Source organism: Streptomyces sp. NPDC001889, assembly GCF_053594535.1.
Window position 1 is genome coordinate 1 of record NZ_JBSFER010000006.1, and the last position, 115,343, is coordinate 115,343.

Below are 115,343 nucleotides of genomic sequence, written 5' to 3' on the forward strand. Positions count from 1 at the left end.
TCCGGGTCGAGTGGCACATACGCGCCACCCGCCTTCCACACCGCCAGCAGCGCCACCACCATCTCCACCCCACGCGGCAGGCACAGACCCACCACGCACTCCCGGCCCACGCCCAGGTCTCTCAGATGGCGGGCCAGCCGGTTCGCACGGGCCTCCAGCTCCCCGTACGACAGCACCTCCGGCCCACACCGCACCGCGGCGACACCCGGCGCGGCCTCGACCCTCGCGGCGAACAGCTCCAGGAACGTGCCCGGATGCGGGGTGGCGGAGAGAGGTGAGCGGCGAGAATCAGGCATTCCAACGGTCCCCACTGACTCGACGGTGGTTTTCTCTCGGTGGTGCGGGCGCTGGGCCGGCCGCTGCGGCCGTGGTCAGCCGCCGCGGCCGGGGGTCAGCCGTGGCCCGGTGGCGGGCCGCCGGGTATCGGGCCGGGGCCGGGGCCGGGCATGAAGCCAGGGCCGGGGCCGCCCGGGAAGAATCCGGGTCCCGGCATACCCGGGTAGGGGCCCTGTCCGGGTGGGCCTCCCGGGAAGGATCCGTGCGGACCCACCGGCTCGGGGACGCGCTGCGGCTGCTGCCCGTTGCCGTGGGCGCCGGCGCTGCCCTGGCCCGCGAACTGGGTGCGGTACAACTCCGCGTACAGACCGTCCTGTTCCAGGAGTTCCTCATGGGTGCCGCGTTCCTGGACCCGGCCCTTGTCGATGACGAGGATCTGATCGGCTTCCCGGATCGTGGAGAGACGGTGGGCGATGACCAGGGAGGTACGGCCGGCCAGCGCGGTCTTGAGGGCGCGCTGGAGTGCCGCCTCGGACTCCGAGTCGAGGTGGGCGGTCGCCTCGTCGAGCACGACGATCGGCGGGGCCTTCAGCAGCAGCCGCGCCATCGCGATGCGCTGCTTCTCACCGCCCGAGAGCCGGTATCCCCGGTCCCCTACGACGGTGTCGAGTCCGTCGGGAAGGCTCTCGATGAGCTGCCAGATCTGCGCGGCCCGGCAGGCGTCGGCGAGCTGTTCCTCGGTGGCGCCGGGGCGGGCGTAGAGCAGATTGCCGCGGATGGTGGTGTGGAAGAGGTGTGCGTCCTGGGTGACCATGCCGATGGAGGTGCGCAGCGATTCGAGCGTGAGGTCGCGCACGTCGTGGCCGCCGATACGGACGGAGCCCTCCACCGCGTCGTAGAGGCGCGGCACCAGTTGGGTGATGGTGGTCTTTCCCGCGCCCGATGGGCCGACGAGGGCGGTGAGCTTCCCGGCGGGGGCGGTGAAGCCGAGATCGCGGAGGGTCCACTCGGTGCCGGTGCGCTCCTGCATGGGCAGGGCGATGTTCTCCAGGGACGCGAGGGAGACATCGGCGGCCTTCGGATAGCGGAAGGAGACGCCGTCGAACTCGATGGCGGGGGCGGTTCCCCCGGCGGTGCCGATGGCGGGCAGGGGGACGGCTCCGGGCTTCTCGGCGATGAGCGGCTTGAGGTCGAGCACCTCGAAGAGCCGGTCGAAGCTGACGAGCGCGGACAGGACGTCGGCCTGTGCGCTGGAGAGCTGGTTCACCGGGGTGAGCAGCCGGGTCATCAGGGTGGCCAGGGCGACGAGGGTGCCGATCTGGAAGGCGTCACGGATGACGAGCGCGCCGCCCAGGCCGTACACGGTGGCGAGGGCCAGAGAGCCGAGGAGAAGCATGGAGATGGGGAGCATCTTCATGTAGACCGCGGTCTGGACGCCGAGGTCGCGGCCCCGGGCGGCGAGCCCGGCGAAGAGTCCGGTCTCGTGGTCGGGGCGGCCGTAGAGCTTCGCCAGGAGTGCGCCGGTGACATTGAAGCGCTCGTTCATGAGGGAGCCGATTTCGGCGTTGACTCCCATGTGCCGGCGCATGACGTGCTGGAGCCGGCGGCCGACGACGCGGCCGGGGAGGACGAAGAGCGGCAGGAGCACCAGGGAGACGAGGGTGACGGTCCAGGAGAGGTAGAACATGGTGATCAGCACGAAGAGCACGGTCAGTCCGGCGGAGACGACGGTGGAGAGCAGGGCGGTGATCGCCTGCTGGGCGCCGATGACGTCGTTGTTGAGCCGGCTGACCAGGGCGCCGGTCTGGGCCCGGGTGAAGAAGGCCAGGGGCTGTCGCTGGACGTGGTCGAAGACCTTGGTGCGGAGGTCGTAGATGAGTCCTTCACCGACGCGTCCCGAGAGCCATGCCTCGGCGAATCCGACGAATGAGTGTGCGAGTGCGAGGCCGGCGACGGCGACGGCGACTCCCACGACGACTTCGGTATTGCGCACGGCGATACCGTTGTCAATGAGGTACTTGAACAGTACAGGGGTCGCGACCGTGATTGCCGCGTTGAGTGCGGCGAGGGTCAGGAGAATGGCGATGCTGAGCCGGTAGGGCCTGGCGTAGGGCAGAATTCGCTTTGTTGTGCCGGGCGTGACCTGACGTTTGGACATGGGTCCGTCCGGCCCGGGGCCGCCCATCATCGGCCCCGGGCCGCCGATTAGTGCCACTGCTGCCTCCTCTGCTGTGTCGTCGATGTGGGGAGGTCTGGGCTAGCCGGCCGCGCGGGCCCTGTCCATCTCGTCGATGAGGCTCTTGGGCCGCATGTCGGTCCAGGTCTCGTTGATGTACTCCAGGCACGCCTTGCGGGTGTCCTCGCCGAACGTGACCTTCCACCCGGCGGGAACGTCCGCGAACGCGGGCCAGAGCGAGTGCTGGTTTTCCTCGTTCACCAGGACGAGGAAGGTGCCGTTTTCGTCGTCGAACGGGTTGGCCATAACCACTCCCATCAATTGCCTTTGGTTGATCGGGCTTCACGTTAGCGGGGTGGATGTGGACGGGCAATGGTGGTCATCTTTGGCACTGTCCAACCATGAATTTCTGACACTTGGACAGCGGTTGACAGATTTCTTTTCCGGATTTCCGGGAATGGTCGGAGAGCAGCGGGGGAAGTGGTGTCCGGCGGTACGGCGGGTGTCCTCCCGACGAAACCCTGCGGAAACCGGGGGTGGTTGATCCTTGCTGTACTTGTCAAGGTGTTCGTGTCCGGGGTGTGGCGTTGCGGAGGGGGATCAGGTGCGGGTGCTCGTGGTCGAGGACGACGAGGAGATGGCCCAGACGGTCGCGGTGGGTCTGCGCCGGGCGCAGATGACCGTGGATGTGACGTTCGACGGCGAGGAGGGGCTGGAGCACGCGCTGTTCACGGACTACGACGTGATCGTGCTCGACCGGGATCTGCCGGGCATGCACGGCGATGAGGTGTGCGCGGAGCTGATCGCCTCCGGGTGCCGGAGCAGGGTGCTGATGCTGACGGCCGCGGCGACGGCGGAGGATCTGGTCGACGGGCTGAGTCTGGGAGCCGATGACTATCTGGCGAAGCCGTTCGACTTCCCGGTGCTGATCGCGCGGATCGGGGCACTGGCGCGCCGGGCGCATCCGCTGGTGCCTCCGGTGATCCGGCACGGCGACCTCGTGGTGGACACGGCACGGCGCACCGCGAGCCGGGCCAGCCGGCCGCTGGATCTGGCGCCCAAGGAGTTCGGGGTGCTGGAGCTGCTGCTGGCGTCCAAGGGGCGGGCCGTGTCGGCGGAGGAGCTGCTGGAGCGGGTGTGGGACGAGGCCGCCGATCCGTTCACCAGCGCGGTCAAGATCACCATCAGCCGGCTGCGGGCCAAGCTGGGCGATCCTCCGGTGATCGAGACCGTGGCCAAGCGCGGCTACCGGATCTGAGGGCGGCGATGTCTGTGATGTCCCGGCTCTCCGGCCCCGTGCTGCGCTCGGGGCGCCCCCGGCGCAGTGTCCGGCTGAGACTGACGCTGCTGTACGGCGGGTTGTTCGCGGCCTCCGGGGCGGCGCTCCAGACGATCATGATCTTTCTCGTCAACCGCCGGGTGCAGGACACCTGGAAGGATCTGCGGGAGCGGAGCGACGGGAAGCAGCGGGAGCTGCCCGAGCCCCCGGTGTCGCTGCCCACGCCGTCGCGGCTGCCCGAACCGCCCGGTCAGGGGTCGTCGGCGACGATCCCGGTGGACGGCAAGGACACCCTGATGGACGCCCTGCTGACGCAGGGCGCCATCGCGCTCTCCATCATGCTCGTGGTCTCGATCGCGCTGGGCTGGATCGTGGCGGGCCGGATACTGCGCCCGCTGCGCACGATCACGGCGGCGGCGCAGGAGATCTCGGCGACGAGCCTGCACCAGCGGCTGGCGCTCGACGGTCCGGGCGATGAGCTGAAAGAGCTGGGCGACACCTTCGACAGTCTGCTGAGCCGTCTGGAGACCTCGTTCGAGGCGCACCGGCGGTTTGTGTCGAACGCCTCGCACGAGCTGCGTACGCCGCTGGCGCGGCAGCGGGCTCTGGGTCAGGTCGCGCTGGCCGATCCGGACGCGACGGTCGACTCGCTGCGGGCGGCGCACGAACGGATTCTGGTGACGGGCGCGCAGCAGGAGCGGCTCATCGAGGCGCTGCTGACGCTGGCGCGGAGCCAGGGCGGGATCGATGTGCGCGAGCCGTTCGATCTGGCGCGGCTGACGCAGGAGGTCGTCGACTCGCGGGAGTCCGACGCGGAGTCGCGCACGGTGGTGTTCCTGCCGTCGATCGGCGCGGCGACGGCGGCCGGTCACCGGAATCTGACGGAGCGCCTGGTGACGAATCTCGTCGACAACGCGCTGCGGCACAACATCCGCGGTGGCCGGGTGGATGTGACGACGGCGACGGTCGACGGGCGCGCGACGCTGATGGTGACGAACACGGGTCCGGTGGTGCCGCCGGATGAGATCGGCCGGCTGTTCCAGCCGTTCCAGCGGCTGGACGCGACGCGGGTGGCGCGTACCGAGGGACTGGGGCTGGGGCTGTCGATCGTGCAGGCCATCGCGCAGGCGCATGACGCGACGGTGACCGCGCGGGCGCGGCCGGAGGGAGGTATGACGATCACGGTGTCGTTCCCGGCCTCGGGTGACCGGCCGGTTCCCTCCCGGCCCGCGCCGGAGCGGGTCAGCGGGCGAAGAAGTCGGTGATGGCGGAGTTCACGGCGGTGGGCTTCTCCAGATAGCCGTAGTGGCCGGCGCCGGGGATCTCGGTGTAGCGGGCGCCGGGGATGCTGTCGGCGACCTCGCGGGAGAGATGGGGCCGTACGACGAGGTCGTCGGCGAAGGCGATGACGAGACAGGGGCGGTTGATGCGGCGGTAGACGGCGAGCCGGTCGGGGATGACGTCCAGGCCGAGCTGGCCGCGGGCGGTTGAGATGTCGACGGGGGACATTTCGAGGACGGTCAGCCAGTCCTGGAGCAGCTCCTTGTCGTTGAGGGTGGCCGGGGAGAGGTTCTGGAGGGCCTGGATGTAGGCGGCGTACCGGGGTGGGATCTTGACGCCGCTGTCGGCGAGTTCGATGTCGCCCGCGGACATGGCGGCGAGCAGGGTGTCGGTGCGTCCGCTGCTGGCGATCAGGACGGCCTGGCGGACCAGTTCGGGCCTGGAGACCAGGAGTTCCTGGACGAGGATTCCGCCCATGGAGGTGCCGACGAGACGGCAGGGGCCTTCGCCCATGTGCTCGATGAGAGCGGCGAGGTCGGCGACCATGTCGGCGAGGGTGAAGCCCTGGGGGCACACATCGGTCGGCGGGATGCCGCGGTTGTCGACGGTGATGACCCGGTAGCCGGCGCGGCGCAGGGCGGGCACCTGGTGGGTGCGCCAGACGCGGCCGGGGGCGCCGGTCCCGGTGACCATGATGACGGGCTCCCCGGAGCCGTAGGTGTCGTAGCTGAGGTTGATCCCGTTGATGCGAGCGACCGGCATCGGTGTGTTTCCCTTCACGTTTCGTCCAACCGTCCGGTCCCGTCACTTGGACACCGGAGGGCCGGGCCCGTCGCCCGGTGGGGCGGCGGGCCCGGAGGTTCGGGTGGTGCGGGCGGTGCGGGTCAGCGGCCGGACCAGTGCGGTTCGCGCTTCTCGGCGAACGCCCGGACTCCTTCGACCGCGTCCCCGCTCTCCCGGCGGCGCTCCTCCCATGCGTACCGGGTGGTGAAGGCCTGTTCCAGGGGGAGGTCCACGGAGGTGAGGACGGCCTCCTTGATGGCGCGGACCGACAGGGGGGCGCTGCGGACGAGATCGTCGGTCCAGCCGTCGACACAGTCGTCGAGCCGGCCGGCGGGGACGACCTCGTTGAGCAGCCCGTGGCGCAGGGCGGTGGCGGCGTCGAGCCGGCGGCCGGTGAGGAGGTAGCCCATGGCGGCCTTCAGCGGGAGCTGCCGGGCGAGCCGGAAGGCTCCTCCGGCGCCCGGGACCAGTCCGAGCCGGGCCTCGGGCAGCGCGAAGACGGCCTGGTCGGACGCGATGATCAGATCGCAGGCCAGGGCGAGTTCGAAGCCGCCGCCCAGCGCGTATCCGTGGACGCGCGCGACGACCGGTTTGGAGAGCGTGAACCGGTCGGTGAGGCGGGGCCAGCCGGGCTGTCCCCGGCTGCCGAAGGTGGTGAGGGGGGCGCCCCGGGCGTCGAGCCGGGCCCGTTCCTTGAGGTCCTGGCCGACAGAGAAAGCGCGGTCGCCGGCTCCGGTGAGGACCACGGCCCTGATGTCGTCGTCCGCTTCGACGTCGTCCCAGATCGCGGCGAGTTCCTCGTGGGTGCGCAGATCCATCGCGTTGAGGACGTGCGGGCGGTCGATGGTGACGCGGGCGATGTGGTTCTTCTTCTCGTAGCGCACGCGGGCGCGCTGGTCGGGGTCCCGGGCGGTCGGGTGGCCGGGGTCGCGGGTGCGGCGGCCGGGCCGGCCGGACGGCTCAGGCCGGGCGGATCGCTCGGGCCGGTCGGATCGCTCGGGTCGGTCGGGCCGGTCGGGCCGGTCGGGCCGGTCGGATCGCTCAGGTTGGTCGGGTCGGTCGGTCATGGTGCCGGGGCTCCGAAGTCTCCGGCCTTGTGGATCACGTCCTCGCCGTAGATCCGCAGGGCCTGCTGGAGGGCGAACTCGGCCATGTAGGCGCGGAAGGCGCCGGGGGGCTCGTCGGCGAGGTTGAGCATGCGCCGGTTGGCGATGACCGCCTCGCCGCGCAGCCGGGTGAGGGCGCGCTCGACCGCGCCGTCCATGTCCTGGGGTTCGGCGACCTCGTCCACCAGGAGACGGGCGTCGGGTTCGCTCGCCCGAATCCTGCGGCCCTGGAGGATGATCTGCCGGGCCACCCGGGGGCCGGTGAACCGGCTGAGGCGGAAGTTCGCCACCCCCGGGACGATGCCCTCCTTCGCGGCGGGCAGGCTGAGGTAGGCGTCCGCGGCGGCCAGGACATGGTCGAAGGCGAGCAGCAGCTGGGTGCCGCCGCCGATGGCGAAGCCGTCGACGGCGGCGATCCACGGTTTCTCGGTGTACGGGGTGTGCCAGCCGCCGGGGCCGTCGGTGCGGATGCCCCGGATGAGTTTGTGGATGTAGCCGAGTTCCCGGCGGAGCAGGAAGTCCACCAGGGAGATATCGCCCGAGCTGAGGTTCTTGAGGTTGATCCCCGCGCTGAAGACCCGCCTCCCCCGGTAGCGGGGGTGGCTCATCTCGCCGCCGCGCAGCAGTCCGACACTGACGGCCGGGTCGAGGAGCGCGAGGTCGACGGCGGTCTCCATGTCGTCGACCTGCTGGTTGTCCTCGGCGTTGAGGCAGTCGTGGCGGCACATGGTGAGCCGGGCGACACCGTCGCGCCGTTCGAGGTGCACGGCCTCCATCCGCAGCGTTCCGGTACGGATGAACTCCGGCAGCAGCTCCAGGGCCCGGGGCGTGGGCCGGAGCATCGACTCCAGCAGATGCGGGCCCGCGGTGGCGGACCCGAGCACGGCGCGGAGGAAGATGCCCTGGTCGATCTCGTGGCCTTCCTTGTCCGCCTGGGTCCTGCTCCGTTCGTCCGCGAGCAGCTCGGCCGAGGGAACGAGCCCGGGGAAGGCGACGGCGGCCGCGGCGACGAGTTCGGCGAGCCGCAGGGCCACCGTGCGGCCCTCGGTGAGCCGGTCGTACACGGCGTCGACCTGGGTGTCGAGAAACCGGGCGCGCAGGGCGCGGGCGGCGTCCTTGGCGGCGGTGGCGCGGGCGCGCTGCTCGGGAGAGCGCCTCCCCGGGCGGGGGAGCGCGGCCACCACCTCGTCGGCGTGGCTCACCGCCTCCGCGAGGCCGGCCCGGAGCGCGGTCGCGGTGGTGCGCTCGGGCAGGGTCGCCGTCATGGGGCCTCCCCCACGGGGACCCGGCGCAGTGCGCGGTCGCACGCCGCGAGGTGGGGGCCGATGGCGTCCTCGAAGCTGGTGGTGGTGGCGTCGAAGAGGAGCTGGCGCCGGATGGCCAGTTCCTTGCCGGAGCGTCCGGCGAGCCGCCGCACGGTGGCGGCGAGGGCGCCCTCCGGATCGTCGGTGAGTTCGTCGACGAGTCCCAGGGCCGCCGCGTCGGCGGCGGTGAGGGGCACCCCGAGGACCACCGCGCGGCGGACCCGGGCGGCACCGGCCTGCTGGACGAGCCGGTAGGAGGCCATCCCCGGCCAGGTCGCCCCGGCGTCGCCGGAGACGAGAAGCCGGGCGCCGGGGGTCGCGATACGGACATCGGTGGCGAGGAGCGCGTCGAGCGCGGTGCCGCCGCAGTCGCCGCGGACGACGGCGATGGTGGGCGCGGGCAGCCGTTCCAGCCGGCGCACGGTGCGCTCCCACTTGGTGACCAGGGCGACGTTCAGCCCGGTGGTCCAGCCCTCGGTGGGGGCGCCCTCGACATGCAGGGTGACGGCCTCGGTTCCGGGGTGGTCCTCGGTCTGGTCGCAGAGCGCCGCGAGGGCCTTGACGGACCCGGCCGACAGTGGCGCGGTGCCGTCGATCTTCAGTATGGGCATATTCCCTGTCACTTCCCCGGTGTTCACCATCGGACCAGCGCCGTTTCGATCGTGGAGCCCGGTCCCATGGTCATGAGGACACCGTGGTCGCCGGGTGCGGTGACGTGCTCGTCGAGCAGCCTTTCGTAGGAGAAGAGGAAGGAGCCGCTGGAGACATTGCCGTAGTCGCGCAGGACGCCGACGGTGTGCCGGAGGTCGTGGCGGGTCAGTCCGAGGTTGACGATGACGGCGTCGATGACCTTCTTGCCGCCGGAGTGGACCAGCCAGTGCCGGATGTCGCTGCGGCGCAGACCCGTCCCTTCGAGGAGCCGGTCCACGGTCAGCTCGGCGTGCGCGCCCACCACATAGGGGATCTGCGGGTCGAGGAAGAAGCTGAACCGGCCCTGGTCCCGGTCCCAGTCGTAGCGCATCGCGTCGGCGGCCTCGGGGATGATGCAGCTCGCGAATTTGAGGACGCTGGGCCCCTCCGGGGTGCCGGGGACGGTGCCGTCGGCGCCCGCGACGAGGGCGACGGCCCCGGAGCCGTCGCCGAAGAGGCTGTTGACGACGGCGGTGCGCATGGTGGAGTCCATGGCGTACGCGGCGGAGCAGGCCTCCGAGCAGAGCACGACGGCCAGCTCCCCCGGGTGCGCCGCGGCCCAGCCGGAGACGACCCCCAGGGCGTTGAGTCCGGCGTTGCAGCCCATGCCGACGATGTCGGAGCGGCTGCAGTGCCGGTCGATGCCGAGTTCCCGGATCAGCAGGGCGCTGAGACCGGGGGTGAGGAAGCCGGTGGAGGTCACACAGCACAGATGGCGCAGATCGGAGAGGTCGGCGCCGGCTCGCTTGAGGCAGTTGCGGAGCGCCTCGGCGCCCATCTCGATGGCGAGGGCCTTGTGCTTGTCGAGGAGGTCGCCCTGCGGTTCGGAGAGGCGGGTTCCGTCCTCGGCCTCGGGAGGCAGGGTGAGATGGCGCCGTTCGATGGCGCTGTTGAGGAAGACCCCGCGGATCTTGGGGTCGGTGATGCCGAAGGTGTCGAGGACTTCGCGCTGGGTGAAGGAGGTGGGCGTGGCGGATGTGCCCACCCCCACGATTCTGGGCGCGAGGGGCATGTACGGCCCGCGGGTCGTGGCCGGAGCGGTCACGGGTGCGGTCAGGTCCTGGTCGGCGTCCGATATCACCGGACGGTCGATGCTGATGGTCAACGGAAAGTCCACCCCCACATGCGCGGCTTGCTGCGCGGTCGCTGTGTGCTGCGAATGGTGCTGGTCACTCTCTTCGCCCTTCTCGTGCGAAGGTGCTGGATCGGACGGACGGGACGGCTACGGCCGGGCCGCCGCACCGGGGGTGCCGGCGCTCCGGTCCTCGATGAAGCGGGCGAGCCGTGCGGTGCCCTCGGTGATCTGGGCATCGGTCAGATAGCTGGTGGACAGGCGCAGCGTGTGATCGCCACCGCCCTGTGGATAGAAGTACGACATCGGTGTCCAGATCACGCCGAACTCCTGTGCCGACCGGGTCAGTGCCTCGTTGTCGGCGCGGAACGGCACCTGGACGGTGAGGAAGAACCCTCCGGTGGGTTCGTTCCAGCGCACTCCCAGGGCCTCCCGGCGCTCGGCGGGGAGGTGGTGGTCCAGGCTGCGCAGGGTCGTCCGCAGGGCCTTGCCGTAGTAGTCGGCGGCCTCGGCGTTCCGCTCGGAGATCCGTCCCCGGGCGGCGAGCAGCGCTCCGGCGACGGCGGCCTGGCTCAGGGACGAGGTGTTCACCGTGACCATGCTCTTGATCTTTGCGAGTTCCGCGGCGAGGAGTCCGGTGCGGCCGGTGTCGTCCACGACCCGCTGATCGGCGACGACGAAGCCGACGCGGGCGCCGGGGAAGATGGTCTTGGAGAACGAGCCGAGGTGGACGACCCTGCGGGCGTGGTCGAGGGATTTCAGGGACGGCAGCCGGGGCCCGGGGCTCACCATCCGGTAGGGGCTGTCCTCCACGATGAGAAAGTCGTGGCGGGCCGCCAGGTCGAGCAGCTCGGCACGGGTCCGGGCGTCCATGGTCGTACCGGACGGGTTGGAGTGGTCGGGTACGACGTACAGGGCGCGGGGGCGCCGGCCGCGGGCCCGCTCGGCCAGGATCGCCGCTTCGAGGTCGGCGCAGTGGAGTCCGCTGTCGCGTTCGTCGACGGCGCTCAGCCCGATGTCGAGGAGACGGGCCGCCCCGGTGATCCCCACGTAGCAGGGACTGGAGACGAGCAGGACGTCGTCGGGGCCGGTGATCAGCGCCCGGAGCACCAGCAGCATGGCCTCCTGGGCTCCGACGGTGACGACGATCGACTCGGCGGGGATGTCGATGTTCTCGTCGTCGCGGAGCGAGTCGGCGATGATCTCGCGGATCTGGCCGGCGGTGGGGCCGTACTGGTACATGGCCGTGCGGATCGCCTGGGGCGAGTCGCCCTGCCGGGCGAGGTGGTCGAGGTAGGTGCGGACGTGGGTGATGATCTCCTCGGTGTCGAAGAACCCGTCGTAGGGGCGTCCCGGGGCGAAGGAGATGGCGTCGGGGTAGCGGTGGGTGACCTCGTTGAGGAAGTTCATGGTGTCGAGGACCGGGTCCGAGACACTGGTGTGCAGATCGCTCCGGCGCAGATCCCCTTCGGGCGCCCGCTCGGCGGTGCCGTCCGCCGCGCCCGTGGGTGCCGGGGCGGTGGTACGGAGCAGCTCGGGGCCGGCGTCGGCGGCCGACCCGGTCCCGGTGAGGGCGAGCGCGGCCCGCAGTTCGCTCACGAGTTCCTCCAGGACCTCGGTGACGCCTTCACGGGCGGCGACGAGCAGTCCGTCCAGGACGGGCCGGTCCAGCAGGACCGCGTCGGCGCCGTGGGCGAGGGATACGAGAATGTCGGCGCCGCGGCGGATTCCGCCCCGGAGCAGTACGGGGCAGCGTCCGGCGACGGACGCCGCGATGCCGGGGAGCGCGCCGAGGTCGTCGGCGACGATGCCGTCGGCGCCCTCGGCGAGGGCGCGGACGGCGTCCATCGGGGTGCGCACTCCGGCGACGAACAGCGGCAGCGCGGAGATGGAGCGCAGCCGGCCCACGCCGGCCCAGTCGACGGTGTCGTCGAGAAGGGCGCGCGGGTCGGCGAAGGGGCCGTAACCGCCGAGGTCGGCGAGCGGGCCGCCGCCGCGGAAGTGGCGGATGGGGATGTCCTCGGCGAGGTTCACGGGGACGGCGCCGGGCGCGAGCCGGACATGGCGCTGGGGGCCGACGGCGAGGACGACGGCCTCGAAGCCGGCGTCGGCGGCGCGTGAGACCAGCCAGCGGGCGGTGCCCCGGTCCCGGAAGAGATGGGTCCGCAGCCAGAGCGGGCCCTCGGCGGCCGAGGCGAGTTCCGCGAAGGTGCGTCCCGTGAACGCGCTGACGACGACGGGGAGCCCGGCGGCGCCGGAGGCTCGGACCACGGCGAGTTCGCCCTCGGGGCGGACGAGTCCGGCGAGGGAGCCCACGAGGAGGGGGGCGGGCCAGGTGTGGCCGAGGATCTTGGCGGCGGTCCCGGGCGGGCCGGGGAGATCGCCGTCGCCCGGGCGGAGCGCCGTCCGGTCGAGGATTCTCCGATTGCCCGCCCACAGGCGCTCTTCCGTTGCCAGGAATTCTGCCGGGACGGAGTCCAGTCCTTCGCGCGCCAGGCGCGCATAGTCTTCGAGACCGCGTCCGGCCATGGATTTTCCCCCAGGCAATCAACGAATTGCGGCGAATGGATTCCAGGCCGCCAGGATCACATGGGGCTTACGGCTCCGCCAACGCGTCCAACCGACGGGAGTGGTCACTTGGACAGACGCGTTGATGTCGTGCCGTGGACGTGTTTCCCTTTTTATCCTCCATTCGGGAAGCAGGGGAGGTCGGTGAAGGCGAGAAGTTCCGCCGGGAGACCGGAACGGCTCCTGACCTTTAACTTGCGGTAAATCTTGGTGAGATGCTGCTCGACGGTGCTGACCGTAATGAAGAGCTGGACGGCGATCTCACGATTGGTGCACCCGGCGACGGCGAGCGCCCCGACCCGGCGTTCGGCGTCGGTGAGTTCCGCGAGCGCCGGGGGCACGGTGCTCTCGTCGTGGACGCTGTGCCCTGCGGTGGGCGCGCCGGAGGGGATCAGGGGGACGGTGCCGTTCTCGTGAGCCGGGTCCCGGGGGGTGTCGAGGTCGCGGCGGCCCGGGGCGGGGACCTTTCCGGCGAGGGTGCCGTTGAGCCGGCCGCGGTGGGCGCCCGGCCGTTCGGGGGCGGTCGCGGCGGCCATGTCGTCCTGCGCGCGCCGGAGTTCGAACTGGTCGCCGCAGTCGGCGAGAATCCGGATGGCCTCCTTGAGCAGGGACTGACGGTCGGGTGCGGCGCTGATCGCGGCCAGGCGCCGCAGGGCCACGCCCCGGTCGCGGGTGCGCCCGTCGCCGAGGAGGGTGAGCTGTTCCTCCAGCAGGGTGCGTGCCTGGCCTGCCTGCCGCATGGCGACGAGTGCCGCGACGGCGTCCTTGCGCCAGTCGGCGAGGTCGGGTGAGTCCGCGCCCCACTGCCGCATCAGATCCCCGCAGGACTGGAAGTTGGTGAGCGCGGTGTGCGGGCGGCCCATGGCGAGGTGGTAGCGGCCGAGTGCCTGGAGATAGGGCAGGGCGAAGGGGGTGTCGAACATGATGGGCGGGACGGCGGTGTTCAGATAGGGCATGACGGCGTCGAAGTCGCCCTGCTCGGTGGCGGCGCGGACGGCGAGTGCCAGCGGCAGCCCGACGGCGACGCCCCAGGCCGCCGCGGAGACCAGTTCCAGCGCGGTACGGGCGGACTCGCCGGCCGTGACGGTGTCCCCGGCGCGCAGGGCCGCCGCCGATCGTATGGTCTCGAACACGGCGCGCCGCATGGGGACCCGGCGAATCCACGGTTCGTGGAGCAGCCGTTCGGCCCACTGGACCGCCTCGTCGGGCCGGTGGGTCTGGATCAGGAAGAGCAGCGCGAACAGGGCGGGGGTGAGCGGGCTGTCGGCGTCGGTGCTGTGCAGGACGTGGTCGGCTCCCTGGAACTCCTCGCCGTCGCCGATCAGGGTCGCCGACACATTGAGGAGGGTGAGGAAGGAGACCGGGCGGGAAGCCGCGGAGAGGGGCTGGGCGAAGGGGCTGCCGGTCTCGGCCTTGGCCGCGGTGGCGTCCTCGGAGAGGCCGGGGTAGATGAAGGAGAGCCAGAGCCGGCCGACCTTGACATCCACGGGCGCGGCGGCCCACGGCGGGCTCACGGGTGCTCCGCCCGCCGCGCTCTCGACGATCCGCAGCAGCGCCTCGGCCTGGGCGAAGTCGCCGCGCCACATCAGGTGTTTGACGGGGACCATGGCATCGTCGCCGGTCAGGGCGCCGGAGCTGACGAGGTGGCTCAGGTGGGGCAGATAGCGGCCGGCCTTGACGGGGTCGCTGAGCCACTGGGCGTCGGCGAGGGCGGCGGCGATATGGGCCTCCTGGGCGGCGTCCTCGCAGATGCCGGACGCGTGGCGGAGGCAGTCTATGGCCTTGCCGATGTCGCCGAGGTGGATGGCCTCGCGGGCGGCCTCGCGGAGGATGCCGACGCGCCACGACGCCCGGGCGGAGTCGTGGGTGGCCATGAGCTGTTCGGCGACGGCCCGGGCGGGGGCGCCGCTCGCGTGGAGTATTTCCGCGGCCCGTCCGTGCATGGTGAGAAGGCTGTTCGGGAGGATGCCGTCGAGAACCGCCTGCCGGGCCCGTTCGTGGCGGAAGCGGAGGTTCGCGAGGAGGCCGGCGGCGTTCAGGTCGGCGAGGCAGCGGCGTACGGAGGTGGCGTCGACACCGAGGAAGTCGCCGATGAGCGGGGGCGAGGCGGAGTCGCCGAGGACGGCCAGGGCGCGGGCGGTGGCGAGCATCGAGGGTTCGCAGCGGTGCAGGCAGCGCAGGAAGGCGTGGCGGAAGGACTCCCCCGGCTGGGGGCCGGCCGGGTCCGGTGCGCCGTCGGCCGCGGGCCGGGCCTCGGTCAGGTGGTCCTCCGTCAGGTGGTCCTCGATGAGCCGGTCCTCGACGAGGGCGTTCAGCAGCAGGGGGTTGCCTCCGCTGATGTCGGCCCAGGCCTGGGCGGAGGCCGGGGACGGGACGGCGCCCAGGCTCCGGGTGAGGGTCTCGGCGGTGCCGCCCAGGGTCAGGGGCGCCAGTCTGACGCGGTGGCAGTAGGGCAGGTGGAGTGTCTCGGCGTGCAGGGTCGCCAGTTCCCGTTCGTGGCAGGAGCTCTCGTTGAGCACGATGAGAACGGCGGAGGAATCGATACGCCGGATGAGATAGCGCAGACACTGGAGGGAGGGTTCGTCGGCGAAGTGCACATCGTCGATGCCGAGGACGAGCGGTCCCCGCTCGGCGAGTTCGGAGATGGTCCTGCTGATGCGCTGAAGGAGGCCGAGCGGGATTCTCGGGGCTCTGGGGTGGTCGCCGGCCGACAGGGTGACATCGACTTCCTCGGCGGCGAGCGGGTCGGCGGCCATTCCGGCGGCGCGTATCGCGTTCATCAACTGGTCGACGAGGCCGAACAGATGGTGACGTTCGCTGGTGGCGGCCGTTACCGAGAGGAACAGGCCCCCTTTCTCCCGTACCAGCCCGGCGAACGTCTGGAGCAGTGCGGTCTTTCCGCAGCCGACGGGCCCGTTGGTGAAGACGACCGCGCCCTTGCCCCGGGCGCACCCCGCGTACAACCGGCCGAGCAGTCGCAGTTCCTCGTCTCTTTCACTGAACTTCACGGATCCCCCCGTACGTTCTGTGTGCTCTGTCCAGCTTTGTATGGCTTGGCTGCGCATGTTTGCCACGTGACCCATCCATCGCGCGATTCCCTGGGAATCACGCCTCTGACCTGCGGTGCTTTACGTTGCGGGGGAGGCAGGGCGGGGGGTCACCCGAACAGAAACACACCTCAAAACAGCATACTGAGCCGAACCGGCCGACGTGGGTCCTTTTGAGCCACTCGTTGCGAAACGCATGGATGATTTTGGGACATCGCGCGAATTCCTTGCGGGTGAGATTAGGCGAAATGCGGCAGCGCGGGAATAGAGATTCAGCCAGTCCTGGACTCAGGTCCGGACAGTCGGTCGTATCATCCCTTTTTCGTACTGGTCGGTATACGCGGCATCCACCCCCCGCGCGTTCCAGCCCTCGGCCACGAGATGGGCGACCAGCCGGTCCAGGACATGGGGCGCCACGGGGAAGCGCACGGTGAGTCCGCTCCCCCCGGCGTCCTCGACGGTCGCCCCCTCGGCGTCGGCGCCCGCGCCGCCGGCGGCGGCCAGCAGCCGGGGCAGCTCCCCGGGACGGTCCGTCACGGCCACCAGGACGCGCGCGCCGCCCTGCGGGGTTCCGCCGCGCCCGCCCCGGATCTCGGTGAGTCCCGAGAGCCCCCGGTCGAGCAGATCCACCAGGGCCCGTCTGCCGTGGGCCCGCGCTCCGCCGTCGCCCCCGGTGAGCCCGTCCAGCGCCGTGACCAGGCGGGAGAGATCCTCGTGCAGCTCCCGCACCACCCCCGCGACGGCCGCCGCGTTGGACTGGAGGATGTCGCCCCACAGCCCCGGGTCCCCGGCCGCGATCCGGGTCACGTCCCGCAGCCCCTGGCCCGCGAACCGGGTCGCCCCGGCCGGGCCCCCGGACAGCCGCGCCGCCATCAGACTCGCGACCAGATGGGGAACGTGCGAGGTCAGAGCCACGGCCTCATCATGGGACGCGCTCTGGGTGACCACCGGGACCGCCCCGCAGAGCACCGCCAGCTCCCGCGCCCGGCGCAGCGCCGTGTCCGAGGTCAGCGGGGACGGGGTGAGCGCCCACGGCCGGCCCTCGAAGAGATCCGCCCGGGCGGCCAGCGGTCCGGACCGCTCCCGCCCGGCCAGCGGATGCCCGCCGACATAGGACGCCGGATCGGGTGCCAGACGCAGCGCGACCCGCTCGGGCAGGGACTTCACACTCGCCACATCCGTGTAGCAGTGGGCCAGTCCGCGCGTCTGCTGCTCGGCGAGCACGGCGCCCACCGTGCTGGGCGGAACGGCGAGCACCGCCAGATCCACCGGCACCGCGGGCGGGCGGGTCCGCCCGGCGCCCAGAGCCGCCGCCGTCCGGGCGGCCACCGGGTCCCGGTCGGAGAGGAAAACGGTCACACCGCGGCGGCGCGCCGCGAGAGCGACGGATGTACCGATCAAACCCGTACCGATGACGGCAATGGCGCGGATCACCAGACTCACCCCGATCAAAAACATCGCCCATTAAGGAAGCTCAACGGAGGAAATTTATCCGCCCGGCCCCGTGCGTCCATCCGGCTGTCCAACAGTGCGGACAATCGGGAACTGTCCATTGGCCAGACGCGAGACCCGGGCTCTACAGTTCCAGAAACTCGGTTCTTTCCCGGTTGGGGGCACACATGAGTGATTCATCAAAAGCCACCGATCCGCTCGGAGATCTCTCGATCGACTACGTCGAGATATATGTCGAACAGCTGGAGGACGCGGCATTCGAATGGGTCGACCGCTATGCCTTCACGGTGGTCGGCACCGCGGGCTCGGCCGAGCACCGGAGCATCGCCCTGCGGCACGGGCAGATCACCCTGGTGCTCACCCAGGCCACGTCCGACCAGCACCCGGCGTCGGCCTATGTCGCCGCCCACGGCGACGGGGTCGCGGACATCGCGCTGCGGACCACCGATGTGGAGGCGGCGTTCGCCGCCGCGGTCGCGGGCGGCGCCCGGGTCAGCCGGCGGCCCACCCGGCACGCCGGTGACGGCCCCCGGGTGACGGCGGCCCTGGAGGGCTTCGGCGATGTCGTCCACACCCTGGTGCAGCGGGAGGCCGGCGAGAAGCAGGGGCTGCCCGCCGGATTCGTCCCGGCGCTGCGGGCGGAGGGCCACCGCGCGGACGATGTCGGCCTGATCGACCTCGACCATGTCGCCGTCTGTCTGAACGTCGGCGATCTCGACGCCACCGTCGTGTACTACCGCGAGGCCCTGGGCTTTCTGCACATCTTCGAGGAGCACATCGTCGTCGGCAGACAGGCGATGGAGTCCAAGGTGGTCCAGAGCCCCTCCGGGAGCGTGACCCTGACGCTGATCCAGCCGGACCCGACGGCGGACCCGGGCCAGATCGACGAGTTCCTCAAGGGCCACCAGGGCTCCGGCGTCCAGCATCTGGCCTTCTCCTCACCGGACGCGGTGCGCTCGGTGCGCGCCCTGGGGAGGCGCGGCGTCGGCTTCCTCACCACCCCCTCCGCCTACTACGACCTGCTCGGCGAGCGCATCGCCCTGGGCGAGCGGCTGGCGGATCTGCGGGCGACGAACGTGCTCGCGGACGAGGACCACGGCGGGCTGCTGTTCCAGATCTTCACCGCGTCGACCCACCCCCGGCACACCCTGTTCTTCGAGGTCATCGAGCGGCAGGGCGCGGAGACCTTCGGCAGCTCCAACATCAAGGCGCTGTACGAGGCAGTGGAGCTGGAGAGGACGGGGCAGCGTGGGCTCCGGCACTGACGCAGCCCCCGGCCCGGCGGCCTCCTCCGCCGGGCCGGGCACGGAGCTGTGTCTGGGCGACTTCGAGCGCACCGCGGCAGCCGCCCTGCCCGCTGACATCTGGGACTTCATCGCCGGCGGCAGCGGTACGGAGACCACCCTCGACGCCAACCGGGCCGCGCTGGACCGGGTCCTGGTGACCCCCCGCGTGCTGCGGGACGTCTCCCGTGTCTCCACCGAGGCCCGGCTGCTCGGCCGGCCGGCGGCGCTGCCGCTGGCCGTCGCCCCGGTGGCGTACCAGCGGCTGGCGCATCCGGAGGGCGAACTCGCCACCGCGCGGGCCGCGAAGACGGCGGGGGTGCCGTTCACCGCGAGCACGCTGAGCAGTGTCGCGATCGAGGAGATCACCGAGGTCGGCGGCACGGTCTGGTTCCAGCTCTACTGGCTGCGGGACACGGCCGCGACCCTGAACCTGGTCCGCCGGGCGGAGGACGCCGGGGTCTCGGCGATCGTGCTCACCGTCGACGTGCCGTGGCTGGGCCGGCGGCTGCGGGACGTGCGCAGCCGTTTCGCGCTCCCCGGCCATGTGCGGGCGGCCAATGTCGAGGCGGGGACCGCCGCCCATGAGCGTCCGGCGGACGCCTCCGCCGTGGCCGTCCACACCGGCCGGATGTTCTCCCCGGCGCTGAACTGGTCCTCGGTCGCGGCGCTGCGGGAGCGTACCGCTCTGCCACTGGTCCTCAAGGGAGTGCTGGCGCCCCAGGACGCGCTGCGCGCCGCCGAGTCGGGCGTGGACGCGGTCGTGGTCTCCAACCACGGCGGGCGCCAGCTCGACGGAGCGGTCCCCAGCATCGACGCCCTCCCGGACGTGGTCCGCGCGGTCGGCGGCGGGTGCGAGGTGCTCTTCGACAGCGGGGTCCGCAGCGGGACCGACATCCTCCGGGCTCTGGCGCTCGGCGCCGGCGGCGTCCTCGTCGGCCGTCCGCTGCTGTGGGGGCTGGCCACGGCCGGGGAGGCGGGGGCCGCGCGGGTGCTGGAGCTGCTCGCCGGTGAACTCCGTGACGCGCTCGGCCTCTCGGGCTGCGACGGGGTCGCGGCGGCGGCCCGGCTCCGCACGGTCCGGGGCCCCGGCGCCCGGGAGCCGTTTCCGGGCGGCTGAGGGCCCGTACGGCGAAAGGTCCGCACGGCGAAGGGTCCGTCCGCTGCCCGGGGGCAGTGGACGGACCCTTCGTGCGAGTGGGGGGTGTCAGGGCCGTCCCACGAGGTGTCCAACCGTTCGTTTTCCACGCTCGGACACCCAGGACAACGGCTCAGCCAATCTGTGCGACATCGTCCTTGATCCGTACGGCGACCTCCGACCAGAGGTCGGCGAACTGCCGGGCGAGATCGGCGACGATGTCACTGCAGTGCGGTGGGACATTGTTGATGATCGCGTCCCACTCCTCCTTGCGCAGGGCGTGCAGGGCCAGCAGCCGCAGCAGATTCCGCCCCGTCTCGGTGAACCGGAGCGCCGGGTCCGCCTTGAGCCGTCCGACGAGCACGGCACGGTCGGGGACGGCGTCCGCGCGGGGCCGGATGGTGCGCTGGGGCCCGGCGGGGGCCGTCAGCTCCCCGCGCCTGCGCAGGGAGTCGTCCACGGCGACCTCCTCGTCCGCCGCCTTCACCACGGTGGCTGTGCGCCGCCGGCGCTGGTGGGGCACCAGTTCGTCGCCGTTGCGCAGACGGTTGCGGACATCGCGCGCGGTCTCGGGCGAGATGCCCGCGGCCCTGGCGACCTGACGCAGCGACAGGCCGGGGTTGGCGGCCAGCAGCTCACCGGCGAGCATCCGGCCCGCGCTCCCGTCGAGCGGGCGGACCCTGCCGTCCTGGCCGATGCGGCGCGCCTCGGGCTCCAGCCGGAGCGCGGTGCGCTTGCGGATGTCGCCCACGGTGCCCGGGGAGATCCCGGTGACCGAGGCCACCCTCCGGTCGGACCACTGCGGGTGGGACGCGATGATGCGTTCGGCGGCGGACTTGCGGTCGGCCAGGGCCAGTGGCAGCCCATGGGTGACATTCAGCCGAACCGCGAGGACGAAGGCCTCCGCCTCGTCGCCGTCGAAGAAGCGGACCGCTATCGTGTGCGCGCCCCGCAGCCTGGCGGCCTTCAGCCGGTGAAATCCGTCGATGACCTTCATGGTCGCGCGGTGCACCACAATGGGAGGCAGCGGGGACTGGGTTGCCGCCAGAAGGTGAACATGCTCGGGATTCTCGCCGGAGAGCCGGGGCGAGCCGGCCGAGTTCAGGAAATCCAGTTCGATTTCCACTACGGGCTGCTGATCAACGTTCATTTCCTTGGTCGCCATCCCACCACCTCAAGAACTCATGGGAAGGTGGGCGGAGACCATGCGACCAGAGCCTGTCCCCGCGTCTTTGCGGCTGCCCCCGTCACATCTGTGGAACTGTGGATCGAATAACAGAAACCAGCTCATTGCCAATTCCCTCGAACCCCCCTGGACGTTTTCGAGCAGAACATCCGTTCGGTTGACCGGACTTCCGCCAGATGAGAAAGAAATTAACATTCGTCCTTTGAGGGTTGTAACCCCTGCTTAAGTCCCATCTGTCGACCCTTATCACCCCCTAACCCCTAGGGGGGTGTCCCCATCGAACCCATGGGACACTCCCCGCACCAGCGGCACCACACGCGGCGCCGAAACCGGGCCTCAGCCCGCCCCGGCCCCCACGCGCGCGGTGGGCACGGATGTTCGTACGGGCATGGTGAGGGTGCGCCCCATGAGCGGCGACAGGATGCTCACGGCGTCGGCGACCTCCCGGAGATCGGAGGCGACGAGCGCCTGGTCGCCGTCGCAGCGGGCGGACTTCGGCTCGGGGTGGACATCGATGATGACCCCGTCCGCGCCTGCCGCGATCGCCGCCCGGGTCAGCGGGAGGACCAGATCCCGGCGTCCGCCCGAGTGCGAGGGGTCCACGATCACCGGCAGGTGCGACAGCCGCTGCACCACGGGTACGGCACTGATGTCGAGAGTGTTGCGCGTCGACGTCTCGAACGTCCGGATACCGCGCTCGCAGAGCACGATGTCGAGGTTTCCGCGCTGTGCGATGTACTCGGCCGCGCTCAGCCACTCCTCTATCGTGGCGCTGAAACCCCTTTTGAGCAGCACCGGCCTGCCCGCCCGGCCGACGGCCTGGAGCAGGGCGAAGTTCTGCATGTTCCGTGCGCCGACCTGGAGCATGTCGGCGTAGGAGGCGACCATGTCGACACTGCCGGGGTCGATGACCTCGGTGACGACCGGCAGCCCGGTCTCCTCCCGCACCTCGGCGAGAATCCGCAGCCCCTTCTCGCCGAGCCCCTGGTACGAGTACGGGGAGGTGCGCGGCTTGAACGCCCCGCCCCGGAGCATCGAGGCCCCGGCCCGCTTCGCCATCAGCACCGCTTCGAGGGTCTGCTCGTACGTCTCGACCGCGCAGGGCCCGGCGATCACGCTCAGGGTGTCCGGCCCGATGGGCACACCGCCCACCCGGATCACCGAACGGGCCGGGTGGTGCTCCCGGCTCACCAGCTTGTACGGGACGGAGACCCGCATCACCTGGAGCACTCCGCTCCGGCTGCCGAGGTTCAGCGCCTCGAAGTCGTCGACATCCCCCACCAGGCCGACGATCGTCCGTGACACGCCCCGGCTCACGAACGCGTCGCCGCCGGCCGCCCTGACGAGCTGTACGACCGTGTCTATTTCCTCCTGAGTGGCCTCCGGAACCATCACCACAACCATGATTTCTCCTCACCGTGGACGCTTGCGTCGGGAAGCAGATTTCCGCCGTCGGCGGCAGTCGGCGAAGGGGAGCGATCCGATATTCCTCCGGCACCCGGTCGCTTTCCTCATCCTAGGAGCGCCGGGGCACCGGAGTCGAACAGGGAGAAACGCCGCCGGATTATGTCCGGACGACTCCGGGGAATGGCGGGACAGCCGGCCCGGGCTGTTTCGCACGGGTTGCCGGCGGGAGGTGTTCCGGGCGTGGGCCGGGGGATTCCGACGGCCGGGGAGTGGACGCGGACGGCGGTGGCGGGTGCCGCCGCGGCGGCGGTCCGGGATCACGATCCGCCGTCCGACCCCGCTCCTGGCGTCAGCGAGGGGCGTGTGCGGGGCACTGACCTGCTCCAGCCATGCTTCGACGCCGGTGAGGACGCGGGCGGAGGGCCGATTCCGGTTCGGCCGACCGGGTGGGGACGGTCGGCCGGGCGGGCGAGGCGGGCCGCGCAGAGGGGTGGCGGGGCCCGGCGGGGGTGGTGCAGTGGGGCAGCGCCCGTGCTCCGGCAGGGGCAGGGGCGGGACCCGGGTCCGGGCCCGCCGGCACAGGACCGGAGGTCTCGATGGAACCCTTGATCGCGCTCATCGTCGGGTTTCTGGCGGCTCGGCTCGCCGGGCTCGTGGGGGTGGAGGCGCTGGACGCATGGCAGCCCGCGCTGCGGGTGGGGGTCGCGCTGATGTTCCTGTTCACCGGGTTCTCGCACTTCCACCCCAAACTGCGGCCCGATATCGTCGCCATGGTGCCGCCCGCACTTCCCCGCCCGGAACTGCTGGTGACTCTCACTGGTGCGCTGGAGATCGCGGGGGCGGTGGGGCTGCTGATCCCGGTGACGGCGGGGTGGGCGGCCTGGGGGCTCATTCTGCTCATGATCGCCATGTATCCGGCCAATGTCTCGGCCGCTCGGCGGAGGGTGGCTCAGGGTGATCCGTTGGGGCCGCGCACGGCGGTGCAGATCGCGCTGATCGCGGCCGCGGGGCTCACCCTCGTCTGATCCGAACTCCCCGCGCGGACCCGGCCCGCCCGGCACCCCCGGCCCGTCTGGGGCCCCTCCCAGAGGCAGCTCTGGGGGGATTGAGGACGGCCCCCGCGCCACAGGACCCCGCACAGTGCGGGCCCGGGTCGGGGGCCAGCCCCCGAACCCCCGCTCCTCAATCGCCGGAGGGGCTGGTTCTTGTGCCTCGGCTCTCCGGAGGGGCTGGGTTTCGTGCCTCAGCTCGCCGGAGGGGCTGGAGGATGGCGCGGCTCAGCTCGCCGGAGGGGGGCTGAAGGATTTCGTGCCTCAGCTCGCCGGAGGGGCTGAAGGATGGCGCGGCTCAACGAGCGTGCGCCCCGGCTCTCCCGGGAGGCCGGGCATGTCAGCCCGTCCGGCGATGGAGGACAGACCCCGCACCACAAGCGCCCGCACCGCCGTCCGGCGCCGAGGGCGCCCTGAGCCAAGCCCCCGGGCGCCGCGGGCGGCCGGGAGTGGAGGGTGCCCTCTTGTTACCCCGGAGGGGCTGACCCACCATGGCGAGCAGCTTGACCCGTTCATGGCAAAAGATCACCGAACCACGCATGTGTCCGCACTCCCCCGGCGGGCCCCGCCCGCCACCCGCGCAAGAGGAGAACACGTGGCACGACGGACCGGACCGACCACCCGTATCAGACCCCTGCGCACCGTCTGCGCGGCCCTGACCGCGCTCTTACTCGTCCCGCTCGGAGGCACCACCGCACTCGCCGCCCCCGCCCCCGAACCGGCCGACCGGCCCACCGCCGCCGCCGCCGCCGAGAAGAAGATCGAACCCGAGCTGAGAGCCGAACTCAGCGACGGCAAAGCCACCTTCTGGGTCTATCTGGACAGCTCCGCGGACCTCTCCCCCGCCCTCAGGGCCACCACCAAGGCCGCCAAGGGCAAGGCCGTCCACCAGGCCCAGCGCGACCACGCCCGGCGCACCCAGGCCGATCTGCTCAAGGCCCTGGAGAGCGCGCGGGCCGACTTCACCTCGTACTGGATCGTCAACGCGGTCCGCGTCGTGGGCAGCGCGAAGCTCGCCGACAGCATCGCCCAGCGCCCCGAGGTCGCGCGGATCGACGCCGAGGACACCCTCTCCCTCCCCAAGCCCGCCCGGGGCGACCGGGAGCCGGCCGTCAACGCGGTGGAGTGGAACATCGACCGCGTCAAGGCACCCCAGGTCTGGGACCAGCTGGGTGTGCGGGGTGAGGGTGTCGTCGTGGCCAACATCGACAGCGGGGTGGACTACCAGCACCCCGCCATCGACGGCCAGTACCGGGGCCGCGCCGCCGACGGCAGCTACAGCCACGGCTACAACTGGTTCGACCCCGCCGGCATCTGCCCCACCGCCGCCCCCTGCGACAACAACGACCACGGCACCCACACCATGGGCACCATGGTCGGCGACGACGGAGCGGACAACAGGATCGGCGTGGCCCCGGCCGCGACCTGGGTCGCGGCGAAGGGCTGTGAGTCCAGCTCCTGCTCGCAGACCTCGCTGATCGCCTCCGGCCAGTGGGTGGTCGCCCCCACCGACGCCAACGGCGCCAACCCGCGCCCGGACCTCGCCCCCGACATCGTCAACAACTCCTGGGGCAGCTCGGCGCACAACCCCTGGTACAAGGCGATCGTCAACTCCTGGCGCGCCGCCGGGATCTTCCCCGCGTTCTCCAACGGCAACAACGGGCCGAGCTGTGCCTCCAGCGGCTCACCCGGCGACTATGTCGCCTCCTACAGCTCCGGCGCCTTCGACATCAACAACGCCATCGCCAGCTTCTCCTCGCGCGGCGCCGGTGACGAGGGCGGTATCAAGCCCAATGTCGCCTCCCCCGGTGTCAATGTGCGCTCCTCCGTCCGCAACAGCGGGTACGGGTCCTTCTCCGGCACCTCGATGGCCTCCCCGCACACCGCCGCCACCGCCGCGCTGATCTGGTCCGCCGCCCCCGCGCTCCGGGGCGACGTGGCCCAGACCGAGGCACTGCTCGACCAGACCGCCGTGGATGTGGACAGCACCGGCTGCGGTGGGACCGCGGCCGACAACAACGTCTTCGGCGAGGGCAGGCTCGACACCCTGGCCGCCGTCCAGGCCGCCCCGCGCGGTCCCGTCGGCGCGCTCGCGGGCACCGTCACCGCCGAGGGCACCCCGGTCGCCGGGGCCCAGGTCACGGCCGAGGGACCGATCACCCGTACCGCCGTCACCGGCTCCGACGGCGGCTACCGCTTCTCCGCCCTGTCCACCGGCGACTACTCCCTCGCCGTCACCAAGTTCGGGTACGGCAGGGGCACGGCGGGCGCCACAGTCGCCGAGGGTGCCACCGCCACCCGGGACATCACCCTGACGCAGGTCCCGTCGGCCAAGGTCACCGGCACGGTGAGCGCGGCGTCCGGACCGGCGTCCGGAGCGTCCGTGAGCGTCACCGGGACCCCGGTCACGGCGACGGCGGACGCGGAGGGCCGGTTCGAGGTGACCCTCCCGCACGGCGAGTACGAGATCCGCGCCACCCACACCTCCCGCTGTGTCACCGCGGGTTCCACCCGGGTCACCGTCGCCGCCGACACCACGGCCGCGGTGAACCTTCCGGAGCGTACCGACACCTTCGGCTACGCCTGCGCGGCGGGCAGCCGGGGCTACACCCCCGGCGACCGGAAGCTCGCCCTGACCGGTGACGACACCAACGAGCGGGTGGAACTGCCGTTCGCCGTGCCGCTGTACGGCCGGAGCTATACCGCGGCCCATGTCACCACCAACGGCGTGGTGAGCTTCGGCGGCCCGCAGGGCGGCGACTCCAACGGCCAGATCCCCAGCACGGCCACGCCGAACGCGGCCCTCTACCCCTTCTGGGACGATCTGATCCTCACCGGGGAGGGCTCGGGAGTCTTCACCTCGGTCGTGGGCACCGCCCCGCACCGGTCGTACGTCGTGGAGTGGCGGAACATCGCCCACTGGTCCGCGCAGACGGACAAGTTCACCTTCGCCGCGCTCATCGGTGAGGACGGCCGGGTCTCCTACCACTACAAGGGGACCACGGGCAGCGGCCTCAAGGGCGGCTCCAGCGCCACCATCGGGGTGGAGAACGCCACCGGGACCGACGCCTTCCTCTACTCGTACAACACCGCGGTGCTCGGCGACGGCCTGTCGGTCTCCTTCCGCACCACCAGGAGTGGTGTGGTGCGCGGGCAGGTGCTGGACGCCAACGACGGCAAGGGGGTCGTGGGCGCGACCGTCACCGTGGGCTCGGGCGCCTCGGCGGCGACCGCGACCAGCGGCGCCGGCGGCGACTACGCCGTGCAGGTCCCCTCGGGCGACCACCCCGTGACCCTGACCGCCCCCGCCTACCGGACGGACGAGGGCACCATCACGGTGGCGGCCGACAGCGTCGCCACGCTCACCCGGTCGCTGAGAACCGGCAGGGTCGCCGCGGACCGGACGGCGCTGGACGTCGTCGCCCCGCAGGACCAGCGGCGCACCCGTACCGTCGAACTCTCCAACACGGGCGCGGACACGCCCTGGACCGCCGGCGAGGACGCCTCCTGGCTGACCGTGGCCCCGGCGGGCGGCGAGCTGGCGACCGGGCGGAAGCAGCCGCTGACACTCTCTGTGGACACGGCCGGGCTCGCCCCGGGCACTGTCCTCACCGCGGAGGTGCGGATCGAGTCCCGGAGCGGACGCGCGCCGGTGCTGACGGTGCCCGTCAAGGTCGTCGTACCGCGCTACCAGACCGCGCTGGACACCGGCGCGAGCGCGGCCGGCGAGGACACCCTCGGCGACACCTGGGCCCCGGACCGCAAGTACAGCGCCGGTTCGTACGGCTATCAGGGCAGCTCGACGGTGAGGTCCACCAGCCGCGCCATCAGCGGCACCGCCGACCCGACGCTCTTCCGCAGCGCCCGTGAGGGCATGTACGAGTACCGTTTCGACCAGGTGCCGAACGGCGTCTACACGGTGGAGCTGGGCTTCGCCGAGGTCTCGTCCAACCGGCCCAACAAGCGGGTCTTCGATGTCCTCGCCGAGGGCGCCGAGGTGCTGCCGTCACTCGACATCGCCCTGGAGGCGGGATCGTACGCGGCGGTGCAGCGCGCCTACACGGTGACCGTGACCGACGGAACGCTCAATGTGCGCTTCGTCGCCCACAGCGGCTACGGCAAACCCCTGCTCAACGCGCTCCGGGTGACCGAGCGCCCCGACAAGGGCTGACCGCACCGACAGCGGGGCCGGCCGGGCCCGATGGAGCCCGGCCGGTCCACCCGCGCGGCCAGGTGGCGGGGAGCTTCCTCGCGGCCTCGGCGGAGAGCGCCTCGGCCCGGTCGCACGGCTCCGGCACCGGCTGCGGCCCCTGGACGGCGAGGACGGCCGGCTCGAACGGGGCGCGGGAGCGCGCTCCTGACCGCCGGGTCAGGAGGCGGCCATCAGCAGGATCGCGAAGATCGTCAGATCGGCGATGCCGAGCCAGACGCCCGCCTTCGCCAGGGCCCGCCCGTTGCCGGTCGCGTGACGGAGCGCCAGGTAGCCGATGAGGATGGCCACGGGGCCGAGGATCAGGCTGTAGAGGAAGAGGCCGAGGATTCCGCAGACCAGGCTGGCGATCGCCAGTCCCTGTGCCTGTGATCGGCCGTGTGTACCCGTGGAGCTGGACATTGCCTTTCTCCCGTCATCCGGCAGTGCGCGAGGTTGCTTCTCTCACTGCGGGTTCCCCGCTTTTCCCGCTCCATCCCCGCCGGGCGCCGGTTCCAGGGAGCGGTACATGACGTGCAGTCCCACGGGGCCGTGCGCGGGGTGGTCGTACGCGCCGGGAACGGTGCCGAGGACGCGGAAGCCCAGCGATGTCCACAGCCGTACGGCCGGGTTGGTCTCGACGACCGCGTTGAACACCATGCCGGTGAAGCCGTCGGCGGCGGCCCGCTCCAGGACGTGTGCGGCGAGGGCCCGGCCGACGCCGCGTCCCGTGTGGGCGGGGTCGACCATGAAAGCGGCGTTGGCGGTACGGGCGGCGGGGCCGCCGTAGTTGGGGCGGAGGTACGCGGAGCCGGTGACCCGGTCACCGTCCCTGGCGACGAAGACCCGGCTGCCGGGGGCCATCCACAGGGCACGCGCCTCGTGCTCGGGTGTCGCCGGGTCCCAGGTGTAGGTGTCCCGGGCGGCGACGATCGTCCGCCAGAACGGCCAGATGGCCGGCCAGTCCCGGTCCGTCGCGTCGTCGATCAGCATCGCCCGAGTCTGCCACACCCCTGTTCGAGGGCAGGAGGCCGCCGCCCCCGGCCGGGCCGGGGGCGCGTCCGCGCGCGGAGGGTCCGGAGCGGTGCGACACCGGGCGGCCGGGCCCGGCGGTTATGGCACCCATCGGGGCCGCGCCCGCTAGCGTCGTACCCAGGCCATGACGAACGGGGGTTGTCCGTGGTGAACGACGACCGTGAACCGCCGAAGTGCCCGGGTGGGCACCCCGGCATGTCCACCGGCGCCGGAGCCGATATCCAGCGCAGACTCGAAATCCTGATCCGGGACTCCCGGACCAGCGAACCGCCCATGCCCGTGGTCGTCCTGCACGCCGAGGAGCCGGGCGACGACGGCCGGGTGGCCGAACTGGTCGAGGAGCTGTACACCGGGCAGGACGCGCACGGCACCCGCAGCGCCGTCGCTCCCGCCCGGCGGGAGGGGCCCACCGAGGTGCGCCGGGCGGCGGGCCTGGTGCGCGACCTGGGCGATCCCCGGCGGTGGGACGGCCGCCGCTCGATCTACCGGCGGTACGCCTTCCCCCGGCTGCGGCTGGTGCGCGCCATCGAGGACGCCGTCGGCGAACTGGGCGCCGACTGGCCGCAGCCCGCCTCCGCCCCGGGAGCGCAGCCGGCCGGGCCCGACCCCGCCCGGCGGCTCCTCGACCAGTTGGCGCGGCAGCGCTGGCGGCCCGTGGGCGCCTCCCGGTGGAGTTCGGGGCTGCGGATGCTGGACATGGCGCACATCCTCCCGGCGAGTGTGGTGGCGGTGCTCGCCGCGCTGCTGGCGCGCAGTGACTGGCCGGTGGCGCTGGGGTCCGGCGCCGGGTTCCTGCTGCTGTTGCTGGTCCTCGACGCTGTGCTGCCCGGCCGGGCGCCGATCTTTCTCTGGCTGCGGCGGGAGAGCCGGTGGTTCATGACCACGACCTTCCTGAGAGCGGCGACACGCGGCCGGCCGACGGACTTCTCGCTGCTGCGCCCCACCCGCTCCTGGAACGCCATCGCGGCGCGCGCCCACGATGTGGCGGAGGCCCTGAAGTCGGGTGACGACTTCCAGCTCCAGCTCTACGTCCTGGCGCTGTTCGAGGATCTGCGCGACAACCACCGGCGCTGGAGCTGGGATCTGCGCGGCTTCAAACGGCCCCGGCCACCCGCCCTGTTCCTGCCGCAGGTGACCGCGGAGAACGGCGGGATCGAGCTGATCAAGGCGGTCAGCGATGTCCGCAGCCGGCGCAGCGAGCTCGATCCGCTGCTCATCGTCGCCGGGGTGGGGCACGGGGATGTGGTGCGGCTTCAGCAGAGCGTGATCCAGGGGCCGGACGGCACCCCGTGGACCTGGTACCAGGAGTGGGCCCGGAATCTGCGCACCGGGCAGTCCCCGAGCCGTGAGCTGTCGGAGCTGCCGTGGGTGCTGAAGGTGGCCCTGCCGGCCGGACGGCTGGCCCCGGCGACGGACGCGCAGCGGCACTGTGTGAAGACGGTCTTCCGTCCGACCGCGGCCCGGCTGGTGTGGTCGCTGCACTCCCTGGTCCTGGTGGCCGTGCTGGTGGCGACGGGCCTCGGGGTACGCGCGCAGGGGATGCACGAGCGGTACTGCGAGACCTCGGTTCTCGGTGCCAACACGGACACCTCGCGCGCGTCGGCGCCGGACGGCGCGACCGAGTGCATAGGGATCGCGACGGGCGGGGTGCGGTTCGCCGACTGGCTGCCCGGCGACGGGAAGCCGGGCGGCCGGAACCGGCCGGTGTGGACCGTGGGCCGGCTGGAGCGGCTCATCCACGACGAGAACGAGAGGGTCCTCGCCGACCGGGAGGCGGGGTACGTCACGGTGGTGTACGCGGGTCCGCTGAGCGCGGACAGCGGCGGCGGGTCCTCGGCGGTCAAGGGCATCGAGGAGCTGGCGGGGGTGTATCTGGCGCAGGCGGTGATCAACGACACCTTCTCGGTGCGACTGCGGGTGCTGATCGCCAACGGCGGCGTCGACATGCTCCATCAGACCGCCATGGCGCGGGCCGTCGCCCGGTACGCGGCGGACGATCCGACGGTGGTGGGGGTCGTGGGCACCGGCCGGGATCTGCGCTCCAGCGCGCGGACGACCGAGATCCTGCGGGACGCGGGGCTGCCGGTGGTGTCGGGGACGAACTCCGCGACCTATCTCCCGCGGACCTTCGCCAACTGGTTCAGCCTGGCCGCGCCCGACGAGTGGCAGGTGGACCAGCTCGGGCTGATCGCGGGCCAGTTGCGCGAGCCCGGGAGCCGGCAGCACGCGCTGGTGCTGGCCCGGGACACCCGGGAGACGGACGATCTGTACACGGAGGAGCAGGCGCGGTACGGCCAGCGGATGCTGGCGAGGCAGGGCTTCACCGTGCTGCCGCAGCGGCAGTACACCCTCAAGGCGTCCAAGCCCGAACTGCGGGTGCACGCGGAGGAGATCTGCCGGGGCGGGACGGTGCCCTCGGTGATCTACTTCGCCGGGCGGGTGGAGGATGTCTCGCCGCTGATGGCGCAGCTGGGCACCGAGCCGGGCTGCGCACAGCGGACGATCTCGCTGCTCACGGGCGACGATCTGTCGAAGGCCGACTTCACCCGGGGCGGCGACGGGGTCGCGCCGAGGGTGACGCTGTACCACGCGGCACTGGCGGAGCTGAAGTCCGCGGCGCCGATGACCACCTTCTACAAGGACGCCGTCAAGCACCTTCCGGGTCTCGGCACGGGCCCGCTGTCCCATGACACCCCCGCGATGGCCAGCGGACAGACGGCGCTGTCCCATGACGCGACCCGTGCCCTGTACTGGGCGGCCACGCTCGGCGGGGTGCCGCAGAACCGGGCCTCGGCCTGGGTGAATCTGCGGACGGTGAAGCTGGGAGGGATGGCGACGGGCACGATCGACTTCACGGGTGCGGCGCTGTACGGGGACCGCGAGGGCCACGGCATCGCCCTGCGGGAGGTGCGGCGCACGGCGGACGGGACCTCCCGCCCCCGGGTGCTGTGCAGCAGGGTCGCGGGGGACGCGCGCCCGCTGACGGAGGAGGAGTGCGCGATCGGACCGCGCTGACCGCCGCGCGCGCCCGCGCCCCGGATCGTCCGGGGCGCGGGCGCGGCTCGCCGGTCACCCCCCGGCCCTCCGGCGGTCGCTCAGCCGCATGGTGAGGCCCTGGGGTATGAGGGTGGCGCTCCGCAGGGGGCGGAGCCGGCTCCCGGGGACGGGGTGGAACTGCCAGCGGGCGGCGATGGTGGCCAGCGCGAGGGTGGCCTCGGTGAGGGCGAAGGTGTCGCCGATGCATTTGCGGGCGCCGCCGCCGAAGGGCACCCAGGCGCCGGGGGCCGGCCGGGCGGAGCTGAGCCAGCGGTCGGGGTCGAACCGGCCGGGGTCGGGGTAGTGGTCGGCGCGGCGGTGCAGTTGGTAGGGGCTGTACATGAGGGTGGCGCCGGCCGGGATCGGATGGCCGCCCAGCCGGGTGGCGGCCGGGGCGGTCCGGGTGAGCAGCCAGGCCGGCGGGTAGAGGCGCAGGGTCTCGGTGAGGACCCTGCCGGTCAGCTCCAGCGCGGGGAGGTCGTCGTGGCCGGCCGGGCGCCCGCCGAGCACGGATTCGGCCTCGGCGCGCAGCCGGTCGCGGAGGCCGGGACGGGTGCCGAGGAGGTGGAAGACCCAGGAGAGCACTCCGGCGGTGGTCTCGACGCTGGCGAGGAGGAAGGTGACGGTCTGGTCGTGGATCTCCTGGTCGGTGACCCCGGTGCCGTCCTCGTCGCGGGCGGCCAGCAGGGTGGACATCAGGTCCGGTGGTCCGCCGCCCGGGGTGGAGCGGTGGTCGGCGATCAGGTCGTCGGTGAGGGCGCGCAGATGGGCCCGGGCGCGGGCGAAGCGGCGGTTGTTGGGGGTGGGGAGCCGTTCGACGGCCGGGAGGGGCAGCAGGACCCGCTGGTTGATGCTGCGGGTGACGGCGTCGAGGCTCTCGCGCAGCGCCGAGAGCCCGGCGGTGTCGGTGCCGGCGCCGAAGAGGCAGCGGACGGCGACCGCCGTGGTGAGCCGGTACATGGTCTCGGTGACATCGAGCGTCCGCCCGTGCCGCCACCCGCCGGTCAGCCGGTCGATCTCCTCGGCCATCAGGGGGGCGTACCCGGCTATCCGGTCCCGGTGGAAGGCCGGCTGGGTGAGCCGGCGCTGTCGGCGGTGCTCGGTGGCGGGGCAGGTGATCAGGCCGTCGCCCGCGGTCTCGCGGAGCTTGTCGAAGACGGGGCCGCCCTTGTCGAAGGCGCGGTCCCCGACGAGGAGGGACCGGACCAGATCGGGGTGGCACGCCACATAGGTTGGGCGGGGGCCGAGGACGATCCGCACCAGATCGCCGTGGTCGCCGAGGCCGGCCGTGAACTCCAGCGGCCTGCGGGCCAGGGCGAGGGTGTGGCCGAGCAGGGGCAGCGCCCCCGGGGCGGTCGCGAGGGTGTACGAGGGGGTCACGGTGGTCGTCGCCTCCTGTGTGCTGCGGGGCGGCCCGGGCCGGACGGCCGGGCCGGGGCGGGGGCGGGGGCTCATCGGGGCGGGCGGGCGGGGGTGACCAGGTCCTCCAGATTGAGGTCCGGGGGCGGCCCTTCGGTGGTGTAGCGGCCGGCGGCCCGGTGCCAGTCGTGGTCGCCGCGGATCAGGGACCGCATGGCGTCGCCGTACCGGTGGACGTCGGCGCGTTCGGTGACGGTCAGGTCCAGGGCGTCGCAGAACTTGGGCAGCCCGCTCTCCAGCTGGAGGAAGCGTTCGAGCGTGCGGTCGGCGCGGCGGACGGTCTCGGCCAGGGACTGGCGGAGGGAGTAGCCGCGGTGGTGGACGAGGGAGGTGATCAGATTGGCGTCGCCGCGGGCCGTGTCCCTCTCCAGGGAGAAGACCTCGTTCACCAGGATGGCGTGGTCCACGACGGCCAGCCGCATGGCCTCCAGATGGGTGGCGGGCCAGGCCCGCTCGGGAGTCTCGAAGTGCCCGATCCGTTCGGCCAGATCGAGGCTCGGGCGGACGCCGATGGTCTTCCGGCGCAGCCGGATGTGGTCGTCGGGTTCGGGGGTGGGGCCGTGGAACCGGTCGGTGACCTCGGTGGGGTGGCCGGCGAGGTAGTCCGCCCAGGCGTGCGCCGCGCGGCGGCGCCAGGCCGGTGACATGCCCCGGCCCATGCGGTGCCAGAGGTCGGCGAAGGCGGTGACGAGCGGTGGTGCGGACGGGGGTCCGGCGGCGCCGGGGGGCCGGGCGAGTACATCGGCGAGCTGCCCGGTGGCCGTGACCGCCGCCCCGGGGTACACCCCGGCCGGAACGTCGAACTGGTCATCGAAGAGAAAGAACCACGCCATCACATCGAAGCCGAGACCGAGATCGTCGCCGGTGGCATCGGGGTAGAAGTAGGCGGCCAGATCGGCCACGCGGGAGGCGAGATAGCGGCGCTCGCCCTCCGGAGTGCGGACCAGGGAGTGGGTGCGGACCCAGGAGAGATCACGGGATCTGTCCAGTGCCGGATTGACCCGTGGGGGTATGGGTATCCGGAAATGGGCGTCGCGCGGCATCGGGGAAACCTTCCGCTCGGAGAGTGCCGGGTTCGGGGAACAGGGCGGAACCGAGGAGCAGGGCGGAGCCGAGAAACTGCGCTGAGCCGGGAGAATGGCCGAACGGGGACGGTACGGCGTTGGGTACGGACCACAGAAGAGCACCCGGGGGAGCCCGCTGGGAAGGGCGCCTCGGCCCTGCCGGAGAGATTGGCCGGTTCCCGACGGAGAAGTGACCGGGCACGGTGCGGCGGCAGCGGAGGAGCGGGTCCGGTGCCCGCCGGGCGCGGGTGGCCCCGGTGGCTGTGGCCCGTGCTCGCGTGGCGGGGACCGGCTGTCAGGATTCGGCCGGGGACACCTTGGTGACCCTCCCCCGGCGGTCGGCCTGGAGGTAGCCGCCGCTGTGGTAGCGGTCGGAGAGGTGGACGGTCAGCCCGGGGGGTGTGCCGAAGATGTCGTTCGCCCCCTCGGCGAGGAGATACCGCGAGGTCGGTTCCTCGACCCCCAGCTCCCGGTCCGCTCTCTCCAGGAGGGCGGGAACGGCACTCCAGTCGAAGTCGTCCAGGTCCACCGGCTGCCGGCCGCCGCTCAGGGTGCCGCTGACCGGGCTGCGGGAGACTCCCTGTCCGACCCGGTAGATGTACATGTCGTACTTCTTGTCGCTGCCCGGGACCATGCTGTCCAGGGAGATGTGCTCCGGATGGACGGAGAGGCTGCCCACCCGGTCGGTGCCCGTCTCCGCCGTGATCTCCCCGATGGCCGCGCGGATGGCGATCGGGGTCAGCAGCCCCGGGGACTCCCGGGTCCCGGGCGCCTCCGGACTCCGCCGTTTCTCCTCCGTCTCCGCCTTCTCCGCCTTCTCCTTCGGCGCCGGGGCCGTCCCGGGTGCCCCGGAGGAGAGTGCGGGCGGCCGGGAAGGAGTGGCGGAGGCCGAGGCGGAAGTGCCGGACGGCGCGGCGGCCGGAGGGCTGTTGTCGCGGTCCGGTCCGGGGAGCAGCGCCCACACCAGTACGCCGGTGAGCACCGTACCGGCGAGCGCGCCGGCGACCGCCGTGCGGCGAACCGCGCGGGGCCCGCGCTCACCGCTGCCCCGCCCCGGAACCGGCGCGTCCCCCGGAACCGGCCGGGAGGGCGGGGTGAGACGGTACGAGGTCTCCCCGCCACCGCTCCCCCGCGTCTCCTCCGGCGCGCCCCGGACCGGCTCCGCCGCCGCCGTCGCCGCCGCCGCCAGCATACGGTCCACGGTCTCCGGGGCCGGGCGTGCCGCCGGGTCCCTGACCAGGAGCGCCGTGAGCACACCGGTCAGCGGTCCGGCCCCGCGCGGGGGCGGCACCTCCTCGCTGAGGACGGCGGCGAGCGTCGCGAGGGTGGTCGCCCTGCGCAGCGGGTGGCGGCCCTCCACCGCGACGTACAGCATCATCGCCAGCGACCAGAGGTCCGACGCGGGCCCGCCGGCCTCCCCGGTGATCCGTTCGGGCGCCATGTAGTCGGGCGTACCGATCATGGCCCCGGTCGCGGTGAGGGCGGTCGACTCGCGGATCGCGGCGATGCCGAAGTCGGTGAGCACCGGTCGACCGTCCGGCCGCAGCAGGACGTTCGCGGGTTTGACGTCCCGGTGCTGGATGCCGGCGCCGTGCGCGGCCCGCAGCGCCGCCAGCACCTCGCGCCCGAGCACCGCCGCGGCGGCGGGCTCCACCGGCCCCCGGGCCAGGCGTTCGTGCAGCGATCCACCCGTCACCAGTTCCATCACCAGCCACGGACAGGTGTCCTCGCCCCCGTCCACGACATGGTGGATGGTGACCACGTTGGGGTGGTCGACCCGCGCGAGCGCGCGGGCCTCCCGCAGCACCCGGGCGCGCAGCACCCGCGCCGCCTCCGGGTCGTACTCGGCGAGCGCGGGATCGGGCGGCCGTACCTCCTTCAGCGCGACGGCCCGGTCCAGGAGCAGATCGCGCGCCCGCCACACCGTCCCCATGCCGCCACCGCCGAGCCGCGCCTCCAGCGCGAACCGCCCATCGATGACCCGCTGTTCCCCGGATTCCCCGCTGCTCATGGCCGGGAGCATACGAGATGACCGGCGGCGGTCCGCTCGGTGGTGGGTCCCCCGCGCCGCGCGGCCCGGCGGGGCGGACGCGGCCGTGTGCGCCGTGCGGCACGACGTCCGGTGTCGTATCGCCGTCGTCCACGAGATACTGCGCCGGCGGGGGCTCCTCGCCGGAACCCGGTACCCGGACCCGGCGAGCACCTCTCCCCCGGCCGGGCGGAGGAGACCGCCCGGGTCCGCCCGGAACCGCCCCCGGCTCGCCGGTGACGACTTCGCGAAGGAGCACCCCGATGACTGGCTCCGCTGACACCGCCCCGGACGAGGGGCACCGGCCCCGGGCCGTCGTCGCCGTCCCGGCGCGGCTGCGGCAGGCGTTCTTCGCGCCCGAGGTCTGGCGGCGGCTGGCCCGGGCCGCCGAACCCGCCGTCCTGGAGGCGCACGACGACCGGGCCGCGCTCGCCCGGGCGCTCGCCGCGGGCGGCGGGGCCCGTGTCCTGGTCACCGCCTGGGGCGCAGCGCTGGTCGACGGCGCGCTGCTGGCCGCCGCCCCGCGTCTGGAGCTGATCGCCCACACCGGGGGCGCGATCAGCCCCTACATCACCCGGGAGGTCTTCGACCGGGGTGTCCTGGTCACCCAGGCCGGGGCGGCCATGGCTCCCCCGGTCGCCGAGGTCTCGCTCACCTTCACCCTGAACCTGCTGCACCGCGTCCACCGGTTCGACCACGCCCTGCGCACGGGGGCCGACTGGGCCGCCGCGACCGCGATGCCGCCGCAGCACGAGATCCGGGGCTGCCCGGTCGGTGTCATCGGGGCCTCCCGCACCGGCCGGGCGTACATTCCGCTCGCCCGGGCGCTCGGCGCGGAGGTCACCGTCTTCGACCCGTGTCTGGGCGAGGAGGAGGCCGGCCGGCTCGGGGTGCGCACCGCGCCGCTGGACGAACTCCTGCGCACCAGCAGGATCGTGGCCGTGCACGCCCCGGCGCTGCCCGAGACCCGGCATCTGCTGGGCGCCCGCGAGCTGGCCCTGATGCCGGACGGCGCCGGGCTGGTCAACACCGCGCGCTCCTGGCTGGTGGACGAGTCGGCGCTGCTGGCGGAGGTGCGCACCGGGCGGATCGACGCGGCGCTGGACGTCTTCGACCAGGAGCCGCTCCCCGTGGACCACCCCTTCCGGTCCCTGGGCAATGTGCTGCTCACCCCGCACCGGGCCGCGGCCACCGCCGAGGGCCATCGGGCGCTCGGCGAGAGCACCGTCGCCGAGGTCGAGCGCTTCCTCGGCGGCACACCCCTGCTGCACGCGGTGGGCCCGGCTGCACTGGCCCGGGTCGAGCAGCCCACCGCCCGCGCCATGCCCTCCCGTATCCCCGAGTGAAACGAGTGGACCACCATGCGACTGATGCGCGTCGGCCCGGCCGGCAGCGAACGGCCCGTCCTGTACGCCGGGGACGGCAGGCACCTCGATCTCTCCCCGGTCACCGGGGATCTGACGCCCGAGTTCTTCGCCGGGGGCGGGCTCGACCGGGTGGCGGCGGCGGTGGCGGACGGCTCCCTGGCGGAGACCGACGTCACCGGGGAGCGGATCGCTCCGCCCCTCGCCCGGCCGGGGTCGGTCCTGTGCATCGGCCAGAACTACGCGGCGCACGCGGCCGAGTCCGGGGCGAGCGCCCCCGATGAGCCGGTCCTCTTCTACAAGGCGCCCAACTCCCTGGCGGGGCCCGAGGACGAGGTGCTGATCCCCCGGGGGTCGGAGCGGACCGACTGGGAGGTGGAGCTGGGGGTGGTGATCGGCCGCCGGGCCCGGTATCTGTCGGCGGACGACGACCCGCTGGCGCATGTCGCCGGGTACGTCCTCAGCAACGATGTCTCCGAGCGGGCGGTGCAACTGGGCGCGCCGGGAGGGCAGTGGTCCAAGGGCAAGAGCGCCGAGACCTTCAACCCGCTCGGTCCGTGGCTGGTCACCACCGACGAGATCCCCGACCCGCAGCGGCTGAGGCTGCGCTCCTGGGTGAACGGCGAGCCGCGCCAGGACTCCACCAGCGCGGACATGATCTTCTCGGTGGCGGAGATCATCCGGCATCTCTCGCAGTATCTGGTCCTGGAGCCGGGTGATCTGGTCAACACCGGTACGCCACAGGGGGTGGCGCTGTCGGGCCGCTTCCCCTATCTCCGGGCGGGCGATGTCATGGAACTGGAGATCGGGGGGCTCGGCCGGCACCGCAACCGGCTCGCCCGTGCCTGACGCCCCGGCCGGGGCTCCCGGCCGGCCGATCCGCCTTGCTCCGCAGGGGTGTTGACTGGACGCCGCTCGCTTTCCCGCTCCTATGATGAGCCATGCCTCATGACGAAGTGGTGCGCCCGCCGGAAGCGGATACCCGCAGGGCCAGGGGTCCGTCCGGGGTCTGGGGGCGGCGTCTCGTCGTGGTGGCCCTGGTGCTGGCGGCGCTGAATCTGCGGCCCGCCGTCACCAGTCTGGGCCCGGTGCTCGAAGAGGCCCGCGACAGCCTGGCGATGAGTGCGGTGATCGCCGGGCTGCTCACCTCGTTACCGGCGCTCTGCTTCGCGCTGATCGGCTCGACCGCCCCCCGGCTGGCCCGCAGGTTCGGGGCGGACGGTGTGGTCGTCCTCGGTCTGGCGGCGATCGTCGCCGGGCTGTCCCTGCGGGCGGCGGCCGGGAGCACCTGGCTGTTCCTGGCCCTGAGCGCGCTGGCGCTGGCCGGTATCGCGTTCTGCAATGTGCTGCTGCCGGTCGTGGTCAAGCAGCGCTTCCCGGACCGGGTCGGGATGATGACCGGGCTCTACTCCATGGCGCTCAACATCGGCGCCGCGACCGCCGCCGCCGTCACCGTCCCGCTGGCCCAGGCCTTCGGCGGCGACTGGCGCTGGGGTCTGGGCGCGTGGGCGGCGGTCGCGGCCGTGGCGCTGCCGCCGTGGCTGGCCCTCGCCCGCGGCCGGACCCCCGCCGCCGCGTCGGAGCCGGGGACCGCGGCCCCCGTCCCCGTACCGGAGATCCGGCTCACCCGTGACCCCACCGCCTGGGCCCTCGCGGTCTACTTCGGTCTCCAGGCCACCGCCGCGTTCGTCATCATCGGCTGGCTGCCGCAGATCTTCCGTGACGCCGGCCTCTCGGCCGAGACCGCCGGGCTGCTCTTCGCCGTCACCTCGCTGCTGGGTGTGCCGCTCTCCTTCGCCCTGGCGGCGGTCGCCGGCCGGCTGCCCAACCAGAGCGTCATCGCGGTCGTCGTCGGGCTGTTCGGCCTGGCCGGGTACGCGGGGCTGTGGCTGGCGCCGGCGGGCGCGCCCTGGGTGTGGGCGGTGCTGCTGGGCGTCGCCAACTGCTCCTTCCCGCTGGCGCTGACGATGATCGGGATGAGGGGACGGGACAGCGGGACGGTGGTCCGGCTCTCCGCCTTCGTCCAGAGCGTCGGCTATCTGCTGTCGATCCCCGGCCCGATCCTGGTGGGCACGCTCTACGAGAGCAGCGACGGCTGGAGCGCCCCGCTGGCGCTGCTGGCGGTCCTGATGGTGCCGCAGCTGGCGGCCGGTCTGCTGGCGGGCCGCGACCGGCAGATCGGCTGAGGTCCGGTCCGGTCCGGGCGGAGAGGGCGGTGCCCCGTCCGGGGAACCGCCCGGGCCGGCCGTCCAGGTCAGCCGCCGTGCCGGCCGTCCGTGCCGGCCGTCCGTGTCAGCCGTCCGTGTCAGCCGTCCGTGTCAGCCGTCCGTGCCGAAGTAGCGGTCGCCGAAGTCCCCGATGCCCGGCAGCATGTAGGCGTTCTCATTGAGGCCCTCCTCGATGGCCGAGGTGACCAGCCGTATCCGGGGGTGCGGCCCGCAGACGGCCCTGATCCCCTCGGGCACGGTGATGAAGGTGATGAAGGTGATGTTCTCCTCCGGCACACCCCGGTCGAGCAGCAGCCGGATGGCAGCGAGCGCGGTGCCGCCGGTGGCCAGCATCGGGTCGAGCAGCAGGACCTGGCGCTCCGCGATGTCCTCGGGCAGCGCCGCGTAGTACAGATGGGGCAGCTTGGTCACCCGGTCCCGCTGGATGAGGATCTTCCCGATGCGGACGGCGGGGCAGACCGCGCGCAGCTCGGCCTCCATGCTCTCGCCGGCCCGCATGATGGGGACCCCGCAGAGCCGGGAGGCGAAGCGCCGGCCCTCGTACACCCTTCCGACGGGGGTCCGCACCTCGTGCGGCTCGAAGGGGAGCAGACCGAGCCCCGTCTCGATGAGCAGGCGCATGATCCGCCGCGAGTGGAGGACGAAGTCCTCCCGGCGGGCGTCCCGGTCGCGGATGACGGTGTGCAGGGCCCGGAGCTGATCGGTCTGCGGCAGGAGATGGACCCGGTCGCGCAGGTGCGGGTCGAGAGCGGCGGTCGCCGGGTCCGGCGCCCGGCCGGTCTCTTCGTGGATGGTCATTCCGCGGGGGGCTCCTCGAACGAAGGGGGAAGCTCCGGTGTGGTGGTGAACTGGCCGGCCGCGGCGCGGAACAGCGACACTCCCCCGGTCCGGTCCCACACCCGCCGCAGCACGTACACCAGCTTGGGGTTGTGCTCCTCCTCTTCCTCCACGGCGCGGGCGACGAGGTGGGCCCAGTCCCGCTCGGCGAGCGGGTCGCCGGGGCCGTCGGAGGAGTCCTTGAACGCGCGGTGGAGGGCGGCCAGCTTGGCCCGCGCGGGGAAGCCGCCCTCGGAGAGGACGATGCACAGGAGGCCGGTCCAGTACAGGGCGACGACCCATCGGCGCCGCTCCTCGGGCAGCCGGAGCGAAATCTGCTCCATGGCGTGCAGCGAGGTGATCAGATGGAGGAGGACGAAGTCCCCCGGCCGGGCGAGGTAGAGCAGGGTCACGGCGTAGTAGAGCTGCTCCCAACTGGTGGCGGACGGCTGGTCCGCGGCCCAGGCGGGGGTCCGGTAGACCAGTGGATCGCCTTCCCGGAGCATCCGGGCGATCCGGTACTGGAGCCCCGACCGGAGGAGTTCGGCGGGCATGCCGGCGACGGCCTCCGGCGAGGTGTCGTCGAGCACCTTCCGCACCCGCTCCGGGAGCCCCGGGCTCCCGCCCTCCCAGGCGCCGGCGAACCGGAGCAGCGAGTCGACGGGTGTCTCCCCCGCGCTGTCGGCGGTGTCCGGTGACATCCGCTCGGGGTGGCAGTCGACCGAGGAGAACGCCATGTACGCGAGGCCCTCCACCGTCATCCACCGGCTGCCGGCGTCGAGTGCCCAGCCGACGTGGATGGTGGCGTGGGTGAAGGCCCCGACCCAGCCGGGGAGGAGCAGGGGGAGATACCGGTTGAGCACCTCCGCCATGCCGAGTTCCCGCTCCTGGCGGTCGAAGAAGTCGCAGTAGGCGGAGAAGCTGGTGCGCTGCCCGAGGTGCTCCTGCCAGGTGGACTCGGTGATGGTGTGGCGTGAGCCCCGGGCCGGTTCCAGTCCGTAGCCGTAGGGGGTGAGGCGCGCGTAGGTGTCGTGGTACCGCTTGATGCGCTCCGGGGGTGTGCCGAGCCCCGCCAGCGCCACGACGGCGTGTTTCACATGGTTGGTGAGATGGCCGTTGAACTCGATGTGGTGGCTGCGGTCGTCGAGCAGTCGCTGGACGAGGGCCGTGCCGCCGGTCGATTCGCGCCCGTTCTCGTTCATACGGGGGTCTCGCTCTCCCTCAGGTCCGCGCCCCGCCCCTCGGCGAGGCAGGCCAGTACGCCGTCGAAGGTGTCGGCGACCCAGGTGGGCCCGGCCGACAGCAGCTCCGCGCGGCTGTGGATGCCGTAGGTGACCGCGATCGATCGCATCCCGGCCGCGCGTGCCATCAGCAGGTCGTGGGTGGTGTCCCCGACCATGACGGCCTCCCCGGGGGTGGCGCCGAGGAGCCGCAGGACCTCGTGGCCCATCTCCGGGTCGGGTTTGGGGCGGGTCACCTGGTCCGCGCCGAGGACGACGGCGAACTCCTCGCGCAGATCCGCCGCGCGCAGCAGCGCGTCGGCGCTCGCGTGGAACTTGCTGGTGGCGACGGCGGTGGGGATGCCCTGGCGGCGCAGCTCGGCGAGGCCCTCGCGGACACCGGGGAAGACCAGCTCGCCCGCGCGGGGAAGGATGATCTCGCGGAAGGCGAGCTGGTACTCCGCCACCGCGGCGGTGACCCGGTCGTCCTCCGGGGCGATCCCCATCAGACGGCCGAAGGCCCCTTCCAGGGGCATGCCGATGGTGGCCCGGATCTGCTGCGCCTCCCGGGGAGGCGCTCCCAGGGCCGCGAAGGCCGCGGTGAAGGTCCTCACGATCGCCTGGGGGGTGTCCACCAGCGTTCCGTCCAGATCGAAGATCGCGACATATGCCATCGGGCGCTCCTTCAGAGTCCGGCGGGACCGGTGTCGGCTGCGGCGCGGAGGGACGCGTGGGCGGCTGCCAGGCGGCCGGCCACTTCCGCCGTGTTGATGAGCACGGCCATGTTGGCGCGGGCGGACCGGCCCCGGGTGGCCCGGTCGACCGAGCGCATCAGATGTTTCGTCAGGGCGTTGCCCCGCACTCCCTCGCGGTCGGCCGCCCGGACCGCTTCGTCGATCACCGCGCTGATCTCCGCGCTGTCGATGGCGTCCTCCTCCCGGGTGGGGGTGGTGATGAGGATGGCGCTCCGGTTGCCCAGGGCCCAGTGGTTCTCGACGGCGCGGGCGATCTGCTTCTCGTCGTCGAGCCGGTGCGGGCTGCGCAGTCCGCTGGAGCGGCAGTAGAACGCGGGGAAGTCGTCGAAGCGGTAGGAGACGACCGGAACACAGTGGGTTTCCAGGAACTCCATGGTCAGACCCAGGTCGAGGATGTTCTTGGCCCCCGCGCAGACGACCGCTGCCGGGGAGCGGGTGAACTGGATGAGGTCCGAGGAGATGTCCATCGTCGTCTCCGCTCCCCGGTGCACACCGCCGATGCCCGCGGACGCGAAGAACGGGATGCCCGCCAGATGGGCGGCGACCAGGGAGGAGGCGACGGTGGTGGCCCCCATGCCGCCCTTGGCCAGGACCACGGGCATGTCCCGGCTGCTGACCTTGGGGATGCCCGACGCGGTGGCGAAGCGGTCGATGTCGTCATCGGTCATGCCGACGAGAATCCGGCCGTCCTCGATGCCGATCGTCGCGGGCACCGCGCCTCCGGCTCTCACGGCCGCCTCCACCTGGTGGGCCGTGGCGGCGTTGTCCGGGTAGGGCAGCCCATGGGTGATGACATTCGACTCCAGCGCGACCACCGGCCGTCCGGTCTCGACGGCCTCGCGGACCTCTTCGTTGTACACGAGCGGAATGGCCTGGTGCACGGTGTGACGCACGGTCGTGTCCCGTTTCTCTGTCGGGGTCGGCTGATCGGGGGCGCGGTCGGGGCCCGGGGGGCGGTCGGGGGCGCCGTCAGGCCGGCCGCCCGGGTGCCAGGCGTTCGCGGACGCGGCGCGCCAGTTCGTCGACGCCCGGGCTTCTGAGGATGCCGTAGTGGTCCGCCCCCAGTTCGACGACGGTCGGGGGTTCGGCGGAGTAGGCGGCGCTGTTCTCGATGAAGGAGTAGTCGTCCCCCCGGGCCTTGAAGAGGGTCACGGGGGCGCTGATCCGGCGCTCCCGCAGCTCATGGAACTCGTAGGTGAAGGAGTACGTCAGCTCGACGATGCGGATGATGCGGCGCACCGGCTCCGCGTCGAGGCCGGGGAAGTGCCCGGTCACGAAGGAGACGAAGCTGTCCTCGTCGGCCGAGGCACGCAGGCACTCCGTCAGCAGCGGGCCGGTGACCGTGCCGGCGAAGACGGAGAAGAGGATGGTCACATAGGCCGGGTCGCGGTAGTCGCCGGACCGGCCCGCCGTCGCCGTCGGGGCCGTCTCCAGCCCCGGTGACCCGGGGGCGATCAGAAAGAGGTGGTCGACCCGGTCGCCGGCCTGTTCGAGGCGGTACGCGGTCTCGAAGGCGGTGCGCGCGCCGAAGGAGTAGCCCCAGAGGGTGTACGGACCCTCCGGCTGGAGCCGTTTGATGGCCCGGATGTCCTCGGCGGCCATCTCGCCGAGGGTGCGGAAGGGGGTCTCGGAGCCGTTGATGCCGTGTGCCTGGACACCGTAGAAGGGCCGTTCCGCGCCCAGCAGCCCGGCGAGCGGGCGGAGGTTCATGGTGTAGCCGCCGAGGCCGGGCCAGCAGAGGACGGGGTTCGCGGCGCCCCGGCCCTGGAGCCGGACCAGCCGGGAGGCCGGGATCTCGTCGTCGCCCTCCAGCAGCCGGGCGATCGCCTCGACGGTCGGGGAGGTGAAGACCACCTGGAGCGGCAGCGAACTGCCGAACTCCTTGTTCACGGCGGCGACGAGACGGAGGGCGATGAGCGAGTTGCCGCCGGCCTCGAAGAAGTCGTCCCGTACCGAGAGGCCCTCGCGCCCGAGCACCGCCGAGAAGATGTCGCGGACGGTCTCCTCGGTCCTGGTGCGCGGAGCGGTGAAGACCCGCCCCTGCCCCGGGTTGCCGTCCTCCCTGGCCGCCAGCGCCCTGACGTCGACCTTCCCGTTCGCGGTCAGGGGCAGCCGGTCCACCACGACCACCCGGTTCGGCAGCATGTAGTCGGGCAGGAAGGTGACCAGATCCTCTCTGATCAGCTCGGCCGGCCCGGTCATGTGCACGGTGTCCTCCTTCATCCCCTCGCCGCGGATCTGCTCGTCGCTCACCCGGCCCCCGACGCAGAAGTAGGAGGGGCCGGCCTCCGCGCCGGCCCGGTCCAGGATCTTGGCGAGCCGGACCGCCGACATCAGATCGTTTCCGGTACGGGAGCTGTATCCGGACGACATGAAGCCGAGCCCGAGGCCGTTCATCTGGAGGTGCTGGAGCTTTCTGCCGAGGTCGACATAGTGCGTACGCGGATCGTTGGAGCGGGCAACGATGCTGATGCCGAAACTCGCGCGCTCGTACACCCGCTGGTTGATGGCGATGACATGCTTCTTCAGTATCAAATCGTCGGACAGCCGCTGTAAATCCCCTTCGGCATAGCGGTACTGACCGGCGGGAAGATCGGGAACGCGGCCCGGGTGGGTCTGCACATAGATGTCGTACGGATCGCGGTGCGGGACGGTGCCGTGCGGGACGAGGTCGAAGGTGCCGAGATAGTAGTCGTCCTCGGAGCATTCCAGTTGATTCCGCACATCCGGTGTGTGGGCACCGGCCGTGATGTCGAGACCTTCGGCGGGCAGGATTTCCTCGAAGAGTCCGATCATATGACCGGCTTCTATCTCCAGCACTTCCCGCACATTGTCCCGGTAGACCGCCTCTATGGCCTTCCTCCGGCCGATCAGATGGACCGCGCACCGGGTGCCGGACCGCTCGGTGCCGGCCCGGATCAGAATCAGCCGGTGGAGCAGTGGGTGATAGTAGTAATAACCCGGCTCCAGCCCCGCGACACCGTTCAGCTCCAGATGGAGCTGGGTCGCGTAGAGCGAACCCGGCGAGGCGTAGGCGTACTTGGGAAGCAGCCGCTCCGCGCTGAGGTGCTGCCCGAAGTCCCGCAGTATCCGGCCGAGGTCGTCCAGGCCCAGTGCCCCGGGCTCGCGGGAGCGGCCCGCGCCCCGGACCCGGGGGCCGAGGAGGGCGAGCAGATCCGCCCTGCGGATGTCCCCGCCCTCGTAGAAGCGGTAGGTCTTGCGGGCGAAGGCCCGCCGGCGCTGCCCGGGCCGGGCCTCGGCGCCCGGCAGCCGGACGGCGGGCCGGCCCTCGATCTCGCCCGGCTCCCGGCAGCCCGCGTTGGAGAGCTGTGCCCTGACCTGGCGCCGGTCCGCCTTGGACCGGTGGTGGTCTCCGTTTTGGCCCTGGTCCATCAGCGCGGCCTCCCTGGCGCTGAGTTCCACGAAGGCGAGCAGCCGGCGGAAACCGGTGACGGAGTCGTCCTTGACGACGACCGCGGCGTTCTTGACCCAGCTGTGCGTCTCGATGGCGAGTCTGATCTCGTCCAGCTCGACCCGGAATCCGCGCAGCTTGACCTGGCTGTCGGCGCGTCCGGCGAACTGGACGGTGCCGTCGTCGTTCCAGTGGGCCAGATCGCCGCTGCGGTAGAGCCGCACACCGGGGAGCGCCGGGACCTCGACGAAGCGTTCGGCGGTCAGCTCCGGCCGGCCGAGGTATCCCCGGGCGAGCTGTACGCCCCCGATGTACAGCTCACCGATCTCCCCGGCGGCCACCGGCGCCCCGGACCGGTCGAGTATGTGCAGCTCGGTCCCGTCGGCGGGCCGGCCGATGGGAATCGCCTGGGGGCCCTCGGCGATCGTCGCGCGGTCCACGGTGAAGGAGGCGGAGTTGATGGTGCACTCCGTGGGCCCGTAGAGATTCACCAGTTCGCAGCCGGGCAGCGCGTCCAGGCACCGCTGGGCGAGATCCCGGGAGAGCGCCTCGCCACCGCTGAAGATCCGGCGGAGGGAGGTGCAGCGGGTGAAGCCCTCCGTGTCCACGAGCGCCTGGAGCAGCGTCGGTACGCCCTGGAGGACGGTCACCCCGTGCCGGACGACGGTGTCGATGAGCCGGTCGGGATCGCGCTGCACCCCGTGGGCGCCCATGACGACGGTGCCGCCGCACGCCGGGGCGAGGATCTCCCACTGCGCGGCGTCGAAGCTCAGGGGGGTCTTCTGGAGCACGACGCTGCCGTCGCCGATCCCGTGGACCGAGGCCAGCCACCGCAACTGGCTGACGACACCGCGGTGTTCGATCATGACGCCCTTGGGCTTTCCCGTGCTGCCCGAGGTGTGGATGACGTAGGCCAGACGGCCGGGGAGGAAGGGGACCGGTGCACTCCGCTCGCCGGAACCGGGCCAGGAGGCCGTGAAGTTCTCCAGGTCCCGGAAGGTGACCACTCTGGTGCCCACCGGCACCAGGTCCTCCAGCCGGCTCCGGAGCGACTCCTGGGTGAGGACCACCGCCGCCCGGGCGTCCTCGACCATGTACCGTAATCGCTCGTCCGGATACTCCGGCGAAAGCGGCAGATAGGCGCCGCCGGAGGAGAGAATTCCCCAGACACCGGCCATGAGATCGGCCGAGGGTTCCATGAAGACACCGACGCGGTCGTCGGCCCGGACGCCCATGCGCCACAGCTGGTGGCCCACCGCCGTACTGCGGTCGGACAGTTCGCGCCGGGTGAGGATTCCGTCCTCGTGAACGACCGCCACGGCCTCCGGTTGGGATTGCGCCCGCTCGCGCAGAAGACCCGGAAGTGTGGCGAGGTCGTCGCCGATGAGATGCGTCGGCTCCCCTGACTGGTCGGCGGAGAGATTCTTCATTTCTCACCCATCCACGTGAGTGCTCTCGGTACGGGAAATGTCTCTGTGCGCGGTCCGTGAAGAGGCCCGGAGTACCGTTCGGATTTCCGGCCGGGTCGCGGCCGGGGTTCCATGGTTTCGTTCGGAATCGGCTAGTTGAACAAAAATCCACTTGGATGAGCCCGCCAAGGCTAAGCAGGCCTCTCGCCGAGAGTCAACGTATTCCCCGGGGAGTGGCGCGAACAGGAGCCCGGCAGTGGCCGCCGGCGGGAATCGCCCGATCATGGGAACGCGCCGGGCACCGGGGAGGCGCCCCGCTCGCCGAGCGCCCGCGACGCCGCTGCCCCTCGCGGCCACCGGACTCGTCCGCGCAGACCAGAGCGGTGGGCCGGAAGCGGTCGCCCCGGCGGGACCCGGCCCCGGAGCGAGAGCCGGCGGGCGGCCCGGCCGGGCGGCGGGCTCCCGGCGGGACCCCGGCCCGTACGCGATCACTTGGCCGTATCACCACGGTGACCGGTCTTCGCCCCCGGCGGGCGGCGGCCCGCGCCGGAGGGCGACCCGGCCGGTTCCCCGGAGCCCGGCCGGTTCCCTCGATCCGGAACGGTCCGGGGGATGAGACGGGAGATGGCAGAAAGCCGCGAACCTGGAGTAAAACCCCGGGCCGGAGGGGAATGTCGATTCGAATGTGATCAATTGGGGAGGGTGTTATGGCAGAGCTGCTACTTGAACGGAACGGGTTACTCGACACCGCCGCGCGGAGTGCCGCGTCGGCCCGCTCCGGGCACGGGCGCTGGCTGCTGCTGCGCGGTGAGGCGGGATCGGGCCGCACCGCGCTGCTGGAGGAGATCGTCCGCCGGGAAGCGGCGGACGGACGGATGCGGACCCTGCGGGTCCGGGCCTCTCCCGAGGAGTCGGGCTTCGCCTTCTCGGTCGTGCGCCAGCTCTTCCCGCGCTCCGGGCCGCTGCCGTTCGACGAGCCCGCGCCGGCCGAGGAGCAGCGGATCTTCCACCGGCTCACCGATGCCCTCGCCGACACCGCGTCCCGCCGGCCCGTGCTGCTGGCCGTGGAGGACCTGGATCTGGCCGACGAGCCGTCCCGCCGGTGGCTCGGATACCTCACCCGCCGGCTCTCGGACGTGCCGGCGCTGCTCCTCCTCACCTCCTGGGGAGAGGGCGCCGGCGCGCAGCCGGACGACCCGCCGGACGGCCGGGCGGGCCTCTGCGACGCGACCGGCGCGGAGGTGCCGGTGCCCGCGCTCGGACCCGGAGCGGTCACCGAACTGCTCGCGGCCCACGGCGTGCGGGGCGAGGCGGCCCGACTGTGCGCCGGGGCGACCGCGGGCAATCCGATGCTGCTGCGGGCCCTGCTCGCCGACCTGCCCGACGGCCGGCCGCCGCGTGGTCTGGCCGATCTCTCCGGGACCCGCTACCGCAGGGCCATGGCCCGCTGGCTGCACTCGCCCACGGCGCTGTTCCGGCGCCCGCTCGCGCTGGCCGTGGCCCTGGCGGGCGGCTCCCCCGCGGCTCTGGACCCGGCGCTGCTCGGGGAGGTGGCCGGGCTCGCGCCGAGCGAGTCGGCCGATCCCCGCCGGGTCGAGCCGCTGATACGGATGCTCGCCCACCCCCCGGCCCGGGAGGCGGTGCTCGCCGCCGCCGACCCCGCCGAACTCGACCGGTACCGGTACCGGCTGGCCCAGTCCCTCTATGAACTGGGCGCGTCCGCCGACGAGATAGCGGAGCATCTGCTGCGGCTCCGCCAGACGGGCGAGGAGTGGATGACCCGCACCCTGGAGGAGGCGGCGGAGAGCGCGCTGAGCGCGGGCCGCCCCGAACGGGCCGCCCGGCTGCTGCGGCACGCGATGACCGGGCCGGTGCCGCCCGCCCGGCACATCGCGATCACTCTGCGGCTGGGGGCGCTGGAGATGCTCAGATCCTCGGAGGCGGGGACCCGCCGGCTCCGGGAGAGCCTCTCCCGGGCCGACTGCCACGACCCGTACGCGGTCGCGTCGGCGCTGAGCGGATCGCTTCTCGCCCAGGGCCGCACCGCCACCGCGATCCGGGTGATGGAGGAGGCCGGGAACCGCATCAGCGACCAGCAGCTCTCCACCGCCGTCCGGATCAGCGTGGCGGGGATGTCCACCCACGACGCCCAGGGGTGGCACCGGGCCGCCGCGGAGATGCACGAACTGATGGGCACCGCACCCGACTCGGTGGAGCCGCTGGCCTGTGCGCTGGCCACCGTCCACGAGGCCGGCACGGGGCGGCTCGACGCCGGTACGGCGGTGGCCCGCGTCACCTCGCGCCTCAGCGCCCCGGTCGACACCCGGCTGCGCACCGGCTGGGTGGCGTCGGCGGCGTCCCTGCTGGAGTGGGCCGACCGGCTGGACGAGGCCCGGGCGCTGGTCGAGCGGGAGCTGCCGGGGCAGCCGGACCTGACCCATATGGGCCACCAGTATCTGCTGACCACCCGGGCCACGGTCGATCTGCGGGCGGGCCGGTTCCGGCGGGTCATCGAGGAGAACACCCCGCTGCTGGAGTCGGCCCGGGGCGGGGGCGTCCAGCTGCCGTATCTCCACGCGATGGTGGCCGTCGCCTGGCACGAGCTGGGCTACCGGGAGCGGGCCTGGGAGCAGCTCGCCGCGCTCGGCGCCGAGGGCGCGAGGACCACCTGGGGATGGGACGAGGTCCGCTGCGCCCGGGGCCGGATGTACACGGCGGAGGGCCGCTGGGAGGAGGCCCTGGAGAGCTATCTGGACTGCGGGGCACGGATGACGGTCCGGGGGTTCGTCAACCCGGTGAGCCAGCCGTGGCGGGCCGGCGCCGCCACCGTCCTGGTCCGGCTCGGCCGGACGGCGGAGGCGGTGGAGCTGGCGGAGGAGAATCTGCGGCACGCCCGCGCCTGGGGGACCCCCCGGGTCGTCGGGGTCGCGCTGCGCGCCCAGGCCGTGGCCGTCGGCGGCGGGCGCGGTCTGAAGACGCTCACGGAGGCGGTGGAGCTGCTGCGCACCGCGCCGGCGCCGGTGGAGCTGATCGAGGCGCTGAACGACCTGGGGCGGGCCCAGGCGGCGGTGGGCCAGACCCGCAAGGGCCGCACCACCCTGAGCGAGGCGATGCATCTCGCGCAGCGGTTGGTGCCCGCGGCGGCCACCGCGCCACCGCTCGCGGCGCCGCGCATGTCCCGGCTGGTGGAGAGCATCGGGAGGGCGCTGCGGGCCGCGCGCACCCGTAAGCCCCACGCCGCTCAGGACTGCTGCAAGGAGCTGACCCAGGCCGAGCGGCGCATCGTGGACCTGGCCGTGCAGGGGCTGACCAACGCCCAGATCTGCGTCACGCTCCAGCTGGCCCGCCGCACGGTGGAGACCCATCTCACCAACGCGTACAAGAAGCTCGGGGTGGAGCGGCGGACCCAGTTGGCCGCCCGGCTGGCCGCGCCCCCCTCCTGACGCCGGCGCCCGCAGACCCGGCCACCGCCCGCGGACCCAGCCACCACCCACCCGTCACGTCACCGCGACCGCCCTACCGGGACACGTGTCACCACCCACCCGTCGCCGCACCGCGACCGCCGTACCAGGACACGTGTCACCACCCCGCCCGGCCCCCGCTCTCACCAAGCTCGTGGTTTTCCACGATGCCCAGCGTCCCGGTCGCCGGGCAGGCTAGAGCCCAGCAGCCCTCCCCGCAGGTGGGGGCGGCCACACGGCCCCCCGGCCCCCGGGTTCAGGGCTGCGGTACGCCTTATTGAGAGGACCTTGTGATGCGGAGAAACGGAACAACCGCGCATGCGCTTCTCCCACCGCGGCGGTCACCGCCGGCGGCGGGCCCGACACCCCTTGTCCGCTGAGGCCCGGGATGGCTCCCGCACGCTCCGCGCCGGGGCCGGACCGCGAGTACACGCCAAACTCCCCGCTGTCGGGACCCCGGCCATCCGGCCATCCGCCGCCGGTCCGCCCGGCGCCGGGCCCATCGGCGGACCCCGCGCCCCGGGAGCCTTGTGAGCACCGACGCGGGGCTCCGTGAGGAAAGGTTCCTGCGGGCCGCGTTCATCGTCTCCAGCAGCGGTGACTGGATCTTCCGGTTCGCTCTCCCCGCTCTGGTGCTCCAACTGACCGGATCAGCGATCTCGACCGCGCTCACCTACGCGGTGGAGTTCCTTCCCTTCGTGGTGATCGGCCTGTTCAGCGGAGTGGTGGCCGACCGGGCCGACCGGCGGCGACTCATGATCATGTGTGATGTGGTCTCGGCGGTGATCGTCGCCGGGATCGCCGTGCTGTGCCTGAGCGATCCATCGGTCGTTCCGGTCATGGCCGCGGCCTTTCTGCTCGGCTGTGTCAGACCGTTCTCGTTCCCCGCGTTCCAGGGGTTTCTCGTCGAACGGGTGGCACCGGAGCGCAGAGCCGCCATGAACGCCTGGGTGCAGGGCACCGACGGCACCCTGAGCATGCTGGGGCCCGTCGCCGGTATCGCCGTGGTCACCTTGCTGGGACCGGCTGTGGCGAGCACCCTCAACGGGATGTCGTTCGCACTCTCCGCTCTGCTGATCGGCGCCACGGCGGCCGGCCCCGCGGGCGCGCGGCTGCGGACCTCGATCGGCCAGGCATGCCGCTCCCTGCGGCCGGACTTCACCGCGGGGCTGCGGGTCATCACCACGGACCGGGGGTTGCTGTGGGCCACGGCCCTGCTCACACTCGCCAACTTCACCTTCCCCGCCGTCGCGGCCAATCTGATCTTCATGGTGGCCGGACCCGACGGGCGCATACCCGCGTCGCTCGCCCTGGTGACGGCGGCGCAGGGACTGGGGGCCGTCCTCGGCGCGATGGCCGCGCCGGCGCTGCTGCGCCGGTTCGAGGCGGGCACGCTGATGCGGAACGCGATGGGGGCCATGGCCCTCGCCCTGCTGCTGCCCACGGCCAGGGCGGACATACCGGCGCTGACGGTGTGCTGCTTCCTCGCCGGCGCGGCGACCTCCACCTTCGTCGTGCCGTGGCGGACCTACCGCCAGAGCGCCGTCGATCCGGCCTTTCTGGGACGGGTGGTCGGGCTCCAGCGCGCCGTGCCGTTCGCGGCGATTCCCTTCAGCGCCCTGCTCGGCGGCTGGCTGCTCACCGAGTTCGGCACCTCGGCGCTGTTCGTCACCGTGTGCGCCGTCCAGTGCCTGGTCTGGCTGGGAACCGGCCTCTCGCCGCTGGGCAGGGCGAGCACACCCGGGCCCCGCAGGGTCAGGCCGACATAGCTTCGGCACGGTGGCCGTCCACCGCCGAGGCAGACTCCACACCGCTCGCGGCCGGGACGGTCCGGCCGCTCTGAAGAAACGTTTTACACGTCACTGTCAGGGGAAAGGATGAGATTTCACATGCCAGTCTCATTAGAGGGCAGCGGAACAGTATCAGCGCAGCGGGAACAGTTCGCGGAGTCGGGCTATCTCGTACTGCCGGGCCTGCTGCCCGAGTCGCTGAGGGACCGGCTCACCGGCGAAGTGGACCGCTGGGTGGACGACGGCCTGCGCGCCGAGTCCATCAGGGCCTGCGTCGACCCCGCCTCGCAGGGTCCTCCGCCCGTGCTGGAGCTGGAGTTGCCGGCCCACGGTGAACTGCTCACCCATCAGCCGCTGCTGGAGGTCGTCGACGAGCTGATGGGCGGCCCGTTCGTCTTCCACCACATGCACAGCAACCGGCACAACCCCGGGATCGCGGGCAAACCCTGGCACCACGACTACGAGCCGCACGACGGCGGCGGGGAGCCGCTGCTGATGGTGCACGCGCTGCACTACCTGGGCGGCCTGGACGGCACGGTCGGGAGTCTCGCGCTGCTGCCCGGCTCCCACCACGAGAAGCGGAGCAAGTCCGAACTCTCCCACCACGGCACCGCCGAACTGCCGGGCGAGATCGTGGTGGACCGGCTGCCCCCGGGCTCCACCCTGCTGGTCAACTCCGCGCTGATGCACGCCCGCCGGCCGGAGCCGAGCCCGGACGACTCGGGCCGGCCGCGGTATTTCGTCGACGCGTCCTACTGCCGTACGGGTGCGCGGTGGCGGCCCGTCAAGCCGTACTGGCGGCACATGCTGACCCGCGCAAGGGAGCTGAATCTCGACGGTGGCCGGTGGCCCGAGCTCTTCTCGGAGGATCATTTCACCGAGTACTCACCATCCCTTTGAGGAGGCACTGCCAACATGAAGGTCGTCAGTCCGGTCACCTTCGACGAGGTGCGGACGAGCTTCCACCGGGACCACCCCGCGGAGCGGGAGCACGAGGCCAACACCAACCAGGACGCGGACGACGCCCTGGTGCTGGCGGACGAGGTCTTCGCCCGGTGGTCGAAGGTCCTGCTCTCCCGGACCGAGGTCCTCGACGTCATGCTGCCCTGGCACCTCAGCGAGGGCGGCGGGTGCGACCTCGTGCCCAGGTCCGGGCTGACCGTCGGTCAGGCCGTCCGGCGGCTGCGCTCGCGCGAGGCGGAGTGGACCGAGGCGTGCCCGGTGTGCGCGGCCAAGCTCGCCCGCTTCCGGGACTCCCCCTTCACCTCCATCTATCTCAGTACGCACCCGGTGCCGCACGAGGACTACGCGGGCCTGAGCCCCGGTGACGGTCTCGTCCATCTCGACGGTCTGCACCGCATGGTCGCGTGGGAACTGGCCCAGCGCCTGCCGCTCGACGACGAGCTGACGGCCTTCGTCGCCGGTGACATCGCACCGCATGCCCCAACCGGAGGTCGACGAAAATGACCCGCGCGACGCGAGCCCCCGCCTCGCTGCCCGAACTGCTGATACGGAACGCGCTCGCCCACCCGGACCGCCCCGCCGTGAGCGACGGGGTCCGCACACTCGACTACCGCACCCTCGCCGCCGTGACCGGCCATGTCGCGGCCCGGCTGACCGGTCTCGGTCTGGGGCGCGGCGACCGGGTGGCGGTACTCGGCGCCAGGGACGCCCGGCTGTGGGCGCTGCTGTACGGAGTGATGCGTTCGGGCGCCACCGCCGTGGTGATCGATCCGGGGTGGAGCGCGCCCGATGTGCGCAGACGGCTGGAGGCGGTCGAGGTGCGCTGGGCGCTCACCGCCACCGGGGACATCCGGGCACCGGAGCCCTGCAGGACCGAAGTGCTCGACATCGACGCGCTGGCCGGGAGCGCTCCGCCCGGGACCCCCGCCGCCGAAGCGCCGCTCCCCGCCGATCTGGCGTATCTCTCCTTCACCTCGGGGTCGAGCGGTGAGCCCAAGGCCGTGGCGGTCACGCACGCCAACACGGTGCACTACGCGGAGTCCCTCGGGGAGCGGCTGGGTCTCACGGAGGCCGACGCGCCGTGCGTCGGCCATGTCACCACCCTGGCGGCCGACCTCGGCCACACCTCCTGGCTGCTCGCGCTCGCGGCGGCGGGGTCGGTGCATGTCGTGGCGGACGATCACGCGCGCGATCCCGAGGCGTGCTGGGCCTCGCTGCGCGGGGCCGGGGTGTCGGTGCTGAAGACGACTCCGTCGCATCTGACGGCGCTGCTCTCGGGCAGGCCGCCGGGGAGCCCGGCCCTGGACACGGTGATCCTGGGCGGTGAGGCGCTGCCCAGGTCGCTCGCCGCGAGCCTGCTGGAGCAGGGGGTCGCCGCCCGGGTCGCCAATCACTACGGGCCGACCGAGACGACCGTCGGCGCCACCTGTTTCCTGGCCTCCGCCGTGGCCGATCTGCCGGCCGACGAGGCCACCGTGCCGATCGGCACGGCGATCGGCGAGGTGGAGCTGCGGCTGTCCCCCGAGGGGGCGACGGGCGAACTCCACATCGGCGGACGGGGGGTCAGCGCCGGCTACTTCGGCCGGCCGGACGAGACCGCGTGCCGCTTCGTCCGGTACGGCGGCCGGCGCATGTACCGGACCGGTGATGTGTGCCGCCGCCGCGCGGACGGGAACCTGGTCTACATCGGCAGGTCCGACCGCCAGGTGAAGGTCCGGGGCTTCCGGGTCGACCCGGTCGGCATCGAGCACGCGATGGAGGAGTTCCCCGGGGTCGGCCAGTCGGCGGTCCTGGTGCGCGAGACCCCCGCGGGCAGTCAGCTCCTCGCGGCGGTCCGGCTGACCGGCGGGGGCGGCGAGAGCGGGACGCTCGCCGCGCTCCGCTCCCATCTGCGCGACCGGCTGCCCGGCTACTCGGTCCCGCAGCCGATCCTCGCGGTGCCGGACTTCCCCTTCGGCACCAATGGGAAGCTCGACCGGGAGCGGCTCGGGGCCATCGTCAACGGGCTCATCGAGGCCCGGGCGCGCGGTACCCGGCCGCGGCGCTCCGACGGCTCCGGCCGGGGCGCGGTCTCGCTGGCGCAGGCCGTCGCCGAGCTGTGGGCGGACGCGCTGGGGCTGCCGATCCTCGATCCGGACGCCGATGTGCTGAGCCTGGGCGGCGACTCGATCCTCGCGATGCGGACGATCGCGTTCCTGCGCCGGCGCGGCCACAGTGTGGCGTTCGAGGACTTCTACGAGCACCCGACGCCGACCGGGCTCGCGGCGGTCGCCCTCTCCTCCCGGGGCCGCCCCCGGCCGAGGGTCGACCGCACCGGCGCCCGGGAGCTGCGGCTCGCCCCGGCGCAGCGGTGGCTGTTCCGGCAGCCCGTCGACGAACCGCGGCACTGGAACCAGTCCGTGGCCCTGCGGTGCGCGGTACGGGTCGACGCGCCGGCCCTGTCGGCGGCGGTCGCGGCCGTGCTGGAGCGCCATCCCGCGCTGCGCCGGCCGGTCGGTCCGGACGGCCCCGGGGACCCCCGGGACGCGGTCGACCTCGACGCGGTGAGCTGCTCGCCGATCCGGCCGGGGGTGCCGGTGGCGGAGACCGTCGGCACCGTCTGTACCGAGCTGCACCGCAGTCTCGACCCGGAGGCCGGACGCCTGCTGCGGGTGCATCTGTTCACCGGCGGCCCCGGTGTCGACGACCGGCTCGCGCTGATCGCGCACCATCTGGTGGTCGACGGGCTGTCCTGGCGCATCCTCCTCGACGACCTCGCCGCCGCCTACCGGGCGGAGCTGGCAGGGCGGCGGGCCGAGCTGCCGCCGACGGCGGACTTCTACACCTGGGCGGCCGGGACCCCGGCCGCGCCGCCCGTCCAGGAGGCGGTCGCCCCGCGGCTCCCGGTGGACGACGCGACCGGCGGGACCGAACCGGCCACCCTGATCTGGACCCTCGGCGAGGAGGCGACCGCCCGGCTCGTCGAGCGCCACGGAGGCGCCCAGCGGCTGGAGGCGGTTCTGCTGGCGTCGTTCGCCGAGGCGGCGCTGGAGTGGAGCGGGCAGGACCGCCTCGGCGTCGAGGTGGAGACCCACGGCCGGGAGACCGGCGGGGACGGCGCCCAGTACCTGGACACCGTGGGCTGGTTCACGGCGGTGAAGTGGCTGGCCGTCGACGGGCCGGACGCGGCGGAGCGGGCGAGCGCCGACGGCGGGCCCGCACGGGCGCGCCGGGTGCGGGAGACCGAGGAGCGCCTGCGGGAGGCGCCCCAGCTGCCGATGGACACGGAGGGGGTCCGCCCGGAGGTCGGGTTCAACTTCCTGGGCAGCTTCCGGCTGCCCGATGAGCCGTCCCTGGGCTGGTCGGTCGCCGACGAACAGGCCGGCTCGGCGCGGTGCGCCACCGGCGACTCGCTCTACGCGCTCCGGCTGACCGCGAGGGTCATCGGCGGCAGGCTGGTCACGGATCTCGTCTACGCCTGGCCGAGGCTCTCCCACGGGAGCGCGGACCGGATTCTCACCGCCTTCGCCCGCTCGGTGGCCGGCCTCGCGGACGCGGTCGCCCCCGCACCCGTACGGTCGGCGGCGTCGACCTCCGGACAGCTGCTGCACACCGGTGCCGCGGTGCCCCGGGGCGGCTGGCGGGTGGTGCGCGAGCCGGCCCGGGTGCTGCTCACCGGTGCGACCGGGTATCTCGGCGGGCATCTGCTCACCGAACTCACCGCGCGGGGCGCCCGGGTGACCGCGCTGGTGCGCGGGGACAGCGACGCGGACGCGGCCCGCCGGCTCGGCGGCGCGGAGGTGATCGCCGGCGACATCGACCGGGAGGGTCTCGGTCTCTCCGCCGCCGGTCTCGCCCGCGCCCGGGAGGCGCAGGTCGTGGTGCACGCCGCGGCGGACGTCCGGCTGGTGGCCTCCCCCACCGATCTGGAGCGGACCAACAACACGGCGGTGCGCAGACTGCTGGAGTGGATCGACACCGAGGCGCCCGGGGCCCGTTTCCACCATGTGTCCACCCTGGCGGTCGCGGGCGGGGTCGACGGGCCCGCGCGGCGGTTCAGCGAGGCGGATCTGCGGGTCGGCCAGAGCTTCCGCACCCCGTACGAGAAGGCGAAGTTCCGGGCCGAGGAGACCGTGCGGGCCTGGGCGGCCTCGGGCCGTCAGGCGTATATCCACCGCAGTGGCCACATCGCCGCGGACAGCCGCACCGGCGCGTTCCAGCGCAATGTCCAGGACAACCGGATCTACCAGGTCGTCCGGGGCTATGTGCTGGCCGGCGCGGCGCCGAGCCGGCCGTCGACGACGTTCGAGTTCTCCCATGTCGACACGGTGGCCGCGGGTATCGCGGCGCTGGCGATGTTCCCGGACGCGGCGCCGGGCGTCTACCACGTGGAGACCCCGCACAAGGTGGCGCACGACGAACTGGTCGCGTGGATGGCCGGGCACGGCTATCCGGTGGAGCTGACGGACGACGCGGCCTTCGCCCTCGCGCTCGCGCGGGCCGAGCGGAGCGATCCGACGACGGCCCGGCTGGCGTCGACCTGGTCACAGCTCGGGGACCGCAACATCGTCGCGGACAGTTCGTGGACGACCTCGGTGCTGGAGCGGCTCGGGGTGCGCTTCGCCGCGCCGACCCCGCAGTGGTGGTCCGCCGCCCTGACGTGGGCCACCGCGGCCGGGTTCCTCCCGGCGACCGTCGTATCGCCCCAGCTCACCTGAGGCCCCGGCGGAATCGCCCCGGGTGCGGGCAGCCCGGACGGCCCCGGCGCGCCCGGCCCCGCACCCCGACGGCAGAAGTCCAGACAGACCAGATAGACCAGATAGATCAGACAGAACAGATGGAACAGACAGAAAAGGACGCCATGTCCCAGCTCTCCCCGGTCCTCAAGCAAGCCACTCCCGTTGTCGCCGCCCGAGGCGAGGGGGTGTATCTCTTCGACGCCGACGACCGGCGCTATCTCGACTTCACCTCGGGTGTCGGTGTCACCAGCACGGGCCACTGCCACCCCCGGGTGGTGGAGGCCGTGCAGCGGCAGTCGGGCCGGCTGATCCACGGGCAGTACACGACCGTGCTGCATGAGCAGTTGCTGACGCTGACCGGGCGTCTCGGCGAGGTGCTGCCCCCGGGCCTGGACTCCGTCTTCTACATGTGCTCCGGCAGTGAGGCGGTGGAGGCGGCGCTGCGGCTCGCCCGCCACGCCACCGGCCGGCAGAACGCGATCGTGTTCGATGGCTCCTTCCACGGGCGCACCATGGGCGCGGCGTCGCTGACCACGGCCGGCAGCCGGTTCCGCGCCGGTATCGGCCCGCTGATGCCGGGGGTCGCGGTGGCGCCCTTCCCGCACGCCTTCCGGCTGGGGATGAGCGAGGAGGAGGCGGTCGAGCACGCGCTGCGCGGTCTCGACCATGTGCTGGCGACCGTCAGCGCGCCGTCCGAGACCGCGGCGATGTTCGTCGAGCCGGTGCTGGGCGAGGGCGGCTATGTGCCCGCCCCCGCGGGGTTCCTGGCCGGTCTGCGGGAGCGGGCGGACCGGCACGGCATCCTGCTGGTGGTCGATGAGATCCAGACCGGTTTCGGCCGGACCGGCAAGTTCTGGGCGCATCAGCACAGCGCCGGTGTCGTGCCCGATGTACTGATCACCGCCAAGGGTCTGGCGAGCGGATTCCCGCTCTCCGCGATCGCGGCGCCGGAGCGGCTGATGAGCAAGGCGTGGCCGGGCTCCCAGGGCGGGACCTACGGCGGCAACGCCGTGGCCTGCGCGGCGGCGCTGGCGACCCTGGATGTGATCCGGGACGAGCGGCTGGTGGAGAACGCCTCGGCGCAGGGCGCGCGGCTCGCGGAGGGGCTGCGGAAGATCGCCGCCGGGACGCCCGCCATCGCCGATGTGCGGTGGCTGGGTCTGATGGCGGGCAGCGAGTTCTGCCACCCCGACGGCTCCCCCGATCCCGGCACCGCCAAGCGCGCCCAGAGCGCCGCCGCCGAGGGCGGCCTGCTCCTCCTGCCCTGCGGGGTGCACGGCAATGTGATCCGGATGATCCCGGCGCTCGTCGTCACCGCCCCCCAGATCGACGAGGCGCTGTCCCTGTGGTCCGCGGCCGTCGCCACCGCGACGCGGTAGTGCCCGTCCCCCTTCTGAAAGGACTGATCACGGCATGACCGAGAAAACACTCAACGACATCGGCTGGACCTCGGAGTATCTGGAGTCCACCCGCGAGGTGTGGTCGGCACCGGTCTCCCCGGGCGACCGGGAGCTGCTCTGGGCCGACTCCGTGGCCGAGCGGTGGAACGGCGCGGCTCCGCAGCGCGAGAACCTGAACTCCTTCCTCCAGCGGAGCATCCGGTCGGTGGGTTTCGCGCACGTCCAGCGGCTGATCGACCCGGCGGCGCCCGACGACGACATCGTCCGGAGCCTGTCGTTCCTGGTGCGGGATCTGGGGGAGATCGTTCCGCAGAACGCCCAGGGGGATCTGACCCGGGTGCTGCGGGACAACGACGGCGACGGGAACACCGAGCTGGGGTTCCACTGCGACACCTGTGATCTGCTGGTCCTGCTCTGCCTCCAGCCCGCGGTCCGGGGCGGGGGCAACACCAAGCTGGCGAGCGCCCGGCACGTCCACGACATCATCGAGCAGGAGCGGCCCGATGTGCTCGCCCTGCTCCAGGAGGAGTGGACCTTCGACCGGACCGGGCGCGCGGGCGTCCAGACGGTCGTCTCGCCGATTCTCTTCACCCAGGCGGACGGGACGGTCGGCTGCTACTACCAGACCCGTACGGTACGGGCCTCGGGAGAGCTGAGCGCCCGCCGGCTGGAGGCGCTGGACTACCTCGACGAGGTCCTCTACCGGCCGGAGATCGCCTTCGGGCTCCAGCTGGCGGCGGGTGATCTGCTGGTGATCCGCAACAGCAGGGTGCTGCACGGCCGTTCGCCCTACGTCGACGAGCCCGAAGTGCCCCGCCGGGTGCTGCGCGTCTGGATGGACACCCGATGACCGCCGGACCCGCCGGGCGGGACACGGACACGGGTGCGGCCACGGGACCCGGCACCGGCAGGATCGGTGTGGTCACCGGCGGAGGCGGCGGGCTCGGCCGGGCCAGCGCGCTCGCCCTGCTCGCCCAGGGCTGGTCGCTCGCCCTGGCCGGCCGGCGCGAGGAGGCGCTGAAGGAGACCATCGCCCTGTCGGGCGCGGGCCCGGACCGGGTGATCGCCGTGCCCACCGACATCCGCGACCCCGCCCAGGTGGCCGCGCTGTTCCGCACCGTACGGGCGCACTTCGGCCGGCTGGACCTCCTCTTCAACAACGCGGGCGCGGCCGTCCCGCGCCGGCCGGTCGCGGAGGTGGACTTCGACGACTGGAGCAAGGTCATGGACACCACCGTCACCGGTACCTTCCTCTGCGCGCAGGAGGCGTTCCGGGTGATGCGGGACCAGTCCCCGCAGGGCGGGCGGATCATCAACAACGGTGCGCCGTCCGCGCACTCGCCCCGGCCCAACGCCATCGCCTACACGACGGCCAAGCACGCGGTGCTCGGGCTCACCCGGGCCCTGTCGCTGGACGGGCGCCCCTACGGCATCTCCTGCGGACAGATCGACGTGGGGAACGTGGACCCGGCCGGCGGCGGTCCGCAGCCCGCCGCGATGCAGGCCGACGGCTCGATGGCGGTCGAGGCGACAATCCCCGTGGCGCGCTTCACGGAGTCGCTGCTGCTGATGGCGTCCATGCCGGCGGACACCAATGTCCAGTTCCTCACGGTCCTGCCCACGACCATGCCCTTCATCGGCCGGGGCTGACGGCGATGCTGATCAGTGCCCGCTCCTTCGACGAGTACCGGGCGATGTTCGCGCTGTCGGACGACGACCTGGCCCTGCGCGTACTGGACTGCCCCGGCGGCGCCGCGAGCTTCGTGGCCCTGGCCGGGGCCCGGGGGACCGACGCGGTCGCCGTCGATCCGCAGTACGGTCCCGGCCGGGAGCGCCTCGGCGAGCTGGTGCTGCGCGAGATCGAGCACAAGCACCGGTCCGTGGCGGACAACGCGTCCTCGTACGTCTGGGACTGGTTCGGTGACGCCACGCGCTACACCCGGCTGCGGTCCGAGGCCGCGACCACCTTCGCCGCGCACATCACGGCGCGCCCGGAGCGCTATGTCGAGGGGACCCTGCCCCATCTGCCCTTCGCCGATGGCTCCTTCGATCTGGTGCTCAGCTCCCATCTGCTGTTCTCCTACGGCGCGCGGTTCGATGCGGAGTTCCACCGGAACGCGCTGATCGAGCTGGTCCGGGTGGCCCGCTGGCAGGTGCGGCTCTTCCCGGTGGTGCTGCACACCACGGACGAGCGGTACGAGCATCTCGACCGCATCCGCGCGGAACTCGACGGCTTCGGTGTCGCCTCGCGGCTCGACCGGGTCGCCTATGAGTTCCAGCCCGGCGCCGACGAGATGCTCGTCCTCGAATGCGGCGACCGGGGCGCGCTGCCGGACCCGGTGCCCGGCGCACCGGCGCGCGACCCGGTGCGCTGGCGGCATCTCGGCGACGGGGGCTGACCCGCTGGAGGCGCGGGTGCGGGGTGGCGGTCCCCGCACCCGCGCCGTCAGATCAGCAGCCGCAGCAGATGGGCGCAGGCAGCGGACTCGCTCGGGTGGCGGGCGATGGCCTGGTGCGCGCCGCGCTCGTACACGCCCGTCTCCCACCCCCCGTCCGGGGCCCGCCGCAGATACAGGAAGTCGGGGGGCGTGGGGGCGGGTTCGTGGACCCCTTCGATGTGGTAGTGGCCGTCGGCCACCCCCGCCGCGCTCAGCGCGGCCCGTGCGCCGCGGCGGTCCATGGCCGCCCTAGCCGGCCACGGCGGTGAGGTAGCCGCGCTCCAGCAGCCACTTCACATGGAGGCGCTCGCCCTGCCCCGGGTCGAGGAAGACCGGGTCCAGCTTGATCTGCCGGCCCCCGCCGGGCTGCTCGAACCAGGGCGCGATACGGCCCTGCCACACCCAGAACGGCTTGGCGACCTTGTAGACACGGTAGTCGCAGGCGACCGCCGCGTCCCGGGTGTTGAGGTTCTGCGGGGGCAGGGCGCGCTTGCGGTAGGCGTCACCGGCCGGGGCGAGATAGCTGCCGAACTCGGAGCCGAAGCGGTCCAGCCGCTGGCCGGGGCGGAGCTTGGTGGGCTCCTTGTCGATCTCGCCGTTGACCTGGCCGAAGCCGTCGTTCGGCGGGTACTTCCAGCCGCCGGTTCCGGCGGGGCCCTCCCAGTACTTCGCGAGGAAGGCCGAGGGGGTGAGGGAGCCGGTCCGCTTGTACCCCTTGAGCAGCGGCCCGACCGGTGCGACCTGCTTCTCCGGCAGCCATTGGGGGCCGAGACGGGCGTCGTCGAGGAACTTCCCGGTGCACGGCGGCTCGTGCCGGGGTGCCGCCGCCCTCGGCCGCTCCGGGGTCTGCGGGGCGGCGCTCGCCGCGGGGGCGGTCATCAGCCCGGCGGTGATGCCGAGCGCGGCAAGTACGGTGCTTATTCGATTCATCCGGACATTCCCCTCGTACTGATGATCATTCAGAAAAGCCGGGGAAGGGTATCGCCCGGTCCGGTGGAGAAGTCGCCGCCACGGCGATTTCCGGCCGGATTCGATCACCGCGTTCTGCGGCTTGTCGTCGGCTGGTGGAACGGCGGGCGGTACGAGAGGGTGATCGATCAGGGCCGATCTTCAGACCGAAGGGGTACGCGTTCATGACGGCGTCAGGCGTTGAGAGACAGTCGGTACCGGTACCGGGAACGTATGAGATCGACACGGCGGCCTCGTCCCTGCGGTTCGAGACGCGTGCCTTCTGGCTGCTTCCGGTCGTGGGCACCCTCACCATCGGGCACGGGTCGATCACCGTGTCCGAGTCGGTGGAGGAGTCGTCCGTGGATGTGGTGATCCCCAGCGGAAGCTTCGACTCCGCCAACGCGAAGCGGGACGAGCACGTGAAGTCCGCCGAGTACCTGGACACGGCCGCGTACCCCGAGATGACCTTCCGCGGCCGGAGTCTCGACCGGTCCGGCGGGGGCGGGACGCTGCGGGGGCAGTTGACCGTGCACGGTGTCACCCGCCCGGTGGCGATAGCCGTGGACTCCGTCTCCTTCGCCGACGGGCGGCTCACGGCCCGCGGAACCACCACGGTCGACCGCTACGCGTTCGGTGTGACCCGGTCCAAGGGGTTCACCTCCCGCCATCTCACGATCAGCGTGACGATCAGCGCCCGGCTCTGACCGGGCCGGTTCCGGGGGGTTCGGCAGCCAGGGCCCGGCGGCCGGGCCCCTCCGTGCGTACGGCCGGGTGAATCCCCCTGCGCCGATCGGGTGCGCACCGGCGTGGCGCGGTCTCGCGCCGGTGGTACCGGGAACGTCTCAGCCGCCCCTGCCCGGTACACCGAACAGTCAAGGGACCGACCATGCGCATCAGAACCGTTCTGGCCGCCGTCGCACTCGCCGTCGCGGCCGTCGCCGGAGCCTCGTCCGCCGCTTCCGCCGCCACACCCGGGGCCGTCCTCTCGGACGCCGCCCTCGACTCCCTCGACCTCAACTCCGCCTTCGAGTTCGGCGACATCACCGTCACCACGACCCAGAACCCCGATGTCGTGGTGGGGTGCAGCCCCGGAGCGGTGCTGCTCTCGCCGTCCGTGCAGTGCGGGATCTTCGACATCGCCCCGCAGTAACGGGGTCGCGGCCCGGGACATCGCTCCGCTCGGCCGGAGGACGGCGCGTGGGGTGGTGTTCCGAAGGCCCCCGGAGGCCGCGCCACCGGCCCGCCGCCCCCGGCGTCCCGCGTCAACGCCCGCTCCGGCACCGTCCCGACGGGCGGGCGCCGGCCACGGCCGGGGCGGGAAGCGGGACTCACGGGCCCCGCCGGCATCCGCACCGGTACCCCGTGCGCCGCGCCCGCCCCCGGGCCCGCCGGGCGGAGGGCTCAGCCGCGCACCGCTGCCGCCGGGTCCGCGCGCGGAGCGGCGGCGTCCGGGTTCGCCTCCTCCCTGGCCGGGGTTCGGTGGCGAGCCGCTCCGGGTACCGCGCACAGGGACGGCCACAGGCCGGTGTCCCGGAGCCCGGCGCCGGTGCCGGGCGCACCCCGCGCACCCACCCGCCGGAGGGCCGGGGGCATGAACCCGCCGGTGGCGAGGTAGGGATCTCGGCGGCCCAACGGGGAGGCAGGCAGAGAGCAGAGGGGGTTCTGACCGATGTCGAAGAGCGTCCGTCGCCGGTGCCGTGGGCGAGGCTCCGGGTGACCGCGGTGAACGAGCCGGCCGGGGGGAACGAGGGAGACGACGGGGACTCCGGCCCCGGGTCCGGGTCCGGGCCGTGTCAGCGGGAGGGGGAGGCCGGGCGGTTCCTGGCCCTCTCGGCCGCGCTCACCGGTTTCGACGCCGCCGAGCTGACCGGGACCGGGCTGGCCGGGACCTACCGCCGGCTGGTCCGCTCCCGGAGCGATCCCGCGCTCTACGAGAAGCTGGCCGCCACCGCGACCGACCCGTACGTCCCGACCGGCGACGCGGCGCTCGACGGGCTCGCCCGGGCCGTCTGCCACCTCTGGTACGCGGGCGCCTGGCCCGACGGGCCGGGCGGCGGGCCCCCCGCCCCGGTCTCCGCCCGCGCCCACGCCGGCGCGCTGGTGTGGCGGAGCTTCGGCGCCCATCCGCCGGGGGCCGGAAGACCGGGTCCCGGCTCCTGGGCCGAGCCCCCCTCGGAGCCGGGCGGGGGCGAGGGGTTATGACCGGTGCGGAGCGTTTCGATGTGATCGTCGTCGGCGCGGGCATCGCCGGATCGCTGGTGGCGAAGGAGCTGGGCGCGCGGGGCTGGCGGATTCTGGTCCTGGAGGCGGGGGTGGGCGACACCGACGGCAGCCCCGCCGTGGACGCGGACCGGTTCCGCGCGGCGGCGATGAAGGTCCCCGGCTCGGCGCTGGCGCCCAACCCCCTGGTGCCCTCCCCCGACGTACCGGACCTCACCGGTCTGCCCGGCGGCGGCTACCGGGCGGCCGGGTATCTCGTCCAGAACGGCCGGCTGCCGTACGCGAGCGGCTATCTGCGGGTCAACGGCGGCACCGGCACGGCCTGGACGGGGCTCACCCCGCGCATGCACCCGGAGGACTTCCGCACCGGGGAGTTCGGTTACGGCCGCGACTGGCCCATCGGCTACGGCGACCTGGAGCCCTACTACCGCGCGGCGGAGCGCGAACTGGGGGTGGCCGGTGATCCGGCCGAGCAGCGGGACCACGTCGGTCTGCCCTGGCCGGACGGGTACGCCTACCCGCATCCCCCGGTCCCGCCCAGCCATCTCGACCGGATGCTGGCCGAGCGGCTGGACGGGCGCCACGCCCGGGACCCCGCGCACCCCCACCCGACCCCGCTGCGGGTCGTCGGCACGCCCCAGGCCCGCAACACCGCCGCGACCGAGGAGCACGGGCCGGTCTGCGAGGGCAGCGCGAGCTGTATCCCGGTCTGCCCGACCGGGGCCAAGTACACCCCGCTGCGCACCCAGGCACGCTGGGCGCCGGGGGTCACCCTGCGCACCCGCGCGGTCGCCGCACGGATCGTGGCCGGCCCCGGGGGGCGGGTCACCGGAGTCGAGTACCAGCGGTACGACGACCCGGCCGGGCCCTCCCGTCCGGTCCGGCACACGGCGCGCGCGGCCACGGTCGTCCTCGCCGCCCACGCGATCGAGAACGCGCGGCTGCTGCTCGCCTCCGGGCTCGCCAACTCCAGCGACCAGGTCGGCCGGAATCTGATGGACCACCCCGTGCTGCTCACCTGGGGGCTGCTGCCCCGGCCCACCGGGCCCTACCGGGGGCCCGGTTCGACCTCCGGTCTGGAGGGGTTCCGCTTCGGTCCGGCCCGGGCCGCCCGGGCGCCCTTCCGGATCGAGATCGGCAACTGGGGGTGGAACTGGGCGGTCGGCCCGCCCTCCCTCGATGTGGCCGAACTGCTGCGCCACGGCGATCCGGCGGGCGGTGGGCGGGGGCTGTTCGGACCGGCGCTGCGGAGGGCCGCCGGGGAGCGGATCGGCCGGCAGTTCGCCCTCCAGTTCGAGCTGGAGCAGAGCGCCGACCCGGCCAACCGCGTCACCCTCGACCCGGGTCCGCCCGATCCGCTGGGCCGGCCGCGCCCACGGCTCACGTATGACCTCTCCGACCATGTGAAGGAGGGGATCGCGGCGGCCAGGACGGTGTCCGAGCAGATCTTCGCCCTGCTGGGGGCGGAGGACCACAGCCGGTACGCACCCGGGCCCGCGCACCCGGGCTGGTACAGGTACCGGGGCAGGTCCTATGTGTACCGGGGCGCGGGCCACGGCGGGGGCACCCACATCATGGGCGACAGCCCGGCCGACTCCGTCGTCGACGGCTGGCAGCGCTGCTGGGACCACCCCGGCCTCTACGCGGTGGGCTGCGGGAGCATGCCCTCGCTCGGCACCTCCAACCCGACGCTCACCATGGCCGCGATCACCCTGCGCAGCGCCGAACAGATCCACCGCGACCTGTCCGCGCGGCGCGCCGCGGCCCGACCGCCGGCCTCCGGGGCTCACCCGGGTCCGGCCACCCCCGAGGAGACCCGCACCCCGTGACCGACGAACTGACCCTGCCGCCCGTGACCGCCCCGTATCTGCTGCCCTTCCACTACGGAGCCCTGCACAACATCGGCGTCGACCACCTGGTGGACCCCGGTCCGGTGCGGGCGGCCCTCGCGGCGCACCACCCCGATCTGACCGCGGCGGACTTCGGCGGAAGGGCCTGTGTCACCCTCAACTACCAGCTGTACTTCGCCCAGTACCCGAACGGCGGCGGTATCACCCAGGAGATCGAGTACAGCGTCGTCGCGCATCCGACCGCGAGCGCCGGCCGGCTCGCCAGGCTCTCGTACGAGGAGTACGCGCGGGGGTACGACCAGACGAAACTGCTCGGGATCGCCCGGCTCCATGTGCTCTGCGACAACCCGCTGGCGATCGCCGCGGGGACGGCGCTCTTCGGTGAGCCGAAGTATCCGGCCTGGTTCCGGGCGGCGATGCCCTCTCCCAACGGTCCGGCGGGCGAGAGCTGGGACATCGTCTGCAAGGAGGCGGTGGCCTCGGAGAGCGGGGACGGCATCGACCGCCGGGACCGGACCCTGTTCTCCCTCTCCGCCGATCTGACCGGTCTGCCCGGGACCCCGGTCAACAGCACCCCCATCACCGGGTACGGCACCGACGCCGGCGGCCGGCCGCTGGCCGGTCCGCTCCATGTGTACCAGCCCTACCGGTTCTTCCCCCTGGCGGCGGCGGACGCCGGGCGGGTGCGGCTGACGGTCCACGACAGCGGCTCCCGCATCGGCACCGACATCGCCGCCCTGGTCGGCGGGGCTCCCGCCGCCGGGGCGTGGAGCTTCCAGTCGGCGCCGGTGGCGGCCCACCACCGGCCCTACTACGTGCCGCGCGCCGGCTGAGCCCGGGTCAGGCCCGCTCGGCCGCGAGGCGTTCGAAGGCGGTCGGGGTGGTCCGGCGGTGGAGGAAGTCCTCGATCCGCCGGGCGCACTCGGCCGGGCTCGCGTCCCCGGTGTCGCACTCGATGTCGTAGACACCATGGGCGTGGACGCGCTCGAACTGACCGGCCGCCAGTCCCGCCGGCCGGTCACCGCGCGCCCGTTCCCTGCGCTCCAGCTCCGGCAGGGGGCAGCGGACGCCGACGAGGACGGTGTCCCGGTGCGGGAACAGCTCCAGACAGTCCCGCAGGCGCCACGGCTCGCTGAGGACATGGTCGACGACGACGGTGTTGCCCGCCCCGGCCATTCCCGCGACCGCCCGGTGAAACCCCATCCAGGTGCGCCTGAGGACGGCGGGCAGTTGCTCCGGGGTCAGTTCGGGCTTCGAGCGCATCGCGTGGAAGGCGTCCACCGCCAGATGGAAGGAGGGTTCCTGGAAGAGGCCCACCAGCTCCTTCGCGATGCTCGACTTGCCCGAGCTGGAGGTCCCGTTCAGAAAGACGATCAGCCCGCCGAACCCCCGCCGGGGTCCCTCCGCCCCGGTGGCGGCCCCGGCTCCGGGCGTGGTCCGTGTGGTCATGCGTGCTCTCGCATCCCGCGCTGCTCCAGGGCGTCCGGTCCTCGGGGCCCACCACCCCGGAGGAGAGTGACCGCACCGTACAACGGTCTCCTCCGGCGGCGGGTGGCGGGCCCCCGGGGCGGCTGTTATCCGAAGGTGAAGGCGAAGGCCTGGACACCGGGGGCGGGGCGGAGTTCGAGGCGGGCGTCGTGGGCCTCGGGTTCGTCGATGAGGGAGTACATCGTCGGGGCGCCGGTGACCTGGATCGTTGTGCGGTGGCGGCCGTTGACGAGGACCTCGACCGGGCCCTTGCCCGCCAGCACCAGATTGACGTTCCGCGCGCGGTAGTGGAGGGCGAGCCGGGCGTCGGCGCCGGCGGTGAAGTGCTCGTAACCGGCGGTCCAGGTGCCGCCGAGGGCGACGCCGTCGCGGCGCAGCTCCCCGGGCATGCGGTAGGTCTTGAGGCGGTCGGCGGCGATCGGGTCACCGGTGTAGCGGCGGATGCGCTGGTGGCTGAGGTAGGTCTCGGGGGTGCGGCCCTCGGTGAGGTCGGCGTCGCTGCGGCCGGTCCTCGGGGGCAGGGCGGCCGACGGGGCGGCCTCCGTGAGCAGGGTGCGGATGTGTTCCTCGGTCTCGCGGTAGCGTCCCTCGCCGAAGGTGAAGTGGCGCACGGTCCCCCGGGCGTCGATCAGATACTTCGCGGGCCAGAACCGGTTGCGGTAGTTGTCCCAGGTGGTGAGTTCGTTGTCGAGGGCCACCGGATAGGTGACACCGAGCTTCTCCGCCTGGTCGGCGACGTTCCCGGCGTCCTTCTCGAAGGCGAACTCGGGCGAGTGGACCCCGATGACCTCCAGGCCCGCGTCACGGTAGGCGCGGTCCCATGCCTTGACATGCGGCAGGCTCCGCTGGCAGTTCACACAGGAGTAGGTCCAGAAGTCGAGCAGCACCACCTTGCCGCGCAGCGATTCGAGCTTCACCGCGCGACCGCCGGGGGTGTTCAGCCACCGGGTGATCTCCTCGATCGCCGGGGCCCTGCCGCAGGACTTGAGTTCGTCGGCGCCGTCCTCGCAGCGGGACAGCTCCTTGTTGGAGTTGTCGTACAGGCCGGAGAGCTGCTGGCGCGCCCGGTCGCTGTCCTCGATCTTCCGCTGCGCCGACGCGGTGTAGTCGGGCAGCGCGCGCTGGAGGGCCGTGGTGAGGTCCAGGGCGAGGGCGAACGCGAGGGCGATCATCAGGGTGCCCGCGGCGATCCGCAGACCCCGGGCGCGGGTGCGGAAGGCGGTGACGCGCTCGGTGACCCGGCGGCCGGCGAGCGCGAAGATCAGCAGGGGGACCGCGGTGCCGACGGCGAAGGAGAGCGTCAGGGCGACGATATCGGCGCTGATCTCTCCCCGGGCCCCGGCCACGGTGATCGCGGCCAGCACCGGTCCGGCGCAGGGCACGTACAGCAGACCGAGACCGAGCCCCAGGACGAAGGCGCCGCCCTCCTTGTTGACCTGGCGCTGCGGAATGCGGGCGAACGGCTTCTCCAGCAGCCGCTCCAGGGGCGGGAAGACCAGGCCGAGGCCGATCAGGACCAGCAGGGTCAGACCGACGTAGCGCAGGATGTCGTCGGGCAGCCCGAGCGCGGAGATCAGGGTGACACCGAGGAGGGTGAAGAAGCTGAAGCTGAGCACCAGGCCCGCGACCACCGCGTAGGGGCGGAGGTTGCGGCGCCGGGAGGGCCGGGCGGCGGGAGCGGGGGGCCCTTCAGCGGCGCCGGGCGGTGCGGCGGTGCCGGACCCGGCGGGCACGGTCGCGGGTACGGGGGCGGGTGCGGCGGCGTTTCCGGGTGCGGCGGCGAGGAACACCACCGGGAGCACCGGCAGGATGCACGGGGAGACCGCCGTGATCAACCCGCCCAACAGACCGATCAGGGACAGGGTCAGCATGGATGGTGCCCTCCGTTCGGAGACCGGAGTGTCCGCCCTCTGCCCTGATTCGGAGCCGGGACCGGCCCGGATTGCCGCCCGTGCCGGGCCGGACAGATGTGCGCCCGTGCCGGACGGCACGGGCGCACACGGTTCCGCTCAGCGGGGTGACCGGCTCAGAGGGTGATCGGCTTCTCGCAGGTGACCTCGTCGCGAGGGTCGTAGCGGGTGCGGAAGGTCTCGCGCCCGACCTCCTTGTCACCGGAGCGCAGCACCCGGTCCACGGTGACGTTGAAGCCGTCGAGCGGCGTCTGCGGCAGACAGTTCTTCTTCGGCCCCTCGCGCTTCTCGGGCTTCTTCACCTCGGTGCGGGGGCCCTTGACGGCCTCGACGGAGTCGTACTTCTTGGTGCCGTAGAAGCTGATGGTGACCGAGGAGTCGGTGGAGCTCGCGGCGATGTAGATGGCGTTGCCCGAGTCGTTGGCGAACCGCAGATCGAGGCTGCCCCAGGCCACCGTCGCCTCCCGGCCCTCCGGGTAGCGCTCGATGTAGAACGAGTGGGCGCCGTACTCCAGGGGCTTCACACCGGCGAAGAAGATGGCGTTGAAGACGGTGGTGGCGACCGCGGAGACCCCGCCGCCGGCGGCCTTGGTGTACTGGTCGTCCTGGATGATGATGCCGTCCACGAAGCCGTTGGCCTTGGTGCGCTCGCCCACGGTCTCGTTGAAGCTCCAGTTCTCACCGGGCTTCACCAGCGAGCCGTTGATCAGCTCCACCGCGCGGCCGATGTTGGTGGTGCGGTAGGGGGCGGGGTCGAAGTCGACCGTGAAGGTGGACATCCGCTCCTTGAGGCCCAGGGAGTCGAAGTTCTCCCGGCTGATCTCGGGCTGGACGGCCCGGGTGGGCAGGGCGGCCGTGCGGGCGTCGCCGCCGCGGGTCAGCAGGGGCAGGACGGTGCGCCCCAGCGCGTCGGCGGTGACCTTCTGGCCGGGCCTGCCGTCCTCGGCGAGCACCACGGTGCCGCCGTCCAGGCTGAGGGTGCCGTCCTTGGGCTCATCGGTGATCGCGGCCAGCGAGCGGGTCACCGCGGGGTCGGCGCGCAGGGCCTTGGCGTCGAGCCGGGGGGTGAGCCGGTCCGTCTTGTCGGGCTTCATGGCCAGGTGCTCGCCGATGGTCGCCGGGGATATGGTGCCGGCGCGGCCACCCACGGTGACGGTGACCGGGGCGGACATCGCGGGCCCGGCGAACTCGGCCATGGCGCGGTCGACCTCGGCGGCGCCGACGCGCGGCTCGCTGCGCTCGACCGGCAGGGAGACCGGGCCGGTCCTCCCGTCGAGAACCGCCTCGCGGACCACACCGGTCGCGCGGCCGACGTCGAGCGTCTCGCCGACGCGGGCCCGCACGGGCACCGCGCGGCCCTCACGGAAGGAGATCGCGCCCTCACGGGCCGTGCGGTCGTACTTCCCGGCCAGCTCGGCCAGTGCCGTCCGGGTCTTCGCCTCGTCCACCCGGTGGACCGGCTCGACGGCGCGGCCGTCGGAGGCGAAGAGCCGGCCGATGACGGTGAACGGCCCCGATCCGGTCCGGGCGGCCCGGGCCACGGTCTCCTCGCTGTCCAGGGTGAAGCCCGCCGCGCGGGAGTCGACGGTGCCGGTCCTGTCGCCGATCCGCACCTCGACCGGCGCGGGCCACTCACGGGCCAGCTCGCGTTCCAGTTTCGCCTCGGCCCGGGCGGGGCTGAGCCCTCCGATGTCCACGCCGCGCACCCGCGTACCCGAGGGCACCTCGTCACCGGAGACCAGCAGGCCCGTCACATACAGACCGCCGAAGCCGAGGCAGACCGCCCCCACCACGAGCGCGGCGGGGTGTATTCGGCGTCGGCCGTCCCCGGCGGTGCCCGCGGAACCGGAAGAACGAAGCACTGAAACCTCCTTGTCGATGGCTGCCCCGGCACACACCGGTCCCCCCGAGGGTCCGGCTGCGCGCCGATCACCGGGAGGGCGTGTGCCGGGCCCGGCGGGACGACACCCGCCTCATGCGCACTCGTACCCCACGGAGGACCGTGGTCGGACCGGCGGTCCTCTCGTACCGAAAGCACGCATACCCGGCTGGGCGCCTGTCACTGCATCCTACTGACGTTCGGACGCCGTCCCGGCCGCGAGATGTCCGCCCTCGGCCGGAAATGGGCTTACCGAAAGCACAGTTGTTGTGACAAGGGGTCAACAGAGGAGGCCACGGCGGCAGGGTGCGGGTGACGGCCGTCACTTCCGCGCGCGAGGCGGGAGCGGATTCCGTTACAGTCCCCGGCGCCGTGGCCTCGGCGGCTCAGGCGATGTCGATGATGGTGCGCAGGGCCTCGCCGGTGTGCATCTGGCGGATCGCCTCGTTGATGCCGGTGAGCGGTACGTGATGCGTGATCATCGACGCGAGGTCGATGCGGCCCGCGCGCCAGAGGTCGAAGATCTTCGCGTAGGTGCGGCGGATGTCGTCGCCGCCGTAGAAGGACGGCAGGACCCGCTTCTCGTTGAGGACCAGTTCCGCCATGCTCAGATCGGTCAGATCGGTGCGGGAGCCCGCGCCGACCAGACAGACGGTGCCGCCGAGGCGGGTGGCGTCGTACGCGGCGCGCAGGGTGGCGGCCTTGCCGACCGCCTCGAAGGCGTAGTCGAAGCCGAAGCCCCCGGTGTCCCTGCGGGTGACCTCCGCCAGTTCCTCCGGGGCGATGGCCTCGGAAGCGCCGAACCGCAGGGCCGCCTCGCGGCGGCTCGCGGTCGGGTCGACGGCGATGATCCGGGCCGCGCCCGCGACCCTGGCGCCCTGGAGGATGCTGATGCCGACGCCGCCGAGCCCGATGACGACCACGGAGGAGCCGGGCCGGACCCGGGCGGTGTTGAGCGCGGCGCCGATGCCGGTGGTGACACCGCAGCCGACCAGGGCCGCGATGTCGTAGGGCACGTCGTCCGGGATCGGGATGGCGGCATAGGCCGCGATCACGGTCTCCTCGGCGAAGGTGCCGGCGCCGAGCATGCCGGGGAGCACCGTTCCGCCGCTGCTGAAGTTGGGGTTGGCGAGATTCCGGTAGCCGCTGCGGCAGAGGTGGCCGTCGCCCGCCGCGCACGAGGGACAGGCGTCGCAGGGCGGCATCCAGCAGACGATGACCCGGTCACCGGGCTTGACGTGGGTGACGCCCTCGCCGACGTCGACCACCTCTCCCGCGCCCTCGTGGCCGGGGATGAAGGGCGCGGGGTGCGCGAGCACCCCGTTCATGGCGGAGAGGTCGGAGTGGCAGAGGCCGGCCTTGTGCATCTTCACCCGGACCCGGCCGGGCCCGAAGGACACGGACTCGGCATCCGTGACGTCCAGGGTGGCGTCGCCGGTCCGGCGGAGTACTGCTGCGTGCATGGTGCTCTCCTCGTGGGTGCGGTCAGACCTGGGCGGGGGCGGGCAGATGGATGGTCTTGGTCTCCTGGTAGGCCGCGAATCCCTCGGGGCCGAACTCGCGGCCGATGCCGGAGTCCTTGTAGCCGCCGAAGGGGCCGGCGACATCGAAGCGCTGGCAGTTCACGGAGTACGTACCGGTGCGGATCTGCCGGGCGATCCCGGTGCCGCGCTCGTCGGTGCCCGCCCAGACGGTGCCCGCGAGGCCGTACGCGGAGTCGTTGGCGATCCGGACCGCGTCCGCCTCGGTCTCGTAGCGCAGGAGACAGATCACGGGCCCGAAGATCTCCTCGCGGGCGATCCGCATGTCGTTGGTGACATCGCCGAAGAGCGTCGGCTCGACATACCAGCCGGTGGGGAGGGTGTCGGGGACGCCGCCGCCGGTGAGGACCGTGGCTCCCTCCTCCCGGCCGATGCGGATGTAGTCGAGATTGCGCCGCCGCTGCTTCTCGGTGGCCATGGGGCCGATCATGGTGGCCGGGTCCGAGGGGTCGCCGACCTTCAGCGCGGCGACGGCGGCGGTGAGCCGGGCCGCGATCTCGTCGTAGCGGCTCGCCGGGGCGAGGATGCGGGTCAGGGCGACGCAGGCCTGGCCGCTGTTGGCGAAGGCGCCCATGACGAGGTGGGGCAGGGCGGCGTCGAGGTCGGCGTCGTCGAGGATGATCGCGGCGGACTTGCCGCCCAGCTCCAGGGTGACCCGGGTGAGGTTCTCGGCGGCGGCGGCCATGATCTTCTTGCCGGCGGCGACCGAGCCGGTGAAGGCGACCTTGTCGATGTCCGGGTGCGCGACCAGGTACGCGCCGGTCTCCCGGTCGGCGGGGAGGACGCTGAGCACCCCGTCCGGCAGCCCCGCGGCCTCGCAGACCTCGGCGAGCAGATAGGCGTCCAGCGGGGTCTCCGGGGACGGCTTGAGGACGACGGCGCAGCCGGCGAGCAGCGCGGGGGCGAGCTTGCCCGCGATGGTGAGCTGCGGCACGTTCCAGGGGGTGACGGCGGCGACCACGCCGACGGGCTCGTGGCGCACCAGGAGCGGTCCGGTCAGTCCGGGGCGCTCCTCCTCGGCCGTGAGACCGGCGGCGACGTTCAGTGCGGCGCCGAAGGCCGCGACGGCGCTCAGCGCCTGGGCCCGCACGGAGACCGTGATGGGGCAGCCGTTCTGGAGGGTGACCAGCTCGGCGAGTTCCCGGTGGCGGGCGAGGAGGCCGTCCTTGACGCGGGTCACGGCCTCGATGCGCTCGGCGAGGGTCATCCGGGGCCAGGGGCCGTGGTCGAAGGCCTCGCGGGCGGCGGCCACGGCCCGGTCCACATCGGCCGGGGCGGCGTGCGGGACCCGGCCGACGACCTGCTCGGTCACGGGGGAGATCACCTCGATGGTGTCCCGGCCCGCCGGGTCCGTCCACCTGCCTCCGATGAAGAGTGTCCGGTGTTCCACGATGTCGGCCATGTGAGCGGTCCTCGCTTCGTTGCGACGGTGCGGTGTGCGGGGGTGGGACGACGAGCGCGTGGGGGCGGCGAGACGGCGGGCGCGTGGGGGCGGCGTGTTCGGGAGCCGACTGCGCACAGCCATGAAGTTAATTGACGCTAACGCCGGTGTCCAGGTTCTTGAGCAGTGATTACCAGGGAAACATGACCTCACTCGCCACCTCGCCAAAACCACTACCGCCAGGAATTTCCCTACTCCCGGCCCTGGACAGCTGGGTTAATGGAAATTAACTTAATGCTTGTCCGGCGGAGCGCGCCGGACCTGTGAGCAAGGAGGTGTGACCGTGCGCCGCAGCATGTTCACCGAGGACCACGAGGCGTTCCGGGCGACCATCCGCGCGTTCATCGCCCAGGAGGTCGTCCCGCACTACGCGCGGTGGGAGCGGGAGGGCCGGGTTCCCCGGGACCTCTACCGCGGACTCGGGGCGCTCGGCGTCTTCGCCGTCCAGGTGCCCGAGGAGTACGGCGGCGCGGGTGTCACCGACTTCACCCACCAGGCCGTGATCCGCGAGGAGTGCGGCCGGGCGGGCGTCGGGTTCGGCGCGGAGACGGTGCACACCTGTCTCGTCCTCCCCTATCTGCTGGAGTTCGGCAGCGAGGAGCAGAAGCGGCGCTGGCTGCCCGGCTTCCTCTCCGGCGAGACGATGACCGCCATCGCGATGACCGAGCCGGGCGCGGGCTCCGACCTCGCCGGCATCCGGACCTCGGCGAGACTCTCCGACGACGGCACCCACTACGTCCTCAACGGCGCCAAGACCTTCATCACCGGCGGTGCGCAGGCCGATCTCGTCCTGGTCGTCTGCCGGACCTCGGCCCACGACCCCGCCGACCGCCGCGCGGGTCTGACGATCCTGTGCGTGGAGACCGCGTCCGAGGGGTTCGCCGTCGGACGGACCCTCGACAAGATCGGGCTGCGTGCCCAGGACACCGCCGAACTGTCCTTCACCGATGTCCGGGTGCCGGTGGCGAACCTCCTCGGCGAGGAGGGCGCGGCCTTCGCGTATCTCACCCACAACCTGGTCGTGGAGCGGCTCGGCGCGGCCGTCGGCGCGACCGCCAACGCCGCCGGCGCGATCGGCTTCGCCACGGAGTACGTGCGCGACCGCGAGGTCTTCGGCAAGCCGGTCGCGGCCTTCCAGAACACCAGGTTCGTCCTCGCCGAGTGCTCCGCCGAGGTCGTCGCCGCCCAGGCCCTGGTGGACCGGGCGCTGGCCGCCCACGCGACGGGCGAGCTGACCCCGGCGGACGCGGCCAGGGCCAAGCTCTTCTGCACCGAGGTCGCCGGCCGGGTCATCGACAAGTGCCTCCAGCTGCACGGCGGCTACGGCTACATGCTGGAGTACCCGATCGCCCGGCTCTGGGCCGACACCCGCGTCAACCGCATCTACGCCGGCACCAGCGAGGTCATGAAGACCATCATCGCCAAGGACCTCGGGCTCTGACCCCGCCCCGCCCGGCGCGGTGAACGCCGCCGTGCGCACGCGCCATCCGAACCGCCCCGCACACCGCCCGCCCAACAACTTACGGAGGACCCCATGCGCGACGCAGTGATCGTCGACGCCGTACGCACCGCTGTCGGCAGACGGGGCGGCTCCCTCTCCCGGACGCACGCCGCCTCGCTCTCCGCCCGTGTCCTGACCGCCCTGGCCGGACGCACCGGCCTGGACCCCGCGCTCGTCGACGATGTGATCTGGGGGTGCGCCGCCGGCGTCGGGATGCAGGCGGGATGCGTCGGCCGGGCCGCGGTACTGGCCGCCGGCTGGCCGGAGTCCGTCCCCGGGGTGACCGTCGACCGCCAGTGCGGCTCGTCCCAGCAGGCCGTGCACCAGGCCGCGGCCGGTGTGATCTCCGGGCAGTACGACGTGGCCGTGGCCGGCGGCGTCGAGGTCATGAGCGCCATCCCGCTGGGCACCACCCGGCTCGATGGCCGCTTCGGCGAACCCTTCGGCCCCGATGTCTGGGACCGCTACGACGGTGTCCGCTTCCACCAGGGCACGGGCGCCCAGCTGATCGCCGACGAGTACGGGATCACCCGCGCCGAGATGGACCAGCACGGCCTGGACTCCCACGCCCGCGCCGCGCGCGCCATCGACGAGGGACGCTTCAAGGACCAGATCGCCCCCGTCACCGTCACCGGCGAGGACGGCACCACCCGGGTCTTCGACACCGACGAGGGCGTCCGGCGCGGCTCCACCCTCCAGACGCTCGCCGCCCTCAAACCGGCCTTCCGCGAGGACGGCGCCATCACCGCGGGCAACGCCTCCCAGGTCTCCGACGGGGCGGGCGCCCTGCTGGTGACCACCAGCGCGTTCGCCCGCGCCCGGGGCTGGACACCGCTGGCCCGCGTCCACACCGCCGTCGTGGCGGGGACCGATCCCGTCACCATGCTCAAGGGCCCCATCCCCGCCACCGCCAAGGCGCTGAAGCGCTCGGGGCTCTCCCTCGACGACATCGGCGTCTACGAGATCAACGAGGCCTTCGCCTCGGTCACCCTGGCGTGGCTCAAGGAGACGGGCGCCGACCACCGGCGGCTCAACCCGCTCGGCGGGGCGATGGCCATCGGCCACCCGATCGGCGGCTCGGGCGCGCGCATCATGACCACCCTGGTCCACCACATGCGCGACAGCGGCATCCGCTACGGCCTCCAGTCCATGTGCGAGGGCGGCGGCATGGCCAACGCCACCATCCTCGAACTCCTCTGAGGACGGCCCGCGATGCCCGTGACACCCGAGCGGCGGACGGAGCCGGACGCGGTCGCGAACCTCGTCGGACTCCTCGGCCTGGAACAGCTGGACCACGATCTGTTCCGGGGCTGGTGCCATGCCGGCATCCCGCTGCGGGCCTTCGGCGGACAGGTCGCGGCCCAGGCGCTCACCGCGGCGGCCCGGACCGTGCCCGAGGGGAGAGCGGTGCACTCGCTGCACGGCTACTTCCTGCGCGCGGGCGACACCGCGCGCCCCCTGGTCTACTCGGTGGAGCGGGTGCGGGACGGGTCCTCGTACCTCTCCCGCCGGGTCACCGTCCTCCAGGGCGGAGAGATCGTCTTCACCCTCTCCACCTCCTTCAAACGGCTCGAACACACCGGGGACCGGCAGCCGCCGATGCCTGCGACGGCCGACCCGGACACCCTTCCCGACATGTACGAGATCTGGAAGCGGATCAACCCCGAGGACTACGCGCAGGCCGAGTTCATCCGGGCGCTGGAGATGCGGCTGGTCCCCGGACCCGCCGAACCGAACACCGAGGGCCTGACCGAGCAGCGGCTGTGGATACGCTCGGCGGGGCCGCTGCCCGACGACCCGATGCTGCACGCCTGCGCCCTGGCCTACGCCTCCGATCTCTTTCTCGCGCCGGTCGCCGTGCTGTCGACGGAGCGCCCGCGGATGCTGCGCGGCGCGCCCCCGTCGGTCTTTCTCACCTCCCTGGACCACGCCGTCTGGTACCACCGGCCGTTCCGCGCCGACGAGTGGATGCTGTTCGCCCAGCGCAGCCCCACCTCGGTGGACGGGCGCGGCCTCGCCTTCGCCGATGTGTGGAGCCGGGACGGCAGGCTGATCGCCCATGTGGTGCAGGAGACCGTGGTGCGGCCCGCGCGGGCCCGCCGCGGCTGAACGACCCCCTCATCCCCCGGAAGGACCGACATGTCCGATCTCGTGCTCACCTCGTTCGCGGACGGCGTCGCCGTGGTGACGATCAACCGCCCCGAGGCCCGCAACGCCGTCAACCGGGCGGTGGCGGACGCCGTCGCCGAGGCCGTCGACGAGCTGGACGCCCGCGACGATCTCGTCGTGGGGGTGATCACCGGCGCCGGTGGCACTTTCTGCGCGGGCGCCGACCTCAAGGCCCTGGCCGCCGGGGAGCGCTCCGGCATCCCCGGGCGCGGCTTCTGCGGCATCACGGAGACCCCGCCCGCCAAGCCCCTGATCGCCGCCGTCGAGGGGTACGCGCTCGGCGGGGGCACCGAACTGGCCCTGGCCTGCGATCTGATCGTGGCGGCCGACACCGCGCAGTTCGGACTGCCGGAGACCCGGCGCGGGCTGATAGCGGCCGGCGGCGGGCTGGTGCGCCTCCCCCGGCGGATTCCGTACACCGTGGCGATGCAGTACGCCCTGACCGGTGCCTTCCTGCCGGCGCGGCGGGCGTACGAGCTGGGCATGGTCAACGAGCTGACCGCGCGGGGCGGGGCGCTGGACGGTGCCCTGGCCCTGGCCCGGGAGATCGCCGCGAACGGCCCGATCGCGGTGCGGGCCAGCAAGCGGATCGTGGCGGAGTCCGCCGACTGGCCGGCGGACGAGGTGTGGTCGCGCAACCGCGACGCCTGCGCGCCGGTCTTCGCGTCGGCGGACGCCCGGGAGGGCGCGCTGGCGTTCGCCGAGAAGCGCTCCCCCCGCTGGAGCGGACAGTGACACCCCCGCACTCCCCGCCGGGCTCCCCGGCTCCGGTGTGAGCACCGGCCCCCGTCCCGAGGCAGCGCCCGGGCATGACTGAACAAAGGAGTTCCGCCATGACCACCACCTGGCCCCGAGGGCTTCCCCGCACCCTCGACTACCCCGACGGCACGGTCGCGGATCTGCTCGCGGGTTCGGCCCACGCCTACGCCGGCCGCACCGCGCTGATCGACGGCGAGGTGAGGCTGACCTTCGCGGAGCTGTACGAGCGGGCGCTGAGCGTCGCCCAGGGGCTGCGCGAACGGGGTCTGGCCCCGGGCGAGGCCGTCGGGCTGCATCTGCCCAACTCGATCTGGTTCACCGTCTCCTACTACGGTGTGCTGCTCGCGGGCGGCGCCGTCGTCCCGCTCAACCCGACCCAGCCGCCGGCCGCGCTCCGGCAGCAACTGGACGACTCCGGCGCGGTCGCGGTCGTCACCCACCCCTCGGTCGCCGCGCCGCTCGCCGGCGCCCTCGACGGCTCCCGGGTCCGTCTCGTGGTGCTCGCCCCGGTGACGGAGGCGGCCCCGGGTCCCGACGGGACCGTGCCCACGGCCGGGTTCCCGGTGGCCCCGTTCCCGCTGGAGGACCTGCTGCGGGCCGACGCGGCGCCCGCGACGGCGGTGGAGCCGGGCGCCGTCGCGCATCTCGCCTTCACCGGCGGCACCACGGGAGTGCCCAAGGCCGTCCGGGTCCTGCACCGCAACCTCGTGGTGAATGTGCTCCAGACGGCGTGCTGGCGCAGCGCCGCCGTTCCGCACGCGGACGGGGAGGGGAGGATCACCCTGCGCGCGGTGCCGGGGGCGACGACCGCGCACCACATCCCGCTGGGCGACGCCACCGGTATCGCCATCGCCCCGCTCTTCCACGGCATGGGCATGGTCAGCCAGAGCGTCTTCCTCGCCGCCGGGATCACCGTCGTGGTGTTCGGCCGTTTCGACGCCGCCCGCTATCTCGACACCGTCGAGCGGCTGCGGGTGCACGCGGTCACCGGCTCCCCCTCGCTGTGCCACGCGCTGCTGGCCGTGCCGGGGGTCCGGGAGCGCGATCTGTCGTGTGTGCGGGTGGTCAGCAGCGGTTCGGCGCCCATCAACCCCGCGGTGGTCGCGGAGCTGGCGGAGATCTTCCCCCGTGCGGTGATCAGTGACGGCTACGGGCTGACCGAGGCCACCATGGGGGTGGCGATCAGTCCGCTGGACAGCTCGGTCGAGGTCCCGCCGGGGAGCACGGGACTGGTGCTGTTCGACACCGAGATCGAGATCAGGGAACCCGGGGGCACCACCGCGCTGGCCCCCGGTGAGCAGGGCGAGGTGTGGGTCCGGGGGCCGCAGGTCACCGACGGCTACCACGGCGCCCCGGAACTGTCCGCGGCGCAGTTCGTGGACGGCTGGCTGCGCACCGGCGACCTCGGGACGCTCGACGCGCGGGGCTGGCTCTCCCTGGTCGGCAGGGCGAAGGACATGCTCATCTACAAGGGGTACAACGTCTATCCCGGCCCGCTGGAGAATCTGCTCCGGGAGCACCCGGCGGTCGCCCAGGCGTCCGTGGTGGGCCGGCGGGACGGCGAGGCCGGGGAGATCCCGGTGGCGTTCGTGTCGGTACGGCCCGGGGCACGCGCCGAGGACCCCTCCGCCCTGGCGCGGGAGCTGATGGCGTACGTCAGGGCGCGGGTCGCCCCGTACCAGCGGGTGCGGGACGTGGTGTTCGTCGACGCGCTGCCGCTGTCGGCCACCGGGAAGATCCTCAAGACGGAGCTGCGGAGGCGCGCCGCCGGCGACTGACCGGGGAGGAGACGCGGAAGCCGGGCCCGCGCGGTGCGCGGGCCCGGCTTCCGCGCGTGCTACGGCAGGACGATGGGGAAGTTGCGGGTGGGCTTCTCCAGCAGGCCGTGGAAGGTGGCGAGGACCGTGGCGTCACCGGCCAGGGCGATCGCGCCGGAGCCGATCGCCTCGGCGAAGGTCGTGCGCTGGGCCAGCACCCGGTTGAGGGTGGCGCGCTCCAGGGTGAGGGTCGCCTGCGGGCGCTCCCCGCCCGGCGCCTCGCCCCGCATCGGGGTGAGCACCCCGTTGCCGACCAGCAGCGTCCAGACCTCCCGGGTGTCGGTGAACTCCCAGCGCAGCAGCAGCCGGTGCGCCGCCGCGCGCGGGCCGTCCAGCCGTACGGCCATCGACTCGAAGACGGACCCGGTGGCCAGTCCCGCCAGCATCTCGACGCTCTCCGCGCCGGGCGCCCCGGACCTGCTCACGGTCTCGCCGGCCTCGCGCAGCTCCTTGGCGCCGGTGAGATAGATGTTGCGCCAGGTGCCGTTCTCCTGGGCCCGGCCGAGGCTCTCGTACACCGCGATCTGGAGTTCCCGGGCGCCGGTGTGTCCGGGCTCGGCGAACAGGACGTGGTTGAGGAGTTCGGCGGCCCAGCGCAGATCCCCGGCGCCGACGGCCTCGCGCGCCGAGGCCACGGTGGCGTCGGCGCCGCCGATGGCCGCGACGTACCGCTTGGCCTGCTCGACGGGCGGGTGCTGCCACAGATGCGCCGGGTTGCCGTCGTACCAGCCCATGTACCGCTGGTAGACGGCCTTGATGTTGTGGCTGAGGGAGCCGTAGTAGCCGCGTGTGTTCCAGGCCCGGCCCAGCTCACCCGGGAAGGACTGGATCTCCTCGGCTATCTCCGGACCGGTCAGCCCCCGGTTCATCAGCCGGACGGTCTGGTCGTGGATGTACGCGTAGGCGTCGCGCTGCTGGGTGAGCATCCGCAGCACCCGGTCGCGGCCCCAGGTGGGCCAGTTGTGGGAGCCGATGAGGACCTCGGCGCCGTGGAAGAGCTGGATGGACTCGGTGATGTACGCGGCCCAGGCGTGCGCGTCGCGGACCTGGGCGCCGCGCAGGGTGAGGACGTTGTGCAGGCTGTGGTTGACGTTCTCGGCGATGAGCAGGACCCGGTGGTCGGGCAGATGGAAGTTCAGTTCGGCGGGGGCCTCGGTGTCCGGGGTGAGCTGGAAGACCAGGCGCACCCCGTCGATGACCAGCTCCTGGCCGGTGGCGGTGATGTCCACGGTCGGCGGGATCAGGCCCACGGTGCCGGTGGACAGCGCCTGTCCGAGGCCGAAGCCCACCTGGCCCTCGGGGCCGAGCGGCAGGGAGCGGCCGTACATGTAGACGGCGCGGCGGAGCATGGCCGGTCCGGCGAAGATGTTCTCGCTGACCGCGTGCCGCATGAACTCCTCGGGGGCGACGATCGCGCAGGCGCCGCTCGTCACCGCGTCGGTGGTGGTGACACCGAGGACGCCGCCGAAGTGGTCGCCGTGGCTGTGGGTGTAGATCACGGCGTGGACGGGCCGGTCGCCGCGGTTGCGGCGGTACAGCTCCATGCCCGCGGCGGCCACCTCCCGGGACATCAGCGGGTCGACGACGATCACACCGGTCCCGCCCTCGATGATCGTCATATTGGAGACGTCCAGGCCGCGGACCTGGTAGATCCCGGGCACGACCTCGAAGAGACCCTGGGCGGTGTTGAGGCGGCTCTGCCGCCACAGGCTGGGGTGGACCGAGTCGGGGCACTCCTGGGTGTTCAGGAAGTCCCAGCGGTCGTTGTCCCAGACGACCCGGCCCGCGTCGTTGCGGATGACACAGGGGGTGAGCTTCTCGATCAGGCCGCGGGTGACGTCCTCCTGGTCGGTGGTGTCGTCCCAGTCGAGTTCGGGGCTGGTGGTCATCGTTCCTCTTCTCCTCACGTTCTCCTCGGGGGGCACCGGCGGCGGGGGGTCCGCGGGCCGGCGCGTCTGCTGTCAGCCGGTGGCGGTGATACGGGTCCAGACCCCGGCCTCCCCGGCCGACGCGGCCCGGCGCCCGAGGCTCTCGGCCCACTCGCGCTCGCTCGCCACCGCGTCCCGCCAGGACCACAGCCGGCGGGTGAGGCGGTGCAGGGGGTACTCCTCGGTGATGCCGATGGCGCCGTGGAGCTGATGGGCGGTCGCGGCGATCTCGGTGGCCGCCGCGGCCGTGGTGACGCGCGCGATCTCGACGGCGCCGCTGAGCGGTTCTGCCTCGCGGGCCAGGGCGAGGGCCGCCTCGGCCTGGACCAGACGCACCCGCATCCGGGCCAGGTTGGCGGAGACGGCCGGGATGGCGAGCAGGGGCGCGCCGAACTGCCGCCGCTCGCAGACGTACGCGCGGGTGAGCCGGTGGGCGCCGTGGGCGGCGCCGAGCACGGCCGCCGACCAGAGCAGCGCGAGCCGTTCCCTGATCAGGTCGTGGGAGGGCGCGCCGGTGACGGTGTGCGCGGGGGTGTGGGTGAGCACCACGGTGTCGCGGGGCTCACCGGCGACGTTCGCCCCCGGGCGGACGGTGACCGAGCCGTGGCGCAGATCGACGGCGAGGGGGTCGGCGCCCGGGGCGCAGAGCACCAGCCGGGCGGCGTCGCGGGCCCAGGGGACGGCGGACAGCTCCGCCGTGACGGTGCCGGAGACCCTCGCGGGCGGGTCCTCGGTCAGCAGGACCGTGGCCGGCTCGCTCTCGTCGCCCAGGGCGTGCTCCGGGGCGTGGCTCAGAATCCAGTCGGCGGTCGACGCCTCGACGATCGGGACGCCGATACCGTGCCGGGCCACCGACTCGACGACGACGAGCAGGTCGTCGAGGGAGCCGCCGGAGCCGCCCCGCTCCTCGGCGACGCCGACCCGGGGCAGCCCGAGACCGCACAGGCTCGCCCACAGCTCCGGCTGGTCGCCGGGGCCGTGGCGCTGGACGAGATCGTCCACCAGGGTCCGCAGCTCGTCGGCGAACTGGCTCATGAACGGGCCTCCTGTCGGGCGATGAGGGAGAGCAGCACCTCGGCCGAGCCGCCGCGCAGGCTGAAGGCCGGGGAGGCCAGCAGTGCCTGGCCGAAGGTCCCGTCGAAGGAGGGTTCGCGGCACAGGCCGGTGCGGCGGAGCGCCTCGATCACCTCGTGCTCGAAGGCGTTGCCGAGGTACTTGAGCGCCGCTGCCTGCTGGACGGGGGCCCGGCCCGCGTCCATGGCGGCGGCCACGTCGTAGCAGAGCCGGCGGAGCACGGCGAGCCGTGCCACCAGGGTGCCGAGCAGGGCGTGCAGCTCGCGGTCGTCGGCCTGCCGGGCGGTCTCGGCGATCAGTTCGACCAGCACCGGATAGCTGGACAGGGCCCGCTCGGCGCCGCCGCGTTCGAAGGAGAGCTGCTCCACGACCTGCCGCCAGCCGTTGCCGGCCTCGCCGAGCACCCGGTGGCCGGGGACATGGACGTTCTCGAAGCGCACCTCGTTGAAGTGGTGCTCCCCGGCGAGGTCCACGATCGGGGTGACCGTGATGCCCTCGCTGTCCATGTCGACGATGAACTCGGTGAGCCCGTCGTGCTTGCGCTCGGTCCGCTCGGTGCGGGCGAGGAGGTAGGCGTGGGTGGCGCGGTGGGCCTGGGTGGTCCAGATCTTGTGTCCGGTGACCAGCCAGCCGCCCTCGGTCCGGGTCGCCGAGGTCCGGACGGACGCCAGGTCGGAGCCGGCTTCCGGCTCGCTCATGCCGAGGCAGAAGACCGCTTCCGCGCGGGCGATCCGGGGCACGATCTCCTCCTGGAGGGCGCGGGTGCCGTACCGCAGGACCGCGGGTCCGATCTGCCGGTCGCCGATCCAGTGCGCGGCGACCGGGGCACCGGCCCGCAGCAGTTCCTCGGTGACGGCGAGCCGCTCCACATGGGTGCGGCCCGCCCCGCCGAACTCCTTCGGGTAGGTCATGGCGATCAGCCCGCGGGCGGCGAGTTCCCTGCTGAAGTCCAGGTCGAAGGAGCGCAGCCAGGAGTCGCTGCGGGGGGTGTGGCGTCCGGCGTCCCGCCATGCGGAGGTCAGCGTGCGGACCTGGTCGCGCAGCCGCTCGCAGGAGTCCGTCTCCGGGGGGTGGTCCATGGGTGGCCTTTCGGGCGGAGGGGTCAGCGGCCGGTGAAGACGCCGGGCCGCTTCTCCTGGAAGGCGTCGAAGGCCTCCCGTGAGTCCTGGGTGGTGGTGATCACTGCCATATGGGACGAGATCAGGTCGAGGGCGGTGCGCAGATCGTGGCGGGCGCCCTGGCGGACGGCGCGCTTGATGGCGCGGATCGCGACGGGCGGGCGCTCGGCGAGCCGGGCGGCGTACGCGTGGACGGCGTCCAGGAGCGTCTCGTCGTCGTGGACCTCGTCCACCAGGCCGATCCGCAGCGCCTCGTCGGCGCCGGCGAAGTCGCCGGTCCACAGCATGCGCAGCGCGGTGGAGGTGCCGACGGCCCGGGGCAGGAGCCAGCAGCCCCCGTCACCGGGGACCAGGCCGACCTTGATGTAGCCCTCGGAGAAGCGGGCGCTCCGGCCGGCGAAGCGCAGATCGCACAGGAGCGCCATGTCCATTCCGGCCCCCACCGCGGGGCCCGACACGGCGGCGATCACCGGCTTGTCGATGTCCTCCAGGGCGAGGGCGACCCGGTGCACATGGCGGGTCAGCAGCTCCTTCTCCTCCAGCGGGGTGCGCTCTTCGCCCTTGAAGGCGGTGAGGTCGACCCCGGAGCAGAACGAGCCGCCGGCGCCGGTGACGACGATGACCCGTACGGCGGGGTCGCGCTGGGCCTCGATCAGGGCGTCGGCCCAGGCGTGCACCATGTCGACGGTGAACGCGTTCCTGCGCTCGGGCCGGTTGAGCAGGATCGTCGCGATCTGGTCGCGGACGGTGTATTCGAGATCGGCCATCGAACGGCTCCTCGTGTGCGGATCGGTCGCGGCGCTCCCAGAGGGCGGCGGCCACTGTGGTCGGGGTGGCGGGCGTGGCCGGTGCGGTCAGGGGTGACCGGGCTCCCGCAGGGCGCGCTTGAGGATCTTTCCGGCGGCGTTGCGGGGCAGTTCGGGGACGAAGCGCACCCGGCGGGGCTTCTTGTACGAGGCGAGGGAGGGCCGGGTGAAGTCGATCAGCTCCCGCTCGGTGGGCCGGACGGCGCCCTCGCGCAGGACGACCACGGCGGCGACAGCCTCTCCCCAGACCTCGTCCGGTACGCCGACGACGGCGACCTCCAGCACGGCGGGGTGCTCCGCGAGGACGGCTTCGACCTCGGTGGGATAGACGTTCTCACCACCGCTGACGATCATGTCCTTGACCCGGTCGGTGAGGAACAGCAGGCCGTCCTCGTCGAGATAGCCGCCGTCGCCGGTGCACAGCCTGCCCTCCGCGTCGTACAGCGCGGCGGTCTCCTCGGGGCGGTTCCAGTACCCGGGGGTGTTGTGGCGGGAGCGGACCCGGATCTCCCCGACGGCCCCGGGTGGGACCGGGAGGCCGGTCAGGGTGTCGACGATGGTGACCTCGACCCCCCGGCGGGGCCTTCCGACGGAGGCGAGCAGCCGCTCGCGGGGCCCGTCGGCGGCGTGGTCCTCCGGGGGCAGCCGGCTGACCGTGCCGCCGGTCTCGGTCAGTCCGTACTTGCCCATGAAGCGGCAGCCGAAGACCTCCATCGAGCGGCGCAGCAGGACCGGGGTGATGGGGGCGGCGCCGTAGGCGATGAGGCGGAGTCCGGAGAAGTCGCGGGTGTCGACGCCGGGGAGCGCGGTGAGCATCTGGAGCACCGAGGGGACGAGGAAGGCGTGGGTGACACCTTCCCGTTCCATGGTCTCGGCGACCGGGCCGGGGGCGAACTCGGGGACCAGCAGGGTGTGGGCGCCGGCGGTCAGCGCGAGGCGCAGCCAGCCCAGGCCGCCGACGTGGAACATCGGCAGGGCGTTGAGCGCCACCGAGCCGGCTTCCCAGACGTACTCGTCCAGCTCCGCCCGGTCGGCGTGGAAGTTGCGGTGGGTGAGCAGGACGCCCTTGGGGAGGCCGGTGGTGCCGGAGGTGTAGATCTGGAGGAACACCTCATCGGCGTCGGCTTCGCCGCCCCGGCCCGGGTCGTCGTCGGGGTGGGCGGCGAGCCATGCCTCGTATCCGGGCGCCGTGTCCGGACGGGCGGGTCCACCGGTGCCGGTGCGGGTCGCGGTGCCGGTGCCGGTGCCGGTTGCGGTTGCGGTGCCTGAGCCGGTGGGGGTTGCGGTGCCAAAGCCGGGCTCGGTGCCGGGCTCGGTGCCGGGCTCGGTGCCGAGCCCGGTGCCGATGAGCAGCAGATCCGGCAGCACGGCGCGCACCGCGTCGGCCGCCTCCAGGAACTCGGTGTCGGCGATCAGCACCCGCAGCCCCGCGTCCCGCGCGATGCCGGTCAGCTCCGGCACGGCGAGGCGCCAGTTGAGGGGCACGGTCACCAGACCGGCCTTGGCGGCGGCGATCAGGATCTCGCCCGCCTCGCCGCGGGTCCGGGTGAGGAAGCCGATCCGGGAGCCGGCCGGCGCGGCGGCGAGGAGCGCGCGGGCCAGCCGGTTGGTACGGGAGTCCAGCTCGGCGTAGCGGATGGTGCGGCCCGCGCAGGTGAGCGCGGGCCAGTGGGCGCGCTCACCCGCGTACAGGCGGATGGCGTCGGGCAGATGCAGGCCCATGGCGGAGTCTCTTCCTCCTCGCCGGCGGCAGGCCGGCCGGGGTGCGGGCGGGGCGGGGGTATGCGCGGGTAGGGCCGGAGCCGGCGCGGGCGGTCAACCCTGTGGGCCGTCGGTGGCGCTGTCCCGGGGGCGTCCGCCCCCGCGGACCGGGAAGCTCCCCGCGCACCGCCCGCCGGGGTCCCCGAAGAGGGGCCGGGAGGCCGGGGGGCAGGGAAGCCGGGGGCAGGGAAGCCGGGGCTACTTGGGGGCCATGCGGATGGCGCCGTCGAGCCGGATGGTCTCGCCGTTGAGCATGGGGTTCTCGATGATGGCCGTGGCGAGATGGGCGTACTCGGACGGGTCGCCCAGCCGGGAGGGGTGCGGCACCTGGGCGCCGAGCGCGTCCAGGGCCTCCTGCGGCCGCCGGTTGAGGAGCGGGGTCGAGAAGAGACCCGGCGCGATGGTGACGACCCGAATCCTGGCGGCGGCCAGGTCGCGGGCGATCGGCAGGGTCATCCCGACGATGCCGGCCTTGGAGGCGGAGTAGGCGCACTGGCCGATCTGGCCCTCGTACGCGGCGGCGGATGCGGTGTTGATGATGACTCCGCGCTCGCCGTCGGCCTCCTCGGTGCGGGACATCTCGGCGGCGGCGAGGCGGAGGACATTGAAGGTGCCGGTCAGATTGACCCCGACGACGAACTCGAAGTCCTCCAGGGCGTAGGGCGTGCCGTCCCGGGAGACGGTCCGGCCGCCGCGGCCGAGACCGGCGCAGTTGACCGCGACGCGCAGCGGCCCGAGCGCGGCGGCTGCGGCCACGGCACGGGCGGCGTCGTCGGCACTGCGGACATCGCCGGCGACGAAGTGGGCCCGCTCGCCGAGTTCGGCGGCGGCCTGCTCACCGGCCGAGGTGGGCAGGTCGAGCAGGACGACCCGGGCGCCGTGCCCGACCAGCCGCCGGGCGGTGGCGAGGCCGAGGCCCGACGCACCGCCGGTGACGACGGCGGAGACTCCGTTGATCTGCATGATGACTCCTTCAGCTGCGGGAAGGGGTGGCGGTGGTCCCGGTCAGAGGCCGATGGACTTGGCGATGATGGTCTTCATGACCTCGCTGGTGCCGCCGTAGATCCGCATGACGCGGGTGTCGGCGTAGAGCCGGGCGATCGGGTACTCCAGCATGTAGCCGTAGCCGCCGTGCAGCTGGAGGCACTTGTCGATGACCCGGCTCGCGGTCTCGGTGCAGAGCAGTTTCGCCATGGCGGCGTAGTCGGCGGTGAGTTCACCGCGGGCGTCGCGCTCCAGCGCCTCGTACGCCATCAGCCGGGCCGCCTCCACCTCGGTGGCGCACTCGGCGAGAACGAACTTGGTGTTCTGGAAGGCGGCCACCGGCTTGCCGAAGACCTCGCGCTCGCGGGTGTAGTCGCGGGCGAAGCGGATGGCCGCGGTGGCGGCGGCTGCCGCCTGGACAGCGATCACCAGGCGTTCGCGCGGCAGATTGGCGGTCAGACAGGAGAACGCGTCGCCCTCCTCGCCGAGCAGGTTCTCCACCGGCACGCGCACATCGGTGAAGGACAGCTCCGCGGTGTCGGAGGCGTGCAGTCCGATCTTCTCCAGGCTGCGGCCGACCGCGAAGCCCTCGCTGGTGGCGTCGACGACCAGGATCGACAGACCCCGGCGCCGGTTCTCCGCCGGCGCGGGCGCGGTGCGGCAGACCACCAGCACCAGATCGCACTGGGTACCGCCGGTGATGAAGGTCTTGGCGCCGTTGAGGACGTAGTGGGTGCCGTCGTCGGAGAGCCGGGCCGAGGTCTGGATGCCGGCGAGGTCGGAGCCGGTGCCGGGCTCGGTCATCGCGATGGCGAGCATCAGCTCGCCGGAGGCGCAGCCGGGGACCCAGCGGCGCTTCTGCTCCTCGGTCCCGAAGCGCAGCAGATACGGCAGGATGATGTTGGCGTGGGTCATCGCGGTGCCGACGGTGGCCCCGGCCCGCGCGACCTCCTCGGCGAACACGGCCCCGAAATGGTGGCCGCTCTGGGCGCCGCCGCCGTACTCCTCGGGCACCTCGACGCCGAGGACGCCCAGCTCGCCGAGCCGCCGGTAGAAGTCGCGCGAGACGGCCCTGGCCGCGACCCAGTCCGGCAGGTGGGGCACCGCCTCTTTCGCGAGAAACTCCCGGACCATCTCCCGGAAAGCCTCGTGCTCCTCGGTGAAGACTGTGCGCGACATAACCACCTCTCCCTTGAACCTGGGTTAGTCAGTTTTCACTTTTACGTTCGTTTCCGCTGGTGTCAAGGCATTCTTTGCGGAGAACGAGGTCTGGACAGGTGGGTTAGCTTGAAATAACTTAACGACTGGTCGCGCCCACGCGGCACCGTTCCCTCACCCCCTCCAGGAGCAGCTCATGCGTGATGCAGTGATCGTGGACGCCGTGCGGACCGCCGTCGGCAGGCGCGGCGGCGCCCTGTCCGGCGTACACCCCGTGGACCTCTCCGCCCATGTGCTGACCGCGCTCGCCGAGCGCACCGGGCTCGACCCCGCGTCCGTCGACGACGTCGTCTGGGGCTGCGTGTCCCAGGTGGGCGAGCAGGCCGGGGTGGTCGGGCGGTTCGCCGTGCTGGCGGCCGGCTGGCCCGAGTCGGTGCCGGGGGTCTCGGTCTCCCGCGCCTGCGGCTCCTCCCAGCAGTCCGTGCACTTCGCCGCGGGCCTGGTCACGGCGGGGCAGTACGACATCGCCGTCGCCGGCGGCGTCGAGTCGATGAGCCGGGTGCCGATGGGCGCGTCGCGGCAGGTGGCGGGGCGCGCCTACGGGCCGCTGGTGCGGGAGCGCTACTACCCGGACGGGGGCGAGTTCGACCAGGGGGTGGGCGCCGAGCTGATCGCCGAGCGGTACGGCCTGACCCGTACCGACCTCGACGCGCACGCCCTCACCTCGCACGCCCGGGCCGCCCGGGCCATCGACGAGGGCAGGTTCACCGGCCAGATCGCCCCCGTGACGGTGACCGGGGAGGACGGCGGCACACGGGTCTTCGACACCGACGAGGGCGTGCGGCGGGGCTCGACCCTGGAGAAGCTCGCGGGACTGAAGACTCCCTTCAAGGAGGACGGCCTGGTGAGCGCGGGGAACTCCTCGCAGATCTCCGACGGCGCCGCCGCCCTGCTGATCACGACCCCGGAGATCGCCCGGGCCAGGGGCTGGTCCCCGATCGCCCGGGTCCACACGGCGGTCCTGGCCGGCTGCGACCCGGTCACCATGGCGCTCGGCCCGATCCCCGCGACGGCCAAGGCGCTCGAACGGTCCGGTCTCCGGCTCGGCGACATCGGCGCGTTCGAGATCAACGAGGCCTTCGCGCCGGTCACCCTGGCCTGGCTGAAGGAGACGGGCGCCGACCCGGAGCTGATGAACCCCAACGGCGGCGCGATGGCCATCGGTCACCCGCTGGGCGGCTCGGGCGCGCGGCTGATGACCACGCTCGTCCACCACATGCGGGACAACAACATCCGTTACGGCCTCCAGGCGATGTGCGAGGCGGGCGGCATGGCGAACGCCACTGTCCTCGAACTGCTCTGACGGCGCGGAGCCCGACCGATCCGGCCGACCGTCGGGCGACATGGCCGGAAGTGAACCATTCCTAACAGAATCACTCTGAAGGATGGACGGAAAATGGGCTACTGTGGATGTATGAGTGACTTGGCCTTAACCTGTCAATCAGAGATCATCACCGCTCCGGCACCACTCCGCGCACGCTCCTGCTATACCTTTGATCCGGGTGGTTCAGAGCGAGGGGCGAAGAGCAGATGACAACGGAGATCCCGCGACGGACCACCGCGCGCAGGCCTCCCGACCGCAAGGCGCGCATCGTCGCCGCGGCGGCCGGGCTCTTCCGCGAACGCGGCTACCACAATGTGTCGGTCGCCGATGTGGCCGCCGCCGTCGGGATCACCGCGCCCGCGCTGTACCGGCACTTCCGCGGCAAGCCCGATCTGCTGCTCCATGTGGTGGACCGGACGATCAGCACCATCCGGGAGTCCGTGGAGTCGGCGCCCGACCTCGACACCTATCTGCGCGCCTCGGCGACGGGCGCGGTGGAGCGCCGGGGCGCGGCGGTGCTGTGGCAGCGCGAGGCCCGCCATCTGCCCGAGGGCGACCGCGAGGAGCTGGGGCACACCCTGAGCGGCATCGCCGGCCGGATCGGGGAGCTGATCCACACCGCGCGCCCGGAGCCCGCCGAGGCCGACCGGGCGCTGCTGGCCTGGGCCGTCCTGTCGGTGTACGGCTCCATCTCCTGGCACCGCACCTCGCTGCCCCGCCGCCGGTTCGAGCAACTGCTGTACCGGCTCGCGCGGGCCGCCGCCCACACCCCCCTCGGCGTCCGGCCGTCCGCCGGCGAGGACGCTCCGGCCGGCGCGTACCCGGGGATCGCGGTGTCGCGCCGCGAGGAGATCCTCATCGAGGCCATCCGGCTCTTCGACGAACGGGGTTTCCAGTCGGTCAGCACCGATGACATCGGCGAGGCCGCGGGCGCGTCCGGCCCCAGCATCTACAAGCACTTCCCCACCAAGACCGATCTGCTCGTCGCCGCGATGGTCCGGGGCGGCGAGCAGCGCAGGGCCGGCACCGCCCGGGCGCTGGCCCGGCCGGGCACCCCTCGCGAGACCCTGGACCGGCTGCTGCGCTCGTACATCGACTTCGCCCTGAGCCAGAGCCATTTGATCGGGCTGCTGATCGGGGAGCTGGACCAGCTCCCCGAGAAGGAGCGCAAGGCGGCACGGCAGACCCAGCGGGAGTACCTCGCCCTGTGGACCCAGCTGCTCGGGGAGGTGCGCCCCGGCCTGGAGGCCCCCGAGGCCAGGATCATTGTCGGCGCGGTGCTCGCTCTCGTCGACAACGCCTCCCGCACGGGACGGCTGGGCGGACGGCCGGATCTCACGGAGCGGCTCGCCGAGATCGGCACGGCCCTGCTGCTCTCCGAGGACGACCCCGCCGCCGGATAGCTCCCCGCACGGGCGGATCACGGAACGACGCGATCCGGCCAACACCCGCTGTGCACGGACGACTTCGCGCTACGCTCGCGCCGACCGCACGACGACGCCCGGGAGACGCCATGCGCACGGCACCGACCGCCGCCCTCACCTGGACGGCCGCCCTCCTCTTCGCCCTCACGGCGTGCGGTGGCGACGGTTCCGGGCCCGACACGGGTGCCTGCCGGGACGCGATCGCCGAGGAGCACGAGCGCGCCCTGGCCTCCGGCTCCGATGTCCGGGACGCGGTGGCGCCCGGCGTCTGCGACGAGCTGGACCCCGAGGACCTGCGGGATCTCGTCGAGGAGGTCGTCGCCGAGCACGGCGACGGCAGCTGACCCGCCCCCGCCCCTCGTCGCGAGGGCGTCGCGCGCGGGACCGGGATCGAGGCCGTACCCCTCTCCCTCACCACCGCTGCTTCCCCGGCGCCGCCCCGGGAACACGTTCCGCGCCGCGTCCTGAACATGCCGCTGCCCTATTGACCGTAACCTGACAAGCGATATGGTCCAGACCAAGGGTGCGACAGCGGCTTCGCCGCCGATTCACCGACTGCCGGTCCCCCCACGGCCGGTCGCCACCTCGGTGAAGCCATGTCCGCCCCCGCAACGCCTCTTCGACGAGGCCCGGCAACGACGGCGGGCCTCCACAGCAGAAGGAGCTGACATGAACGGGAAGAAGAAACTGGCCATCGTCATGGGCGCGGGTATCGCTCCGCTCCTCGCCGTCTGTCTGCCGGCGAGCACGGCCAGCGCGCACGGCTACATCTCCTCGCCGCCCAGCCGGCAGGCCCAGTGCGCCGCGAACACGGTTCCCTGCGGCCAGATCAAGTACGAGCCCCAGAGCGTGGAAGGGCCCAAGGGCCTGCGCAGCTGCAGCGGGGGCAACGGCCGCTTCTCCGAGCTGGACAACGACAGCAAGGGCTGGACGGTGACCCCCGTCAGCCGTTCGACCACCTTCAACTGGCGGCTGACGGCACGGCACGCCACCAGCACCTGGCAGTACTACGTCGGCGGCCAGAAGGTCGCGGAGTTCAACGACGGCGGGGCGCAGCCGGGTTCGACCGTGTCGCACCAGGTCAACCTCGGCAGCGCGAGCGGCAAGCAGAAGGTGCTCGCCGTGTGGAACATCGCCGACACCGCCAACGCGTTCTACGCCTGTGTGGATGTCAACATCCGCTGAGGTGACCGCGGTGTGAGGTCGCGGTGGGCGGACCGGCTCCGCCCACCGCGGCCCCCGGCGGCCGGCATGCTCCATCCGCCGCGCCCCCGGCGGCGGACCGGCTCCGTCCACCCGGAACCCCGGCGGGCGGGGTGGGCCCTCCCCGCTTGCTACGATCGCCGCCTCGATGACGGCGGCTTCCGCGACCGTGCCCGGTCAGGCGGTGAAGGAGAAGAGCGACCATGCCGGAACCCTCCTTCCAGGGCACGGTCGTCGACACCGCGCCCGCCTCCGACGTCTTTCTCGTCATCGGCATCCCGGGGTCCGGGAAGAGTTCGGTGTCGGCCTCGCTCGCCCGCCGCTTCCCCCTCGGCGCGCACATCGAGGGCGACCACCTCCAGGACCTGATCGTCGCGGGCGGACGGCTGCCGTCGCCGGAGACGGACCCCGAGGCGGATCGCCAGCTGCTGCTGCGGGCCCGCAACGCGTCGGCGCTGGCCCGCAGTTTCCACGCCGCCGGTGTCGTCCCGGTCATCGACGACGTGGTGGTCCGGCGCGCGCATCTGGACTTCTACCGGGAGCAGCTCCGAGGACTGCCGCTGCGGCTGATCGTCCTCGCGCCGTCGGCCGAGGTCGTCGCCCGCCGGGTCGCCGAGCGCGACAAGGTGCTGGCGTCCGACTGGTCGTTCCTGGACGGTGCGCTGCGCGGGGAACTCTCCGGCGAGGGAACCTGGTTCGACAGCTCCGCGATGACGCTCGCCGCGACCGTGGACGCCGTCCTGGCGCACGGCTGACACCCCTGCCCGCCGGAGCCGCCCGGCCCGCCACGCCCGGGAGGCCGGGTCGGCCCGCCCCGCCGGGCCGGTCTCCGCCGAGCGCCGTCCGAGCACCCGTCCGGCACATGCGCACCCGACCGAGGTCGTACGGCCCGGCGCCATCGCCCCACCCACGGTCGTACGGACCATGCGACCGTGGTCCGACGCGCCGGACCGGGCGGTTCGCCTAGCGTTCTCCCATGGCAGAACTCACCCGGGCGGCCACCGCCGCCGTACTCAGTCTCGCCCTCGCGCTGCCGCTCACCGGTGCGGCGACGGCCACCGCCGCGCCGCAGACGGCCACCGTGCGCCCGGTCTCCGCGACCGTGCCGGCCGACACCCTGCGACTGCCCCGACCCACCGGCCCGCACCCGGTGGGACGGACCACCCTGCACCTCGACGACCGTTCCCGCACCGACCCCTGGGTGCCGTCCGCCGGCGGCCGGCAGCTGATGGCCACCCTCCACTATCCGGCGGCCCGCCCCGGCGACGGCCGTACGGCGCGGTACTCCACGGTCGAGGAGGCCAGGCTGCTGGTGGAGGGGCAGGGCATCGAGACGCTCGTGCCCGCGCGGACGCTGAGCGCCACCCGGACCCACGGCCGGGTCGGCGCCCGCCCGGCCAAGGGGACGTATCCCCTCGTCCTGCTCTCGCCCGGATTCAGCGTGTCCCGGTACACCCAGACGAATCTGGCGGAGGATCTCGCCAGCCGGGGCTACGTCGTCGCCTCGCTCGACCACGCGTACGAGTCCTACGGCATCTCCCTGCCCGACGGCCGGACACTGACGTGTGTCGCCTGCCGGGCGCTGGAGGAGGACGGCTCCCGGGGGGCCGTGGTGACCGCGACCCGTGCCCGGGATGTGTCCCACGTGCTGGACCGGCTCACCGGACCCGCACCCGTCTGGCGGCACGCGGGCATGATCGACAAAAGACGTGTGGGGATGGCCGGCCACTCCATCGGCGGAGCGAGCGCCGCCACGGCGATGGCCGCCGACCGGCGGGTGGACGCGGGCATCAACATGGACGGCAGCTTCTGGGAGGATCTGCCCGCCGGGGGGGCTGGGCGGGCGGCCGTTCATGATGCTCGGCACCGATGACGGCGTCCACCGGCCGGGCGGCTCCGACACCACCTGGGACCGGATGTGGCCCACCCTGGACGGCTGGAAGCGCTGGCTGACGGTCACCGGATCGGACCACTTCACCTTCTCCGACGGGCCGCTCATCTCCCGGCACTTCGGGCTGCCGGCGCCGGCGCTGCCCGCCGGGCGGGCGGTGGCCGTCACCCGGGGCTATGTCGCCGCCTTCTTCGACCAGCATCTGCGCGGCAGACCGCAGCCGGTGCTGGCGGGGCCGACCGCCGCCAACCCCGAGGTGAAGTTCCACCACCCCTGACGCCCCGGGCCGGGGCCGGTGCGGCTGCCTCACGGCGGGCGGTCCGCCGGTCCCGGCGTCCCGGCAGAGCCCGGCGGCCGGGCGGCGGGCGGCGGGCGGCCATGGGGGTCGTGCGATCATACGGCGAGTGATCTTGAGCGATACGTCGTGACGGCGGGCGGCGTGAGGAGTCGGGTGTGAGCGCGGGTGGGGGTCGGGGCGGTTCGTCCGTGCCCGATGAGGAGTGGGAGCGGTTCCTCAGGGAATCGGTGGACGGCACGGCGGACGCACCCGGGGAACCGTCGGCGCGGGCCCGGGTCGTGACACGGCGGCTGCGCGAGAGCCCCGGGGAGCCGGCCGCCTGGCGCTCCACCGCACCGCCGCGGCCGAAGCGGCGGAGAGGCTGGTACGCGGCCGGACTGGTGGCCGCGGTCGCCCTGCTCGTGGTGGCGCTGATCCCGGGCCGGGTGACCGGCTGGTTCGGCGGCGACACCGGCACAGGCACCGGCGTGCCGATGGCCGCGGAGTCGGTGCGCCCCACGGAGCCGCCGCCCGTGGACGACCCCCTGCGGCCCACGCTGGAGGAGCCGTTCAGGGGATCGCCCGCGGAGCGCTGGGCGAGCGGCACCGCCGGGATCACCGTACCGGCGGCCAGGGCCACCGGATGGATGAGCAGGGCCCAGGTCGAGAAGGCCCTCCGCCAGAGCCGGGACTTCCTCGCCGCGTCGAATCTGGACTCCGGGGTACTGCGCGGCGACCGCCCCGCCGAAGCCATCGCACTGATCAACCCGCATCAGAAGAACATGAGGAGCTTCCTGTCGACCGCGTTCCGCGCGCCGGACGCGGAGAACGACCCGGTGTCGCTCTTCAGCCGGTTCGACCGCACACGGACGCGCCTGGTCGGCGACGAGATCAGGACCCGGGGCCGGATGACCTACCGGGAGGGCGACCGCGGGGCCCTCCGCGTCACGGCCGATGTCACCTATGTCTACCCGGTCGCCCGGGCGCCGCGGGGCGACGAGGTCGTCCGTACGATCGTGCGGCGCGAGACGGTGCTGAGCTGGGACAACCCGGCGAAGGTGATCACCGAACCCGGGACCTTCTCCCTGATCTCGTACGCCACCGACATGACCAACGGCGGCTGCGACGACACCGTGACGGGCTACTTGACGCCGCAGTTCGGTGCCGGTCCGGCAGCCGGCAGCGGCCCCGCGGTCGACCCGTACGACCGCGGCACGCCGCTGGACAAGCGGACGGGGGCGTCCGGGGACGACACCTGCGGGGTCGCCACGCGGTCCTGACGGAGGGTGTGCCGGCGGGGCCGGGTCAGTTCCCTCGGCCGGCCGTCAGCCAGTCGTCGATCACCCGCCGCTCCGGCATGCCGAAGCGGTAGAGCCAGTGGCCCACGGTGTCCACCGTGCGCAGCGTCGCCCTCGGGAAGGCGCGGGCCATGCGCCGGGCGCCGGGCAGCGGGGTCGCCAGGTCGTGGGTGGCGTTGACCACCAGGACGGGCGGCGGAGCGCCGTCGGCCCGGGCGGGCCGGGGCCTCGGCGGAAGGGGCCAGCCCTGGCAGTCGAGGACGAAGTCCAGGGCCTGGGCGTTGTGGCGGACGCCGGGGGCGGCCCGGGCGACGCGTTCGCGGATGGCGCGGTAGTGGGCGTAGTCACGCATCCTGAGGTCGTTGTCCCGGCAGAGGACCAGCCGTGTGGCGATCTCGTTGCTGCCGCCGCCGCTCCAGTGGACCTCGCCCCGGCCGGTGCGCAGGGCGGCCAGTTGCCGTGCCGCGCTCTCCGGCATCCCTCTGCCGGCGGTGAAGGTGAGCAGTGCGGAGAGCTGGTCGGCGGTGACCCTGGCCGGTGCCGGCCCGTCCGGTCCGGGCTCGCGGAGTGTGCCCGCGTCGGCCCGGGCGAACAGCTCGCGGGTGACGGCCATCAGGTCGTGGCCGTGCAGCGCGCACTCCGTCTCCCCCGCGCACCACCGCGCGAGCCGCCGCAGGGCGCCGTCGACGGTGACGCTGCCGTCGGTGAGGTAGCGCTCGGCGCCGGAGAGGTCCGGGTCCACCGCGCTGTCGAGGGCCAGAGCGCGGAGGCGCCCGGGGAAGAGCCGCGCGTACCGCTCGCCGATGAGGGTGCCGTAGGAGTGGCCGAGGAAGCTGATCCGGGGTTCGCCGAGGGCGGCGCGGATCGCGTCCATGTCGCGGGCGACGCTCTCGGTGTCCATATGGGCGGCGAGCGGGCCCGTGCGCCGCAGACAGCTCTCCGCCAGCCGGCCGTTCAGGGTGCGCAGCCGCTCGAACTCGGCGGCGTCACGGGGGCGGGACGGCATCGAGTCGAGGATCGACTCGTCGCACCGGGCCCCCTGGCTGCGCCCGATGCCGCGCGGGTCGAAGCCGACCATGTCGAAGCGCTGGAGCATCGCCGGGTCGTAGCCCTCGTAGGGGTCGTCCGCGTAGAGCGCGTCATCGGCTCCGGGCGCCCCGGGGCCGCCGGGGTTCGACATCAGGACGCCGATCCGGCGTGCGGGGTCCGCGGCCCGCTGGCGCGCGACAAAGACGCCGGTCTTCGGCCCCTGTGGGTCCGACCAGTCCAGCGGCACCCTGACCGTCGCGCACTCCGCCCTCGGGCCGGGTTCGGGAGAGGGCGGGTCGGGCCGGGGGCAGGGCCCCCAGCCGATGGCCGGCGGCGCGGCGGTGACGCGGGACGGCTCCCGGGCGGCGGCGGCGCCGGGGGCGGCCAGGGCCGCGGCGGAGGCGCAGAGGGCCAGGAGCACGGCGAGACCCCGCCGTCCCGTGCTCGGGCCGATGTTCGAACGCATGCTGGTGTTCACCCGCGGCACTCTTCCGGCGCCACATGATGGTGACTCCACCGGCCCATGGTGACCAGGTAACAACCGGGTGGGCACGGGCGGTTCGGCGGCGACCGGGGCGGCGGAAAGCCGGTCCCCCCCTCCGCTTTCACAAGGGCACAAGCGTTCAACGCGTGAACGCCCCGATCGCGCATACTCCATTCCCGGTGGGCAACCCGATGGCTTGTACGGATGAGCCGGTGAAACCACCGGCATCCCCTCGCATGCGCGGCCGGAACATCCTCGCCGCGCTTTCGGGGGCCGATTCCGCCTCCGAATTCCCAGGACGCCAACGCTTCCCGCCCTGCCGGACATTCCGGCACCTCTCCCTCTCCCAGGAGGCCCGAGTGAGCAAGGATCTGCGGAGTTACGACACCAGGACCACCTATGGCGCGGCGTCATCCGATTACGCCGTGGCCGCCGAGGAATTCTGGGGCTTCATCTCCGACGACACGGTTTCGCGTCTGCCTCTGCGGCCCGGTCTCCGGGTGGTGGACTTCTGCTGCGGCCCGGGACCGATGACGGTCCGCATGGCCGAGCGGGTCGGCCCGACCGGCTCGGTGGAGGGTGTCGACATCCTGGAGGAGATGCGCGCCATCACCCGGCGCAGGGTCCGGGAACGCGGGCTGGACCAGGTCAGGGTGAGGTACGGCGACATCGACGCGCTGCCGCCCGGCGATGGGGCCTTCGACATCGTGAACTGCTCGCTGGGCATCTACTTCGCCGAGGACATGGTGCGGACGCTCGCCGCCTTCTGGTCGTATGTGCGGCCCGGCGGAACGCTGGCGATCACCACCATCGGCCGGCGGCTCTTCGAGCCGGTGCTGCCCGTCTTCTTCGATGCCTGCCGGGCCGAACGGCCGGGCATGGGGACCTATCTGCCCTGGGTGCGGACCGAGGACCCGGACGTCGTGCGCGCCCTGCTGGACGAGGCCGGGGTGACCGGCGCGGAGGTCACCACCGAGGACACCCCGCTGCCGCTGCGCTCGGCCGGGGCGTGGTGGCCCATCGTGCACTCCAGCGGGCTGCGGCGGCTGGAGGCGGAACTGGACGCCGCCGCCGAGGAGCGGGTGCGCGCCACATGCGAGAAGTGGATCGAGGAGCACCGGGTCGACCGGCTCAACGTCAGCACGGTGCGCGCCATCGCCACCAAGGCGTGACCACCCGGTCGCCCGGGTGCCGCCGGAACCATCCCTCAGTGGCAGGAGACAGAGTCATGCACAGCAGGTCCGACATCACATCCGTGACGGTCAAGGCCATCACCGAAATCCTGGAGGAGGAAGGGGAGAAGCCATCCCGGATATCGGGTGGGGACAGTCTCACCGGTCTCGGTGTGAGTTCCCTGGTATTCGCCCGGGTGGCCATCGAGCTGGAGGACGAGCTGGGTGTCGACCCCTTCAAGGAGGGGCTGGAGGGAGAGGCCGCCGTTCAGACGGTGGACGATCTGATCGACGCCTATGAGAACGCTCTGGCGAAATCGGGTGCGCAGTGAAACTCCACCGCTACGAACTGACCCCGCAGATGAAGCAGTACGACGACTTCGACAATCGCGGGCACACCCGGTATCTGCCGTATCTGATGTACTTCAACCACACGGACTACCGCTCGGACGTGCTGAACACGGACCGGTACGGCTTCCGGTTCTCCCACGGCCCGGACGGAGTGCGCGCGGCGGTCGACAGCGAGGTGGCCCAGGGGCCGGTGCGGCTCTTCGTCGGCAGTTCGGTGGCGCTCGGCATCGGTGCCACGAGCGACGCCACGACCATCCCCTCGTATCTGTGGACGCGGTACGCGCCCTCGGCCCCCTGGCTCAACTTCAGCGGCCGGAGCTTCAACTCCGTCCAGGAGCTGATCCTGATGCTGCTCCACCACCATCTGCTGCCGCGCGTGGAGGAGATCGTCATCCTCTCCGGGGTCAACAATCTGCTGCTCAGCAGGTTGCCGGAGTGGCAGCACGGGGACCACGGGGCGTTCTTCTACTGCAACGAGTACTACGAGCTGATGGAGCAGTTGCGGACCCGGCACCGCAGGCCGGGCCGGAGGCTGTGGGGCCGGGCCGCCCGGTCGCAGCAGCCGGCCCCGCGGGCCGCCGCCCCTTCCGGGGCGGCCGTGCCGGATCTCGACCGGCTGATCTCCCACGCCACCGCGCTCACCGAGCGGCATGTGGACGGCTGGCGCCGGCTCACGGCGGCCACCGGCGCCCGGATCTCGTATGTGCTCACACCGCTGGCGCCCTGGATCAGGCAGAGGCCCTGCGCGGAGGAGGCCCTCCTCTTCGCGGAGCTGGACCGGCTCTCCGGCTTCGGTGTCCCGCTGGACGAGATGTTCGGCGAGATCGCCACCCTGGACGCCGGCCGGCAGTACGCCCAGGCGCTGCGCGGGGTGTGCGAGAAGCAGGACGTGCGGTTCCTGGAGATCGCGCCGCTCATCGCCGACGCGACGGCGCCGGACGACTGGATCTTCGTCGACCGCGGCCACTTCACCGACAAGGGCAGCGACATCTTCGCCAGGGTCCTGGCGGAGCGGCTGGCCCTCTCCTGAAAGGACGGTTCCGTCATGCGGTTCCTGCGGAAACTCCTCACCGGCTGGCGCCGGCGCACGGCCAGGCGGAAGAGCGACGACTCGATCTACCCGATGTTCTGATCGCCCGCCGGCCCCTGGCCCGCGCCGATCGACCCGTACCGAAGGAGATGAGGGCGGATGCCTGTCCAGGCCGCCAAGGCGCCGATCACATCGGCGGAGCCGGCCGGCTCGGCGTGCCGGTCGCTCTACCACCGGACCGCCGACCCGGAGGGGTCCTTCCCCGCGGAGGGCTCGGTCGAACAGATACGTACGGCGCTGCTCGGCCTCCGGGTGCCGGGCACCGGGGAGTCGGACCTCGACGGCCTCCGGGTCCGTCTCACCACCTGGGCCGCCGACGAGCGGCGCCGCTACGGGGCGCTGCTGAGCGAGGACGGCGAGGTGACCGACGCCCTGGCCGGGCGGGCCGCGCTGGCCTGTGCCCCGCTGGCCGCGCAGAGCGGCGCCTGGCTCCAGTGGCTGACCTCCCCGGCGAGCGCCGACGACCCCCTGGCGCTGCGGGCCCTCGCGCTCTACGCGTCCGATGTCGGGGTCGGCCATCCCCGCGCCTCCCTGGGCAGCGCCTATGTGGCGGCGCTGCGGAGGGCGCAGCTGGCCGAGTACGCGGTACCCGCGTCCCGGCTGGCCCTCGACCGGCGCATCGCCGACCGGAACTTCTACCTCCCCGCGATGCTGCTGGCCATGAGCCGGCTCCCCGACGACCTCCGGCCGGAGATCCTCGGCGCCGACCTCTGTCTGCGCACCGTCGGCGTCCTGCCGCCGCTCCTGGTGGCGGCGAAGGTGCTGTGGAGCGCCGACGGCGTTCCCGGCCCGGAGGTGTACGGCGGGGAGCCCCGGCCGGCGGAGGCGGAGGGTGACCGGGGGTGGGACGCGGTGCGGGCGTACCTCCGGGTCCGGGGCGCGGACAGGGAGCGGGTGGCCGCGGGCTTCGGCTGGGCGTGGGCGGCGCTGGCGCGGTGGAGCGACGATCTCCACACCGAGCTGCGGTCGGCCGAGGACCCCGCCCACGACATGGCCGAACTGCTGCGGGGACGGGCCCGGGAGGGCGCCGTCTACCACCACGGCTCGGTGCTCTCGGGCCGCTCGCTCTCCGAGTGGCTGCGGGAGTGCGGCCGGGACCCCTCCGGGTTCCTGGAGGCCCTGGCCACCAGCGATCTGGTGCGGCCCGGCAGGTCCGACCGGAGCAGGCTGGTCAATGGGCTGGTCATGCAACGGGGGCCCATGTTCCGTGTCTTCTCGCCCGGGGACCTGGCCGTGATACGCCGGTGGATCGACTCCCTGCCCGCCCGGGCCGGCGCCCGGACGGCACGCGCCCCGGCGCCGCCGGCCTCCTATCCCCTGCCGCGCCTCTTCGCCTCCGGCACCCCGGCCGGCCGGGCCCCGGCCGATCTCCGGTCCGCCTTCCATCTGTTGCAGCACCGGCGGCAGACACCGGAGCTGCGCCGGTACACCCACGACTACATCCGCGGCTGGCTGGCGCGGTCCCGGCACGGCATCGACCGGGACCCGCGAGCGCTGCCCCGGCACTGGCCGGCCCAGGGTCTGCGCCCCTGGCTGCTGGACCAGCACGACCGGCACGACCGGGACGACCGGGACCTCGCGGCGGCCCCCGGCGCCCCGCTCCCCTCCCGGGAGGAGCTGATCGACGCCACGGTGCAGCTCGCCCCGCTGACACTGATCGACGGCTCGTGGCTCCAGGGGTTCACCGACTACGATCTCGCCTCCTCCGAGCACGGGTACTTCCTGTTCGAGACGTACTGGGACGAGCTGGGCAATGGCGCGCCGAGCCTGAACCATCCGCTGATCTACCGCGAGGTCCTCACCGAGATGGGGGTGGAGCTTCCGCCCACCGCGTCGGAGGAGTTCGCGCGGTGGCCCGGGTTCCGGGACGGCTCGTTCGAACTCCCGGTGTACTGGCTCAGCATCGGCCGCTATCCGCGGACCTATCTGCCCGAGGTGCTGGGGCTCAATCTCGCCATGGAGCTGTCCGGTGTGGGCGGCGGCTACCGGCGGGCCCACCGGGCGCTGGAGCGGTACGGGTTCTCCACCAGGTTCGTCGACATCCACAACACCATCGACAATGTGGCCACCGGTCACTCCGCCTGGGCGGCCGACGCGGTCGACGCGTTTCTGACCTCGGTACTCGGCGCGCAGGGCGCCGGCGCCCAGGCGGCGGCCTGGGAGCGGGTCCGGACGGGCTTCCGGTCGCTCGACCCGCCGAAGGGGTTCGGGGCGCGCCGCGCGGCGCGCCGGGCCCGCCGCGCCGGGCCGGACCGCCCGGCCGCCGACGACCGGGCCCACCGCGCCGGGGCGGCGTCATGACCGGGCTGGTGCTGGGGATCTCGGCCTTCTACCACGACAGCGCCGCCGCGCTGGTCGCCGACGGGACTCCGGTGGCGGCGGCCCAGGAGGAGCGGTTCAGCCGGCGGCGGCACGACCCGGCCTTCCCCGAGCGGGCGGTGCGCGCGTGTCTGCGCGAGGCGGGCGCGGATCTCGGCGATGTCGCGGCGGTCGCCTACTACGAGGACCCCGTCGCGAAGTTCCGCCGGGTCATGGCCACGTTCGCCGGTATCGCCCCGCACGGGTACCCGGTCTTCCGGGACCGGTTGCCGGAGTGGCTCTCCTGGCGGCTGCGGGCGGCGGCGACCGTACGCGCGCGGCTCGCCGCCCTGGACTCGGGCCCGGTGCCGGACGTCGTGTGCCGGGCGCACCACGAGTCGCACGCGGCCTCGGCGTTTCTGCCGAGCCCCCACGAGTCCGCCGCCGTGCTCTGTGTGGACGGGGTCGGCGACTGGGCCACCACCACGATCTGGCACGGCCGGGACACCGCGCTGACCAGGGTCGCGGAGATCCGGTTCCCGCACTCGCTGGGCCTGCTGTACTCCGCGTTCACCTATTTCTGCGGCTTCAAGGTGGACTCGGGCGAGTACAAGCTCATGGGGCTGGCCCCGTACGGCACACCCCGTTACGCGGACATCATCCGGGAGAAGCTGATCGACATCAGGCCGGACGGGTCGTTCCGGCTGAATCTGCGCCACTTCGCCTATCTGCGGGGCCGGGTGATGACCGGCCGGGCCTTCGAGACGCTCTTCGGCGGGGCGCGCCGGCTGCCGGAGGAGCCGCTGACCGAGCGGGAGTTCGATCTCGCGGCTTCGGTGCAGCAGGTCGTCGAGGAGGTCATGCTCCTGCTGGCCCGCACCAGCAGGCGCCTCACGGGCGAGGACCATCTGTGTCTCGCCGGCGGCGTGGCGCTGAACTGCGTGGCCAACGGGAGGATCGCCCGCGCGGGCGTCTTCGACGACCTGTGGATTCAGCCCGCGGCGGGGGACGCCGGGGGCGCGCTGGGCGCGGCGCTGGCCGTCTCGGTGGAGCGGGGCGCGGCTCGGCCGCGGCTGGAGGGCCGCCCCGACGCGATGTCCGGCGCCCTGCTCGGGCCCGCGTTCAGCGACCGGGAGATCGGGGCCCATCTCGACCGGCACGCCATCCCGTACGTCCGTCCCGGCCGGGACGCGCTCGTGGAGCAGGTCGCCGACGCGCTGGCGGACGGCCGGGTCGTGGGCTGGTTCCAGGGCCGGATGGAATTCGGGCCGCGGGCGCTGGGCGCGCGCTCGATCCTCGGAGATCCCCGCGATCCCCGGATGCAGAGCACCATGAACCTCAAAATCAAATTCCGGGAGTCCTTCCGGCCGTTCGCACCCGCCGTGGCGGCCGAGGACGCCGGGGACTGGTTCGACCTGGAGGGAAGCAGTCCGTACATGCTCCAGGTCGCGGAGGTCGCGCGCGCCCGGCGGCTGGCGGCGGCCGAAGCGCCGGACGTCCGGGGGCTCGATCTGCTCCGGGTGCCCCGTTCCACGATTCCCGCGGTCACCCATGTGGACTCGTCGGCCCGGGTGCAGACCGTGGACCGGTCCACCCACCCCGTCTTCCACGCCCTGCTCACCGCCTTCCGCGCGCGAACGGGCTGCCCGGTCCTGGTGAACACGTCCTTCAACGTACGGGGCGAGCCGATCGTCCAGTCGCCGCGGGACGCGTACGCGTGCTTCATGCGCACCGACATCGATCTGCTCGTGCTCGGCGGACATCTGCTGTTCAAGGACCGGCAGCCGGTGTGGCGGGAATCCGGGGACTGGCGCGAGGAGATCCCCCTGGACTGAACCCCCCTCGCACTCCTCCGTGCGAGGCCGCCACCCACGGTCAGGAGGACCGACGCCTATGCGGGACCTGCTGCTGTTCCCGATCTATTTCCTGGTGTTCACGCCGCTGAGCCTGCTGCTCCGGCTGTTCCACGACCCGTTGCGCCGCCGCTGGGACCCTTCGGCGGACCACTACTGGCACTACTGCCGGCCCCGGGAGGGAGTCAACGATGCAAAGCGTCCGCTCGACACGGACCCGGCCGTCCGAACAGCCGGGGCGGTCCGACCGGAGGAATCCGCCCGACCGAGCGGAGCCGCCGGAGCCGCCGGAGCCCCGGAAGCCGCCGGGGCCGCAGGACGGGCCGCGACCCGCGAATGAGGTCTACCGCTCCGCCGGAGCCCGCACCGCGGTCCTCTCCGGCATCGGATACTGGCTGCCGCCGACGGTGCTCACCAATGACGCCCTCGGCTCCCGGGTGGGCGCGTCGGCCGAGTGGCTGCGCAGCCGCACCGGCATCACCAGCCGCCATGTGGTCACCCCGGGCACGGCGACCGCGGATCTCGCGGTGGAGGCGGGGCGGCGGGCGATGGACTCGGCGGGGGTCGACCGGGTGGATCTGGTCCTGGTCGCCACCACGTCCCCGGACCGGGTCTGCCCGGCCACGGCACCCGATGTCGCCGCCCGGCTGGGCCAGTCGGAGATCGCGGCGCTCGACGTCGGTGCCGCGTGCAGCGGATTCCTCTACGGGCTCGCCGTCGCCGGTGGCATGATCGCGGGCGGTACGGCCCGGCAGGTGCTGGTCATCGGTGCCGAGACGCTGACCTCGCTTCTCGACCCCGGCGACCGGGCCACATCGGCCATCTTCGCCGACGGCGCGGGAGCGGTGGTGCTGCGCGCCGGGGCGGCCGGGGAGCAGGGCGCGATCGGGCCGGTGATCCTGGGCAGCGACGGCGCGGGCAGCGATCTGATCGAGGTGCCGTCGGGCGGGTCCCGGGACCCGGGGGACGGCGCGCCGGACGGCACCGGGGCACGCTATCTGTCGGTGTCGGGCCCGGAGGTGTTCCGGCTCGCCGTCAAGCGGATGGCCGAGGTGTCGCACCGGGCGCTCGAAGCGGTGGGGTGGGACATCGCCGAGGTCGACCGGGTGGTCGCCCACCAGGCCAACGCCCATATCCTCGCCGCCGTCGGCCGGAAGCTCGGCGTCCCGCCGGACCGGATGGCGAGCAATATCCAGCACGTGGGCAACACCTCCGCCGCGTCCATCCCGATCCTGCTGGCGCAGGACGCCGCCGACGGCCGGGTCAAACCCGGGGACCGGGTCCTCCTCACCGCGTTCGGCGGCGGGCTGACCTGGGCGGCCACCACCCTCGTATGGCCGGTGGAAGCGACCGGGGGCGGCCGGGGCGCGGCCCGCCGGACGGGCAGGGCACCAGCCGTCCGCTGAGGGGCGCGCCCCGCCACCGCCCGCGCCCCGGGCCTCCGGGCCGACCGGCATCCGCCCTCATCCGGCCCCGCGCCGCCCGGACCCCGCGCCGGCCGGGAACCGCCCGCACCTTCCCGTACGCACCCGGTCCGCGCCACGGACCGGCCGACATCCCCTGGGAGCTGTCATGCCTACCCCTGCCGCGGTCCTGTGCGGTCTGGGCACGAGCCTTCCCGAACGCGCCGTCACCAATCGGCAGCTCATCCGTGAGAACGGTCTGGACTCCGACGAGCGGTGGATTCTGGAGCGCACGGGAATCGCCGCCCGGTATCTGGCGGACGCCCGCACCAGCACCGGCGACCTCGCCCACGCGGCGGGGCGGGCCGCGCTGGAGTCCGCGGCGGAACTGGCCGGCGGCCCGCTCCCGCCGGACATCGTGCTGCTGGCGACCACCACACCCGACCACCGCTGCCCGGCGACCGCGCCGGAGGTCGCCCACCGCCTGGGGCTCGGCGACACACCGGCACTGGATCTCTCCGCCGCCTGCGCCGGTTTCCTCTACGCGCTGACCTGCGCGCGGGCGCTCGTCACCGCTGGTCTCTACACCCGTCCCCTGGTCATCGGCGCCGAGACCTACAGCACCACCCTGATCGATCCGCACGACCGCGACACCGCGATCCTCTTCGGCGACGGAGCCGGGGCGGTGCTCGTGCGGGCCGGAGCCGCGGACGAGCCCGGTGCCCTGCTCGCCCAGGAGCTGGGCAGTGACGGTGCGCGGGCCGAGCTGATCCAGGTCCCGGCGGGCGGCTCACGGCTGCCCTTCGCGGCGCCCCGGGCCACCCCGGAGCAGTACTACTTCGCCATGAAGGGCCGCACCGTCTACTCCCAGGCGGTCCGCCGGATGACCGCTTCCTCGCTCGGGGTCCTCAGGCGGTCCGGCTGGAACACCGAGGATGTCGACGTCTTCATCAGCCACCAGGCCAACCAGCGCATCATCGACGCGGTCGCCGACCGCCTCCGCATCCCCCCGGCCCGGTGCCACGGCAATCTGCGCGAACTGGGCAACACCGCCGCCGCCTCCATCCCTCTGGCGCTCGCCGACACGGCGGCGCGGCGGCGGGCCGCCCCCGGGGCCCGGACCCTGATCACCGGCTTCGGCGGCGGGCTGGCCTGGGGTTCGCACACGCTGCTCTTCCCCGAGGCCCGACCGCTCTCCCACCCCCCGTACACCCCCGGCCCGTGCCCCGCGCGTGCCGACGACGACAAGGCACCCTCATGAGCACCCGCTTCCAGCATCTGTCCCACCGGCTCGTGGAGAAGTTCCGGGTCGACCCCGACGCCATCCGGCCGAGGGCGACCCTGTCCGATCTCGACCTGGACTCCCTCGCCATCGTGGAGCTGACGATGACCCTCCAGGACGACTGGGGCATCGACCTGGACGAGATCGAGACACCCCCGGACATGACCCTCGACGAGCTGCTGTCCACGGCGGAGACCGCGCCCGCCATGGGCGCGTGACGGCGCACCGGGCCGCGCGGCACGACTGCCCGCCCGGCCCGGGAACGACGGCCGCGCGCCACCCGTTCTCACGACGAGCCGACCGGAATCGGTGGTGATCAGCATGGTGAACAACACCCTGAGGCACGGAGCCGGGGCCCCCTCCGATCTCGGAGCCCAACTGGCGCTGGGAACGGCGAGCCGTCCCGTGGCGCGGTTCAGGGAGCGCGTCCGGACCCTGATAGCCGACCGCGTGGCGCCGCTGGTCCCGGCGAGCGAGCGGGACCGGCGCTTTCCCCGGGCGGCGATCGAGTCCTTCGGCTCCGCCGGGCTGCTGACGGAGCGGTGGGCGGGCGGTGTCCACGGCGATCTGGGGCGCTCCGTCCTCCTCTCGGAGGAGATGGGGCGGGCCGGCCTCGGCGGCATCGGTGTCGGAGTGGGCCTCCATCTGGAGGCCGCGGCCTCCCTGCTGCGGAGGTACGGCCGCGGCGGGTACGCCGAGGAGGTGCTGCGCCAGGCGCTGGCCGGCGAGAGCGTGTGCTGTGTCGCGACCTCCGAGCAGCGGGTGGGATCGGATCTCTCCGCCGTCGCCACCGAACTGACCAGGGAGGGCGCCGGCTGGCGGGTGCACGGCGTCAAGTGGTTCGTCTCCCCGGGCGCCGCCGCCGACTTCGCCCTGGTGCTCTGCCGGGGCCCCGGGGGCCCCGCGATCGTGATCGTCCCCCGCGACGGACTGACCCTGCTCCACCGCTGGCCGACCACCGGCATGCGCAGCCTGGAGACCTCCCGGCTCGCCGTCGACGCGCTCGTGCCCGACGAGGCCGTCCTGGTCCGCCCGGGCTCCGGGCTGACCGCGATGGGCCAGGGCCTGCTGTACGAACGCCTCTCGCTGGCCGCCCAGGTCATCGGCGTGCTGGAACTGTCGCTGGGGCTGACCGTCACCCATCTCAAGCGGCGCCGGCAGTTCGGCGTTCCGCTCCACCGCCACCAGGCCCTCCGGCTGCGGGTCGCGGATCTGCACGCGCAGGCGCTGATCGCCCGGCGGGGCCTGTACGGAACCGTGACGGAGATGGCCTCGGGCGGCCGGGTGCCGATGGCGGAGATCGCCGCGCTGAAGGTGACCATCGCCCGCCTCGGCGAGCGGGTGACGGGCGAGTGCATGCACCTCTTCGGGGGGCGGGGATACGTCGAGGAGGCGACACCGCTGGAGCGTCTGTGGCGGGATTTCAAGGTGAGCCGGATGGGCGGCGGGAGCGACGAGATGATGTGGGAACTGGTGGCGACGGCGTTCCGGCCCGACCACGCGCTGTACGAGCGGTGGATCGAGGACTGACCCCGTGGCCGGCCCCGCGGTCCGGGGCCGGCCGGGGACCGGCGGCGGTCAGAGGCGGCTGCCGGCCGACGCCCGGTCGGTGACCAGCACTCCGACCGTGCACAGCAGGACCAGGACGGCTCCGGCCGCGGCGACCGCGCCCCCGAAGGCGCGCCCGGCCAGCAGCAGGACGCAGGTGGACAGGAGCGGGGTGGCGTAGCCCAGGGGGGCGAGACGGCCGCGGCTGCGTGTCATGCCCACGCTCCAGAGGAGGTATCCGGCGGCGCAGGGCCCGAGGCCGACGTACACCATGGCCCACCACGCCGTGGTGGGGGTCCAGTCCGCGCCGGTGGCCAGGGCGATGGCGAGGGAGGAACAGCAGGCGGCGGCCCCGCCGATGAGCATCACACGCCGGGCCGGTACTCGGGTGCGTCCGACACCGAGCGTGTAGAACGCCATGAACAGGGCGGACAGCAGAGCGGACCCGTACCCCAGCGGGCTGCCCGAGGGGCCGTCACCGCCCTGGGCCAGGGTCATCATCGCGACCCCGGCGAAGCCGGCCAGGGCGAGGACCAGGTGCGTCGCGGTGCTTCTGCTCCGCACGGTCACCGCGAGCCAGACCGCGGCGAACATGGGCCATCCGTAGGCGATGATGTTGGCTTCCACGATGGGCGCGTGGGCGAATCCGATGTACTGGAAGGTCATGGTGCCGCCGAAGCCCAGGACACCGACCCAGCAGGCGTGGTGCCACTCCTGCCGGGTGAGGGCGGGGGCCGGCGGGCCGGCGGCGGACGGCGGCGGGCGGCGCCGGGAGCGCGTCCGGGTCACCGCCTCGGCGGCGCCCAGGGCGAGGGTGCAGGAGACGAATTGCAGGAGCAGCACGATGCCCAGGTCCAGGGTGGCGAGGGCGGAGGAGCCGGCCAGCGCGTTGGTGGACCAGAAGGCGATGCCGCCGAACGCGAAGGCGGCGGCGCCGCCCGTGCGCCGGTGGCGTGCTTCCGGCGTACCGGTGCCCGGCCGGGCGGAGCTGTCCGGCCGGGCACGGGGGACGGGCCGGCTCACGCGGCCGTCCGTGCGGCCAGATAGGCCGGCAGCTGGCGTTCGCGCACATCGGCGACGTACTCCTCGACCCACGCGAAGTCCGGGTTGTCGGCGGCGAGGTAGTACATCGGGTTGTTCTCGATGTAGGGGTGGGTCACCGACCGGAGATTCATGGTGAGGGTGATCCGCGTCCCCGCGGTCATGGGTTCCGTGCGGTGCGCGACCCGCATGAGCTGGCCGAACATACTGCTTCCGACCTTGTGCTGAAGATGGATCAGCCGGTCCCTCGGCAGGGTTCCGCCCTTCTGGACGACCGCCATGGCGGCCTCGAAGTCGCCCTGGTAGAGCTCCAGCCGGCCGCCGACCGCGCCGTCCACCTCCAGCGCGACCAGTTCGGTCACCGGCGGGCCGTCACCGTGCCAGTCCACGGTGCCGTCCTCGGGGCCCATGAAGGTGAGCGCGGTGCTGATCACCCGGTGGGGGTAGGGCTCCAGCTCCGCGCCGGCGAATTCGCTGAGCTGCTCGATCCGTCCGGGCCAGTGCACCAGCTCCTTGATCTCGGGGATGAGGCTCTGCGCGTTCCGGACGAAGCGCAGATTCAGATGGAGGTCGGCGCTCTGCTCCTCCTTGATGTCGAGCGCCTTGCGCCTGATCGTCTCCAGGAGGTCGGCGGGGTAGTCGTGCCGCAGTTGCATGACGCCCAGATCGCTGATCTTCCAGTGCTCGTCCTTGCCGAGCAGGGTGGGGCGGTCGATGGCGTACTCGGATCGCATACGACTCCTTCGGTGGGGGTCAGCCGGAGTGGTCCAGGCAGATGACGGCGGTCAGGGAGTGGCCGACGCCGAGGCCGGGAGCGAGCCTGTGCTCGACGGTGCGCAGGGCGTGGGCCAGCGAGCGGGCGCGGGCCGCGGGGACGTACTCCGCGCCCCGGCACCAGCGGGCGATCTCGCCGTCCCATTGCGGGGCGAACCGGCGGTGAAAGGCGGCGACGGCCTGGGGCGCCTCGCGGACACCGGCCGGGAAGCGCAGTTCGCGGGCGGCGACGGTGTCGTCGCCGGCCTCCAGACGGTTGATCAGCTCGCGGTAGGGGGCGAGGCCGGGATGGTACTGGCGGGTGCTGGTGTGGCGGCCGACCATGACGGACCGGTCGTGGAAGGACACCTTCTGGAAGCTGCTCCCGGCCCGGCGCATGGCCTGGGCGACACAGGTCAGGAGCGACTGGGAGTCCCAGAACGACATGGGTGTGCCGGCACTGGGCCGGCCGCTGTTGAAGAAACTCATCCGGTACTCGCGCCGTGTGCTCTCCCAGTACGGTTCCCATTCCAGGGAGTACCTTCCCAGAACATCGACGACCACCGTGGAACGGCTCCGGTTGCGGCGCACAGCGCGGAAAATCGCGGAGAGGGTCTCGGTCATCTCATCGGACCGCAGATGGGAGTACGGGACCCCGCAGGAGAAGTAGACATCGGCCGGTTCCTCCGGCAGGTCGCACCGCATGTCGCCCTCGATGAAACGGGTGCCGGAGCGGCCGTCGAACTGCGCCCGGGCGAGGCGCAGCAACCTGGCGTCCAGGTCGAGTCCGGTGTACCGGAGGGTGCGCGAGGCCGCCCGGGCGAGCGGCAGCATGAGGCGCAGCCCCTCGGCCGTGCCGCAGCCGATGTCCACCACCCGGAGGTCGCCGCGCGCCGGCGCGTACTGGAACGCCTCGCCGATGATCCGCGCCGTGACCGGCTCCTCCCATAATATTTTGACCGCGTCTCTGCGGGACGCCGACGTGTAATGGTCCTGTGCCGCGGCATAGACGTCTTCCCGTGTTCCGGTCACCTGTGGCCACTCCTGTCCGCCGGCTTCTTGACGCTCACTCAGGATTCGTGTGCCACAGGGTGCCGACAACACGCCGCCCCTTTCGGGCCAGACGCAGAATGAGCCCCTCCGCTTGTGGCCGTCGCGAAACCGGCGGAATGCGGAGGAGTCCTGACCAGGTGGCCCCGGTGGAGACCCGGCCGCACGGGACCGCGCACATGGCCGAAACCGCCGACGGCTGCGCGCACCAGACCCCACAGAGGAAACAGCGGCACCACGGTGGTGGCCGGGCCCGGCCCCTGTCCGGAGCGGTTCAGCCGTGGAGGCGCGTCACCGGCCGCCGCCGGAGCCGGCGGGCGGGTCGGCGAGGACGCCCCGGAGGAGGCCGGTGGCCTGGCCCACCTCGATGAGATAGCCGTCGGGGTCCCGGAGATAGCAGCGCAGCTCGGCCTTGCGGTCGATGGGCGGGGTGAGGAACTCCGCGCCCCTCTCGCTCCACCGCCGGTGGACGGCGCCGATGTCGGCGACCCGGATGTTGAGGAAGCTCGTGGCGGTGGCCGGATCGGCGGGCGGGCGGAGCGTGATCCCGGGCTTGTCCGGTGTGGGGCCGCCGCCGGGGTTCATGATGAGCCAGCTGTTGGCGAGCCGGACGATGCAGGGGTTCTCGGCGAGGACCACCTCGCCGCCGAGGACATCGGTGTAGAACGCCCGGGAGCGGGGCACATCGGCCACGGTCAGGAAGTGGGTGAGAAGGATTCCGGCGTCGGGGGCCGGGAGGTCTTCGCGTCGCATGTCAGCCACCCGGCGTTCCGGACAGCCGTGGCGGCGGGTGGCCGGCGGGTGCCGGAGCGGAGTCGCGGGGCTCCGGCGGACCTGCGGCCGGGGCCTGGTGGTGCGGGGTGCCGTGCATCGGGCCGCCTCCAGAGCCTCCAGAGGATGGGTCGGGCATTACTCTCATCATGGACCCGCGCCGGCCGGGGCGAAAGCCGGAGCCGCCCGGGCGGCCGGGGACCGCGCCCGGGGGGCCGATCGCGCCCACTCCCTTCCTCACCACAGGGCCGCCGGATCAACTAAAATCACGGCTTCGTAGAACGTGCTTTCCAGCGGCCGGGGGGACCGGACCGGGCGCCGCCGGATGACGAGGACGACACGGGGCGGCGGATGTGCGCCCCGAACTCGCCCCCGCACCCCGGCGGATGAGCGCTCTCGTGGACAGCCGAGAAGAAAGTCGGGGCAGGTGTTGGAGGTTGGGGAGCCGTCCCGCCACGCGAGGCGCCACCGCACGGCGGAGCCGTTCCGCACGGCGACGCACCACCGCACGGAGGGGCAGTGCCGCACAGAGGGGTACTCGCCACAGGAGATCTCCGGCCGCCCTCCCGGCACCGGAGCCCTCTCCACCGCCGATCCGGGGCCGCCCGCCCGCCCCGCGCTCGGCTGACAACACCCCCCGCCCCACCGGGCGGACACCTCCCCGTACCGGCCGGCGACCACCGCCGCCGCCGTGCCCCGGACAGAGAACCGGACCGGCGCTGCCCGCACCCACTCCCTGGAGACCACCGATGCACCCCGATCGCAGCCCTGCCGGCAGGCGCCCATGACCAACCTGCCCTTCTTCCTCGGCGCATCCCTGCTGGTCCTCGCGGGCCTGCTGAAGGTCCCCGCACTGATACGGGCCCGGCGGAGCAGCGAGTGGCGGCTGCTCGCCTCCGTGTGCGCGCTGCTGCTCACCGGCGCCCTCGTGCTCGTCCTGGCCGCCCCCGGCAACATCGCGTTCTTCAACCGCTGGACGGGTGTCACCAATGTCTCGGCACCGCTGGTCTACAGCGTGCTGACCGCGTTCTCCGCGGTGAGTGTGGTGCTCATCCTCGTCTGGCGGAACGTACCGCCGGGCGGGTCGGCGCTGACCCCGCGCCGCTGTCTGATCCTCTACAGCGCGATCACGGTGGCCATCATCGGCCTCTTCATCGCGGGCGACACCCCGGTGGAGCGGCTGTACGACTTCGACACCTACTACGCCAACACCCCGTACATCCGCGAGATGATCGTGCTGTATCTGCTCGCGCACGGATTCGCCTCGACCGTGATGGTCGTCCTCTGTCTGCGCTGGGCCGGGGCCGTCGACGGGCTGCTGCGGCTCGGGCTGCGCCTGCTGGTCGTCGGATACGGGCTCGACCTCGGGTACGACGTGGTCAAGGGGTGTGCCGTGATCGCGCGCTGGGCCGGCGGGGACTGGGACACCCTCAGCACCGATGTGGCCCCGGCGCTGGCCCTGCTGGCCACGCTGATGGTCGCCACCGGCTTCATCCTCCCTTTCGTGGGACCGCGGCTGCGCTCCTCCGCCTCGGCCTACCGG

89 protein-coding genes (1 of these 89 running past the window's edge) are annotated in these 115,343 nt (G+C 72.8%); 47 read left to right on the forward strand and 42 right to left on the reverse strand.

Going from position 1 to position 115,343, the window contains the following annotated elements; all coding sequences use genetic code 11:
* The 3 genes from ACWCRA_RS07945 to ACWCRA_RS07955 form a co-directional block, all read right to left on the reverse strand.
* On the reverse strand, positions 1 to 296 hold a 296-nt coding region (locus ACWCRA_RS07945; protein WP_451067045.1), incomplete at its 3' end, for an AMP-binding protein.
* A gap of 95 nt (positions 297 to 391) precedes the next feature.
* A complete protein-coding gene (locus ACWCRA_RS07950; RefSeq protein WP_451067046.1) occupies positions 392 to 2,434 on the reverse strand; it encodes an ABC transporter ATP-binding protein in 2,043 nt (680 codons plus the stop codon).
* Positions 2,435 to 2,533: 99 nt separating this feature from the next.
* Positions 2,534 to 2,758, reverse strand: a complete 225-nt coding sequence (locus ACWCRA_RS07955; protein ID WP_351549437.1) for an MbtH family protein — start codon at positions 2,756 to 2,758, stop codon at positions 2,534 to 2,536.
* A 298-nt stretch (positions 2,759 to 3,056) separates the two neighbouring features.
* Here ACWCRA_RS07955 and ACWCRA_RS07960 point away from each other — a divergent pair, with 298 nt between their 5' ends.
* Together ACWCRA_RS07960 and ACWCRA_RS07965 are read left to right on the forward strand one after the other, a co-directional pair.
* Complete coding sequence (locus tag ACWCRA_RS07960; RefSeq protein WP_451067047.1) at positions 3,057 to 3,710, forward strand: response regulator transcription factor; 654 nt, start codon at positions 3,057 to 3,059, stop codon at positions 3,708 to 3,710.
* A gap of 8 nt (positions 3,711 to 3,718) precedes the next feature.
* A complete protein-coding gene (locus ACWCRA_RS07965) occupies positions 3,719 to 4,996 on the forward strand; it encodes a sensor histidine kinase (protein ID WP_351549443.1) in 1,278 nt (425 codons plus the stop codon).
* Here ACWCRA_RS07965 and ACWCRA_RS07970 read toward each other — a convergent pair.
* The 8 genes from ACWCRA_RS07970 to ACWCRA_RS08005 all read right to left on the reverse strand — a co-directional run bounded on the left by ACWCRA_RS07970 (position 4,974) and on the right by ACWCRA_RS08005 (position 17,013).
* Positions 4,974 to 5,774 (reverse strand): alpha/beta fold hydrolase, encoded by an 801-nt coding sequence (locus tag ACWCRA_RS07970; protein ID WP_351549446.1) that lies wholly within the window; start codon positions 5,772 to 5,774, stop codon positions 4,974 to 4,976. The genes ACWCRA_RS07965 and ACWCRA_RS07970 overlap by 23 nt on opposite strands.
* Before the next feature lie 122 nt (positions 5,775 to 5,896).
* Positions 5,897 to 6,862 (reverse strand): enoyl-CoA-hydratase DpgD, encoded by a 966-nt coding sequence (gene dpgD, locus ACWCRA_RS07975; RefSeq protein ID WP_451067048.1) that lies wholly within the window; start codon positions 6,860 to 6,862, stop codon positions 5,897 to 5,899.
* On the reverse strand, positions 6,859 to 8,166 hold the full coding sequence (dpgC, locus tag ACWCRA_RS07980) for a (3,5-dihydroxyphenyl)acetyl-CoA 1,2-dioxygenase DpgC (RefSeq protein ID WP_451067049.1): 1,308 nt from the start codon (positions 8,164 to 8,166) through the stop codon (positions 6,859 to 6,861). The genes dpgD and dpgC overlap by 4 nt, the downstream gene beginning before the upstream one ends.
* Positions 8,163 to 8,816: an enoyl-CoA-hydratase DpgB gene (gene dpgB, locus ACWCRA_RS07985; protein WP_451067050.1), complete on the reverse strand. Its 654-nt coding sequence runs from the start codon at positions 8,814 to 8,816 to the stop codon at positions 8,163 to 8,165. The genes dpgC and dpgB overlap by 4 nt, the downstream gene beginning before the upstream one ends.
* A gap of 23 nt (positions 8,817 to 8,839) precedes the next feature.
* A complete protein-coding gene (gene dpgA / locus ACWCRA_RS07990) occupies positions 8,840 to 10,000 on the reverse strand; it encodes a 3,5-dihydroxyphenylacetyl-CoA synthase DpgA (RefSeq protein WP_451067051.1) in 1,161 nt (386 codons plus the stop codon).
* A 117-nt stretch (positions 10,001 to 10,117) separates the two neighbouring features.
* On the reverse strand, positions 10,118 to 12,496 hold the full coding sequence (locus ACWCRA_RS07995; protein ID WP_451067052.1) for an aminotransferase class I/II-fold pyridoxal phosphate-dependent enzyme: 2,379 nt from the start codon (positions 12,494 to 12,496) through the stop codon (positions 10,118 to 10,120).
* Positions 12,497 to 12,648: 152 nt separating this feature from the next.
* Positions 12,649 to 15,543 carry a helix-turn-helix transcriptional regulator gene (locus ACWCRA_RS08000; RefSeq protein WP_351549460.1) on the reverse strand — a complete coding sequence of 965 codons (2,895 nt, stop codon included), beginning with the start codon at positions 15,541 to 15,543 and terminating at the stop codon, positions 12,649 to 12,651.
* A 327-nt stretch (positions 15,544 to 15,870) separates the two neighbouring features.
* Complete coding sequence (locus tag ACWCRA_RS08005; protein ID WP_451067146.1) at positions 15,871 to 17,013, reverse strand: prephenate dehydrogenase; 1,143 nt, start codon at positions 17,011 to 17,013, stop codon at positions 15,871 to 15,873.
* A 188-nt stretch (positions 17,014 to 17,201) separates the two neighbouring features.
* On the opposite strand from ACWCRA_RS08005, the gene hppD reads away from it, so the two are divergent.
* Both hppD and ACWCRA_RS08015 read left to right on the forward strand, forming a co-directional pair.
* On the forward strand, positions 17,202 to 18,299 hold the full coding sequence (gene hppD / locus ACWCRA_RS08010) for a 4-hydroxyphenylpyruvate dioxygenase (RefSeq protein ID WP_451067053.1): 1,098 nt from the start codon (positions 17,202 to 17,204) through the stop codon (positions 18,297 to 18,299).
* Positions 18,283 to 19,437: an alpha-hydroxy acid oxidase gene (locus ACWCRA_RS08015; RefSeq protein ID WP_451067054.1), complete on the forward strand. Its 1,155-nt coding sequence runs from the start codon at positions 18,283 to 18,285 to the stop codon at positions 19,435 to 19,437. The genes hppD and ACWCRA_RS08015 overlap by 17 nt, the downstream gene beginning before the upstream one ends.
* Before the next feature lie 151 nt (positions 19,438 to 19,588).
* On the opposite strand, the gene ACWCRA_RS08020 is transcribed toward ACWCRA_RS08015, so the two are convergent.
* Together ACWCRA_RS08020 and aroF are read right to left on the reverse strand one after the other, a co-directional pair.
* Positions 19,589 to 20,620: a ParB N-terminal domain-containing protein gene (locus ACWCRA_RS08020; protein WP_351549467.1), complete on the reverse strand. Its 1,032-nt coding sequence runs from the start codon at positions 20,618 to 20,620 to the stop codon at positions 19,589 to 19,591.
* Positions 20,621 to 20,977: 357 nt separating this feature from the next.
* Complete coding sequence (gene aroF, locus ACWCRA_RS08025; RefSeq protein ID WP_351549470.1) at positions 20,978 to 22,045, reverse strand: 3-deoxy-7-phosphoheptulonate synthase; 1,068 nt, start codon at positions 22,043 to 22,045, stop codon at positions 20,978 to 20,980.
* Positions 22,046 to 22,644: 599 nt separating this feature from the next.
* Here aroF and ACWCRA_RS08030 point away from each other — a divergent pair.
* Together ACWCRA_RS08030 and ACWCRA_RS08035 are read left to right on the forward strand one after the other, a co-directional pair.
* Positions 22,645 to 23,073 carry a DoxX family protein gene (locus tag ACWCRA_RS08030; RefSeq protein ID WP_351549473.1) on the forward strand — a complete coding sequence of 143 codons (429 nt, stop codon included), beginning with the start codon at positions 22,645 to 22,647 and terminating at the stop codon, positions 23,071 to 23,073.
* Between the two features lie 619 nt (positions 23,074 to 23,692).
* The gene (locus ACWCRA_RS08035) at positions 23,693 to 27,268 is read left to right on the forward strand and encodes a S8 family serine peptidase (RefSeq protein WP_451067055.1); all 3,576 of its coding nucleotides are present in this window, start codon (positions 23,693 to 23,695) and stop codon (positions 27,266 to 27,268) included.
* 198 nt (positions 27,269 to 27,466) lie between these two features.
* On the opposite strand, the gene ACWCRA_RS08040 is transcribed toward ACWCRA_RS08035, so the two are convergent.
* Positions 27,467 to 27,709, reverse strand: coding sequence for a DUF4190 domain-containing protein (locus ACWCRA_RS08040; RefSeq protein ID WP_351549479.1), 243 nt, complete (start codon positions 27,707 to 27,709; stop codon positions 27,467 to 27,469).
* A gap of 42 nt (positions 27,710 to 27,751) precedes the next feature.
* Positions 27,752 to 28,279 (reverse strand): N-acetyltransferase family protein, encoded by a 528-nt coding sequence (locus ACWCRA_RS08045; RefSeq protein WP_451067056.1) that lies wholly within the window; start codon positions 28,277 to 28,279, stop codon positions 27,752 to 27,754.
* Between the two features lie 237 nt (positions 28,280 to 28,516).
* Here ACWCRA_RS08045 and ACWCRA_RS08050 point away from each other — a divergent pair, with 237 nt between their 5' ends.
* Positions 28,517 to 31,336 (forward strand): ABC transporter substrate-binding protein, encoded by a 2,820-nt coding sequence (locus ACWCRA_RS08050; protein WP_351549485.1) that lies wholly within the window; start codon positions 28,517 to 28,519, stop codon positions 31,334 to 31,336.
* Between the two features lie 54 nt (positions 31,337 to 31,390).
* On the opposite strand, the gene ACWCRA_RS08055 is transcribed toward ACWCRA_RS08050, so the two are convergent.
* The 3 genes from ACWCRA_RS08055 to ACWCRA_RS08065 all read right to left on the reverse strand — a co-directional run bounded on the left by ACWCRA_RS08055 (position 31,391) and on the right by ACWCRA_RS08065 (position 35,851).
* On the reverse strand, positions 31,391 to 32,737 hold the full coding sequence (locus ACWCRA_RS08055) for a cytochrome P450 (RefSeq protein ID WP_351549488.1): 1,347 nt from the start codon (positions 32,735 to 32,737) through the stop codon (positions 31,391 to 31,393).
* A gap of 71 nt (positions 32,738 to 32,808) precedes the next feature.
* Positions 32,809 to 33,819, reverse strand: a complete 1,011-nt coding sequence (locus ACWCRA_RS08060) for a terpene synthase family protein (protein WP_351549491.1) — start codon at positions 33,817 to 33,819, stop codon at positions 32,809 to 32,811.
* Between the two features lie 316 nt (positions 33,820 to 34,135).
* The gene (locus tag ACWCRA_RS08065; protein ID WP_451067057.1) at positions 34,136 to 35,851 is read right to left on the reverse strand and encodes a protein kinase domain-containing protein; all 1,716 of its coding nucleotides are present in this window, start codon (positions 35,849 to 35,851) and stop codon (positions 34,136 to 34,138) included.
* 281 nt (positions 35,852 to 36,132) lie between these two features.
* Here ACWCRA_RS08065 and ACWCRA_RS08070 point away from each other — a divergent pair, with 281 nt between their 5' ends.
* The 3 genes from ACWCRA_RS08070 (at position 36,133) to ACWCRA_RS08080 (ending at position 39,419) form a co-directional block, all read left to right on the forward strand.
* The gene (locus ACWCRA_RS08070; RefSeq protein ID WP_451067058.1) at positions 36,133 to 37,215 is read left to right on the forward strand and encodes a hydroxyacid dehydrogenase; all 1,083 of its coding nucleotides are present in this window, start codon (positions 36,133 to 36,135) and stop codon (positions 37,213 to 37,215) included.
* A gap of 15 nt (positions 37,216 to 37,230) precedes the next feature.
* Entirely contained in the window at positions 37,231 to 38,082 is an 852-nt protein-coding gene (locus tag ACWCRA_RS08075) for a fumarylacetoacetate hydrolase family protein (protein ID WP_351549499.1), read from the forward strand.
* A gap of 92 nt (positions 38,083 to 38,174) precedes the next feature.
* Positions 38,175 to 39,419, forward strand: coding sequence for a CynX/NimT family MFS transporter (locus tag ACWCRA_RS08080; RefSeq protein ID WP_451067059.1), 1,245 nt, complete (start codon positions 38,175 to 38,177; stop codon positions 39,417 to 39,419).
* Between the two features lie 132 nt (positions 39,420 to 39,551).
* On the opposite strand, the gene upp is transcribed toward ACWCRA_RS08080, so the two are convergent.
* The 5 genes from upp to ACWCRA_RS08105 form a co-directional block, all read right to left on the reverse strand.
* Positions 39,552 to 40,259: a uracil phosphoribosyltransferase gene (upp, locus tag ACWCRA_RS08085; RefSeq protein WP_351549503.1), complete on the reverse strand. Its 708-nt coding sequence runs from the start codon at positions 40,257 to 40,259 to the stop codon at positions 39,552 to 39,554.
* Positions 40,256 to 41,479, reverse strand: a complete 1,224-nt coding sequence (locus ACWCRA_RS08090; protein WP_451067060.1) for a questin oxidase family protein — start codon at positions 41,477 to 41,479, stop codon at positions 40,256 to 40,258. Before ACWCRA_RS08090 ends, upp begins: the two co-directional genes overlap by 4 nt.
* Positions 41,476 to 42,171 carry an HAD family hydrolase gene (locus tag ACWCRA_RS08095; RefSeq protein ID WP_451067061.1) on the reverse strand — a complete coding sequence of 232 codons (696 nt, stop codon included), beginning with the start codon at positions 42,169 to 42,171 and terminating at the stop codon, positions 41,476 to 41,478. The genes ACWCRA_RS08090 and ACWCRA_RS08095 overlap by 4 nt, the downstream gene beginning before the upstream one ends.
* An 11-nt stretch (positions 42,172 to 42,182) precedes the next feature.
* Positions 42,183 to 43,145 carry a pseudouridine-5'-phosphate glycosidase gene (locus ACWCRA_RS08100; RefSeq protein WP_351549511.1) on the reverse strand — a complete coding sequence of 321 codons (963 nt, stop codon included), beginning with the start codon at positions 43,143 to 43,145 and terminating at the stop codon, positions 42,183 to 42,185.
* 76 nt (positions 43,146 to 43,221) lie between these two features.
* A complete protein-coding gene (locus ACWCRA_RS08105; protein ID WP_451067062.1) occupies positions 43,222 to 47,094 on the reverse strand; it encodes a non-ribosomal peptide synthetase family protein in 3,873 nt (1,290 codons plus the stop codon).
* Positions 47,095 to 47,780: 686 nt separating this feature from the next.
* Here ACWCRA_RS08105 and ACWCRA_RS08110 point away from each other — a divergent pair.
* The 9 genes from ACWCRA_RS08110 to ACWCRA_RS08150 all read left to right on the forward strand — a co-directional run bounded on the left by ACWCRA_RS08110 (position 47,781) and on the right by ACWCRA_RS08150 (position 61,804).
* The gene (locus tag ACWCRA_RS08110) at positions 47,781 to 50,516 is read left to right on the forward strand and encodes a LuxR C-terminal-related transcriptional regulator (RefSeq protein WP_351549517.1); all 2,736 of its coding nucleotides are present in this window, start codon (positions 47,781 to 47,783) and stop codon (positions 50,514 to 50,516) included.
* Between the two features lie 548 nt (positions 50,517 to 51,064).
* The gene (locus ACWCRA_RS08115; RefSeq protein WP_351549520.1) at positions 51,065 to 52,303 is read left to right on the forward strand and encodes an MFS transporter; all 1,239 of its coding nucleotides are present in this window, start codon (positions 51,065 to 51,067) and stop codon (positions 52,301 to 52,303) included.
* 120 nt (positions 52,304 to 52,423) lie between these two features.
* A complete protein-coding gene (locus ACWCRA_RS08120; protein WP_351549524.1) occupies positions 52,424 to 53,224 on the forward strand; it encodes a phytanoyl-CoA dioxygenase family protein in 801 nt (266 codons plus the stop codon).
* Between the two features lie 15 nt (positions 53,225 to 53,239).
* Positions 53,240 to 53,791: a DUF6309 family protein gene (locus ACWCRA_RS08125; protein ID WP_351549527.1), complete on the forward strand. Its 552-nt coding sequence runs from the start codon at positions 53,240 to 53,242 to the stop codon at positions 53,789 to 53,791.
* Positions 53,788 to 57,984, forward strand: coding sequence for an AMP-binding protein (locus ACWCRA_RS08130; protein WP_451067063.1), 4,197 nt, complete (start codon positions 53,788 to 53,790; stop codon positions 57,982 to 57,984). Before ACWCRA_RS08125 ends, ACWCRA_RS08130 begins: the two co-directional genes overlap by 4 nt.
* A 143-nt stretch (positions 57,985 to 58,127) precedes the next feature.
* Entirely contained in the window at positions 58,128 to 59,384 is a 1,257-nt protein-coding gene (locus tag ACWCRA_RS08135) for an aspartate aminotransferase family protein (protein ID WP_351549638.1), read from the forward strand.
* 34 nt (positions 59,385 to 59,418) lie between these two features.
* Entirely contained in the window at positions 59,419 to 60,255 is an 837-nt protein-coding gene (locus ACWCRA_RS08140; RefSeq protein ID WP_351549532.1) for a TauD/TfdA family dioxygenase, read from the forward strand.
* A complete protein-coding gene (locus ACWCRA_RS08145) occupies positions 60,252 to 61,055 on the forward strand; it encodes an SDR family oxidoreductase (protein WP_451067064.1) in 804 nt (267 codons plus the stop codon). Before ACWCRA_RS08140 ends, ACWCRA_RS08145 begins: the two co-directional genes overlap by 4 nt.
* 5 nt (positions 61,056 to 61,060) lie before the next feature.
* Positions 61,061 to 61,804 carry a methyltransferase domain-containing protein gene (locus tag ACWCRA_RS08150; RefSeq protein ID WP_351549538.1) on the forward strand — a complete coding sequence of 248 codons (744 nt, stop codon included), beginning with the start codon at positions 61,061 to 61,063 and terminating at the stop codon, positions 61,802 to 61,804.
* A 47-nt stretch (positions 61,805 to 61,851) separates the two neighbouring features.
* On the opposite strand, the gene ACWCRA_RS08155 is transcribed toward ACWCRA_RS08150, so the two are convergent.
* Both ACWCRA_RS08155 and ACWCRA_RS08160 read right to left on the reverse strand, forming a co-directional pair.
* A complete protein-coding gene (locus tag ACWCRA_RS08155; RefSeq protein WP_351549540.1) occupies positions 61,852 to 62,085 on the reverse strand; it encodes a hypothetical protein in 234 nt (77 codons plus the stop codon).
* A gap of 7 nt (positions 62,086 to 62,092) precedes the next feature.
* Positions 62,093 to 62,773, reverse strand: a complete 681-nt coding sequence (locus tag ACWCRA_RS08160) for a TNT domain-containing protein (RefSeq protein ID WP_351549543.1) — start codon at positions 62,771 to 62,773, stop codon at positions 62,093 to 62,095.
* A 203-nt stretch (positions 62,774 to 62,976) separates the two neighbouring features.
* Here ACWCRA_RS08160 and ACWCRA_RS08165 point away from each other — a divergent pair, with 203 nt between their 5' ends.
* The 5 genes from ACWCRA_RS08165 (at position 62,977) to ACWCRA_RS08185 (ending at position 67,697) form a co-directional block, all read left to right on the forward strand.
* Positions 62,977 to 63,498 (forward strand): YceI family protein, encoded by a 522-nt coding sequence (locus ACWCRA_RS08165; RefSeq protein WP_351549546.1) that lies wholly within the window; start codon positions 62,977 to 62,979, stop codon positions 63,496 to 63,498.
* A 182-nt stretch (positions 63,499 to 63,680) separates the two neighbouring features.
* Positions 63,681 to 63,944, forward strand: coding sequence for a hypothetical protein (locus ACWCRA_RS08170; protein WP_451067065.1), 264 nt, complete (start codon positions 63,681 to 63,683; stop codon positions 63,942 to 63,944).
* Between the two features lie 572 nt (positions 63,945 to 64,516).
* A complete protein-coding gene (locus tag ACWCRA_RS08175; RefSeq protein WP_351549552.1) occupies positions 64,517 to 64,996 on the forward strand; it encodes a hypothetical protein in 480 nt (159 codons plus the stop codon).
* Positions 64,993 to 66,843: a GMC family oxidoreductase gene (locus ACWCRA_RS08180; RefSeq protein ID WP_451067066.1), complete on the forward strand. Its 1,851-nt coding sequence runs from the start codon at positions 64,993 to 64,995 to the stop codon at positions 66,841 to 66,843. Before ACWCRA_RS08175 ends, ACWCRA_RS08180 begins: the two co-directional genes overlap by 4 nt.
* A complete protein-coding gene (locus tag ACWCRA_RS08185; RefSeq protein ID WP_451067067.1) occupies positions 66,840 to 67,697 on the forward strand; it encodes a hypothetical protein in 858 nt (285 codons plus the stop codon). The genes ACWCRA_RS08180 and ACWCRA_RS08185 overlap by 4 nt, the downstream gene beginning before the upstream one ends.
* A gap of 7 nt (positions 67,698 to 67,704) precedes the next feature.
* On the opposite strand, the gene ACWCRA_RS08190 is transcribed toward ACWCRA_RS08185, so the two are convergent.
* From ACWCRA_RS08190 to ACWCRA_RS08210, 5 genes are all read right to left on the reverse strand, one after another.
* A complete protein-coding gene (locus ACWCRA_RS08190; RefSeq protein WP_451067068.1) occupies positions 67,705 to 68,313 on the reverse strand; it encodes a chloramphenicol phosphotransferase CPT family protein in 609 nt (202 codons plus the stop codon).
* Between the two features lie 125 nt (positions 68,314 to 68,438).
* Complete coding sequence (locus tag ACWCRA_RS08195; protein ID WP_351549563.1) at positions 68,439 to 70,223, reverse strand: cytochrome c biogenesis protein DipZ; 1,785 nt, start codon at positions 70,221 to 70,223, stop codon at positions 68,439 to 68,441.
* Between the two features lie 155 nt (positions 70,224 to 70,378).
* A complete protein-coding gene (locus ACWCRA_RS08200; RefSeq protein WP_451067069.1) occupies positions 70,379 to 72,124 on the reverse strand; it encodes a VanW family protein in 1,746 nt (581 codons plus the stop codon).
* Positions 72,125 to 72,527: 403 nt separating this feature from the next.
* Positions 72,528 to 73,604, reverse strand: a complete 1,077-nt coding sequence (locus ACWCRA_RS08205; RefSeq protein ID WP_351549566.1) for an alcohol dehydrogenase catalytic domain-containing protein — start codon at positions 73,602 to 73,604, stop codon at positions 72,528 to 72,530.
* A 22-nt stretch (positions 73,605 to 73,626) separates the two neighbouring features.
* Positions 73,627 to 75,084, reverse strand: a complete 1,458-nt coding sequence (locus tag ACWCRA_RS08210) for an aldehyde dehydrogenase (RefSeq protein ID WP_351549569.1) — start codon at positions 75,082 to 75,084, stop codon at positions 73,627 to 73,629.
* A 322-nt stretch (positions 75,085 to 75,406) separates the two neighbouring features.
* Between ACWCRA_RS08210 and ACWCRA_RS08215 the strand changes: the two genes are divergently transcribed.
* From ACWCRA_RS08215 to ACWCRA_RS08235, 5 genes are all read left to right on the forward strand, one after another.
* A complete protein-coding gene (locus ACWCRA_RS08215) occupies positions 75,407 to 76,564 on the forward strand; it encodes an acyl-CoA dehydrogenase family protein (protein WP_451067070.1) in 1,158 nt (385 codons plus the stop codon).
* A gap of 93 nt (positions 76,565 to 76,657) precedes the next feature.
* On the forward strand, positions 76,658 to 77,824 hold the full coding sequence (locus tag ACWCRA_RS08220) for a thiolase family protein (RefSeq protein WP_451067071.1): 1,167 nt from the start codon (positions 76,658 to 76,660) through the stop codon (positions 77,822 to 77,824).
* Positions 77,825 to 77,836: 12 nt separating this feature from the next.
* On the forward strand, positions 77,837 to 78,733 hold the full coding sequence (locus ACWCRA_RS08225; RefSeq protein ID WP_351549577.1) for an acyl-CoA thioesterase: 897 nt from the start codon (positions 77,837 to 77,839) through the stop codon (positions 78,731 to 78,733).
* A gap of 30 nt (positions 78,734 to 78,763) precedes the next feature.
* Positions 78,764 to 79,528 (forward strand): crotonase/enoyl-CoA hydratase family protein, encoded by a 765-nt coding sequence (locus ACWCRA_RS08230; protein ID WP_351549580.1) that lies wholly within the window; start codon positions 78,764 to 78,766, stop codon positions 79,526 to 79,528.
* 98 nt (positions 79,529 to 79,626) lie between these two features.
* Complete coding sequence (locus tag ACWCRA_RS08235) at positions 79,627 to 81,330, forward strand: class I adenylate-forming enzyme family protein (RefSeq protein WP_351549583.1); 1,704 nt, start codon at positions 79,627 to 79,629, stop codon at positions 81,328 to 81,330.
* Positions 81,331 to 81,389: 59 nt separating this feature from the next.
* Here ACWCRA_RS08235 and ACWCRA_RS08240 read toward each other — a convergent pair whose 3' ends face one another.
* The 7 genes from ACWCRA_RS08240 to ACWCRA_RS08270 form a co-directional block, all read right to left on the reverse strand.
* Complete coding sequence (locus ACWCRA_RS08240) at positions 81,390 to 83,258, reverse strand: alkyl/aryl-sulfatase (protein ID WP_351549586.1); 1,869 nt, start codon at positions 83,256 to 83,258, stop codon at positions 81,390 to 81,392.
* A gap of 72 nt (positions 83,259 to 83,330) precedes the next feature.
* A complete protein-coding gene (locus ACWCRA_RS08245; RefSeq protein ID WP_351549588.1) occupies positions 83,331 to 84,332 on the reverse strand; it encodes an acyl-CoA dehydrogenase family protein in 1,002 nt (333 codons plus the stop codon).
* On the reverse strand, positions 84,329 to 85,450 hold the full coding sequence (locus ACWCRA_RS08250) for an acyl-CoA dehydrogenase family protein (protein ID WP_351549591.1): 1,122 nt from the start codon (positions 85,448 to 85,450) through the stop codon (positions 84,329 to 84,331). Before ACWCRA_RS08250 ends, ACWCRA_RS08245 begins: the two co-directional genes overlap by 4 nt.
* 23 nt (positions 85,451 to 85,473) lie before the next feature.
* The gene (locus tag ACWCRA_RS08255; RefSeq protein WP_351549594.1) at positions 85,474 to 86,256 is read right to left on the reverse strand and encodes an enoyl-CoA hydratase/isomerase family protein; all 783 of its coding nucleotides are present in this window, start codon (positions 86,254 to 86,256) and stop codon (positions 85,474 to 85,476) included.
* Positions 86,257 to 86,343: 87 nt separating this feature from the next.
* Complete coding sequence (locus ACWCRA_RS08260) at positions 86,344 to 88,017, reverse strand: AMP-binding protein (protein WP_451067072.1); 1,674 nt, start codon at positions 88,015 to 88,017, stop codon at positions 86,344 to 86,346.
* 237 nt (positions 88,018 to 88,254) lie between these two features.
* Entirely contained in the window at positions 88,255 to 89,019 is a 765-nt protein-coding gene (locus ACWCRA_RS08265; protein ID WP_451067073.1) for an SDR family NAD(P)-dependent oxidoreductase, read from the reverse strand.
* 42 nt (positions 89,020 to 89,061) lie between these two features.
* The gene (locus tag ACWCRA_RS08270; protein ID WP_351549602.1) at positions 89,062 to 90,219 is read right to left on the reverse strand and encodes an acyl-CoA dehydrogenase family protein; all 1,158 of its coding nucleotides are present in this window, start codon (positions 90,217 to 90,219) and stop codon (positions 89,062 to 89,064) included.
* Positions 90,220 to 90,394: 175 nt separating this feature from the next.
* Between ACWCRA_RS08270 and ACWCRA_RS08275 the strand changes: the two genes are divergently transcribed.
* The 8 genes from ACWCRA_RS08275 (at position 90,395) to ACWCRA_RS08310 (ending at position 97,657) form a co-directional block, all read left to right on the forward strand.
* On the forward strand, positions 90,395 to 91,561 hold the full coding sequence (locus tag ACWCRA_RS08275; protein ID WP_351549604.1) for a thiolase family protein: 1,167 nt from the start codon (positions 90,395 to 90,397) through the stop codon (positions 91,559 to 91,561).
* 227 nt (positions 91,562 to 91,788) lie between these two features.
* Positions 91,789 to 92,985, forward strand: coding sequence for a TetR/AcrR family transcriptional regulator (locus ACWCRA_RS08280; RefSeq protein ID WP_451067074.1), 1,197 nt, complete (start codon positions 91,789 to 91,791; stop codon positions 92,983 to 92,985).
* A gap of 110 nt (positions 92,986 to 93,095) precedes the next feature.
* Positions 93,096 to 93,350, forward strand: a complete 255-nt coding sequence (locus tag ACWCRA_RS08285) for a hypothetical protein (RefSeq protein ID WP_351549610.1) — start codon at positions 93,096 to 93,098, stop codon at positions 93,348 to 93,350.
* Between the two features lie 325 nt (positions 93,351 to 93,675).
* The gene (locus ACWCRA_RS08290) at positions 93,676 to 94,191 is read left to right on the forward strand and encodes a lytic polysaccharide monooxygenase auxiliary activity family 9 protein (RefSeq protein WP_351549613.1); all 516 of its coding nucleotides are present in this window, start codon (positions 93,676 to 93,678) and stop codon (positions 94,189 to 94,191) included.
* 221 nt (positions 94,192 to 94,412) lie between these two features.
* On the forward strand, positions 94,413 to 94,964 hold the full coding sequence (locus tag ACWCRA_RS08295) for an AAA family ATPase (protein WP_351549616.1): 552 nt from the start codon (positions 94,413 to 94,415) through the stop codon (positions 94,962 to 94,964).
* Positions 94,965 to 95,185: 221 nt separating this feature from the next.
* Positions 95,186 to 96,082: an alpha/beta hydrolase family protein gene (locus ACWCRA_RS08300; protein ID WP_451067075.1), complete on the forward strand. Its 897-nt coding sequence runs from the start codon at positions 95,186 to 95,188 to the stop codon at positions 96,080 to 96,082.
* Positions 96,063 to 96,377 (forward strand): hypothetical protein, encoded by a 315-nt coding sequence (locus tag ACWCRA_RS08305; RefSeq protein WP_451067076.1) that lies wholly within the window; start codon positions 96,063 to 96,065, stop codon positions 96,375 to 96,377. The genes ACWCRA_RS08300 and ACWCRA_RS08305 overlap by 20 nt, the downstream gene beginning before the upstream one ends.
* A gap of 209 nt (positions 96,378 to 96,586) precedes the next feature.
* The gene (locus ACWCRA_RS08310; RefSeq protein WP_451067077.1) at positions 96,587 to 97,657 is read left to right on the forward strand and encodes a hypothetical protein; all 1,071 of its coding nucleotides are present in this window, start codon (positions 96,587 to 96,589) and stop codon (positions 97,655 to 97,657) included.
* A gap of 25 nt (positions 97,658 to 97,682) precedes the next feature.
* Here the strand turns inward: ACWCRA_RS08310 and ACWCRA_RS08315 are convergent, their stop codons facing one another.
* Positions 97,683 to 99,182 carry an alpha/beta fold hydrolase gene (locus ACWCRA_RS08315; RefSeq protein ID WP_451067078.1) on the reverse strand — a complete coding sequence of 500 codons (1,500 nt, stop codon included), beginning with the start codon at positions 99,180 to 99,182 and terminating at the stop codon, positions 97,683 to 97,685.
* A 365-nt stretch (positions 99,183 to 99,547) separates the two neighbouring features.
* Here ACWCRA_RS08315 and ACWCRA_RS08320 point away from each other — a divergent pair, with 365 nt between their 5' ends.
* From ACWCRA_RS08320 to ACWCRA_RS08360, 9 genes are all read left to right on the forward strand, one after another.
* A complete protein-coding gene (locus tag ACWCRA_RS08320; protein WP_451067079.1) occupies positions 99,548 to 100,360 on the forward strand; it encodes a class I SAM-dependent methyltransferase in 813 nt (270 codons plus the stop codon).
* A 56-nt stretch (positions 100,361 to 100,416) separates the two neighbouring features.
* Positions 100,417 to 100,692 (forward strand): acyl carrier protein, encoded by a 276-nt coding sequence (locus ACWCRA_RS08325; RefSeq protein WP_351549628.1) that lies wholly within the window; start codon positions 100,417 to 100,419, stop codon positions 100,690 to 100,692.
* Positions 100,689 to 101,741, forward strand: coding sequence for an Inducer of phenazine A (locus ACWCRA_RS08330; protein ID WP_451067080.1), 1,053 nt, complete (start codon positions 100,689 to 100,691; stop codon positions 101,739 to 101,741). Before ACWCRA_RS08325 ends, ACWCRA_RS08330 begins: the two co-directional genes overlap by 4 nt.
* Before the next feature lie 159 nt (positions 101,742 to 101,900).
* Positions 101,901 to 104,102: an iron-containing redox enzyme family protein gene (locus ACWCRA_RS08335; RefSeq protein ID WP_451067081.1), complete on the forward strand. Its 2,202-nt coding sequence runs from the start codon at positions 101,901 to 101,903 to the stop codon at positions 104,100 to 104,102.
* Positions 104,099 to 105,934, forward strand: coding sequence for a carbamoyltransferase family protein (locus ACWCRA_RS08340; RefSeq protein ID WP_351559045.1), 1,836 nt, complete (start codon positions 104,099 to 104,101; stop codon positions 105,932 to 105,934). Before ACWCRA_RS08335 ends, ACWCRA_RS08340 begins: the two co-directional genes overlap by 4 nt.
* Before the next feature lie 209 nt (positions 105,935 to 106,143).
* Entirely contained in the window at positions 106,144 to 107,358 is a 1,215-nt protein-coding gene (locus ACWCRA_RS08345) for a beta-ketoacyl-ACP synthase III (RefSeq protein ID WP_451067082.1), read from the forward strand.
* A 166-nt stretch (positions 107,359 to 107,524) separates the two neighbouring features.
* A complete protein-coding gene (locus tag ACWCRA_RS08350; RefSeq protein ID WP_451067083.1) occupies positions 107,525 to 108,616 on the forward strand; it encodes a beta-ketoacyl-ACP synthase 3 in 1,092 nt (363 codons plus the stop codon).
* Positions 108,613 to 108,855, forward strand: coding sequence for an acyl carrier protein (locus ACWCRA_RS08355; RefSeq protein WP_351559042.1), 243 nt, complete (start codon positions 108,613 to 108,615; stop codon positions 108,853 to 108,855). The genes ACWCRA_RS08350 and ACWCRA_RS08355 overlap by 4 nt, the downstream gene beginning before the upstream one ends.
* Positions 108,856 to 108,958: 103 nt before the next feature.
* Positions 108,959 to 110,167, forward strand: a complete 1,209-nt coding sequence (locus tag ACWCRA_RS08360; protein WP_351559040.1) for an acyl-CoA dehydrogenase family protein — start codon at positions 108,959 to 108,961, stop codon at positions 110,165 to 110,167.
* Between the two features lie 48 nt (positions 110,168 to 110,215).
* Here the strand turns inward: ACWCRA_RS08360 and ACWCRA_RS08365 are convergent, their stop codons facing one another.
* The 4 genes from ACWCRA_RS08365 to ACWCRA_RS08380 all read right to left on the reverse strand — a co-directional run bounded on the left by ACWCRA_RS08365 (position 110,216) and on the right by ACWCRA_RS08380 (position 113,782).
* Positions 110,216 to 111,208, reverse strand: coding sequence for a DMT family transporter (locus tag ACWCRA_RS08365; RefSeq protein WP_451067084.1), 993 nt, complete (start codon positions 111,206 to 111,208; stop codon positions 110,216 to 110,218).
* A complete protein-coding gene (locus ACWCRA_RS08370; RefSeq protein WP_351559036.1) occupies positions 111,205 to 111,960 on the reverse strand; it encodes a hypothetical protein in 756 nt (251 codons plus the stop codon). Before ACWCRA_RS08370 ends, ACWCRA_RS08365 begins: the two co-directional genes overlap by 4 nt.
* 19 nt (positions 111,961 to 111,979) lie before the next feature.
* Positions 111,980 to 113,011 carry a class I SAM-dependent methyltransferase gene (locus tag ACWCRA_RS08375; RefSeq protein WP_351559034.1) on the reverse strand — a complete coding sequence of 344 codons (1,032 nt, stop codon included), beginning with the start codon at positions 113,009 to 113,011 and terminating at the stop codon, positions 111,980 to 111,982.
* A gap of 309 nt (positions 113,012 to 113,320) precedes the next feature.
* A complete protein-coding gene (locus tag ACWCRA_RS08380; protein WP_451067085.1) occupies positions 113,321 to 113,782 on the reverse strand; it encodes a VOC family protein in 462 nt (153 codons plus the stop codon).
* Between the two features lie 802 nt (positions 113,783 to 114,584).
* On the opposite strand from ACWCRA_RS08380, the gene ACWCRA_RS08385 reads away from it, so the two are divergent.
* Positions 114,585 to 115,343, forward strand: the 5' portion of a protein-coding gene (locus ACWCRA_RS08385; RefSeq protein WP_351559028.1) for a DUF6545 domain-containing protein. Its footprint extends 504 nt past the window's final position; 759 of the gene's 1,263 nt are visible here — the first part of the coding sequence; its start codon is at positions 114,585 to 114,587; the stop codon falls past the right edge of the window.

Excerpts from the sequence above, each read along its gene's own strand:
- ACWCRA_RS08150 (WP_351549538.1), top strand. The coding sequence starts at position 61,061 with ATGCTGATCAGTGCCCGCTCCTTCGACGAGTACCGGGCGATGTTCGCG.
- ACWCRA_RS08260 (WP_451067072.1), bottom strand. The coding sequence starts at position 88,017 with ATGGGCCTGCATCTGCCCGACGCCATCCGCCTGTACGCGGGTGAGCGC.
- ACWCRA_RS08190 (WP_451067068.1), bottom strand. The coding sequence starts at position 68,313 with ATGACCACACGGACCACGCCCGGAGCCGGGGCCGCCACCGGGGCGGAG.
- ACWCRA_RS08065 (WP_451067057.1), bottom strand. The coding sequence starts at position 35,851 with ATGAGCAGCGGGGAATCCGGGGAACAGCGGGTCATCGATGGGCGGTTC.
- ACWCRA_RS08360 (WP_351559040.1), top strand. The coding sequence starts at position 108,959 with ATGGTGAACAACACCCTGAGGCACGGAGCCGGGGCCCCCTCCGATCTC.
- ACWCRA_RS07955 (WP_351549437.1), bottom strand. The coding sequence starts at position 2,758 with ATGGCCAACCCGTTCGACGACGAAAACGGCACCTTCCTCGTCCTGGTG.
- ACWCRA_RS08145 (WP_451067064.1), top strand. The coding sequence starts at position 60,252 with ATGACCGCCGGACCCGCCGGGCGGGACACGGACACGGGTGCGGCCACG.
- upp (WP_351549503.1), bottom strand. The coding sequence starts at position 40,259 with ATGACCATCCACGAAGAGACCGGCCGGGCGCCGGACCCGGCGACCGCC.
- ACWCRA_RS08040 (WP_351549479.1), bottom strand. The coding sequence starts at position 27,709 with ATGTCCAGCTCCACGGGTACACACGGCCGATCACAGGCACAGGGACTG.
- ACWCRA_RS08130 (WP_451067063.1), top strand. The coding sequence starts at position 53,788 with ATGACCCGCGCGACGCGAGCCCCCGCCTCGCTGCCCGAACTGCTGATA.
- ACWCRA_RS08125 (WP_351549527.1), top strand. The coding sequence starts at position 53,240 with ATGAAGGTCGTCAGTCCGGTCACCTTCGACGAGGTGCGGACGAGCTTC.
- ACWCRA_RS08075 (WP_351549499.1), top strand. The coding sequence starts at position 37,231 with ATGCGACTGATGCGCGTCGGCCCGGCCGGCAGCGAACGGCCCGTCCTG.
- ACWCRA_RS08120 (WP_351549524.1), top strand. The coding sequence starts at position 52,424 with ATGCCAGTCTCATTAGAGGGCAGCGGAACAGTATCAGCGCAGCGGGAA.
- ACWCRA_RS08045 (WP_451067056.1), bottom strand. The coding sequence starts at position 28,279 with ATGCTGATCGACGACGCGACGGACCGGGACTGGCCGGCCATCTGGCCG.
- ACWCRA_RS08235 (WP_351549583.1), top strand. The coding sequence starts at position 79,627 with ATGACCACCACCTGGCCCCGAGGGCTTCCCCGCACCCTCGACTACCCC.
- ACWCRA_RS08295 (WP_351549616.1), top strand. The coding sequence starts at position 94,413 with ATGCCGGAACCCTCCTTCCAGGGCACGGTCGTCGACACCGCGCCCGCC.
- ACWCRA_RS08350 (WP_451067083.1), top strand. The coding sequence starts at position 107,525 with ATGCCTACCCCTGCCGCGGTCCTGTGCGGTCTGGGCACGAGCCTTCCC.
- ACWCRA_RS08345 (WP_451067082.1), top strand. The coding sequence starts at position 106,144 with ATGCAAAGCGTCCGCTCGACACGGACCCGGCCGTCCGAACAGCCGGGG.
- ACWCRA_RS08205 (WP_351549566.1), bottom strand. The coding sequence starts at position 73,604 with ATGCACGCAGCAGTACTCCGCCGGACCGGCGACGCCACCCTGGACGTC.
- ACWCRA_RS08230 (WP_351549580.1), top strand. The coding sequence starts at position 78,764 with ATGTCCGATCTCGTGCTCACCTCGTTCGCGGACGGCGTCGCCGTGGTG.
- dpgB (WP_451067050.1), bottom strand. The coding sequence starts at position 8,816 with ATGCCCATACTGAAGATCGACGGCACCGCGCCACTGTCGGCCGGGTCC.
- ACWCRA_RS08060 (WP_351549491.1), bottom strand. The coding sequence starts at position 33,819 with ATGCCGCGCGACGCCCATTTCCGGATACCCATACCCCCACGGGTCAAT.
- ACWCRA_RS08165 (WP_351549546.1), top strand. The coding sequence starts at position 62,977 with ATGACGGCGTCAGGCGTTGAGAGACAGTCGGTACCGGTACCGGGAACG.
- dpgD (WP_451067048.1), bottom strand. The coding sequence starts at position 6,862 with ATGACCGACCGACCCGACCAACCTGAGCGATCCGACCGGCCCGACCGG.
- ACWCRA_RS07965 (WP_351549443.1), top strand. The coding sequence starts at position 3,719 with ATGTCTGTGATGTCCCGGCTCTCCGGCCCCGTGCTGCGCTCGGGGCGC.
- ACWCRA_RS08105 (WP_451067062.1), bottom strand. The coding sequence starts at position 47,094 with ATGAAGAATCTCTCCGCCGACCAGTCAGGGGAGCCGACGCATCTCATC.
- ACWCRA_RS08250 (WP_351549591.1), bottom strand. The coding sequence starts at position 85,450 with ATGGACCACCCCCCGGAGACGGACTCCTGCGAGCGGCTGCGCGACCAG.
- ACWCRA_RS08110 (WP_351549517.1), top strand. The coding sequence starts at position 47,781 with ATGGCAGAGCTGCTACTTGAACGGAACGGGTTACTCGACACCGCCGCG.
- ACWCRA_RS08160 (WP_351549543.1), bottom strand. The coding sequence starts at position 62,773 with ATGAATCGAATAAGCACCGTACTTGCCGCGCTCGGCATCACCGCCGGG.
- ACWCRA_RS08285 (WP_351549610.1), top strand. The coding sequence starts at position 93,096 with ATGCGCACGGCACCGACCGCCGCCCTCACCTGGACGGCCGCCCTCCTC.
- ACWCRA_RS08255 (WP_351549594.1), bottom strand. The coding sequence starts at position 86,256 with ATGGCCGATCTCGAATACACCGTCCGCGACCAGATCGCGACGATCCTG.
- ACWCRA_RS08030 (WP_351549473.1), top strand. The coding sequence starts at position 22,645 with ATGGAACCCTTGATCGCGCTCATCGTCGGGTTTCTGGCGGCTCGGCTC.
- ACWCRA_RS08270 (WP_351549602.1), bottom strand. The coding sequence starts at position 90,219 with ATGTCGCGCACAGTCTTCACCGAGGAGCACGAGGCTTTCCGGGAGATG.
- ACWCRA_RS08020 (WP_351549467.1), bottom strand. The coding sequence starts at position 20,620 with ATGGCGACCAAGGAAATGAACGTTGATCAGCAGCCCGTAGTGGAAATC.
- ACWCRA_RS08170 (WP_451067065.1), top strand. The coding sequence starts at position 63,681 with ATGCGCATCAGAACCGTTCTGGCCGCCGTCGCACTCGCCGTCGCGGCC.
- ACWCRA_RS08240 (WP_351549586.1), bottom strand. The coding sequence starts at position 83,258 with ATGACCACCAGCCCCGAACTCGACTGGGACGACACCACCGACCAGGAG.
- ACWCRA_RS08080 (WP_451067059.1), top strand. The coding sequence starts at position 38,175 with ATGCCTCATGACGAAGTGGTGCGCCCGCCGGAAGCGGATACCCGCAGG.
- ACWCRA_RS08135 (WP_351549638.1), top strand. The coding sequence starts at position 58,128 with ATGTCCCAGCTCTCCCCGGTCCTCAAGCAAGCCACTCCCGTTGTCGCC.
- ACWCRA_RS08355 (WP_351559042.1), top strand. The coding sequence starts at position 108,613 with ATGAGCACCCGCTTCCAGCATCTGTCCCACCGGCTCGTGGAGAAGTTC.
- ACWCRA_RS08155 (WP_351549540.1), bottom strand. The coding sequence starts at position 62,085 with ATGGACCGCCGCGGCGCACGGGCCGCGCTGAGCGCGGCGGGGGTGGCC.
- ACWCRA_RS08225 (WP_351549577.1), top strand. The coding sequence starts at position 77,837 with ATGCCCGTGACACCCGAGCGGCGGACGGAGCCGGACGCGGTCGCGAAC.
- ACWCRA_RS08095 (WP_451067061.1), bottom strand. The coding sequence starts at position 42,171 with ATGGCATATGTCGCGATCTTCGATCTGGACGGAACGCTGGTGGACACC.
- ACWCRA_RS08265 (WP_451067073.1), bottom strand. The coding sequence starts at position 89,019 with ATGCAGATCAACGGAGTCTCCGCCGTCGTCACCGGCGGTGCGTCGGGC.
- ACWCRA_RS08305 (WP_451067076.1), top strand. The coding sequence starts at position 96,063 with ATGATGCTCGGCACCGATGACGGCGTCCACCGGCCGGGCGGCTCCGAC.
- dpgC (WP_451067049.1), bottom strand. The coding sequence starts at position 8,166 with ATGACGGCGACCCTGCCCGAGCGCACCACCGCGACCGCGCTCCGGGCC.
- ACWCRA_RS07950 (WP_451067046.1), bottom strand. The coding sequence starts at position 2,434 with ATGTCCAAACGTCAGGTCACGCCCGGCACAACAAAGCGAATTCTGCCC.
- aroF (WP_351549470.1), bottom strand. The coding sequence starts at position 22,045 with ATGGTTGTGGTGATGGTTCCGGAGGCCACTCAGGAGGAAATAGACACG.
- ACWCRA_RS08050 (WP_351549485.1), top strand. The coding sequence starts at position 28,517 with ATGTCCACCGGCGCCGGAGCCGATATCCAGCGCAGACTCGAAATCCTG.
- ACWCRA_RS08070 (WP_451067058.1), top strand. The coding sequence starts at position 36,133 with ATGACTGGCTCCGCTGACACCGCCCCGGACGAGGGGCACCGGCCCCGG.
- ACWCRA_RS08280 (WP_451067074.1), top strand. The coding sequence starts at position 91,789 with ATGACAACGGAGATCCCGCGACGGACCACCGCGCGCAGGCCTCCCGAC.
- ACWCRA_RS07995 (WP_451067052.1), bottom strand. The coding sequence starts at position 12,496 with ATGGCCGGACGCGGTCTCGAAGACTATGCGCGCCTGGCGCGCGAAGGA.
- ACWCRA_RS08340 (WP_351559045.1), top strand. The coding sequence starts at position 104,099 with ATGACCGGGCTGGTGCTGGGGATCTCGGCCTTCTACCACGACAGCGCC.
- ACWCRA_RS08325 (WP_351549628.1), top strand. The coding sequence starts at position 100,417 with ATGCACAGCAGGTCCGACATCACATCCGTGACGGTCAAGGCCATCACC.
- ACWCRA_RS08370 (WP_351559036.1), bottom strand. The coding sequence starts at position 111,960 with ATGCGATCCGAGTACGCCATCGACCGCCCCACCCTGCTCGGCAAGGAC.
- ACWCRA_RS08335 (WP_451067081.1), top strand. The coding sequence starts at position 101,901 with ATGCCTGTCCAGGCCGCCAAGGCGCCGATCACATCGGCGGAGCCGGCC.
- ACWCRA_RS08245 (WP_351549588.1), bottom strand. The coding sequence starts at position 84,332 with ATGAGCCAGTTCGCCGACGAGCTGCGGACCCTGGTGGACGATCTCGTC.
- ACWCRA_RS08275 (WP_351549604.1), top strand. The coding sequence starts at position 90,395 with ATGCGTGATGCAGTGATCGTGGACGCCGTGCGGACCGCCGTCGGCAGG.
- ACWCRA_RS08090 (WP_451067060.1), bottom strand. The coding sequence starts at position 41,479 with ATGAACGAGAACGGGCGCGAATCGACCGGCGGCACGGCCCTCGTCCAG.
- hppD (WP_451067053.1), top strand. The coding sequence starts at position 17,202 with ATGAGTGATTCATCAAAAGCCACCGATCCGCTCGGAGATCTCTCGATC.
- ACWCRA_RS08180 (WP_451067066.1), top strand. The coding sequence starts at position 64,993 with ATGACCGGTGCGGAGCGTTTCGATGTGATCGTCGTCGGCGCGGGCATC.
- ACWCRA_RS08140 (WP_351549532.1), top strand. The coding sequence starts at position 59,419 with ATGACCGAGAAAACACTCAACGACATCGGCTGGACCTCGGAGTATCTG.
- ACWCRA_RS08220 (WP_451067071.1), top strand. The coding sequence starts at position 76,658 with ATGCGCGACGCAGTGATCGTCGACGCCGTACGCACCGCTGTCGGCAGA.
- ACWCRA_RS08195 (WP_351549563.1), bottom strand. The coding sequence starts at position 70,223 with ATGCTGACCCTGTCCCTGATCGGTCTGTTGGGCGGGTTGATCACGGCG.
- ACWCRA_RS08380 (WP_451067085.1), bottom strand. The coding sequence starts at position 113,782 with ATGCGACGCGAAGACCTCCCGGCCCCCGACGCCGGAATCCTTCTCACC.
- ACWCRA_RS08210 (WP_351549569.1), bottom strand. The coding sequence starts at position 75,084 with ATGGCCGACATCGTGGAACACCGGACACTCTTCATCGGAGGCAGGTGG.
- ACWCRA_RS08290 (WP_351549613.1), top strand. The coding sequence starts at position 93,676 with ATGAACGGGAAGAAGAAACTGGCCATCGTCATGGGCGCGGGTATCGCT.
- ACWCRA_RS08300 (WP_451067075.1), top strand. The coding sequence starts at position 95,186 with ATGGCAGAACTCACCCGGGCGGCCACCGCCGCCGTACTCAGTCTCGCC.
- ACWCRA_RS07970 (WP_351549446.1), bottom strand. The coding sequence starts at position 5,774 with ATGCCGGTCGCTCGCATCAACGGGATCAACCTCAGCTACGACACCTAC.